At 63.9% G+C, this 115,343-nt stretch carries 97 protein-coding genes and 1 pseudogene (2 of these 98 only partly in view); 50 read left to right on the top strand and 48 right to left on the bottom strand.

Annotated features, from left to right (window positions below):
- The 5 genes from ABEA02_RS10850 to ABEA02_RS10830 form a co-directional block, all read left to right on the top strand.
- Positions 1-261, top strand: partial view of a flavin monoamine oxidase family protein gene (locus ABEA02_RS10850; RefSeq protein WP_345532962.1) — the 3' end only. 1,389 nt of this gene lie to the left of the window's left edge; the window shows 261 of its 1,650 coding nt (coding positions 1,390-1,650); the start codon falls outside the window, past its left edge; the stop codon is at positions 259-261.
- 1,104 nt (positions 262-1,365) lie between these two features.
- A complete protein-coding gene (locus ABEA02_RS10845; RefSeq protein ID WP_345532961.1) occupies positions 1,366-2,013 on the top strand; it encodes an SGNH/GDSL hydrolase family protein in 648 nt (215 codons plus the stop codon).
- Positions 2,014-2,091: 78 nt separating this feature from the next.
- Positions 2,092-2,715 carry a hypothetical protein gene (locus ABEA02_RS10840; RefSeq protein ID WP_345532960.1) on the top strand — a complete coding sequence of 208 codons (624 nt, stop codon included), beginning with the start codon at positions 2,092-2,094 and terminating at the stop codon, positions 2,713-2,715.
- Between the two features lie 174 nt (positions 2,716-2,889).
- The gene (locus ABEA02_RS10835; RefSeq protein WP_345532959.1) at positions 2,890-3,387 is read left to right on the top strand and encodes a hypothetical protein; all 498 of its coding nucleotides are present in this window, start codon (positions 2,890-2,892) and stop codon (positions 3,385-3,387) included.
- Between the two features lie 21 nt (positions 3,388-3,408).
- Positions 3,409-3,900: a hypothetical protein gene (locus ABEA02_RS10830; protein WP_345532958.1), complete on the top strand. Its 492-nt coding sequence runs from the start codon at positions 3,409-3,411 to the stop codon at positions 3,898-3,900.
- Between the two features lie 65 nt (positions 3,901-3,965).
- On the opposite strand, the gene ABEA02_RS10825 is transcribed toward ABEA02_RS10830, so the two are convergent.
- Positions 3,966-5,864, bottom strand: a complete 1,899-nt coding sequence (locus ABEA02_RS10825; protein WP_345532957.1) for a hypothetical protein — start codon at positions 5,862-5,864, stop codon at positions 3,966-3,968.
- Positions 5,865-6,383: 519 nt separating this feature from the next.
- Between ABEA02_RS10825 and ABEA02_RS10820 the strand changes: the two genes are divergently transcribed.
- Together ABEA02_RS10820 and ABEA02_RS10815 are read left to right on the top strand one after the other, a co-directional pair.
- Positions 6,384-7,235 (top strand): DUF4347 domain-containing protein, encoded by an 852-nt coding sequence (locus ABEA02_RS10820; protein WP_345532956.1) that lies wholly within the window; start codon positions 6,384-6,386, stop codon positions 7,233-7,235.
- Positions 7,236-7,365: 130 nt separating this feature from the next.
- Positions 7,366-8,646 (top strand): right-handed parallel beta-helix repeat-containing protein, encoded by a 1,281-nt coding sequence (locus tag ABEA02_RS10815; protein ID WP_345532955.1) that lies wholly within the window; start codon positions 7,366-7,368, stop codon positions 8,644-8,646.
- A gap of 542 nt (positions 8,647-9,188) precedes the next feature.
- Here the strand turns inward: ABEA02_RS10815 and ABEA02_RS10810 are convergent.
- Complete coding sequence (locus ABEA02_RS10810) at positions 9,189-9,956, bottom strand: FadR/GntR family transcriptional regulator (protein ID WP_345532954.1); 768 nt, start codon at positions 9,954-9,956, stop codon at positions 9,189-9,191.
- A gap of 198 nt (positions 9,957-10,154) precedes the next feature.
- Here ABEA02_RS10810 and ABEA02_RS10805 point away from each other — a divergent pair, with 198 nt between their 5' ends.
- The 10 genes and pseudogenes from ABEA02_RS10805 to ABEA02_RS10760 all read left to right on the top strand — a co-directional run bounded on the left by ABEA02_RS10805 (position 10,155) and on the right by ABEA02_RS10760 (position 21,220).
- A complete protein-coding gene (locus ABEA02_RS10805) occupies positions 10,155-11,309 on the top strand; it encodes a mandelate racemase family protein (protein ID WP_345532953.1) in 1,155 nt (384 codons plus the stop codon).
- Between the two features lie 32 nt (positions 11,310-11,341).
- Positions 11,342-12,943 carry an ABC transporter substrate-binding protein gene (locus tag ABEA02_RS10800; protein ID WP_345532952.1) on the top strand — a complete coding sequence of 534 codons (1,602 nt, stop codon included), beginning with the start codon at positions 11,342-11,344 and terminating at the stop codon, positions 12,941-12,943.
- Between the two features lie 175 nt (positions 12,944-13,118).
- Positions 13,119-14,165, top strand: coding sequence for an ABC transporter permease (locus ABEA02_RS10795; RefSeq protein WP_345532951.1), 1,047 nt, complete (start codon positions 13,119-13,121; stop codon positions 14,163-14,165).
- Positions 14,166-14,172: 7 nt separating this feature from the next.
- Entirely contained in the window at positions 14,173-15,084 is a 912-nt protein-coding gene (nikC, locus tag ABEA02_RS10790) for a nickel transporter permease (protein WP_345532950.1), read from the top strand.
- 226 nt (positions 15,085-15,310) lie between these two features.
- Complete coding sequence (locus ABEA02_RS10785; RefSeq protein ID WP_345532949.1) at positions 15,311-16,159, top strand: ABC transporter ATP-binding protein; 849 nt, start codon at positions 15,311-15,313, stop codon at positions 16,157-16,159.
- 11 nt (positions 16,160-16,170) lie between these two features.
- On the top strand, positions 16,171-16,956 hold the full coding sequence (locus ABEA02_RS10780) for an ABC transporter ATP-binding protein (protein WP_345532948.1): 786 nt from the start codon (positions 16,171-16,173) through the stop codon (positions 16,954-16,956).
- Positions 16,957-16,965: 9 nt separating this feature from the next.
- On the top strand, positions 16,966-17,760 hold the full coding sequence (locus ABEA02_RS10775; protein WP_345532947.1) for an aldolase/citrate lyase family protein: 795 nt from the start codon (positions 16,966-16,968) through the stop codon (positions 17,758-17,760).
- A gap of 137 nt (positions 17,761-17,897) precedes the next feature.
- Positions 17,898-18,815, top strand: a pseudogene (locus ABEA02_RS10770) (2-hydroxy-3-oxopropionate reductase); the annotation flags it as partial.
- Between the two features lie 22 nt (positions 18,816-18,837).
- Positions 18,838-20,100 carry a glycerate kinase type-2 family protein gene (locus ABEA02_RS10765; protein ID WP_345532946.1) on the top strand — a complete coding sequence of 421 codons (1,263 nt, stop codon included), beginning with the start codon at positions 18,838-18,840 and terminating at the stop codon, positions 20,098-20,100.
- Between the two features lie 40 nt (positions 20,101-20,140).
- The gene (locus tag ABEA02_RS10760) at positions 20,141-21,220 is read left to right on the top strand and encodes a lactonase family protein (RefSeq protein WP_345532945.1); all 1,080 of its coding nucleotides are present in this window, start codon (positions 20,141-20,143) and stop codon (positions 21,218-21,220) included.
- Positions 21,221-21,331: 111 nt separating this feature from the next.
- Here the strand turns inward: ABEA02_RS10760 and ABEA02_RS10755 are convergent, their stop codons facing one another.
- From ABEA02_RS10755 to ABEA02_RS10730, 6 genes are all read right to left on the bottom strand, one after another.
- Positions 21,332-21,724 (bottom strand): hypothetical protein, encoded by a 393-nt coding sequence (locus ABEA02_RS10755; protein ID WP_345532944.1) that lies wholly within the window; start codon positions 21,722-21,724, stop codon positions 21,332-21,334.
- 300 nt (positions 21,725-22,024) lie between these two features.
- Positions 22,025-22,873 carry a zinc metalloprotease HtpX gene (htpX, locus tag ABEA02_RS10750; protein ID WP_345532943.1) on the bottom strand — a complete coding sequence of 283 codons (849 nt, stop codon included), beginning with the start codon at positions 22,871-22,873 and terminating at the stop codon, positions 22,025-22,027.
- Between the two features lie 184 nt (positions 22,874-23,057).
- Complete coding sequence (locus ABEA02_RS10745; protein ID WP_345532942.1) at positions 23,058-24,311, bottom strand: DUF1615 domain-containing protein; 1,254 nt, start codon at positions 24,309-24,311, stop codon at positions 23,058-23,060.
- A 98-nt stretch (positions 24,312-24,409) separates the two neighbouring features.
- Positions 24,410-26,290 (bottom strand): potassium transporter Kup, encoded by a 1,881-nt coding sequence (locus tag ABEA02_RS10740; protein WP_345532941.1) that lies wholly within the window; start codon positions 26,288-26,290, stop codon positions 24,410-24,412.
- A gap of 211 nt (positions 26,291-26,501) precedes the next feature.
- Positions 26,502-27,185 (bottom strand): response regulator, encoded by a 684-nt coding sequence (locus tag ABEA02_RS10735; RefSeq protein ID WP_345532940.1) that lies wholly within the window; start codon positions 27,183-27,185, stop codon positions 26,502-26,504.
- Positions 27,182-28,702 carry a DUF4118 domain-containing protein gene (locus ABEA02_RS10730; protein WP_345532939.1) on the bottom strand — a complete coding sequence of 507 codons (1,521 nt, stop codon included), beginning with the start codon at positions 28,700-28,702 and terminating at the stop codon, positions 27,182-27,184. Before ABEA02_RS10730 ends, ABEA02_RS10735 begins: the two co-directional genes overlap by 4 nt.
- 156 nt (positions 28,703-28,858) lie before the next feature.
- On the opposite strand from ABEA02_RS10730, the gene ABEA02_RS10725 reads away from it, so the two are divergent.
- From ABEA02_RS10725 to ABEA02_RS10690, 8 genes are all read left to right on the top strand, one after another.
- Entirely contained in the window at positions 28,859-29,113 is a 255-nt protein-coding gene (locus tag ABEA02_RS10725; RefSeq protein WP_345532938.1) for a hypothetical protein, read from the top strand.
- Between the two features lie 20 nt (positions 29,114-29,133).
- Positions 29,134-29,472: a hypothetical protein gene (locus ABEA02_RS10720; protein WP_345532936.1), complete on the top strand. Its 339-nt coding sequence runs from the start codon at positions 29,134-29,136 to the stop codon at positions 29,470-29,472.
- A 52-nt stretch (positions 29,473-29,524) separates the two neighbouring features.
- Positions 29,525-29,911, top strand: coding sequence for a cupin domain-containing protein (locus tag ABEA02_RS10715; RefSeq protein ID WP_345532935.1), 387 nt, complete (start codon positions 29,525-29,527; stop codon positions 29,909-29,911).
- A 210-nt stretch (positions 29,912-30,121) separates the two neighbouring features.
- Entirely contained in the window at positions 30,122-30,730 is a 609-nt protein-coding gene (locus tag ABEA02_RS10710) for a PEP-CTERM sorting domain-containing protein (protein ID WP_345532933.1), read from the top strand.
- 260 nt (positions 30,731-30,990) lie between these two features.
- On the top strand, positions 30,991-32,079 hold the full coding sequence (locus ABEA02_RS10705; RefSeq protein ID WP_345532932.1) for a hypothetical protein: 1,089 nt from the start codon (positions 30,991-30,993) through the stop codon (positions 32,077-32,079).
- A 22-nt stretch (positions 32,080-32,101) separates the two neighbouring features.
- The gene (locus ABEA02_RS10700) at positions 32,102-33,325 is read left to right on the top strand and encodes a toxic anion resistance protein (RefSeq protein WP_345532931.1); all 1,224 of its coding nucleotides are present in this window, start codon (positions 32,102-32,104) and stop codon (positions 33,323-33,325) included.
- A gap of 21 nt (positions 33,326-33,346) precedes the next feature.
- Positions 33,347-34,918 carry a substrate-binding domain-containing protein gene (locus ABEA02_RS10695; RefSeq protein ID WP_345532929.1) on the top strand — a complete coding sequence of 524 codons (1,572 nt, stop codon included), beginning with the start codon at positions 33,347-33,349 and terminating at the stop codon, positions 34,916-34,918.
- Positions 34,915-35,532, top strand: a complete 618-nt coding sequence (locus ABEA02_RS10690) for a hypothetical protein (RefSeq protein ID WP_345532927.1) — start codon at positions 34,915-34,917, stop codon at positions 35,530-35,532. Before ABEA02_RS10695 ends, ABEA02_RS10690 begins: the two co-directional genes overlap by 4 nt.
- Before the next feature lie 242 nt (positions 35,533-35,774).
- Here ABEA02_RS10690 and ABEA02_RS10685 read toward each other — a convergent pair whose 3' ends face one another.
- The 6 genes from ABEA02_RS10685 to ABEA02_RS10660 form a co-directional block, all read right to left on the bottom strand.
- The gene (locus tag ABEA02_RS10685; protein ID WP_345532926.1) at positions 35,775-39,203 is read right to left on the bottom strand and encodes a hypothetical protein; all 3,429 of its coding nucleotides are present in this window, start codon (positions 39,201-39,203) and stop codon (positions 35,775-35,777) included.
- A gap of 46 nt (positions 39,204-39,249) precedes the next feature.
- On the bottom strand, positions 39,250-40,365 hold the full coding sequence (locus ABEA02_RS10680) for a hypothetical protein (protein WP_345532925.1): 1,116 nt from the start codon (positions 40,363-40,365) through the stop codon (positions 39,250-39,252).
- Positions 40,366-40,410: 45 nt separating this feature from the next.
- Positions 40,411-41,493, bottom strand: a complete 1,083-nt coding sequence (locus tag ABEA02_RS10675; RefSeq protein ID WP_345532924.1) for a hypothetical protein — start codon at positions 41,491-41,493, stop codon at positions 40,411-40,413.
- Positions 41,494-41,719: 226 nt separating this feature from the next.
- Positions 41,720-43,447 carry a hypothetical protein gene (locus ABEA02_RS10670; RefSeq protein WP_345532923.1) on the bottom strand — a complete coding sequence of 576 codons (1,728 nt, stop codon included), beginning with the start codon at positions 43,445-43,447 and terminating at the stop codon, positions 41,720-41,722.
- Positions 43,448-43,498: 51 nt separating this feature from the next.
- On the bottom strand, positions 43,499-45,250 hold the full coding sequence (locus ABEA02_RS10665; protein ID WP_345532922.1) for a pectate lyase family protein: 1,752 nt from the start codon (positions 45,248-45,250) through the stop codon (positions 43,499-43,501).
- Between the two features lie 291 nt (positions 45,251-45,541).
- Entirely contained in the window at positions 45,542-46,789 is a 1,248-nt protein-coding gene (locus tag ABEA02_RS10660) for an Hsp70 family protein (RefSeq protein WP_345532921.1), read from the bottom strand.
- Positions 46,790-46,991: 202 nt separating this feature from the next.
- Between ABEA02_RS10660 and ABEA02_RS10655 the strand changes: the two genes are divergently transcribed.
- Positions 46,992-47,972 (top strand): TRAP transporter substrate-binding protein, encoded by a 981-nt coding sequence (locus ABEA02_RS10655; RefSeq protein ID WP_345532920.1) that lies wholly within the window; start codon positions 46,992-46,994, stop codon positions 47,970-47,972.
- 425 nt (positions 47,973-48,397) lie between these two features.
- On the opposite strand, the gene ABEA02_RS10650 is transcribed toward ABEA02_RS10655, so the two are convergent.
- The 6 genes from ABEA02_RS10650 to ABEA02_RS10625 all read right to left on the bottom strand — a co-directional run bounded on the left by ABEA02_RS10650 (position 48,398) and on the right by ABEA02_RS10625 (position 54,904).
- The gene (locus tag ABEA02_RS10650) at positions 48,398-48,859 is read right to left on the bottom strand and encodes a hypothetical protein (protein WP_345532919.1); all 462 of its coding nucleotides are present in this window, start codon (positions 48,857-48,859) and stop codon (positions 48,398-48,400) included.
- 48 nt (positions 48,860-48,907) lie between these two features.
- Positions 48,908-50,332, bottom strand: a complete 1,425-nt coding sequence (locus ABEA02_RS10645) for a DUF805 domain-containing protein (RefSeq protein WP_345532918.1) — start codon at positions 50,330-50,332, stop codon at positions 48,908-48,910.
- 68 nt (positions 50,333-50,400) lie between these two features.
- The gene (locus ABEA02_RS10640; RefSeq protein ID WP_345532917.1) at positions 50,401-50,976 is read right to left on the bottom strand and encodes a PEP-CTERM sorting domain-containing protein; all 576 of its coding nucleotides are present in this window, start codon (positions 50,974-50,976) and stop codon (positions 50,401-50,403) included.
- 17 nt (positions 50,977-50,993) lie between these two features.
- Positions 50,994-52,547: an alkaline phosphatase PhoX gene (locus ABEA02_RS10635; RefSeq protein WP_345532916.1), complete on the bottom strand. Its 1,554-nt coding sequence runs from the start codon at positions 52,545-52,547 to the stop codon at positions 50,994-50,996.
- A gap of 178 nt (positions 52,548-52,725) precedes the next feature.
- Positions 52,726-53,964: an esterase-like activity of phytase family protein gene (locus ABEA02_RS10630; RefSeq protein ID WP_345532915.1), complete on the bottom strand. Its 1,239-nt coding sequence runs from the start codon at positions 53,962-53,964 to the stop codon at positions 52,726-52,728.
- A 112-nt stretch (positions 53,965-54,076) separates the two neighbouring features.
- Positions 54,077-54,904, bottom strand: a complete 828-nt coding sequence (locus tag ABEA02_RS10625) for a M90 family metallopeptidase (RefSeq protein ID WP_345532914.1) — start codon at positions 54,902-54,904, stop codon at positions 54,077-54,079.
- 97 nt (positions 54,905-55,001) lie between these two features.
- On the opposite strand from ABEA02_RS10625, the gene ABEA02_RS10620 reads away from it, so the two are divergent.
- The 3 genes from ABEA02_RS10620 to ABEA02_RS10610 all read left to right on the top strand — a co-directional run bounded on the left by ABEA02_RS10620 (position 55,002) and on the right by ABEA02_RS10610 (position 56,950).
- Positions 55,002-55,592, top strand: coding sequence for a phosphatase PAP2 family protein (locus ABEA02_RS10620; RefSeq protein WP_345532913.1), 591 nt, complete (start codon positions 55,002-55,004; stop codon positions 55,590-55,592).
- Positions 55,593-55,747: 155 nt separating this feature from the next.
- Positions 55,748-56,539 carry a hypothetical protein gene (locus tag ABEA02_RS10615; RefSeq protein ID WP_345532912.1) on the top strand — a complete coding sequence of 264 codons (792 nt, stop codon included), beginning with the start codon at positions 55,748-55,750 and terminating at the stop codon, positions 56,537-56,539.
- Between the two features lie 3 nt (positions 56,540-56,542).
- Positions 56,543-56,950 (top strand): VOC family protein, encoded by a 408-nt coding sequence (locus tag ABEA02_RS10610; protein WP_345532911.1) that lies wholly within the window; start codon positions 56,543-56,545, stop codon positions 56,948-56,950.
- Here ABEA02_RS10610 and ABEA02_RS10605 read toward each other — a convergent pair.
- Complete coding sequence (locus tag ABEA02_RS10605) at positions 56,941-58,200, bottom strand: mechanosensitive ion channel family protein (protein WP_345532910.1); 1,260 nt, start codon at positions 58,198-58,200, stop codon at positions 56,941-56,943. The two genes, ABEA02_RS10610 and ABEA02_RS10605, sit on opposite strands and share 10 nt — an antisense overlap.
- Before the next feature lie 147 nt (positions 58,201-58,347).
- Here ABEA02_RS10605 and ABEA02_RS10600 point away from each other — a divergent pair, with 147 nt between their 5' ends.
- The 3 genes from ABEA02_RS10600 (at position 58,348) to ABEA02_RS10590 (ending at position 62,362) form a co-directional block, all read left to right on the top strand.
- Positions 58,348-60,795, top strand: a complete 2,448-nt coding sequence (locus ABEA02_RS10600; RefSeq protein WP_345532909.1) for a heavy metal translocating P-type ATPase — start codon at positions 58,348-58,350, stop codon at positions 60,793-60,795.
- Entirely contained in the window at positions 60,792-61,232 is a 441-nt protein-coding gene (cueR, locus tag ABEA02_RS10595) for a Cu(I)-responsive transcriptional regulator (RefSeq protein WP_345532907.1), read from the top strand. The genes ABEA02_RS10600 and cueR overlap by 4 nt, the downstream gene beginning before the upstream one ends.
- Before the next feature lie 107 nt (positions 61,233-61,339).
- Entirely contained in the window at positions 61,340-62,362 is a 1,023-nt protein-coding gene (locus ABEA02_RS10590; RefSeq protein WP_345532906.1) for a magnesium transporter CorA family protein, read from the top strand.
- Between the two features lie 6 nt (positions 62,363-62,368).
- Here the strand turns inward: ABEA02_RS10590 and ABEA02_RS10585 are convergent, their stop codons facing one another.
- From ABEA02_RS10585 to ABEA02_RS10575, 3 genes are all read right to left on the bottom strand, one after another.
- Entirely contained in the window at positions 62,369-64,369 is a 2,001-nt protein-coding gene (locus ABEA02_RS10585) for a transglycosylase domain-containing protein (RefSeq protein WP_345532905.1), read from the bottom strand.
- A gap of 82 nt (positions 64,370-64,451) precedes the next feature.
- Positions 64,452-64,859 (bottom strand): hypothetical protein, encoded by a 408-nt coding sequence (locus ABEA02_RS10580; protein WP_345532904.1) that lies wholly within the window; start codon positions 64,857-64,859, stop codon positions 64,452-64,454.
- A 102-nt stretch (positions 64,860-64,961) separates the two neighbouring features.
- Positions 64,962-66,224, bottom strand: coding sequence for a multifunctional CCA addition/repair protein (locus ABEA02_RS10575; protein WP_345532903.1), 1,263 nt, complete (start codon positions 66,222-66,224; stop codon positions 64,962-64,964).
- A gap of 173 nt (positions 66,225-66,397) precedes the next feature.
- Between ABEA02_RS10575 and ABEA02_RS10570 the strand changes: the two genes are divergently transcribed.
- Entirely contained in the window at positions 66,398-68,218 is a 1,821-nt protein-coding gene (locus tag ABEA02_RS10570; protein WP_345532902.1) for a putative bifunctional diguanylate cyclase/phosphodiesterase, read from the top strand.
- A 15-nt stretch (positions 68,219-68,233) separates the two neighbouring features.
- Here the strand turns inward: ABEA02_RS10570 and ABEA02_RS10565 are convergent, their stop codons facing one another.
- The 4 genes from ABEA02_RS10565 to ABEA02_RS10550 all read right to left on the bottom strand — a co-directional run bounded on the left by ABEA02_RS10565 (position 68,234) and on the right by ABEA02_RS10550 (position 75,238).
- On the bottom strand, positions 68,234-69,127 hold the full coding sequence (locus ABEA02_RS10565) for a TIGR02285 family protein (RefSeq protein ID WP_345532901.1): 894 nt from the start codon (positions 69,125-69,127) through the stop codon (positions 68,234-68,236).
- Between the two features lie 68 nt (positions 69,128-69,195).
- Positions 69,196-71,334: an AsmA family protein gene (locus ABEA02_RS10560; protein WP_345532900.1), complete on the bottom strand. Its 2,139-nt coding sequence runs from the start codon at positions 71,332-71,334 to the stop codon at positions 69,196-69,198.
- A gap of 70 nt (positions 71,335-71,404) precedes the next feature.
- Positions 71,405-73,624, bottom strand: coding sequence for a CHASE2 domain-containing protein (locus ABEA02_RS10555; protein ID WP_345532899.1), 2,220 nt, complete (start codon positions 73,622-73,624; stop codon positions 71,405-71,407).
- A gap of 18 nt (positions 73,625-73,642) precedes the next feature.
- A complete protein-coding gene (locus tag ABEA02_RS10550) occupies positions 73,643-75,238 on the bottom strand; it encodes a FecR family protein (protein ID WP_345532898.1) in 1,596 nt (531 codons plus the stop codon).
- A gap of 150 nt (positions 75,239-75,388) precedes the next feature.
- Between ABEA02_RS10550 and mscL the strand changes: the two genes are divergently transcribed.
- Positions 75,389-75,817, top strand: a complete 429-nt coding sequence (mscL, locus tag ABEA02_RS10545) for a large conductance mechanosensitive channel protein MscL (protein WP_345532897.1) — start codon at positions 75,389-75,391, stop codon at positions 75,815-75,817.
- A gap of 61 nt (positions 75,818-75,878) precedes the next feature.
- On the opposite strand, the gene ABEA02_RS10540 is transcribed toward mscL, so the two are convergent.
- From ABEA02_RS10540 to gatC, 9 genes are read right to left on the bottom strand one after another with little or no spacing between them, the layout of a single operon-like run.
- Positions 75,879-76,217: a hypothetical protein gene (locus tag ABEA02_RS10540; protein WP_345532896.1), complete on the bottom strand. Its 339-nt coding sequence runs from the start codon at positions 76,215-76,217 to the stop codon at positions 75,879-75,881.
- Positions 76,214-76,900, bottom strand: a complete 687-nt coding sequence (locus tag ABEA02_RS10535) for a response regulator transcription factor (protein WP_345532895.1) — start codon at positions 76,898-76,900, stop codon at positions 76,214-76,216. Before ABEA02_RS10535 ends, ABEA02_RS10540 begins: the two co-directional genes overlap by 4 nt.
- A gap of 46 nt (positions 76,901-76,946) precedes the next feature.
- Positions 76,947-77,588, bottom strand: a complete 642-nt coding sequence (locus ABEA02_RS10530; protein WP_345532894.1) for an MBL fold metallo-hydrolase — start codon at positions 77,586-77,588, stop codon at positions 76,947-76,949.
- A gap of 11 nt (positions 77,589-77,599) precedes the next feature.
- The gene (locus tag ABEA02_RS10525; RefSeq protein WP_345532893.1) at positions 77,600-78,337 is read right to left on the bottom strand and encodes a pteridine reductase; all 738 of its coding nucleotides are present in this window, start codon (positions 78,335-78,337) and stop codon (positions 77,600-77,602) included.
- The gene (locus ABEA02_RS10520; RefSeq protein ID WP_345532892.1) at positions 78,334-78,663 is read right to left on the bottom strand and encodes a DUF1840 domain-containing protein; all 330 of its coding nucleotides are present in this window, start codon (positions 78,661-78,663) and stop codon (positions 78,334-78,336) included. The genes ABEA02_RS10525 and ABEA02_RS10520 overlap by 4 nt, the downstream gene beginning before the upstream one ends.
- A gap of 7 nt (positions 78,664-78,670) precedes the next feature.
- Positions 78,671-79,381 carry a hypothetical protein gene (locus ABEA02_RS10515; RefSeq protein ID WP_345532891.1) on the bottom strand — a complete coding sequence of 237 codons (711 nt, stop codon included), beginning with the start codon at positions 79,379-79,381 and terminating at the stop codon, positions 78,671-78,673.
- Between the two features lie 30 nt (positions 79,382-79,411).
- Positions 79,412-80,866, bottom strand: coding sequence for an Asp-tRNA(Asn)/Glu-tRNA(Gln) amidotransferase subunit GatA (gene gatA, locus ABEA02_RS10510; protein ID WP_345532890.1), 1,455 nt, complete (start codon positions 80,864-80,866; stop codon positions 79,412-79,414).
- Positions 80,863-81,447: a D-sedoheptulose 7-phosphate isomerase gene (gene lpcA / locus ABEA02_RS10505; RefSeq protein WP_345532889.1), complete on the bottom strand. Its 585-nt coding sequence runs from the start codon at positions 81,445-81,447 to the stop codon at positions 80,863-80,865. The genes gatA and lpcA overlap by 4 nt, the downstream gene beginning before the upstream one ends.
- Positions 81,448-81,450: 3 nt before the next feature.
- A complete protein-coding gene (gatC, locus tag ABEA02_RS10500; protein ID WP_345532888.1) occupies positions 81,451-81,738 on the bottom strand; it encodes an Asp-tRNA(Asn)/Glu-tRNA(Gln) amidotransferase subunit GatC in 288 nt (95 codons plus the stop codon).
- A gap of 142 nt (positions 81,739-81,880) precedes the next feature.
- Here gatC and ABEA02_RS10495 point away from each other — a divergent pair, with 142 nt between their 5' ends.
- The 7 genes from ABEA02_RS10495 to ABEA02_RS10465 all read left to right on the top strand — a co-directional run bounded on the left by ABEA02_RS10495 (position 81,881) and on the right by ABEA02_RS10465 (position 90,348).
- The gene (locus ABEA02_RS10495) at positions 81,881-82,924 is read left to right on the top strand and encodes a rod shape-determining protein (protein ID WP_345532887.1); all 1,044 of its coding nucleotides are present in this window, start codon (positions 81,881-81,883) and stop codon (positions 82,922-82,924) included.
- Between the two features lie 109 nt (positions 82,925-83,033).
- A complete protein-coding gene (gene mreC, locus ABEA02_RS10490; protein WP_345532886.1) occupies positions 83,034-84,290 on the top strand; it encodes a rod shape-determining protein MreC in 1,257 nt (418 codons plus the stop codon).
- A complete protein-coding gene (gene mreD / locus ABEA02_RS10485; RefSeq protein WP_345533631.1) occupies positions 84,287-84,808 on the top strand; it encodes a rod shape-determining protein MreD in 522 nt (173 codons plus the stop codon). Before mreC ends, mreD begins: the two co-directional genes overlap by 4 nt.
- Before the next feature lie 128 nt (positions 84,809-84,936).
- On the top strand, positions 84,937-86,823 hold the full coding sequence (mrdA, locus tag ABEA02_RS10480; RefSeq protein WP_345532885.1) for a penicillin-binding protein 2: 1,887 nt from the start codon (positions 84,937-84,939) through the stop codon (positions 86,821-86,823).
- 12 nt (positions 86,824-86,835) lie between these two features.
- Positions 86,836-87,978: a rod shape-determining protein RodA gene (gene rodA / locus ABEA02_RS10475; RefSeq protein ID WP_345532884.1), complete on the top strand. Its 1,143-nt coding sequence runs from the start codon at positions 86,836-86,838 to the stop codon at positions 87,976-87,978.
- Positions 87,975-89,048, top strand: coding sequence for a septal ring lytic transglycosylase RlpA family protein (locus ABEA02_RS10470; RefSeq protein ID WP_345532883.1), 1,074 nt, complete (start codon positions 87,975-87,977; stop codon positions 89,046-89,048). The genes rodA and ABEA02_RS10470 overlap by 4 nt, the downstream gene beginning before the upstream one ends.
- 136 nt (positions 89,049-89,184) lie before the next feature.
- Entirely contained in the window at positions 89,185-90,348 is a 1,164-nt protein-coding gene (locus ABEA02_RS10465; RefSeq protein ID WP_345532882.1) for a D-alanyl-D-alanine carboxypeptidase family protein, read from the top strand.
- 62 nt (positions 90,349-90,410) lie between these two features.
- On the opposite strand, the gene ABEA02_RS10460 is transcribed toward ABEA02_RS10465, so the two are convergent.
- Together ABEA02_RS10460 and ABEA02_RS10455 are read right to left on the bottom strand one after the other, a co-directional pair.
- Complete coding sequence (locus tag ABEA02_RS10460) at positions 90,411-91,484, bottom strand: type II asparaginase (RefSeq protein ID WP_345532881.1); 1,074 nt, start codon at positions 91,482-91,484, stop codon at positions 90,411-90,413.
- A 147-nt stretch (positions 91,485-91,631) separates the two neighbouring features.
- Positions 91,632-95,081, bottom strand: a complete 3,450-nt coding sequence (locus ABEA02_RS10455; protein ID WP_345532880.1) for a pectinesterase family protein — start codon at positions 95,079-95,081, stop codon at positions 91,632-91,634.
- Positions 95,082-95,332: 251 nt separating this feature from the next.
- Between ABEA02_RS10455 and ABEA02_RS10450 the strand changes: the two genes are divergently transcribed.
- The 3 genes from ABEA02_RS10450 to lipA are packed head-to-tail and all read left to right on the top strand — an operon-like array spanning position 95,333 to position 97,265.
- Positions 95,333-95,617: a YbeD family protein gene (locus ABEA02_RS10450; RefSeq protein ID WP_345532879.1), complete on the top strand. Its 285-nt coding sequence runs from the start codon at positions 95,333-95,335 to the stop codon at positions 95,615-95,617.
- Between the two features lies 1 nt (position 95,618).
- Positions 95,619-96,269: a lipoyl(octanoyl) transferase LipB gene (lipB, locus tag ABEA02_RS10445; protein WP_345532878.1), complete on the top strand. Its 651-nt coding sequence runs from the start codon at positions 95,619-95,621 to the stop codon at positions 96,267-96,269.
- 51 nt (positions 96,270-96,320) lie between these two features.
- Positions 96,321-97,265, top strand: coding sequence for a lipoyl synthase (gene lipA / locus ABEA02_RS10440; RefSeq protein WP_345532877.1), 945 nt, complete (start codon positions 96,321-96,323; stop codon positions 97,263-97,265).
- Between the two features lie 52 nt (positions 97,266-97,317).
- Here lipA and ABEA02_RS10435 read toward each other — a convergent pair whose 3' ends face one another.
- Positions 97,318-99,726, bottom strand: coding sequence for a bifunctional diguanylate cyclase/phosphodiesterase (locus tag ABEA02_RS10435; protein ID WP_345532876.1), 2,409 nt, complete (start codon positions 99,724-99,726; stop codon positions 97,318-97,320).
- Positions 99,727-100,084: 358 nt separating this feature from the next.
- On the opposite strand from ABEA02_RS10435, the gene ABEA02_RS10430 reads away from it, so the two are divergent.
- Entirely contained in the window at positions 100,085-101,899 is a 1,815-nt protein-coding gene (locus ABEA02_RS10430) for a pectate lyase family protein (protein WP_345532875.1), read from the top strand.
- A 153-nt stretch (positions 101,900-102,052) separates the two neighbouring features.
- Here the strand turns inward: ABEA02_RS10430 and ABEA02_RS10425 are convergent, their stop codons facing one another.
- From ABEA02_RS10425 to ABEA02_RS10410, 4 genes are all read right to left on the bottom strand, one after another.
- Positions 102,053-103,222: a serine hydrolase domain-containing protein gene (locus tag ABEA02_RS10425; protein WP_345532874.1), complete on the bottom strand. Its 1,170-nt coding sequence runs from the start codon at positions 103,220-103,222 to the stop codon at positions 102,053-102,055.
- 65 nt (positions 103,223-103,287) lie between these two features.
- Positions 103,288-104,073: a formate dehydrogenase accessory sulfurtransferase FdhD gene (fdhD, locus tag ABEA02_RS10420; protein ID WP_345532873.1), complete on the bottom strand. Its 786-nt coding sequence runs from the start codon at positions 104,071-104,073 to the stop codon at positions 103,288-103,290.
- Positions 104,070-104,318, bottom strand: coding sequence for a hypothetical protein (locus ABEA02_RS10415; RefSeq protein ID WP_345532872.1), 249 nt, complete (start codon positions 104,316-104,318; stop codon positions 104,070-104,072). The genes fdhD and ABEA02_RS10415 overlap by 4 nt, the downstream gene beginning before the upstream one ends.
- Positions 104,319-104,528: 210 nt before the next feature.
- Positions 104,529-106,763: an FdhF/YdeP family oxidoreductase gene (locus ABEA02_RS10410; protein WP_345532871.1), complete on the bottom strand. Its 2,235-nt coding sequence runs from the start codon at positions 106,761-106,763 to the stop codon at positions 104,529-104,531.
- Positions 106,764-106,880: 117 nt separating this feature from the next.
- Here ABEA02_RS10410 and ABEA02_RS10405 point away from each other — a divergent pair, with 117 nt between their 5' ends.
- Complete coding sequence (locus ABEA02_RS10405; RefSeq protein ID WP_345532870.1) at positions 106,881-107,549, top strand: HAD hydrolase-like protein; 669 nt, start codon at positions 106,881-106,883, stop codon at positions 107,547-107,549.
- On the opposite strand, the gene ABEA02_RS10400 is transcribed toward ABEA02_RS10405, so the two are convergent.
- Positions 107,546-108,355, bottom strand: a complete 810-nt coding sequence (locus tag ABEA02_RS10400) for a class I SAM-dependent methyltransferase (protein ID WP_345532868.1) — start codon at positions 108,353-108,355, stop codon at positions 107,546-107,548. The two genes, ABEA02_RS10405 and ABEA02_RS10400, sit on opposite strands and share 4 nt — an antisense overlap.
- Before the next feature lie 114 nt (positions 108,356-108,469).
- Here ABEA02_RS10400 and ABEA02_RS10395 point away from each other — a divergent pair, with 114 nt between their 5' ends.
- The gene (locus ABEA02_RS10395) at positions 108,470-109,693 is read left to right on the top strand and encodes a citrate synthase family protein (RefSeq protein WP_345532867.1); all 1,224 of its coding nucleotides are present in this window, start codon (positions 108,470-108,472) and stop codon (positions 109,691-109,693) included.
- A gap of 19 nt (positions 109,694-109,712) precedes the next feature.
- On the opposite strand, the gene ABEA02_RS10390 is transcribed toward ABEA02_RS10395, so the two are convergent.
- Together ABEA02_RS10390 and ABEA02_RS10385 are read right to left on the bottom strand one after the other, a co-directional pair.
- On the bottom strand, positions 109,713-110,159 hold the full coding sequence (locus ABEA02_RS10390) for a hypothetical protein (RefSeq protein ID WP_345532866.1): 447 nt from the start codon (positions 110,157-110,159) through the stop codon (positions 109,713-109,715).
- Positions 110,156-111,946 carry a monovalent cation:proton antiporter-2 (CPA2) family protein gene (locus ABEA02_RS10385; protein ID WP_345532865.1) on the bottom strand — a complete coding sequence of 597 codons (1,791 nt, stop codon included), beginning with the start codon at positions 111,944-111,946 and terminating at the stop codon, positions 110,156-110,158. Before ABEA02_RS10385 ends, ABEA02_RS10390 begins: the two co-directional genes overlap by 4 nt.
- A gap of 240 nt (positions 111,947-112,186) precedes the next feature.
- Here ABEA02_RS10385 and ABEA02_RS10380 point away from each other — a divergent pair, with 240 nt between their 5' ends.
- From ABEA02_RS10380 to ABEA02_RS10370, 3 genes are all read left to right on the top strand, one after another.
- Positions 112,187-112,411 (top strand): RNA-binding S4 domain-containing protein, encoded by a 225-nt coding sequence (locus ABEA02_RS10380; RefSeq protein ID WP_345532864.1) that lies wholly within the window; start codon positions 112,187-112,189, stop codon positions 112,409-112,411.
- A 55-nt stretch (positions 112,412-112,466) separates the two neighbouring features.
- Complete coding sequence (locus ABEA02_RS10375; RefSeq protein WP_425584674.1) at positions 112,467-113,633, top strand: Eco57I restriction-modification methylase domain-containing protein; 1,167 nt, start codon at positions 112,467-112,469, stop codon at positions 113,631-113,633.
- Positions 113,634-113,760: 127 nt separating this feature from the next.
- A complete protein-coding gene (locus ABEA02_RS10370) occupies positions 113,761-115,119 on the top strand; it encodes a type VI secretion system contractile sheath domain-containing protein (protein WP_345532863.1) in 1,359 nt (452 codons plus the stop codon).
- Positions 115,120-115,230: 111 nt separating this feature from the next.
- On the opposite strand, the gene ABEA02_RS10365 is transcribed toward ABEA02_RS10370, so the two are convergent.
- Positions 115,231-115,343, bottom strand: partial view of a MipA/OmpV family protein gene (locus tag ABEA02_RS10365; RefSeq protein ID WP_345532862.1) — the 3' end only. It continues 643 nt past the right edge of the window; the window shows 113 of its 756 coding nt (coding positions 644-756); the start codon falls outside the window, past its right edge — the gene reads right to left on this strand; it ends in the stop codon at positions 115,231-115,233.

Here is a 115,343-nt window from a genome sequence, read left to right as displayed (position 1 = left end):
GATGTGCTGGCCGCCGCCGCGCAAGACCTCCTCGCCGTCTACGGCAAAGCCCTGTGGCCCCTCGTCGAGCAGGTGCACATCCATCTGCATGCCCACGCCATGGCCAGCCCCACGCCCGGCTTCCTCGGCAACCCCGGCCTGCAGGCGCTGCGCGAGACAGACGGCCGCATCCGCTTCGCGCATGCGGATCTGTCGGGGTATTCGGTGTTTGAGGAGGCGGGGTGGTGGGGGTGGAGGGGGGCGGTGCGGGCTTTGGGGTGATGCCTATGCGATTGGCAACGTGCAAGCTGTCTTCTAAGGTCTGCTGAACTACATTGGGTTGTGGCAGCATCGATCATTGGTGAATTTTTATCTTTCAATCGATATTGGCGGTTTCGTTCACGCAACTTTTGGAGCTAATTGATGCCATTTTTCATGAGAGTCCTGTATATGCTGGCGCTCTTCCCGGGCTTGGCTGCGGCGACTAGTGTTCCCGGGTCAGGCATGGACGAGCTCGTTAGTCAGATACTTTTCGTACTGTTCGGGACCGTCACAGCGGGCCTTATCGCTGGCGTGATTGGCAGAGCTACTCAATGGCCGGTCCGTACATTTCTTTTCGTACTCGCTTCAGGAGTTGCAGGGACCGCTCTTTTTAGCACTAGGTATAACAGGGAATCGAATTTCGATACCCTTTTGGTTGTGGGCTTTCTTCCTTACTTGACAGCGTTTCTTGCAGGAGCTCGGTTGATTCGAGCGATGCCTAAAGAGAAGCGTGAGAGCGAGCATCAACCTTAGCTACGCCACAGGTGGTGCGTGGGAAATTTTTGCATTCACATTTTGTGCAGAAAATGGATTGAGAGAACTCCAAGACGATTAGCCTGCAGTCCCTGCCGCTAGTGTCCGAAGGGAAGTCAATACTCAGTGAAAAAGCCAGTGCGGAAAGGGCCGAAAAAGAGGCGCAGGTCACGCGGCCATAATGCGGAGTCTGTCCCGTTTTCTCTGCCTCCATTACAAATACAATCGACCGCGCGTTTTACCCATGCGCAGCGTAGGGCGATTCTCTACATCGCTATATTGTTGTTGCTGCCTTACGCAACCTTGCTTGACGAGGTTCTGTCTGGTGAGATCGAATTGTGCGGCGACGGGTGCACTACCTTCCTGCTCGCTGAGCATGGCCCCTGGTGGTTTTGGGGGGCGGTGTTAATCAAGGGAATCGGCTATTTCGCCGTCCTTACTTTGCCGACCTATTTTGCTTTGACGAAGGCGAAGTCAGAGTAAGGTCAGCAAATAACGTCGTTGGGGGGCGTGCGCGATTTCGCATTCGGTGCAATGCCCTGCGGGCGACTGCACCCTACGTTTCAGCTTCACGATCTTCACTGGGTTCGCATGCAACAAATCCTCGTCTACTCCGACTCCCTCTCCTGGGGAATCATCCCGACCACACGCCAGCGCCTGCCTTTCGATGCGCGCTGGCCGGGCGTCATGGAGAACGCCTTGCTCGCCGCAGGCCAGCGCGTGCGCGTCATCGAGGATTGCCTCAATGGCCGGCGCACGGTCTGGGATGATCCGTTCAAGACGGGGCGCAATGGGCTGGTGGGGTTGGCGCAGCGCATCGAGATTCATTCGCCGTTGTCGCTGGTAGTTCTCATGTTGGGCACCAACGATTTCCAGTCCATGCATGCACACAACGCCTGGCATTCCTCGCAAGGCATCGCGGCGCTGGTGGCGGCGATTCGTGGCGCGCCCATCGAGCCGGGCATGCCGGTGCCGCCTGTGCTGGTGGTGGCACCGCCAGCGATCCGCACACCCAAGGGGCCGATCGCGCCGAAGTTCGAAGGCGGCGAGGCGAAGTGCGTGGGGCTGGCGGCAGCGTACGAGAAGGTCTGCGCGGAGCTGGGCTGCGCCTTCTTCGATGCGGGTAGTGTCATCACCTCAAGCGATGTGGATGGCGTGCATCTGGATGCGCCACAACACCGGGTGCTGGGTGAGGCGCTGGCGCAGAGGGTGGTGGGCCTGCTGCAGTTGGCGGGCTGAGCATGGCGGCGATGGCGGGCAGCGAGCCGGGTCGGGCGATTTTTGCTGCAGGGTTTCTGTGGTCTACGGGGAGATGACATGCGAGCAGCAATCCTGTTACTGGCCCTGCTGGTTTGCCCGGGTTGCGCCTTGTCGGTGCTGCAGAGGCAGGACAGCCTGAAAGTCGCGCTGGGCGAGCGGGGGACTGAGCCCTATGTCAGTGTGTTCAAGCCGCATGATCCACTGACGATGAGCGTGGCATTCGGGTGCGACACCAGGGTGGTCAGCGCTATGGTGTCGCTTCTCGTGCCCTTGCCACCGGTCATACCGGGTTGGTTGTTCAACGACAAGCCGGGCTTCTTCGCCAATGTCCAGCTGCCTGTCGGCGCCGAGAGCCTGCTTGAACACATGAGCGTGACCACGGTGTATGGCGATACTTATCGTTTCTCGGACCTGAAGCCGGATGCACCATCGGTACGTCGCGAGCCTGGCCGTGTGTCGCTGCGCGTGGATGTGAGTTGCCTGGAGTTCGAGCATGGTGTGCTGGTGATCGACCCGTTCGAGTATCAGGGTGTCAGGTACCCGGGTTCTCGTGTGAGGCTGAGAACGCAGTCCCGCTACGAATTCCACTTCGGATACCTGAGTGCCGAGGCGCAGCCCGGTGCAGCGCCCGCGAGCTTTGTGGCTGTGCGGCGTGACGGCTACGTTGCGAGCGCGCTGTAGCACAGGACCGGCATCTGCCGCACGGCGCTCGACGCGCCCATCGCTGTTGCAGCAGTGGTTCTTTGCGGATTGACGCGCAATCGCGCCGGCTTCTGAACCTGATTTGCGCAGGCCTGGCTGAGGGCGAAAACGATCAGTTGAAATCGAGAAGTTGAAAACGGGGGAGGGAAAGCAGTGTTGATTTTCTACGGGGCTTACAGGGTCTTTCCGAAACTGACGGCGTATCGCGCCGACTGGTGCAATCTCTGCAAGAAAGAGGTGGTGTCGCACCAGTACCGGCATTTTCATATCGGACATCTTTACTGGATTCCGCTGCTGCCACTCGGCATGTACAGGAAGTGGGTCTGCAGTTCGTGCAATCGCGATCCGCATACGAGGGTGCGGACAACGGCGGGTATCTACGTTGGCGGCATGTTTGGATTCGGACTCCTGCTCCTGCTGCTCGTTCTTGCCGATGACATCGTGGCGGACGCAGCAACTCGCTACGGTCTGATAGCCGCCTGCTGCGCGGGTATTGGTGCGCTCGTTTTCGGTCTGCGTCATGCCTTGAAAGAGCCACCGATAAGCAATCCGGTCAGCCCACTCAACAACAGCCATTGCCTGATCTGCAACACGCTGCTGCCGGCGGGCGACAATCCGCGTTGCACCGGTTGTGGTGCGACCCGAGCCTGACTTTCACCCTGGAGGTTGCTGATGTATCGCCTGCATGAGTTTGCGTTGCTTGTCGTTGCACTGACGGTCGCTTCGCCAGCGTTCGCTGCCGAAGGGGCACCACCGACACTTCTGCCCCAGCCGGGCAGGCAGGTCTGTCATGCCGACACCAGACAGATTGGTGACGTGGCGGCCCGGATTGAACTGTGCGTGCTGGGAGGCAGGATGTCGCATGACACCTACTCGCTGAGCATCGACAGGAAGTCGCTGCTGAAGGGCATTGATGACGAGACCACCACGGGGCTTGCGACGACGTACCAGGGTGACAGGCTGAGCCTGACCTGCGTGCCGCAGAACAAGGCTCCGAAGGAGGTGTCGGCCGAGAAGGTCGCGATCTTTCAGGAGATGCGGAAAGTCAGCGCAGAGGAAGCGAGAAGGATGATCATCCTGATGGAAACCGTGGAGGTCGGGCGGCTCTGTACGGCGCGGCTGGGCAATACTTCGCTGCTGGAAGTTCAGGTGTTGTTCGAGTAGCCGAACAAGCTTGCTGTGAAAGGGAAAACGCCCACCTGCGCGGTGGGCGTTTCTGTTTGCAGCGGTTACTGGTAATGCTTGTCGTACAGGGGGGCGGTGCCGGTAACGCCTTCGAGCAGGTGAACGCGGTAGTCGCTCTTCTGCTTGCGGGTGGCTTCGCCGTTGTAGACGTAGTCGAGGTTGGTAGCGATGCCGACGACGACGCCGTTCTTCGGTGTCTTCGTCAGGTCGAGGCAGGCTTCACCGCTGTCCACCGGCTTGCTGTAGACCGCACTGCCGTCGGCTGCGCGGTAGGCGAGCTGGAAGCGCATGTTGTTGCCCAGCGGTTGGAAGTTGACGCGCACCTTGTTGCCGCTCACTTTCAGCGGAATCTGGTTGGCGCCGGTCCAGCCCGGCAGGGTTTCGGTGGCCGGGATCAGCGTGGTGCCGCTTTGTGTGGTCGCCGAGTAGAAGGTGAGCTTGTAGGAGGTGTCCTTGAGCAAGCCGCCATCGGTTTTCTCGGAGACGATGGTGCGACCCCAGTTGTCGTTGATGGGCACCTTGAAGGCGTTGGTCCAGGGGCCGAAGTCGACCATGGCCTGGCGAGCGCGGTACTCGGTGATCAGCTGCTTGGTTTGTGCATCACCGAGGCCGCTGGAGAGCGAGCGCACGATGTGGTTGTAGGGGCCGTTCTTCCAGATCCAGGCGTTCGAGCCCTTCGAGAGATACAGCGAGATGAAGTGCGAGAACACCGAGTTGTACTGGTTGCCGCCAAGGTATTCGCGCCAGGTGGCGACCTGCTTGCCGTTGGATTGCAGATCGACGCCCTCGGCGTTCGGGCCGCCGAAGGTGCCATCCTGCAGCCAGCCGCTGTAGTTCTCGATCGGCATGTGCGGCGCCAGGAAGGGCGCTGCGTCGAGGAAGCCGACGCCGTAGGTGCCGGTGCGGCCGGCTTCCATGTTCATTTGCAGCCAGGTGTTGCCGCCTTCGTTGAACCAGGCGGCCTTGTTGCCGAAGCTGGCCATGATGGCGTGAATGTATTCGTGTGTGATGCCACCGCGTTCGCTGGCGGTGACGACGGGGTAGTACGACAGCAGCACCATCGGGTAGCCATTGATGCCACTTTGCCAGCCGCCCTTTTCGGTGTTGGCGGCATTGTCGGTGCAAAGGCCCGAACCGAACAGGTACACGTTGCTGAAGTAGCCGTCGCGTTGCAGTTTGTCGACGGGCCAGCCCATCGTGTCGCGGATGTAGGCGGAGTCTTCGTTCAGGTTCTTGAGCACGCGATCAATGTCGGCATCGGTGATCGACGGATTGCGGTTCTTGCCCCAGATGAAGGCGAAACGGCCCGAAGTCTTGTAGCCGGCCACGAGGCTGGCGTCGCAGCCGAGGTAGACCTTGAACTTGCTGGGGTCCACCGAGGCGTTGGTGGTGTCGGTCTTGATGTCGTAGTTCAGGTCGGGCGAGTACTTCGGTGCGTCGTAGGCGGTGCACTGCGCAGTCGTGCTGCTGGTCGACGAGCTCGCGGCCGAGCTGCTCGCTGACGAGGCCACGCTGCTGGAGGCGACGCTGCTCGATGCCACCGAAGAGGCGCGCGAGGAGCTTGACGAAGCGACACTGGAAGCAACTGAGGAGGCAGCTGAGGAGGCAACGGAGGATGCCACCGACGACGCGACCGATGACGACGCAGCGGATGAGGCTTTCGACGAGCTGGCCGAGGAGCTGGTGTTGCTGCTGGGTACCGAGCACTCGTTGTTGCCGCCCGCTGTGCGACCACCGAAGGTGGCCTCGTTACAGACGAAGCTGCCGGTGAGATCGCGATAGAAGAACTTGTCGGCGCGGCCGAAGGCGACCTTGGTCGTGGTGCTGACCGAGCAGGTCTTGCCCTCGACGCAGATGGTCACGTAGCCAGCCGGTCGGTTGGCTGCTTGCGCGCCACCGACCAGCAGACCGGCCACCAGGCCTAGAAAGAGGCGTGGATACATGGATGACTCTCCTGAAATATGTGTGTGGGTCGCCAGGGGAGGGCTCAGGAGACCTGCGCCTTCAGGGCGACCGGCGCGCATGTTTGCTGCGCTGCCGCAGTCGAGTCAAAGCGCGGGCTATGAAAGTAGGGAATCCGAACTTGAGCGGCGCCGAGAAATAACAAATCTACGCAAGCCAATGAAAGCGACGAGCGAGCCGCCAAAGTGGGCAGCCCTCCTTGCGCTCAGACAGCTGGAGCGGTGGCAATACGGTGATCTGATGCCCGCTTCTCATGCGGCCTCTGAGACGCACAGCCGTTTCCGTCGCGCACGAGACACACTTCTCTCGCCCAAGCCGCTCGGTCGCGGGGCCGGCAGTCGCGCCAGTTTGCGCTGCGCCCTGAAAGGGCAGAAGACAGTGCTGGAAGGATGGTGTTCTACCGGCCATAATCACCGGAAGCCATACCGACTGGCCGGCATGCTCATGCGGCCCCGATTTTGCTGAATCAATGGCGCTTCGATAGCGCCGGGAGCCCGCGCATGACGGATATGGTGATCAACGCCTTCAGTTCATCTGCGACAGATGCGTTGCATCGTTTCGCGGCAGGTTTGAGGGAGGCCTTGTCAGATGCCGTGACGGTGCGTGTTAACGGGGTCGATGGCTTTCGGGAGGCGATCCTTGCCCGCCCCACGGGCGACATCAGCAACTTGATGATTTACTCGCACGGGAGTCCGGGGCGCCTGGCGCTGAATACCACGGACTTTACCTGGGGCTTGCATGAGGGGACTCTGTCGCATCTGACCAGTTCGGGGGACATTGCCAGTCGGTTTGCGCCGGGGGCACATATCGAAATACTCGGATGCAATGTCGCGGGGACCACACGTACGCCTTCTGTGCTGGATTTGCTTGGGCGATTACGTACCCGTGACATCAGCTTTCACGAAGCGGATGAGGGCGCCCGGTGCGAGCGCTTCGTGGGGCGCCTGGCGGAAATCATGTTGGCTCAGAACGGAGGAACCGTCACTGCTTACACCGGCTACGGAGTGTCTTCGCTCGGCCATCCGGATGGCATGGCAGTGACTGCGCACAACCGGATAGGGTCAGGCGTGTTTCTGGATAGCGCAGTCATACTGCGCGAATCAGGCATCAGAAACACGCTGCTATTTCTTGAAGCCGCTGGCGTCGGGGGGCTGGAACAATTCGGCGGACCGGGGAGTCGTGGCGTGATCGACGAGATCCAACTTCATTTCAGCATTGCCCTGGGATTGATCGGCGAATCGGGCGGTGATGGCCAGCACAGGTACGAAACGGTGTACCAGGCATTCAACGAGTATTGGCGGGGCGCGGTGCTCATGATGGAGCACAGCTTTGATCGGCTTTCGCCTTTCTGACATTGCCCGGATCGCGTTGTTGCGTAACTGCTTGTGCCCTCGGGTGGCAGACGACCGGCACCTGTCGCGTGGCGTTCAATGCCGCTGGCGGATGGACTATGCTGCAGCGACCTGACTTCAGCGCCCCATCATGCGTACCCTTTACTTTCCCGTTCTGAGTTTTGCGTTTGTGTTGGCAGCTTGCGGCGGCAATGGTGGCGGTGCGACGGCAGCCGGAACCAGTGCTTCGTCAGCAGGCAGTGCTTCAAGTGCCGCGGCGTCGAGTGCGTCGTCCGCGACGTCTTCCGCAGGCGGCACGGCAACTGCCTGTGACAGTCCGTCGGGGCGTGTGCTGGAAGTGGGGCCGGGCAAGACGTACGCGACGCCCAGTGCGGCGGCGGCGGTCTCGCTCAACGGCGACACGATACGCATCGCGGCCGGCAACTACACGGGCGATGTGGTGACCTGGTCGCGCAGCAATCTGACGATCTGCGGCGTCGGTGGCCAGGCGCATCTGTACGCCAACGGCAACAACGCGGCGGGCAAGGGCATCTGGGTCGCTGCGGGTAACAACCTGGTGGTCGAGAACATCGTCTTCCACGACGCCAAGGTGGCTGACAAGAACGGGGCCGGCATCCGCGTGGAGCCGAACGTGAACCTGACGGTGCGTGGTTGCGGCTTCTACGACAACGAGAACGGCATCCTCACGGCGGCGGGCAGCAACAACATCGTGATCGAGCGCAGCACCTTTGCGCGCAACGGGTATGGCGACGGGTATTCGCATGGCATCTACATCGGGCAGGTGAACAGCCTGACGGTGCGGCAGAGCTTCTTCCACTCGACGAAGATCGGTCACAACCTCAAGAGCCGCGCGAAGGCGAGCGTGATCGAGAACAGTTACTTCATGGATGGCACGAGTGGCACAGCGAGCTACCAGCTGGAGTTTCCGAATGGCGGCGAAGTCTTTCTGCGCGGCAACCTCGTGCAGAAAGGGCCGTCGGCTGACAATCCGAATCTCGTGTCCTTTGGTGCCGAGGGCATCAGCGTGTGGCCCTCCAACGCGATGGAGCTGCGTCACAACACGCTGGTGAGCACGTACAGCGGCGGCAACTTCCTCTATGCCAACCCGGGAATCAGCTCACTGAAGCTGACGGCCAACCTGTTCGCAGGCACGGCCAACCTGTTGAGTGGCCTGTCGGTGCTGAGCCCGGTGTTCACCAACACGTCGAGCTACACGACGACTGCGGCCAATCTGTCAGGTGCGACCAATGTGAGCAGCCCGAACTTCTGGCCCGCTGCGGGCGTGTTGGCGAGTCTCGCGCTGGGCAGCGTGCCGGATGCGGCCTATGTGCAGGACGCGCCTTTGCCTCTGGTGTTGCGCGTTATCAGTGGCAGCACGCGACTGATTGGCGCCCTGCAGGCTGCGCCGTAGGGCCGACTTCAGTAGGTCTGTCTCACTTAAGCAATACGGACGGATGTTGTCAGCCAAAGGCCCTCATCCCCAACCCTTCTCCCGGCGGGAGAAGGGGGTTTCGGGCCCCTCGTCCTGCGGGAGAGGGGTTGGGGTGAGGGCTGCTTTCGTCCTGACCGAAATGTACGAGCGCTTCTTTGAGGGCTCTCGGGGCGCACTGTGACCTCCCGACACCGTCACTCCGTAGGGCCGACTTCAGTCGGTCAGCCGGGCTGGCAACAGGGGAGTGCGACTGAAGTCGCACCTACTGCCCTGTGGGGAGGCAGTCATGGGGAGGGGGAGTGAAGCGCACTGCCAAGACACGATGCGCTGACATGGCCCGCTTCTTTGGGCTATTGGGGCGCACTGTGACCTCCCGACACCGTCACTCCGTAGGGCCGACTTCAGTCGGTCTGCCGGGCGGGCAACAGGGGAGTGCGACTGAAGTCGCACCTACTGCCCTGTGGGGAGGCAGTCATGGGGAGGGGGAGTGAAGTCGCACCTGCGGTTTTGCGAGGTGGCGCTCAGGTGCTGAGCTGCGCGATGCTGCGTTGCAGGCGTGCCTTGCTCTCCGACAGGTGCATGCGCAGGGCGGCGCGCGCGGCTTCCGGATCCTGCTTTTCGATGGCGTAGCAGATCTGCTCGTGCTCGCGCTGGATGCGTGCGAGGTAGTCGGCCATCGGCACGGCGTCGAGGCGTACCGACTGCAGGCGTGCGCGCGGAATCAGTAGCTCGCCCACGTAGTTGAACAGCTTGAGAAAGTGCGCGTTGCCAGCTGCCTCCGCAATGGCGCGGTGGAAGGCCATGTCGGCCTGCACCGCGTCTTCGCCACGTGCGATGGCGGCGGTCATCTCGGCCAGCGCGCTGCGCATGGCGGCGAGCTGTTCGGGTGTGCGGCGCTGGGCGGCGAGCACGGCGGCTTCGCTTTCGAGTGCGATGCGCAATTCGAGTACAGCGACCATCTCCTGTACGACCGACAGGCTGCCGGCGTCGATCTCGAAGCCGCTGGCTTCGCGTTGTTGCACGACGAAAGCGCCGCGCCCCTGCCGCGTATCAACCTGGCCGCTGGCGCGCAGCTTGGCGATGGCTTCGCGTACCACGGTGCGGCTGACCTGGAATTCCTCAATCAGCTCCTGCTCGCTGGGCAGGCGATCACCCACGCCGTAACGACCGCCGGCGATGCGCTCGGCCAGAGCACGCGATAGCTGGTCGCTGAGCTTTTCGCGCCGGGCGCCGGGCAGAGCCGTGCTGCGCAAGCCCGGTTCACTTGTATGATGAGTTTCTGTTTTCATGGTTGATCTCATCATATAACACAACAAGCAGCCAGAGCCAGAATGTTGCGATGCAGCGAAAAATAGCCAACAAATCCGTCGTTTATGCAGGTTAACCCCTAGGGGTTCGCAGGCTTTGACAGATTTCCACGTGACTCGCTACGATTCAACTTGTATGACGACTGACAAGTCATCCCGCAATCAACGAGACATTCACCGATGAAGATAGAACGACTGACAGGCACCGTATTTACCTACCCGAGCAAGCGCTCGGTCGACGCCGCCGGGCATTCCCATCCGGGGCCGGAGAAGGACGCAAAGATGGCGATGCTGACCATCACGTGTGACGACGGCAGTCAGGGTCATGCATTCGGGCCGGTCGAAGTGATCCGTCAGCACGTTATGGACGCCTTCTTCCGCAAAGTGATGGTTGGTGCCGACCCCTTCATGCGCGAGCAGATCTGGCAAGACCTCGCGCACTGGCAGCGCGGCAGCGCCGGTCAGCTGACTGACCGCGCGATGGCAGTGGCCGATCAGGCCTTGTGGGATCTGGCCGGTCGCAAGCTGGGTGTGCCGGTCTACAAACTTATCGGCGGCTACCGCGACAAGGTGCCGGCGTACGGCAGCACGATGTGCGGTGATGAACTCAAGGGTGGGTTGTCCACGCCCGAGGAATACGCCGCCTTCGCCGAGCAGCTCGTCGCACGTGGTTACAAGGCCATCAAGCTGCACACCTGGATGCCGCCGGTGGCCTTCGCACCCAATGTAGCGATGGACATCAAGTGCTGCGCCGCCGTGCGCGAAGCCGTCGGCCCGAACATCGACCTCATGCTCGACGGCTACCACTGGTACAGCCGCACCGACGCGCTGAAGATCGGCAGGGCACTGGAAAAGCTCAACTTCGCCTGGTTCGAGGAAATGATGGACGAGCAGAGCATGTCGTCCTATGTGTGGCTCACGCAGCAGCTCGACATCCCCATCCTCGGGCCGGAATACATGGGCGGCAAGCACCACACGCGCGCCGAGTGGATCAAGTCTGGCGCCGCGACGATCACGCGTGCCGGTGTGCCGGGCGTGGGCGGTATCACGCCGACGCTCAAGGTTGCCGGCATGGCCGATGCCTTCGGCATGAACTGCGAGGTGCATGGCAACGGCGCGGCCAACCTGGCCGTGTGCGCGGCGATCAAGAACTGTGCGTGGTACGAGCGCGGCTTGTTGCACCCCTTCCTCGATTACGACGAAGTGCCCGCTTACCTCAACAGCCTTGCCGACCCCATGGACAAGGAGGGCTTCGTGCATCTGTCGCAGAAGCCGGGTCTCGGCGAAGACATCAACTTTGACTACATCGCAGCACATACGGTCGCGACGTACTAAGCGATCAAGAAATCAGAAAAAGGAGACTGGTCATGAAACTCACACAGCTCGTCAGCGCCTGTGCGCTTGCGGTGTCGATGGTGTTGTCTGCCGCTGTGCAGGCCGCGACACCGAAGGACGCGCTCATCATCGGCATGAGCATGAACAACCTGCTGTCGCTGGACCCGGCGAACGCCACCGGCAACGACGTGGTCGAGATCAACGCCAACATGTACGACTCGCTCGTCGAGCTCGACCCGGCCAACACCTACAAGGTGTTGCCGGCGCTGGCCGAGAGCTGGAGCATCGCGCCGGACAACACCAGCATCACGTTCAAGATCCGCAAGGGCGTGAAATTCCACTCCGGCAATCCGCTCACGGCGCAGGATGCCGCCTGGTCCTTGCAGCGTGTCGTGAAGATCAATCTTGCGCTCGCTTCGGTGTGGAAGGCCTACGGCTTCACACCGAAGAATGTCGAAGAGAAGATCCGCGCCACCGATGCACAGACCCTGGTCATCGACCTGCCCGAGCCAACCGATCCCAATCTCGTGATCTACACGCTGGGCACTTCGGTCAGTGCCGTCGTGCTCGACAGCAAGAAGGTCATGCAGAACGAGAAGGATGGTGACCTCGGCCGCACCTGGCTCACCACCAACGAAGCCGGCTCCGGTCCCTTCGTGTTCAACGAGTGGCGCCAGAAAGACGTGCTGACGATGACGCGCTTCGATGGCTACTGGCGCGGTGCGCCCAAGCTGCGCCGCGTCCTGCTGCGTCACATGACGGAATCGCAGACCCTGCGCCTGATGCTGGAGCGTGGCGATATCGACATCGCCAATGGGATGTCGGTGCCCGATGTCGAAGCGATGAAGAAGAACCCCAAGGTGGTCGTCGAGTCAGTCAAGCGCGGCAACGTCTACTACGTCGCGGTGAGCATGAAAGACCCGAAGTTCGCTGACAAGCGCGTGCGTCTCGCCATCCGCAACCTCATCGACTACAAGGGCATCAACGACACCGTCATGCCCAACTACGGCATCTTCCACCAGCGCCCCGTGCAGCTGGGCCTGCCGGCCACGCTACCCGAGCCCGGCTACAAGTTCGACGTGCCTGCTGCACGCAAGTTGCTGGCCGAAGCCGGCTTCCCGAACGGCTTCAAGACCACCATCCGCGTGCTGTCTGACCCGCCCTTCATCAACATTGCGACCAACCTGCAGGCCACGCTTGCCCTGGGGGGTATCGAAGCGGCCGTGGTGCCAGGCACCGGCAACCAGGTGTATGGCGCGATGCGCGACCGCAACTTCGAGATCATCGTCGGCCGTGGCGGCGGCGGCGCCGAACCGCACCCGCACAGCAGCCTGCGCTCGCTGGTCTACAACCCGGACAACCGCGATGAAGCCAAGCTGACCAACTTCCAGGGCTGGCGTACCTCGTTCATCAGCCCCGAGATCAACGCCCTGATCGAGAAGGCGGAAGTCGAGAAGGACGTGAAGAAGCAGACCGAGATGTATCAGGAAGTGCAGCGCCTTTACGACAGCCAGGTTGGTGCCATCCAGCCCGTGTCGCAGATGGTGGAGACCGTGGTGCTGCAGAAGGACATCCGCAACTACCGCTCGCATCCCTCGGCGACCACGCACTGGCGTGACGTCTACAAGCAATGAGCGCCTGAGCTGTAATCCATCGCATGTGATTCAAACCCCACCCCTCCCTCCCCTTGTCAGGGGAGGGCGATCGCTCCCGCCCGAACTGACGCCTCCCCTGACAAGGGGAGGTTGGGAGGGGTTAAGGGCGCCGCCCATCACCCATCAAAGTTGTTCTGAAGCCACCGGACACATCATGACTGCCCTCACCCTGCGCCTGCCCGGCCTCTCCGCCCAGCGCGCGGCCGGCCTCGGCCACCGCCTTGCCATCGTCGGCGTGACCCTGCTGGGCCTGCTCGCGCTGACCTTCTTCATCGGCCGTGTCATGCCGCTGGACCCCGTGCTGTCCATCGTGGGTTCGGACGCTGACCAATCTACCTATCAGCAGGTCTATCACCAGCTGGGCCTTGACCGTCCGCTCTACGTGCAATTCGGCTACTACCTGCGCGACCTGCTGCATGGCGATCTCGGCCGCTCGCTGATGACCGGCAACTCCGTTACCGCCGATATTGCCCGCGTGTTCCCCGCCACCATCGAGCTCGCCACCCTGGCCATCCTGTTCGGTACCTGTGTCGGCGTGCCGCTGGGTGTCTTCGCGGCAACCAGGCGCGGCCGCGCCGGTGACCAGGTGGTGCGCGTCATCAGCCTGTGCGGCTACTCGGTGCCGGTGTTCTGGTTCGGCATGATGGGCCTCATCATCTTCTACGCCTGGCTGGGCTGGGCCGGTGGCGCAGGGCGTGTCGACCTCGCCTACGATGGCCTCGTCGAAAAGCGCACCGGCCTGCTGCTTATCGATTCGGCCATTGCTGGCGAGTGGGAAGTGTTCGCCAGCGCGATCAAGTACATCACCTTGCCGGCCTGCATCCTCGGGCTGCACTCCATGGCCTACATCGCGCGCATGACGCGCAGCTTCATGCTGACCCAGCTGTCGCAGGAATACATCATCACGGCCCGTGTGAAGGGGCTGTCTGAGCGCGAGGTGATCTGGAACCACGCATTCCGCAACATCCTCGTGCAGCTGCTCACCATCGTTGCGCTGGCCTACGGCGGCCTGCTCGAAGGCGCAGTGCTCATCGAGACCGTATTCGCCTGGCCGGGCTTCGGCAGCTACCTCACCAGCAGCCTGCTGCTCGGTGACATGAACGCCGTGATGGGCTGCGTGCTGCTGATCGGCATCATCTTCGTAACCCTCAACCTGGTGACCGATGCGCTGTACCAGGTCTTTGATCCCCGGACCCGTTGAGCCTGACATGACGACCATGACACTCTCTGCCACAACCTCTTCCGCTTCCTCCGGCGTGCCGCAGTCCTCGACGCAGGCGCTGCGTGAGAACGTTCTGCGCAACCTGCGCAAGCTGTTCCGCAATCCGCTTGCTGTTGCCGGCCTTGCTGTGATCCTCGGGCTGTTGCTGCTCGCTGCATTCGCGCCGTGGATTGCCACCCATAACCCCGTCGCACAGGATCTGAGCAACACCCTCAAGGCACCCGACGCGACGCACTGGTTCGGCACCGACGAATACGGTCGCGACATTTTCAGCCGCCTGGTCTACGGTTCGCGCATCACGCTCTACATCATCGCTCTGGTAACCGTGGTGGTCGGCCCGGTGGGTCTCGCAGTGGGTGTCGTCTCCGGCTACTTCGGTGGCTGGATCGACACGCTGTTCATGCGCATCACCGACATCTTCATCTCCTTCCCGGGCCTCGTGCTGGCGCTTGCCTTCGTCGCTGCACTGGGGCCGGGGCTCGATCACGCCATTATCGCCATCGCGCTCACCGCCTGGCCACCCATCGCGCGTCTTGCACGCGCCGAGACGCTGTCGTTGCGTCGCGCTGACTACATCGTTGCCGTGCAGCTGCAAGGCGCATCTGCGCTGCGCATCCTTGTGCGCCACATCGTGCCGATGTGTCTGTCCTCGGTGGTCGTGCGCCTCACCATGAACATGGCCAGCATCATCCTCACAGCCGCGGGCCTCGGCTTCCTCGGTCTCGGCGCGCAACCGCCGGTGCCCGAGTGGGGCGCCATGATCTCCGCCGGCCGCCGCTACATGCTCGAGTGCTGGTGGCTGGTCGCCATGCCCGGTGCCGCCATCATGATGGTGAGCCTTGCCTTCAATCTCTTCGGCGACGGCCTGCGTGATCTGCTTGATCCGCGCAGCGAGTGAACGTCATGAGAAACGCAGCGCTTTCCTGTGCCGTCATTCCCGCGAAGGCGGGAATCCAGCGACGTTTGCAGTTGAAACAAAAGCCACTGGGTTCCCGCCAAAGCCCTCTCCCCCAACCCCTCTCCCGCAAGCGGGCGAGGGGAGCGATGCGCAGCAACGCTGGCTGTAAAGCTGGCGGGAACGACGGAAAGTTTTTGAGTGCCCTGCACGCATAGAGGCTCGAATCATGAATCAACCCACACAACCCCTGCTCGAAGCCGAAGACCTCACCGTGCGCTTCGCCACCAGCGAAGGCCTCGTCGATGCCGTGCGCGGCGTGTCCTTCACGCTGGGCCGCGAGAAGCTCGCCATCGTCGGCGAGTCCGGCTCCGGCAAATCCACTGTTGGCCGCAGCCTGCTGCGCCTGCATCCGCGCAGTGCGCGCATCGAGGCAAAGACGCTGCGCTTCGGCGACACCGATCTGCTGACGGCCAGCGAGAACGCCATGCGCGATATCCGTGGTCGCCGCATGTCGATGATCATGCAGGACCCCAAGTATTCGCTGAATCCGGTCATGCGCGTCGGCAAGCAGATCGCCGAGGCCTACCTCGCACACCACAAGGTGAGTCGCAAGGAAGCCGAGCAGCGTGCGCTGGCAATGCTCGAAGCGGTGCGCATCCGTGACCCGCAACGGGTGTTCGCCATGTATCCGCACGAAGTGTCGGGCGGCATGGGCCAGCGCATCATGATTGCGATGATGCTCATCACCGAGCCCGAAGTGGTGATCGCCGACGAGCCGACCTCGGCGCTCGACGTATCGGTGCGCATGCAGGTGCTGGCTACGCTCGACGATCTCGTCAGCCAGCGCGGCCTCGGACTCATCTTCATCAGCCACGACCTCAACCTCGTGCGCAGCTTCTGTGACCGCGTGCTGGTCATGTACGCGGGCCGCGTCGTCGAATCGATTGCTGCGGCTGATCTGGACAAAGCCCAGCACCCCTACACGCGTGGCCTGCTGGCCGCCCTGCCCAGTGTGGACCAGCGCCGCGAGCGACTGCCCGTGCTGCAACGTGACCCCGCCTGGCTGGCCGCTTGAGGAGAAAAGACGTGAGCGACAAAACCATGATTGACGTGCAGCACCTTGACCTCAGCTTCGGCGAAGGTTCGAACGCTAACCGCGTGCTGCGTGATGTGAACTTTCACGTCGCCGAAGGCGAATCTTTCGGCCTCGTCGGCGAATCCGGCTCGGGCAAGACCACGGTGCTGCGCTGCCTCGCCGGGCAGTACACGCACTGGCAAGGCAGTCTCGCGGTCGACGGCGCGGCCCTCGGTCGCAAGCTAGACCGCGCGCGCTGCCGCAAGCTGCAGATGGTCTTCCAGGACCCCTATGGCTCGCTGCATCCGCGTCACACCATCGAGACCGCGCTCAGCGAACCGCTCGCCATTCACGGCATCGGTGACCGCAGCGCGCGCATCGACGCCATTCTCGACAAGGTCGGCTTGCCGCGCGCCTTCCGCTACCGCTATCCGCATCAGCTCTCCGGTGGCCAGCGCCAGCGTGTGGCGATTGCGCGCGCGCTGATCCTCGAACCGCGCATCCTGCTGCTCGACGAGCCGACCTCGGCACTCGACGTGTCGGTGCAGGCCGAAATCCTCAACCTGCTCGCCGATCTGCGTGTGCGCGACGGCCTGACCTACCTGCTGGTCACGCACGACCTCGGCGTCGTCGCGCATCTGTGCGATCGCGTGGCCGTCATGCAGCTGGGCGAGATCGTCGACACCATCGATAGCGCCAGCCTCACCGGCAGCACGCCCAGCCATCCCTACACCCGCATGCTCGTCGAAGCGAGCCGCCACTACAGCCGCGAGATGGCGCAAGCCATGGCCGCCTGAGGAGTCCACATGGAAATGATCCTGAATCCCTTCAAGCGGGCCATCCAGCAGCGCGCGCTGCAGATCGGCCTGTGGTCGCATCTGTCGAACCACGTCAGCACCGAGGTCATCGGTGGCGCCGGTTTCGACTGGATCGTGCTCGACGCCGAGCACTCACCCAACGAGACCTTCCTGCTGCACCAGCAACTGCAGGCGCTTGTCGAAGGCGGCTCGCATCCCGTGGTGCGCCTTGCGTGGAACGACAAGGTGCTCATCAAGCGCGTGCTCGACATCGGCGTGCAGACCATTCTTGTGCCCTATGTGCAGAACGCTGATGAAGCGGCGGAGGCTGTCGCGGCCACGCGTTACCCCGCCGAGGGTGGCCTGCGCGGCTTCACCGGCCTGTCGCGTGCGTCGCGCTTCGGTCGCATCAAGGACTACCACGGCCGCGCGCAGGACGAGCTGTGCGTGATCGTGCAGGTCGAGACCAGTGAGGCGCTGGCGCAGATCGAAGCGATTGCGGCAGTGGACGGCGTCGACGGCATCTTCATTGGCCCCGGTGATCTCTCCGCTGCGATGGGCCAGATCGGCAACCCCGGCCACCCTGATGTGCAGCGCGCCATTCGTGACGCCATCACGCGCATCAACGCAGCTGGCAAGCCGGCCGGCATCCTCACCGGCGACGAAGCGCAGGCGCGGCAGTACATCGAATGGGGCTGCTGCTTCACTGCCGTGGGCGCCGATATCGCGCTGCTCGCCCGTGCATCGGAACAGCTCGCCAGCCGCTTCCAGCAATTCAAGGCTGCGCGTGCGAAGGCGGCGTGATTTGCCCATGACCAGAAAACCCGCCCTCTCCCGGCGCTGACGCGCCACCCTCTCCCGTTCTACGGAAGAGGGGCAGCTGTACGGTTCCCTCGCCCGCTTGCGGGAGAGGGTGGCCGAAGGCCGGGAGAGGGCGAACCACCAGAACACTCAGTCAGGAGCATCACATGCAGAAAATCGGATTCATCGGCCTCGGCATCATGGGCGCACCCATGGCGGGTCACCTCATCGCTGCCGGTCACACGCTTTACCTGCACAGCCGCAGCGGCGTGCCGGGCGAGCTGACGCAGGCGGGCGGCACGGTCTGCGCGAGCGCTGCCGAAGTGGCGCGCAACGCCGACATCATCATCACCATGGTGCCCGACACGCCGCACGTCGAAGAGGTGCTGTTTGGTGCCAACGGCGTGGCATCGGCCATCACGGCGGGCAAGGTCGTCATCGACATGAGTTCGATCTCGCCCGTAGCCACCAAGGAGTTCGCCGCGAAAATCGCAGCGCTCGGTGCGCACTACATCGACGCGCCGGTGTCGGGTGGTGAAGTGGGTGCCAAGGCCGCCACGCTGACCATCATGTGCGGCGGCGACGAAGCCGTGTTCGAACGCGTCAAGCCGCTGTTCGAGAAGATGGGCAAGAACATCACCCTCGTCGGCGGCGTCGGCGACGGGCAGATCACCAAGGTGGCCAACCAGATCATCGTGGCGCTCAACATTGAAGCGGTCAGTGAAGCCCTGTTGCTGGCGGCAAAGGCCGGCGCCGATCCGGCGCGTGTGCGCCAGGCCCTGATGGGGGGCTTTGCCAACTCGCGCGTGCTCGAAGTGCATGGCGAACGCATGATCAAGCGCACCTTCAATCCGGGCTTCCGCATCGAACTGCACCAGAAGGATCTCAACCTCGCGTTGTCGACCGCACGCGCGGTCGGCGTGTCCCTGCCCAACACCGCGACGGCTCAGGAGCTGTTCAACAGCTGCGCCGCGCAGGGCGGTTCGCAATGGGATCACTCCGGCATGGTGCGTGCGCTGGAGCGCCTCGCCGATTTCGAGATCGGCACGGGTGCCTGACCCATTCCAAGGGGGAACCATCATGTCCTTCCATCCGCAAACGCTGTTACACGACATGGCCATGCGCGCCATCGACGCCGTGGCGCCAGCGCGTTGCCTGCCACCGTTCCTGCCGCCACCGCCGCGTGGGCGCACGGTTGTGGTGGGGGCCGGCAAGGCGGCGGCCGAGATGGCGGCGGTGGTCGAGCAGCACTGGAGCGGGCCGCTCACGGGAATTGTCGTGACGCGTTATGGCCACAGCCTGCCGTGCGAGCGGATCGAGGTCATCGAAGCCGCGCACCCGGTACCCGACGAGGCGGGCATGGCGGCAGCGGCACGCATTCTGCAGGCAGTGCAGGGGCTGGGGCCGGATGACATGGTGCTGTGCCTGATTTCGGGTGGCGGGTCGGCCTTGCTGGGTTTGCCGGCCGAGGGCATCACGCTGGCGGACAAGCAGGCCATCAATCGTGCGTTGCTACGTTCTGGCGCATCGATTGCCGAACTCAACTGCGTGCGCAAACATCTGTCGGCCATCAAGGGAGGGCGCCTGGGCGTGGCCTGTGCACCCGCCAGGGTCGTGACGCTGGTGCTGTCGGACGTGCCGGGTGATGATCCGTCGGTGGTGGCCTCCGGCCCCACCCTGCCCGATGCCACGACGTGTGCCGAGGCGCTGAGCATACTGCAGCGCTACGCCATCGACATCCCTGCGGCGGCGCGTGCGCTGCTCGAAAGTGGTCTGGGGGAAACGCCCAAGCCTGACGACCCCCGTTTTGTCGGCCATGCCTGTCAAGTGGTGGCCACGGCGCAGGACGCACTGGAAGCCGCCGCAGCGGTGGCGTTGCAGGCAGGGGTGACGCCCTTGATTCTCGGCAACGCCATCGAGGGCGAAGCGCGCGAGGTGGCGCGCATGCACGCGGGCATGGCCAGGCAGGTGCGCCGTCACGGTCAGCCTCTGGCACCGCCCTGCGTGCTGATTTCGGGCGGCGAGACCAGCGTGACGGTGCGCGGCAGGGGGCGTGGTGGACGCAATGCGGAGTTCCTCCTGTCGCTGGTCTGCGCGCTGGAGGCCGAGCCCGGAGTGTATGCCCTGGCCATCGATACCGATGGCATTGATGGCAGCGAGGACAACGCGGGCTGCCGCATGGCGCCTGACACGCTGGCTCGGTCGCGCGCGCAGGGACTGTCAGCGCGCGCGCTGCTCGATGACAACGATGCCTATCGTTTCTTTGCGACGCTCGATGACCTCATTGTCACCGGGCCGACGCGTACCAATGTCAACGATCTGCGTTTGCTGCTGATTGTCTGACCGATAACTACATGCCGCATCCAGAGAGAAGGGAGCCCCGATGTCAGCAACAGGATTTTTCCGTACCGGCACCGCTGCACTGATGATGGTGCTGCTGTCTGCGTGTGCCACACCCACCATGGTGTACGTCTCGAATGCAGAGAGTCAGGACATCTCGGTGTTCCGGCTCGACACCGCGCAGGGAACGCTGCAGCCTGTGCAAACGCGTGCCGTGGGTGGCACGGTGATGCCGATGGCGGTGTCGGCAGACCGTCAGCGACTGTATGCGGCAATACGCTCAAAGCCCTATAGCGTGGTGGCGCTGCGTATCGACAATCGCGATGGCACGCTGCATGAGCTCGGCGCTGCGCCCCTGGCCGACAGCATGGCCAATATCGCGCTGGATCGCGGCAACAAGCTGATCCTCTCTGCTTCGTACGGCGGCAACAAGCTCAGCGTCAACCCGTTAGACAAGGACGGCGTACCCCAGGCGCCGAGCCAGATCGTGCCGACCGGGCCGATGGCGCACCAGGTGAGCAGCTCACCGGATGGACGCTTCGTGTATGCCAGCGTGCTGGGCGCGGATCAGCTGATCCGCCTGGATGTCGATGCTGCGACGGGGCGTCTGCAGGGCGAGCCGGTGGTGGCGCTGCAGCTGCCGGCGCAGTCGGGCCCGCGTCACTTCGTCTTCTCGACGCGGCATGCCTTGATCTATCTGCTTGATGAGCTCGACGGCAGACTGCACGTGCTGCGCCACGATGCGGCCACGGGTGGCGCGAGCCTGTTGCAGACAGTCAGCGTGGTGCCGCCCGGCTTCAGCGGCAAGCCGGCGGCGGCTGATCTGCATCTGACACCGGATGGCCGATTCCTCTACGCATCGGAACGTGGCTCGAACACGCTGGCCGGATTCGAGGTCGCTGCGGCGGACGGACAGCTGCGCCTCATCGACCACTGGCCGACGGAGACACAGCCACGCGGCTTCAACATCTCGCCCGATGGCCGGTTCCTGCTTGCCGTGGGGCAGAAGTCGCACTCGCTCACCAGCTATCGCATCGATGCCGCCACTGGCAGGCTGACCGAAGTCGCGCGCGTGCCGACCGGCAAGGGTCCGAACTGGGTCGAGATCGTTCCGCTGCGATGAATGAGGAAAGCGCCGGAGCGAGCCTGGCGGCGGACGTGTCTTGCGACCATGCGCGCTGAGCCACCCCGTGCCAGCGCCAAGGATTTCCGCGCGGCGCTGGTGCTCTGAGCGTTACAGGAAGCGCAGGCAGGCCGTGCCGATCAGCAGGAGCACATAGGGCAGTGCCACCGTGGGGCGCAGCGCTGCGCAGACATAAGCGCTGAGGAGCGCCACAGCACCACCGCGTTGCGCAGCCCACCAGCTGTGCAGTTGCAGGCCGGGCGCGCCGCTCGCTTCAAGCAGCAGCAAACGCTGACCGAGTCGGCTTTGCGTGGTGCGCAGCATGGCTTCCAGCAGCCACAGCATCAGCAGGGCCAGGCCCAGCACGCGCAGGTGCCAGCCCAGACCGGATATCACTGCGAAAAGTGCGACAGCCAGCATGCGTAACTGCAGGGCATGAACTTCGTGGGCGGCAAACTGGCTCTGCAGGGCCAGCCACTCCTGTTGCTGAGGGGTATCGGGCATGGAACAGGTGTTTCGGAGAAATGCGGGTATCTGGCAGCGTGGATACGGCGTGCCCATGCTGCGGGTTGTGATCATCGCACGCCCGGGCTCACCCTGTCGTCACGCGACCCGCTTGATGACAACCATGCCCATGGTGTCTTCGACGCGCTCGACGATCTCTGATCCTCACCGGGGCGACGCGCACCAATGTCGATGATCTGCGGTGGGTGCGGATGATCGGGAATCCAGTCCCGCAAAGCACGACGCCCACTCTGCAGTGGGCGTCATTGTTACTTGCAGCAGAAGACCTCGTTGAGAACCTCAACCGCCTTGCGCCATCGCCACCAGACGTGCGACACGCTCCTCGGTTCGCGGGTGGGTCGAAAAGAGGCCCGCAAGGCCGCCGCCCGACAGCGGGTTCATGATCATCATCTGCGCGGTTTCAGGGTGGGCCTCTGCCGTGTACATCGGGATGCCTCTGGCGTAAGCGTGGATCTTCTCCAGCGCGCGCGCGAGGGCCATCGGGTCGCCGCTGATTTCGGCGCCGCCACGGTCGGCTTCGAACTCACGGGCGCGCGAGATGGCCATCTGGATCAGGCTGGCGGCGAGCGGGGCGAGGATTGCCACGAGAATGCCGGCGAGCGGGTTGACCGGGCGACCTTCCTCGTCGCGACCGCCGAAGAACATGGCGAAGTTGGCGAGCGCCGATATGGCGCCAGCCATGGTCGCCGAAATCGTCGAGATGAGGATGTCGCGGTGTTTCACGTGCGCGAGTTCGTGCGCCATCACGCCGCGCAGCTCGCGTTCCGACAGCATCTGGATGATGCCCGTGGTGGCTGCGACGGCGGCGTTCTGCGGGTTGCGGCCCGTCGCGAAGGCGTTCGGCTGCTGCTCGTTGATGATGTAGACCTTGGGCATGGGCAGCTCGGCCCGGCGTGCCAGTTCGCGCACCATGTTGTAGAGGTAGGGCGAGCTCGTCTCGTCGACCTCCTGTGCGTTGTACATGCGCAGCACCATCTTGTCGGAGAACCAGTACGAGAAGAAGTTCATCGCGCCGCCGAAGACGAGCGCCAGCAGCATGCCGGTCTTGCCGCCGATCATGGCACCGATCACGCCGAACAGGGCCATGATGGCGGCCATCAGCAGGGTGGTCTTGAACCAGTTGAACATTGCAGTTTCCTTCAGGAAAAACGCGCTTCTGCGCGCACTGCTAGAGACAGTGCGATGCCGCGCGGGTTCCCTTCAGGTGAGGTGATCGAGGCTGGATTTCAAGCGGGTTCGATCCGGCCGCGATACAGGGCGACGAGTCGGCGTTTGCTGAAGTGCAGATCGGCCTGTGCGGTCTGCGCCGGCTTCAGAGCCCGTGGTTGGCGCGCTGGCGGGCCATGCAGGTGTTCCAGCGCTGTTCCACCGAAGCGGCGTAGCCGGTGGTGGTCAGCGTGCGCTTGAACTTGGGGCTCTGCACGGCGATCTGCGGCAGGATGAAGCGTGGCAGCGTCTGCTTCGCAGCGGCGTCGGCCATCAGGAAGACGCGTTGCCACAGGCGTGTCTTTTCGAAGGCCTCCGACTTCTCTGACAGCAACTCGCGGCGCACGTCGGCGCGCGGTACACCGAGTGAGGCGGACAGGCTTTCGAGCACCTTCTGCGTGTTGCTGGGGGTCGGCGAGGGGCGGTTGATGCCTTCGTAGATCAGCAGGTCGCCATCGAGTGCGAGTGCCTGCCCGCTGATGCGTGACAGGGCTTGCTGGAAGGCCGCGTTGCGGCTTGCGAAGCGGCCTGCGTTGTAGTCGGCGAAGCGGTAGCGCGGGTGATCGTAGGCGACCTTGTAGTCGAGCAGCAGGGCCACGCCGAAGTAGAGGCCGCCGCGCCGCGTGAAGGTTTCACGGCGCACCGAGGCGATGCGGCCCCAGGGGTAGGGCTTCTGCTTGGCGTGCTCTTCGGCGAAGGCCACGTTCACCTGCATCGCACCGGCCGTGTGTACGGGGTTCTCGGGTTGGTATTTGCGGGCGATGTCGGGCAGCAGCGAGCTGACTTCTTCGTAGAGCAGGCTGACGTCGGATTCGGTACGCAGGGCCTCGATGCGCGCACCCCAGCTGCGGCCATCACGGCTCTTCTGTTGCAGGCCTTTTTCGACGATTACTTCGGGGATGCTGTAGCGGTTGCGGCGCACCTCGATCTCGCGTTTGACGAGGGCTGGCAGGTTGGGCACTTCGGGGTCGGTGGAGAAGCTCGATTCCTGCTCGATGGTGGCCACGACGGCGCAGACGTTGTCAGGCGTCAGCGGGATACGCAGCGCGCCCATGGCGATGCCCACATCGTTGGCCCAGTCCGACGCATCGGTGACGCGTGCGGGCACCAGGCGCTTGAAGGCGGTAATGGCTTGCGGCAGGTCGTAGGTGGCAGGCAGCGGCGGTGGTGCGCTCGACGAGCTGCTGCTGCGCGGGGCGGCAGGGCGTGCGTGTGTGCTGGATTTTGCGCTGCTGCTGCTCGATGCGGCGACGGGTGCAGCCGGTTTGTCGGGCTGGGTTTCGCCAAACATGCCGCAGCCGGTGAGCAGGCTGGCGGCAAGGAGCAAGGCGGGCAGCAGTGAGCAACAACGGTGCAGCATGGGAGACAGACCTGCGTTCGGCCTCGCAGTATGCCTCGGCCGCTGCGGGGCGACTATCTCAGGCCCGACTGACGGGCAGCGCTGCCGCTCGCACCGCCCTAAATGGCGATCTGGCTACCCAGCTCGACCACTCGTCCCGGCGGCAGCTGGAAGAAGCGCGTGGCCGGCGTGGCGTTGCGGAACATCAGCTCGAAGATGCGTTCGCGCCACACTGGCATGCCCTCGCCCGGCGTGGGCAGCAGCGTCTCGCGGCTGATGAACCAGGAGACGCTGGCGGCATCGACCTCCAGGCCCTGTTCTTCGGCCCATTCCAGCGCGGCGGGAATGTCCGGCGTCTCCATGAAGCCGAAGAAGACTTTTACGCGGTGCGCGTTGTGGCAGATGCGTTCGACGAGCACGCGTTGCGACATTTCCACCCGCGGCACGGGCAGGAAGCTGACGGTCAGGAAGATCATCTTGTCGTGCACGACCCGGTTGTGTTTGAGGTTGTGCAGCAGGGCGTTGGGCACCTGCTCAGGGCGCGGGTTGAGGAACACGGCTGTGTGGTCGGCGCGCAGCACGGTCTCGTGTTGCAGGCTCTGTACGAAGGGCACCAGCGGCACGCTGTCGGTAGCCATGCGCAGGCTGAGCTGTTCGCGACCGCTGCGCCAGGTGGTGAGCAGCAGGAAGATGATGCCGCCGAACACCAGCGGGAACCAGCCGCCATCGGCGATCTTGGTCGCATTGGCGGCCAGGAAGACCAGCTCGATGACGAGCAGCGGGCCGAACACGGCCAGCGCCAGCAGGTTGTGCCAGTGCCAGTCACGACGTGCGACCGAGAAGGCGAGGATGGTCGTGACCAGCATGGTCAGCGTGACGGCGATGCCGTAGGCGGCGGCCAGCGCCGAAGAGCTCTTGAACCCCAGCACGACGAGGATCACGAGGATCAGCAGCGTCCAGTTCACGAAGGGCATGTAGATCTGCCCCATCTGCGAGCCCGAGGTGTGGCGGATGTTCATGCGCGGGCAGTAGCCGAGCTGGATGAGTTCGCGCGTGACCGAGAAGGCACCGGTGATGAGTGCCTGCGAAGCAATGACGGTGGCGGCCGTGGCCAGCCCCACCATGGGGTAGAGACCCCACTCGGGCACCGAGAGGTAGAAGGGATTGCGGGCAGCCTCGGGGTCTGCAATCAGCAGCGCACCCTGGCCGAAGTAGTTGAGCAGCAGCGCGGGCAACACGAGGCCGACCCAGGCGAGGCGGATCGGCTTCTTGCCGAAGTGGCCCATGTCGGCATACAGCGCCTCACCCCCGGTGACGGTGAGGAACACGGCACCCATGGCAAGGAAGCCCACCGTCTGGTGCGTGGCGAGGAAGCTCAGTGCGTAGTGCGGTGACAGCGCGGCGAGCACTTGCGGATGCGCGACGATGTTGCTGATGCCGACGAGGGCCAGCGCGCCGAACCACACGCAGACGATGGGGCCGAAGAAAGCGCCGACCTTGGCCGTGCCCTTGCTTTGCATGCAGAACAGGCCGATCAGGATGCCAACGGTGATGGGCAGCACGAAGGGCGTGAACGCGGGCGTGGCGACTTCGAGACCTTCGACCGCCGACAGCACCGAGATGGCGGGCGTGATGACGCCGTCACCATAGAACAGCGAGGCACCGAACAGGCCGGCCCAGATGGCGAAGGTGCGCTTCCTGGGCCGGTCTTTCGCGCGCTCGACCACGCGTGCCATCAGCGCCACCACCCCGCCCTCGCCGTGGTTGTCGGCGCGGAGCACGATCATCACGTACTTGAAGGTCACGATGATGAGCAGGCTCCACACCATCAGCGAGAGGATGCCCAGCACGTTGTCGGCGATCACGGGCAGCGGGTAGTGGGTCTGCGCGAAGGCTTCCTTCATCGCGTAGAGCGGGCTGGTGCCGATGTCGCCGAAGACGACGCCGAGGGCGGCGAGGGTGAGGGCGGAGAGCGATTGTTTGTCGTGTGACTGGCTCATGGTGGAATCACTACATGTCAGATGCGCAAAGACCGTCATTCCCGCGAAGGCGGGAATCCAGCGACGTTTGTGCGGGTGGAGGAAGTCACTGGATTCCCGCAGCCCTCTCCCCCAGCCCCTCCCCCGCAAGCGGGGGAGGGGAGCGCAGTGCGGCTGCGCCGGGGGTAAAGCTGGCGGGAATGACGTACAGGAGGCATGGCATGGATCTGGCTCAAGGGCAGAAACGGTAACCAACACCGGTTTCGGTGACGAAGTGACGCGGCCGCGCCGGGTCTGCTTCGAGCTTCTGGCGCAGGTGGCCGACGTAGATGCGCAGGTAGTGCGGACTGTTGACGAAGCTCGGGCCCCACACCTCGCGCAGCAGCTGGCGATGCGTGAGCACGCGGTCGCGCCCAGCGACGAAAGCGGTGAGCAGCCGGTACTCGATGGGTGTGAGGTGCACTTCGTCGCCGCTTCGCAGCACACGCCGGCGCGCGAAGTCGATGTCGATCTCGCCGAAGCGCAGTTGCGGCGATTCTTCCTGCGGGGCGGCGCGGCGCAGCAGGGCCCGCACGCGCGCCAGCAGTTCGCCGACGCCGAAGGGTTTGACGAGGTAGTCGTCAGCGCCGACGTCGAGCGCGCTGATCTTGTCGCGTTCTTCGCTGCGTGCCGACAACACCAGCACGGGCAGGCTGCTCCAGCTGCGCAACTCGCGCACGAGTTCAACACCGTCGCGATCAGGCAGGCCGAGGTCGACCAGGGCCAGACACGGCATCTGCTGCGCGATGCATTGCAGGGCTTCGGCGGCCGTGGCGGCTTGCTGAACGCGCCAGCCTTCCGCAGTGAGGCTCATGGCGACGAAGCGGCGGATGTCCGGCTCGTCATCGATGATGAGGATGGGGGCGTCGTTGTTCATGCGCCCTCTCCTTCCGATTCGATGCGTGGCGGTTCGCGGCGCGGCAGGCGCAGGCTGAAGACGGCACCCCCCTCCGGCGCATTGTGGGCCAACAGATCGCCACCATGCGCGCGTGCAATCGTGCGGCAGATGGCGAGGCCCAGGCCCACACCCCCTCCGCCCGATGCCGGCCCGCGCTGGAAGGGCTGGAACAGCCAGTCGGCGTGATCGGCCGGCAGGCCAGGACCGTTGTCCGCGACATGCAGGCTCAGCGAGGTGTCATCGTGCGTGCTGCGGATGACGATGCTGGCATGCGGCCCCGCGTGGCGTATGGCGTTGTCGAGCAGGTTGCACAACACGCGCTCGATCAGCACAGCGTCGAACTCCACTAGCGGCAATGTTGCCGGCAGCTCGGTGCGTACCTGTGCGGCGTTGATGTGGGGCGTGACAGCTGCGAGCGCCGCGCCGACGATTTCTTCGATCGATTGCCACTCGCTGCGCAATTGCAGCTTGCCCGATTGCAGGCGCGCCATGTCCAGCAGCTTGTGCGCCAGATCGTTGAGGCGCGTCGCGTGGCCGTGGATCGCGCCCGACAGATCGCGCACTTGTGCCGGGTCCAGCGTCTGCGTTTGCTGCAGGGTGTCGGCGAGGCCCAGCATCACGGTCAGCGGTGTGCGGATGTCGTGTGACAACGCCGACAGGATCACGCTGCGCAGCTTCTCGGTCTCCATCTCCAGTGTCGCGTTGTGTGCCACTTCGACGTAGTGCAGGCGTTCCAGCGCAATCGCGGCCAGCGAGGCGAGCATGCGTGCTGTGTGCCGCGTCTCCTCATCGACGAGTGACACGGGCAGGGACAGCAGGCAGACCCCGCGCCGGCGCATCGGGGCTTCCAGGGCCAGCAGCAGGCAGCGATGGTCCGGGCGATGTTCGTCGTCGTGTTCCAGCGGGTTGCCGTGGGCGAACACCAGACCCAGCTCCAGCGGCACCTGGGAGGCACCGTCTTCGACACGCACCGGTTGCCCGCCACGGCTCGCCAGCCACAGCTCGCAGCGGCCGCCCAGGGTTCGTGCCGCAAACGCGCGCACCAGCTCATCAACCTGTGCATTGCTGGCCGCGCCGGCAAGCTGACGGGCCAGTTCGTAGAGCGCAGTGACCTGACCTGCGCGTTGTGTGGCGCGCATGGCCTGCTGGCGCAAACCTGCGGTGAGCTGGGTCAGGATGAGACCGACCACCAGCATGACTGCGAAGGTCAGCAGGTACTGCGCGTCGCCCACGGCAAACGAGAAGCGCGGCGTGACGAAAAAGAAATCGAAAGCCGCCACACCCAGTACGGCACTGAATATCGCCGCTGCGCGTGTGAAGACGAGTGCGATACCCACCACGACCAGCAGGTAGAGCATCACGATGTTGGCGGCATCCAGCACGTTGCGCCAGGGGGCCAGTGCCGCGGAAAGCGCCGCCACAGCGAGCGTGGCCGTCACGAAACCCATGCCGGGTCGGTGTTGCCAGCCATTGTGCGGGGAGGGAGAGCGCTTCATCCAGCCGTGTCAGGGAATGCGATGAGTGCAGCTTACGAGGCGGCGTATAAAAATGCTGCATAAATCGAGTTCATCGATTCCGCCGCTGTCCGGTCTGGCCGCCAGCACGCAATCGCGTTCACAATGCATCCTTTCCGTATCGTCCGGAGCCTCGCCATGTTCCGTTCTGCCCTTACTCTGCTGGCGTTGGTGCTTGCACTTACCGCCTGCAGCAAGCTCACCCTGGCCAATTACGAGCGCGTCAGCGTCGGTATGTCTTACGACGAAGTCGTCAGCATCCTCGGCAAACCTGCCTCTTGCAACGATGTGCTGGTGACGCGCAGCTGCCGTTGGGGCGACGAGAAGCGCGGGGTCAGCGTACGCTTCGTTGGCGGCAAGGCCCTGGTTCGTTCGGCAGACGGCCTCAACTGACCCGGAAGGAGGCATTGACCGTGACGAGTTTGTATTTCACCAACTTTCCGAGCCTTCGCCAGCGCCATTTCTCTCATGGTTGCGCGTTGATGCGCATCGTGCTCTGCATCGTTCTGTCTTTTGCCGTCAGTGCCTGTCAGCTCATGCCCGCTCGTCGTTACCTGAGTCTGAGTGAAGCCCAGCGATTGCAGGATCGCAAACCGGACTACAGCCGGCTTGTGGCGGAGATCGGCGAGCCCGATGAATGCTGGATGGAACAGCCCTTCCGTGCCTGCCGTTGGGGCGACAAGGAGCGTAACCTCAGCGTCCGCTTTCTGGGCGAGCTGTTCATGTTTGGTGCTTCGTCGGGTCTCAATTGATTTCCCCGCAGCTGCCGTTTCGTCCATTCAACTTTTTTCCACAGGAGACCGCATGACCACCACCTTCACGCAAGTGATCCTCTACACCGATACCGACGGCAAGGCGAAATTCCGCGAAGAGCAGATCGCTCTTACCGAAGGCAACCCCAACGCCATGCTGTCGAAGATCATGCCCGCCAGTGGCGTGCAGCTGCGTCAGAGCCCGACCGGTTTCAAGAGCCAGATGCACGTGACCAAGGATCCGCAATGGGTGTTCATCCTCAGTGGCGCGATGGAAATCATCCTCGCCGATGGCAGTGCCCGCCGCTTCAACGCTGGCGATCACTTCTACTCCGCCGACACCCTGCCCGAAGGCGCCACCTTCAATCCGGAAATCCACGGCCACTGGAGCCGCGAGGTTGCCGGCGAGCCGCTGGTAACCCTGTTCGTCAAGTCCTGATCCGGGCGACAGCCTGCAAGACAGCGGGGCCGCAAATGCGGCCCCGCTGTCTTTTGCGGCCCATTCATTTGCCAACTACGTCACGGAAATCCGGCGTCGATTTTGATGAATACCGAGGTTGTGTGAATTTGTTGCTCGCTCAACGGGGAGCCACTTGTTTGAATGCGCACACGCAGTTTCCAGAACAAGCCCCGAGGGAGAAACACAATCATGAAAAAGCTTTTTGCCGCACTCGCCGCCTTTGCCCTGATGGCAACGGCCAACGCCACGACCATCACCTTTGAAGATGCGGCCGGTGATGTGACCACGACTTCGGGCGTAACGGCCAGTTACCAGTACCTGGTGTATGGCTCCTACTACGAGTCGGCCTATGGCGGTTACTACGGCAGCGTCTGGAGCGAGGCCGGGGCACGTGTTTCGCTGACCGGGCAGTATGACCACGCGCACATCACGGGTAGCTATGGCAGCAGCGCCGGCTTCGACATTCACGGTGGCTACGGCATTCGCGTGGATATGAACGGCGCCCTGTTCAGCCTCACCAGCTTTGACACCTACATCAAGTATGGCAACTGGGTTCTGACCGGTTCGAATGGCGCATCGGTTACGCTGGGCGGTGATTACTATTCCTACGGTGCGGTCACGCACGGCTTCGGTAGCGATTTCAGCAACATCAGCTGGTTCACGATCACCGGCGGCTCCAGCGAGCTGGAAATCGACAACGTCGTGATCAACGGCGCCGAAGTGCCTGAGCCGGCCAGCCTCGCGCTGGTGGGCCTGAGCATCGTTGGCCTGGGTTTCGCGCGTCGTCGCAAGGCCTGAGTTTTGCCGATCATGATCAAAGGGCCGCGCAAGCGGCCCTTTTGCTTTGTGCCGGCACTACTTGCACCTTGCGCCTATTCGGGCATCCCTCGCAGGGCTGAAAGAAGGCTGTGCAATGGTCCTCCCGACATTGGCCTCCGGCTGACTGTCATATCCGGTCCGGTTGCTTGTGCTACCTTGTGTGCCGTCACGGTGCCGTCATCAATGTACCGTAATGCTGTTGCACATTCATGGTCATTCACGATAGCTGAGGAGGCACGTTGCGCAAGATCTTAGGCCCGCTGCTGGCAATGATCGTTGGGGGAGCGGTACTGGTTGGCATCTGGTTTTCGGCACAGGAGCAGCGCGGAGACTCCGCCAATTCACTGACTGTCGTGCGGGGGCTGATCGGTTCAGAAAAAGAGGGCTTCTACCGTGATCCGCGGGTGGTAGATGCCTTTGCGAAGCTGGGTCTGAGGCTGGAGGTGCTCAAATCGGGCTCGCGCGAAATGGCCGACCATCCAGATCTCAAGCAATTCGATTTCGGCCATCCGGCAGGCAGCCCCGCAGCTCAGCGCCTCAAAGAGGTCAGCAAGGCAAAGCAGCTCTTCAACCCTTTCTACACGCCGCTGGCCGTGGCCTCCTGGCAAAAATTGGTGCCTCTGTTGCAGGGCAATGGCCTCGTCGAACAGCGCGATGGTGTGCTCTATCTGACGGGGCTGCCGCGCTTGTTGAAGATGACAGCGGATGGCAAACGCTGGCGGGAGTTGCGTGACAACAAGGCCTACGACTCGGGGCGCGTGGTCTTTATTGCCAGTACCGACGTACGCAAATCGAACTCTGCTGCGATGTACCTCGCGCTGGCGTCCTATCTGCTGAATGGCAACGACGTTGTGCAGTCCGACGAGGCGGTGCAGAAGGTCATGCCCACGGCGAGTCAATTGTTCTTGCGTCAGGGGTTTCTGGAGGCGAGTTCCGCCGGCCCCTTCGAGGACTACGTCAGCATGGGCATGGGCAAGGCGCCACTGGTGATGGTGTACGAGTCGCAGTTCATCGAATACCAGTCCCGCCTTCCGCAGCCCAATGCCGAAATGGTCTTGCTCTATCCGCAGCCGACCGTGCTGACCAAGCATGTGCTGGTGCCTTTCACCGAGGCGGGGGCGCGCGTCGGCGAGGCACTCGATCGAGACCCCGAGCTGCAGAAACTGGCTGCCGAATACGGCTTCCGCAGTGCCAGCCCTCAGCATTTCGTCGAGTTCCTCAAGCAGAAGAAGCTGTCCGCCCCCAGTGTTCTTGACGATGTCATCGATCCGCCGAGCTATGCGATGCTCGAACGCATGATCGACGTCGTCGCCGCCCAGATGAAATAACCCTAACGACCGGAGATCACCGATGAGCGAGACTTCGACCGCAACCCAGACACTGCAGGCTCCCGATGTCCTGCCCCTCGTGCCGCCAGAACCCGTCAAAATAGTCGTTGCAGAGAAAGCCCCGGAGATGGTGCCGCTGGGCCCGGAGTTGAAGGCCGCGGTGGACGATCAGGTGGGGCGGTTCGTCGGCACCCTGCTTGAGGGTGACCTGCACAGTGACGATTTCAAGAAAAAGCTCGACTCGGCCTTCCACCTCGGGCGTGAAGAAATCTCGCAGGCGGCCAGCTTGATGACAGGTCACTTCATGGAGCGCAACTTTGTCGGCATGGAAGACAGTCCAGCCTTCAAGGCCATCAGCAGCCTGCGTGGCCAGCTCGACGAACTGAACCCAGGCAAGCAGGGCGATCTGCTATCGCAGAACAAGCTGCTGGGAATCATTCCCTTCGGCAACAAGCTCAAGGCGTACTTCCGCAAGTTTCAGTCCGCAGGCAATCAGCTCAACACGGCGCTGCAACAGGTCTATGCGTCGCGCGATGACATGCAGCGCGACGTCGCCGAGATCGAGACAGTCAAGCAGAAGCTGTGGGATGCGATGCAGAAGCTGGGTTCGGCGATCCATTTCGCCCGCGAGCTTGACGGACGCCTTGCCGCGCAGGTGGAGAACCTCAAGGTCAGTGACCCCGAGCGGGGCCGTGCGCTTGAGCAGGAGGTGCTTTTCTACGCGCGTCAGAATCTCACCGACATGCAGACCCAGATGGCTGTGACCGTGAATGGCTATCTGGCCATGGACGTGCTCAAGAAGACCGGCCGCGAGATGATCAATGGCTGCAACCGTGTCGCCACCACCGGCATGTCGGCGCTGGCGGTGGCCACGACGGTGGCGCGTGCGACGGGCAACCAGATCGAGGTGATGAACATGCTCAGCGGTGTGGCCGGCACCATTGGCGACCTCATCGAAGAGTCGGGCCGCGCGCTCAACACCCATGTGCAGAAGACTGGTGAGTTCGCCAGCAATCCGCTGATCGGTGTGGAGCGCATGCAGGCCATGTTCGACCAGACGTTTGCGGCGATGGACGCCATGGACAACTTTCGCTCACAGGCCATTGGCGTGATGGCAAAGAACAATGAACTGATTTCCCAGCAGATCGACCGCGCCAGGCAATACGTCGACCGTGCGCGGGGCGAGGGTCTGCGCGACGCTGTGGCGGGCGCAGCACCGGTGCTGGCCGGGCCGGTCAAGCTCTGAACGAAGCACAAGGAGATTCCGATGCGCCAGCTTGTTGCGTTATGGCTGTTGTGCCTGACCTGTCTTGTCTCCTGCAGCGAAGGTGGCCCGGACAACACGGGCAGCGGCGGTGCACTGACTGTGCTGGCCGGATCAGAGCTCAAAGACATCGAGCCGCTCTTGCCGCAGATCGAAGCGGCCACCGGCTTGAAGCTCAAGTTGCAGTACGCCGGAACGCTGGATGCTGTGGAGCAACTGCAGTCCGGTGCTCAGTTCGATTTCGCCTGGCTGGCCAGCAACCGTTATGCCTTGCTGACACCCGCCGTAAAGGCGCGCGTGCTGGCCAGTGAGCGCACCATGATTTCGCCCGTCGTGTTGGGCGTGAAGGCCGATAAAGCGCGTGCGCTGGGCTGGGACAACGCCGACAAGCCGCCAACGTGGGCGGCCATTGCCAAGGCGGCCGGCGAAGGACGCTTCCGCTTCGGCATGAGCAACCCGGCAACCTCCAACACCGGATTCTCTGCAGTGCTGGGGCTGGCCGCTGCGATATCAGGCCAGGGCGATGCGCTGGAGCTCAAAGACATCGATTTCCGCACCTTGGCTGCCTTCGCGAAGTCTCAAACGCTGACGGCAGGATCATCCGGCTGGCTGGCCGAGGTCTATCAGCGTGAGGCTGATTCGCACGATGGGCTGGTGAACTACGCCTCCGTGCTGCACGCCCTCAATGCATCGGGACAACTCAAGACCCCGCTGGTGTTGGTCTATCCCAAGGACGGCGTCATCACGGCCGACTACCCCTTCATGCTGATCAACCCGGCACAACGTGCGGCTTACGACAAGCTGGTCGAATACCTGCGTGGCGAAACCTTCCAGAAGGCCATGAGTACAACCACGCGTCGCCAGCCCGTCAACACGGCCGTGCCCTCGGCAGTACCCGCGCACACCTACTTCGAGCTGCCCTTTCCCGCGAAACTCGAAGTCATCAATGGCCTGCTCGACGCCTATCTCAACACAGTGCGAAGACCGGCAGATTCCACGCTGGTGATCGACACCAGTGGCTCGATGAGTGGCGAGCGCATCAGCCAATTGCAAACGGCGCTGACGGGCCTGACGGGGGCTGACACGAGTCTCTCGGGGCGCTTTGCGAAGTGGCGCGAGCGCGAGCGAATCACCCTGTTCCGCTTTTCCGACCGCGTCGAAGATATGCAGGCCTGGCAGCTGGTCGAAGACAAGAGCACCAACGCACAGCGGCTGCAGGATTATGCCGAATACGTCAGGCGCTTGAGTGCAAGTGGTGGCACCGCAATCTACAGCGCGACACAGCAGGCCTACGAAGCGGCGCTGAAGCGTCAGGCGCAAGCGCCGGATCGCGTGTACTCGATCCTGTTGATGACCGACGGCAAGAACGGCGATGGCCTCTCGGCCGACCAGTTCGTCAGCTGGTTCAACGGTTTGCCGCCGGATAAACGGGGTATCCGCGTCTTCGCCGTCTTGTTCGGCGATGCGCGCTCCGATGAACTGGAGACCATTACCCGACCCACCGGGGGTCGCGTCTTCGACGCCAAAAAGTCCGGCCTGCAGGCTGCCTTCAAGGAAATCCGGGGCTATCAGTGAGCGTTCCGCTACGCACACGTCTTGCGCTGTTCTTCTACGGGACGGGCAACATCGTCGGTTGCTTGTGCGCGCTCCTCGTGCTGGCTTTGTACTTCACGGGCATCATCCGCAGTGGCTGGATGTGGTTGACGGCCGGCGCCTGGCTGTTTGGCTGGCTGATCGTGCCGGGACGTAGCGCCCGCTCGCTCGACGAGCTGCCAAAACTGGCCCTGGCCGACGCAATGGACGTCATCGTGCGTGAGCTTGCACCGCGTCTGACCAGTGAAGCCAAAGCCAAGCTGCAACAGATCCAGGCCATGGTGCATGAGCTCACACCCCGTTTGGCCGAGTCAGGCTTCCCGATGGATGCGCGCATCGAGATCAGCAACGCCGTGACACGCGACCTGCCCTTCTCCCTGCAAAGCTACCTGAGCTTGCCGCCCGGCTTTGCGCGTTTGCACGCAGTGCGCGATGGCAAGACCAGCCACACCATCTTGCTGGAGCAGCTCACCCTGTTGCACGAAGAACTGGGCGAACTGGTGGCGGGTGTTTATGGCAAGGATGCCGACAAACTTGTCGCCCAGGGCGAGTACCTCAAGCAGAAGTTCCGCCCGGTCAACTACCTGCCGCAGTAAATACTCCGCCGTAGCGTTGCTGCGCCACCACTGCAAGGCCACAGCAGACGCCGCACTGAAGGTCAGCCTCGACGCAGCACGCCAGCGCAAGGTGCTGGGCAAGGGCATTGCGCAGGGCGAGAGCATCCGGCGAGCCGCTGGTCACGGTGTTCGTCAAGTCCTGAGGCACCCGACTCAGGCACTTCAACGCAGAAGGGCCGCTCGCGTGGCCCTTCTGCGTCGGCATAGCCCTCAGCGCCCGCTCATTTTGCCCAGCCGAAAGCCTTCACGTAGCTACTACTCAAATACATAAACCGGTCCTGGTCCTCAAACCTGGCGTTTCGGTCATGCTTCACGCTGATGCTGCAACGATGCAAGACGTCGACCGCACGCACAAACCAGATAGCCGCCACACAGTCGAAGTCATTGCGCGTGCCAGAGATCCGCAACAACAGGCCGGTCATTCTTTCGCGATGCTCCTCCAGCAACGGATTGCCGAAAGTCGGCATGGCCTGAAGATCGGTCTCGGTGAGCACGGATGCGGCGACATCGAACCCAGCGGCCTTTCCGGCCACGCGGCAACTGATCCGCGCAGCGTGCCCCAGCGCGAAATCGCCGGAAAACTCCGTTGCCGGAATATCGTCCCAGTCACTGCTCTTTTCGTTGAGGGCCTCGATCGCCGGTAATGGCGCACCGGAATAGACCGGCCTTTCAGCGTCAAACGGGCCATGCAGCAGATAGACGTCCAGTTCGAGCTTGCCGTCCTCGGGCAGAGCACGCAGGGCATGCAAGCGCAGCTTGGCGTCGGAACCGCTGGTTGCAGGCGCTGCGGCCGCCGAGTCGGTCGGTTCCAGCAGCTGGCCGTTGTAATCCTCCAGCGCACGCTGTGGCACGTGCCACGTGTCATTGTCGATATCGATATGACTGCGGATCTCGGCCAGCACGTCGTCCACACAGCGGGTCTCGACGTTCTGGCCGTTCTCGTCGCCCATCCTGAGCAAGCAAGGAACCGTCACGTCGTTGAGGGGAGCCATCGCTGCGCGCGAGTGCACGTACAGCACGGCCATCGCCCACAACGCAGCTGCTGCGTTGCGTGCGCCACTGCCTGCAAAGCACACGGCGGTTTGCAGATTGTCGTAGCCTGAAAGCGTCTGTAGCCACTTGTCCAGGTTGTGCACCTCGCTGATCGCCAGCTCGTGCTCCAGGAAGCTGACGCGATGGCCATTGAGCGTGCCGTGGCGCAGGTTCTCTGGCGTCTGTGTCGGGTCGGGGCTCGCGTCCAGCGTCAGATGCACGCCAGATTTTTCCGCCTCCCTGTCCAGTGCGCGCTGCCAGGCCACAAGGTCCGGGCGAGGACGATCCGGCCCGAACATCAGGGCGATCTGGAATCGCGACGGCAACGCGAACGGCGGCAGCTTCGGCGCAACGCCCGTCTCCCGCGCCCGTTTGGCGGCATCGCGCTGCGCCCGCCATTGCAAGCCGTGCTGCCACCACAGCGGTGGCGTTTCAGGCCTGATGGCCAGCAGTACGCTGCGCGGCAGCTGCCCCGTATGCCCGCCGAGAATGTGCCAGTCCAGGAACTTGCTGGGCCGGCCGCTCAGGTGGATGTAGTTGCGAGGCCAACCCGCCAGCGAGGCTTCCAGATCGTCCAGCTCGTCACACCCTTTGAGCAAGACCATGATCACCTGGCTGAAGTCCTGCCACAGCGAGGCATCCGACTCAAAGCGAATGCGCTCGTCAGCCGGCACGCCATAAGCTTCCCAATCGATGTCGGCCTCGCTCATCGACTCCCACCACAGGTGCACGAAACCCAGCTCCCGCCGCAGCGCCATCGCCTCGGCCGGCACGATGAAGCGGCGATACAGCTTGTCGAGCAGCAAAGATAACGGACGTTGCCTTGCCTCCGCCTGATCGCGGAAGAACCGGAAGAACGCCTGCACCCGCTCTGCCCTGCCGATCCTATATTGGCGCGATTGCGGTCCGACCAGCGTACAGGCGTCAGCCCCGGCGCCTGTTTTGGCATAGGGCACGGCCAGCGCGCGCAGCAGGCTGGCTTGGGCTGCGGCTTCTTCACTGGTCATTTCCGCAACAGACGCATTACGGATGAGCTTGACGGCGGCTGAGCGCGGATCAAACCTGATCGTACGTTTCGGTGTTTGCGGCAGGGTTGCCGCTTTGGCAAGCGCGGCATCAGGGGTAAGTTGCTGACCGGTTTGCATGTCGAGCAAGTAGCCACCGGTACGCGATGCGAGGCACGCCAACACAACATGCGCCGCAGACCAAGATGCGTCGCTTTTGCAGCGGAGCGTGATTTCCCAGTCAAGCAAGTCCCCACTTGGGGAGTTGGTGACAGGTGCAGCTAACGGCCTGCTGAAAAACACGAACGCAGGGCCGTCAAAGCAAGCAATAACTCCTGCGTCCTGAGCCAGATCAAGTCGACTGGGGAACTGCAGCTCGAAGCCATGATCAGTTATCTCGCGATTCCAACGACTTGCAAACGTCATTTGGCGCCGGTTGAAATAGAGACCGATATCTTGGGAACTGCGGATGTGACAGATAGATACGGAAAAATGGACCGAGTCGTGTGCCCGAATCTCCTCGTCTGGCACCTTCGCGGCCTTCAGTGATTCCCGTCGCCACGTGGTGAGCAGCGCCATATGTCGCCCATCATCCATCGCAGTCAGAAACTCGTCCATCAATGCCACAAACGCATCAGGCCAGACGTCGTTCGGTGTTAGGGCACGAACTTCAGCTGCCCATTCTTGATAGCCAAGCCTGGCAAACTCCGCGATTCGTCGACTTTCGTCTAGGCGTCCAACGTAGGCCAGGACGCTGGAGTATTTCGCATACCCGTGTGCATGTCGACTCGAATACTCTGAATTGGTATGTACGGCATCGAGATAATCGATCAATTGCTCCAGCCGATCGAACTTCGCCAGACCTGGAAGCGCAACGTCACGGAACTCATCAAGCACGATCTTTACTGACTCTTCAGCTTCAGAAGTACTTCCGTAGTTCATGAAATTTGAAGCTGGTGAAGGCCCCGCGCGTCCAAGGCCAAAGCTTTGCCACGGCGTGCTGTATTTTTCTGCCGGTAAAAGTAGTTGAATGAAGCACGTTGCACTGTAGCGCGTGGGGTCACGGAGATACTTTGTGAAGCACACGTACTGACAGGTCAGATGACGAATGCGGTAGTAACGCGTAGCCGATAGCTTTTTGAATCCAAGCCTCTCGAGTTCAGGCCTCAGAATTGAGTTGATGGCGCCAAAAAGTGGATTAGCCTTGCGGGTTTTTCTGGGCAAAGCCTGCTGCAAGGCATTTGCACGGGCCAGCGCTTCTTCGGCCACCAGCTCTTCCCCGGTTTGCATGTCCGAAACATAGCCACCGGTATGTGAGGCCAGGCAAGCCAGCACAGCGTAGGCCGCAGCCCAGGATTCATCGCTTTGGCAGCAGAGCGTGATGTCCCAGTCGGCCGGGGATCCGTTCGGTCCGTCGACGACAGTCTCGTCGAGTGGCCCGCTTAAGTACTCGAAGCCGATCTCATCGCCGCACGGTACCCAGCCTTGATCTTCGGCGGGCTCCAGGTCAGCGGGAAGTTTCAGCTTGAAGCCTGCCTCGCGTAGCAGGCGATTCCAGGTGCGTACGCTGGGCAAGCGGTCTTGTTGCAGGTAGAGGCTGAGGTCTTGGGACATGCAGATGTGATGAAACGCAAATTACTGGAGTGATCAGGTCGAATGCTCAGACCTCTTCGTATGCCACCTTCGCCGCCTTCAGGGACTCCCGTCGCCACTCGGTGAGCAGCGCCATGTGCCGCCCTTCATCGATTGCAGCCAGTAGTTCATCCATCATGGCCGCGTAGGCGTAGGGCCAGAGGTCCTTTTTGGTTGCTGGATCAGGCTTCTTCGCCATTTCGTTCAAGCCCTGCCAGATGTCATCCGCAGTGTCCAGATACGCGCGCCTGGCAAACTCCGCGAGCCGTCGTCCTTGGCCCAGATTCCCACTGAATGCCAAGACGCAAGCGCTGCTAGCGTACTCATGTGACAACGGGAACAAATACTCCGCTTCCGCGTAGGCCGACAAGAAGTGCCCTGCCAGCTGTTCCAGAGTGTCGAACTGTGCAAGATCAGGCAGCGCAACATGCTGGATGTCGTCCAGCACTATCTGCATGGATGTCGTTGCCTCTTTGGGTGTGCCGTACGGCATGAACTGTAATCCCACCGGGAAAGCCTTCCACCCACCTACAAAGGCCTTTCGAGGAAGCAACTGCTGAATGAAGCAAGAAGCGCGATAGTGCATCGGATCGTGTCGGTCTTTCTCAAAGTACACATACTGACAAGTCAGATGCTTAACTCGGTAAAACCACATGGAAGACAGCTTCTTGAATCCCAGTTGTTCGAGCTCTGGCTTGAGGATGGTTCGCAGCGATGTGCTGAAGGGATTAGGTTGCCGTGTCTTGGCTGACAAAGCCTGTTGTAGGGTCATGGCGCGTGCCAATGCGTCAGCAGCGGTCAGCTCTTCCCCAGTTTGCATATCCAGCACATACCCGCCGGCATACCCGGCCAGACATGCGAGCGTAGCGTGAGCGGCAGCCCAAGAGGCATCACTCTGGCACTCCAGCGTGATGCCCCAGTCAACGGGGGTACCGTTTGGCCCGCCGGTCATGACTTCATCCAGCGGCCCGCTGGCGTAATCGAAGCCGATGTCACTGTCACAAGGCAACCAGCCTTGGTCTTCAGCGGGTTCCAAGTCGGCGGGAAGCTTGAACTTGAAGCCTGCCTCGCGGAGCAGGCGGTTCCAGGTGCGCGTGCTAGGTAACCGATCTTTGGGTAAGTGGAGGCTAAGGTCTTGAGACATGCGGAGGCCAGGAATAGACGCGGGATTGTGGACAGACTCGTGTGCTCAGACCTCTTCGTATGGCACCTTCGCAGCCTTCAGCGACTCCCTTCGCCACTCGGTGACCAGCGTCATGTGCCGCCCTTCATCCAACGCGGTCAGCAGTTCGTTCATCAATGCCACAGACGCGTCAGGCCAGACGGCGCTCGGCTTTAGGGTGCGAATTTCCTCGGCCCATTCTTGATAGCCGCGCTTCGCAAACTCTGCGAACCGCCGACTCGCATTCAGACGTCCTGCGTAGGCCAGGATGCAGGCAAAATCTGCGTAATCGTGGGCCCATTGGCTTGAGTACTCTGCATCGGCATAGAGTGAATCGAACTGCGCGACCAGCTTTTCCAGAGTGTCAAACTGTGCGAAGCCAGGCAGGGCAACATGCTTAAAGTCACCCAGTACACGTTGCATCGAAGCAGTTACTTCTGCGGGTGTGCCGTATGCCATGAACTCCGAGCCAAGAGGAAAAAGCTTCCAAGCGGGTGTCGAGGTCTTCTTTGGGGCCAGCTGCACAATGAAGCAGCTGGCTCTGTAATGCGCGGGGTCGTGGCGGTACTTTTCGAAGTTCAGGTACTGGCAAGTCAGGTGACGAATGCGGTAGTAGCAGGTGGCAGACAGCTTCTTGAATCCCTGCTTTTCAAGCTCAGGCTTGAGGATGGTCCGCAATGCGTTGCTGAATGGATTGACCTTCCGTGTTTTGGGCGTCAGGGCTTGTTGCAGGGTAATCGCGCGAGCCAGTGCCTGGTCGGATGTCAGCGATTCGCCAGTGTATGTGTCCAGCACATACCCGCCGGCATGCCCGGCCAGACAGGCAAGAGCGGCGTAGGCGGCGGCTAAGGCGGCATCGCTCTGGCAACCAAGAGTGATGCTCCAGTCGACAGGGGTACCGTTCGGCCCGTCAGTGATGACTTCGTCGAGCGGCCCACTGCTGAAATCAAAGCCGATGTCGTCGTTGCAAGGCACCCAGCCCTGGTCTTCGCCGGGCTCCAGGTCGGCGGGAAGCTTCAGTTTGAAGCCAGCCTCGCGAAGCAGGCGGTTCCAGGTGCGCGTACTAGGTAACCGATCTTTGGGTAGGTAAAGACTGAGGTCTTGAGACATGAAAGAAGATAGGTGAACGATGGAGAAACGCTTTGCGCCAGGCGTAAAAACGACGCGGCTGGAGGTTCAATCTAATTGCCCCGATTTGGCGCGGCCAGCCTAGGCCGGGGAAACTGGCGTGAATGTATCGCCTTACTCGAGAGTTGGTGCAGTCTGATCGAATTGGCGCCTGAGCGACGGCATCTGGAATGAACTTCTGCCATGTGCCGCCGCAAGCAGCTAAGAATCAGGGCGCTTCGGGGGCCGTGGAATAGGGCTGGCCGACAAGAGTTGATACTTTTCCGGTCAAGCCAGCAGGCCAGATGTTTTCAATAGCGGCGCGGACGGTCGTCCAATCGGTCGAGTTAACTTTCTGCCCGCTGATATCGATACGAATCTGCTGCGTGGAGCCGGGCGGTAGCTCCGCCCTGCGGTCGTTGACTTGCTTGGTGAGCTTTGCAATGAGTCCATTCTTGTTTTTGCGTAGATCGTAGTTCTTGACTTCGATCGCATCGACCGTTGCGCCATTGACCTGCACCCAGTCGGGGATAGTCGTGCCTTTGGGTCTAGTGCTGTCAAACTTCTTACCGAAGTAAGGTTGCTGCTCTTTGTATTCAGGCGGTGTGAACTTGGGATTGCTGTTGAACGCCAAGCCCACCAGTCGCTCAGACTCACGCCAGGTATTGCGTTTTGACGTGATTGCGGCAGTACCGTAAGTCGGCGTATCGGCCGTTACGACGACCTCGCCACCCTCGATCTTGATGTTGAAGCTGGTGATGGCCTTGAGGTCGGTGTTGACGACCTCCATCGAGGTGCCGTCGTCGTAGGTGTACTTGGTCGTCGGCGCCTTGATGGTGAGCGACTGGGTGCCTGCACCGGGGCGGGTGATGCTGATGTTCGCGCTGTCGCCGGGTTTGGCATCGCTGCCGAACCAGACCGAGAACTTGTAGGTGCCGGACTGCTCGGGTGTCATGTCGCAAGGGGCGGTCTGGGATTGCCCATAGAAGCCGTCACCCGCGTCGATCTCCACTGTCGACGGGCCGAGTGCTCCTGAACCCGTGGGCGTGGTGTGGTGGAGCATGGTGTTGAACTTGCCGGAGGGGCGCGCCGTCACGATGAAGCGACCGGCGGAACTGGGTGATGTTGTCGGCGTGACGCCCTTGATGGCTGCCAGGATGTCGTTCCTGATGCGGTCGCGCAGGCCGGAGTTGGTGTCGAGGTAAACGCGCAGGGGGTCATGACCCATGACGTCCTTGTTGCTGGTCAGGCTGGTGGCGTTGCTGAGTATCTTGTTGCCGAGTTCGAGATTGACGGCCTCGAGCACACGGTCGTTCCCGGCGAGGATGTAGCTGCCGCCGGCAGTCGAGATGGGTGCGATGCTGTAGCGACTGACCTTGTCTTGACCAAACTTGCCGGTGAGTTTCTGGTAGACAGCCTGCATGATGAGCGTTGCGTCGGAGTGGGCGATTAGGAGGACCCGTTTGCCAGTCTGGATCTCGGCGGCGATTTGCTGGTAGGCATTGTCGGCGGCGACCCTGACGCCTTCGTCGTCCAGCGAAGATTTGGCGAGGAATTCGCCGATGTCGGGCAGTATCAGGTCGCGTAGCGCAATGTCGCCACTGGTGCCGCGACCATCGAGCAGGCGACGGAGGCGCGTTTCGGGATTGTTGAGATCGGGGTTTTCAATCGACAGGTCGCCCGCGATGTTGCTGATTGATTGGTAAAGTTCGGTGCCGTCACGCTCGAGGGTTTTCCAGACGACGCTTTGACCGTCGATGGTGTTGCCGACGAGATTTGCGAGGCTATCGCGCAGTTCGCTGGTGCGGCCGTCGAGGAAGGCGCCGCCGAACACCATGACGAAGTAGCCGCCGATGGTGCAGGAGCTGGGGGCGCCGGCTGCGAGGACGGCGGGGGCGCACAGGATCAGCAGACAGGCTGCCAGCCATCGGCTCATTCGAGCCCAGATTTGGTTCATGATTTTCTCCGGTTCTTTCGGGAATTTTTGGGGTAGCTGAGTGGGTTGCGATCAGCTGCAGATAGGGGGTTCGAAGTCGAAGACGCTGCCGGCGATGAGCTCGGCGAACATGGCTTTCTGCGCGCGCCGCGCGGCGGTGTTGAAGCTGGCGTCGCGTATCAGCGCGGCGAGGTCGCTGGCGGTATTGAAGCCCAGCGTCTTGCCCATGCAGCTGCTGGCGGCGAACTGGTTCTGCCGCAGGGTGTAGGCGGTGCTGGCATCAACGACTTCAAGGTTGGCGGTGATCGTGGCCTGGGTGGCCTTGGCGTAGGCGCGCACCCACTTGAGCTGCGCGGCGTTGAGTGGCCAGCCGCTGATCATTGTGCCGATGTCGTCGCGAATGCCGTCACCATTGGTGTCGGCGCCGGCAACGCTCTCCTGCTTATCGAAGCTGGCTTCTGCGGTGTCGTACGAGGTCTGGATCGCAGCGGCGTCGGCGGGCGGGATGTCGACGAGTTCGCCTGCCGGTGGTGCGCTGGACGAGGACGAACTGCTGGCGGTGGAAGAAGTGCTGCTTGCTGCCGAAGAGCTGCTGCTCGACGTGGCGGATGAGCTGCTGGAGGAGCTGCTGGAAGAACTGCTGGAGCTCGCGACGTTGCCAGTCCCGGTGACAGTGGTTGCCAGCTTGCCGCTGCCTGCACTCGCCAGGGCAAGCGCTTTGACCGTCGCGGTGGCTTTCAGGGTGAAGGTGTAGGGTGCCACCCATGTCACTGCGCTCGACAAGGTACAGGCGGGGAGTGGGGCGTTGTTGAGCGTGGAGCCTGTGTCTTTGAATAGCCCGAACGTCTGGCGTGTTGCGCCAACAATCACCGTGCTGCATTGCTGCGTGCCACTGGTGGGGGTGACCTCGAGCACGTTGTAGTCGGAGATGATCTGCGACTTGTAGCCCGCACCGATGCTCCACAGCAGTGGATAGACCGGATGGGTCTGGCTGCCGGTGTAGTAATTGTTGTAGACGTGAACCTGGCCGAAGTGCACGTGGGGTGCGCCTTGGGAGAGATTGCTGAGCAGGTTGTTGTGCAGGGTCACGCGCAACTTGCCGAGGTCGCCGGTGGCGGCTTCACTGGCGCCGATCTGGATGGCGCGGCGGTGCATGGCGATGTTGTTGTACGACAGGGTGACGTAGTCCGACGCGTCGGTAATATCGATGGCGCCATCGTGACACTGCTTGAGGTAGCCACTTTGGGCGATCAGGGTGTCGTCGGTTTTCGGGGCGTCGGTGAAGCTGTTGTGATCGATCCAGATGTGGTCGGAGCCGCTGATCGAGATGGCATCGTAGGCGGCTTTCCAGCCTTCGCCGCTGACGAGGGTGGGGGCGACGTCGCAGGGGTTCACGATCTTCAGATTGCGGATGATGATCTGTGACACGCCGCTGAGAATGATGTGACCATTGGTGAAGCCGGCGTTCGTGCCGTCACCGAAGAGCGTGGTATTGCTCTTGAGGCGAATGGCGCCGCGTGCGGCCTGGTCTGCCGCGTTGGCATAAGGGGTGCCTGAGCTCATGTCGATGAGGCCAACGACCTTGATGATCTTGGCCTGCGCGCCACCGTTGGCAATGGCGTTGAGCAGCTCGCTGCGGTTGGTGACGGTGTAGATCTGTGAGCTGGTGGCAGCCGAGCCGCCAACGGTACCGCCGGCCATGGCGGCCCAGCCGCCTGATGTCGTAGTTTCAAGGGCGGCATCGAGTGCCGAGGCGGTATGGGCAAGCAGGCCAATCGCCATGAGCGCCGCACAGAGCGACGCCTTCATCGAGAGGAATTTCACTTCGGATCTCCAGTATGCATGGGTCACGCTCTGCATCGGAGAGATGAGAGCGGGTAGAAATCGACGTGCATGGCAATAGCTGTGCGGACCCCTCCCGACCCGGTACGCAGTGCCTTGCACGACGAAAGGGCGCGATCCTACACATGCGATGTGGGTACTTGTCGTGCGGAAATGGTTAACTGCCCGTGAGGGTATGCTTTTCGAAATTATTCGAAAGGCATTTTCGCGGACTTTGTTGAGCCCGGCGGTTTGTGGGTGATTTTGTTGTTTTGCGGGTTGGCTGCGGCGAGTTCAGCCGTAGCGCTGCTGTGCTACCACAGCGAGACCGCAGCCGACGCTGCCATACAGATCGCCTTCGACGCTGCGCGTTTTCGGGAAGCGTTGCGCCAATGCCTGGCGCAGGGCAGGGACGGCGGAGGATCCGCCGGTGAAGAACAGGGTGTCGATGCTGTCGGCATCGACTCCGGATTGCTGCAGGCAGGTTTCTGCAGCGTCGACGATGCGCAGGATTTCCATCTCGATGGCGCGTTCGAACCCGTCGCGGGTCAGTGTGATGAGCAGGCCTTCTTCGGCTTCGTCGAGTTGCAGCGTGGTGTCCGCAGCGTCCGACAGCGCGATCTTGGCGGCTTCGACACGCATGGCGAGGGCGTGGCCAGCCTGTTTGTGCACGAGGCGCAGCAGGCGGTCGAAGCGTGGCATGTCAGCGATGTTGGGGGCCAGCGATTGCAGGCCAGTCCACACCTTGCGGCCGTAGGCCTGGTTGATGGTGTGCCAGGTGGCGAGCTGGAAGAAGATGCTGCTGGGAAAGCTGGCGCCGCTCTTGAGCAGGCCGCCCATGCCCAGCTCGGGCATGACGCCGGCGAGCGAGAGCTGACGATCAAGGTTGGTGCCGCCGATGTGCACGCCCGTGTTGCCGAGCAGGTCGGCGCTGCGGTCGGCGAGGTGGCGGCGTTCGGGGGCGAGGCGGATGAGGGAGAAGTCGGAGGTGCCACCGCCGATGTCGACGACCAGCACGAGTTCTTCGCGCGTGATGTGCTGCTCGTAGGTGTGGGCAGCGGCGATGGGTTCGAACTGGAAGCTGACCTCGCGGAAGCCGAGGCCGCGCACGATCTGTTCGAGTGTGTCCTGCGCGCTTTGGTCGGCGGCTTCGTCTTCGTCAACGAAGCGCACTGGGCGGCCGACGACCACGGCGTCAAGCGCATGCCCCGCAGCCTGCTCGGCACGTCGTTTGACCTCGCCGATGAAGTTGCCGATGAGCTGGCGGAAGGGCAGGTGACGGCCACCGATTTCGGTGCCTGCATCCATCAGGCTGCTGCCAAGCAGGCTCTTCATGGCGCGCATCAGGCGGCCTTCGTAGCCTTCGAGGTATTCGGCCATCGCTGCACGGCCAAAGGCCAGCGAGTCTTCATCGAGGTTGAAGAACACCGCAGAGGGCAGCGTGAGCTTGTCGTCTTCGAGCGGCAGCAGGCGCGGGCCGCTGGCGTCGCAGAGTGCTGCCGTGGAATTGGAGGTGCCGAAGTCGATGCCGCAGGGGCGCATGGAGGATGAGGCGGGAATGAGACGAATGGGTGCTCAAGGCGGGGGAGCTTACGGGGCGCTTCCGGCAGGGTCAATGCGCGGATAACACCGCAGGTTTCGGGCCCTTGTTGCATCAAATCGCCAAAACGAAAACTCGTTATTCTGGTTGCCGGAATCCCCAAGTCTCACTGTTTGCATTTTCACCCGCTTCAAGGAGTCATCGATGAAAGTCCTCAGTCTGTCCGTCCTCGCGCTTGCCCTCGCCGCCTGCGCCAGTCAGCCCCCCCTGTCACCGCGCACCGTGCGCGTGGTGACCCCGTTTGCCAATGGCCATCTGCTGGCCGACACAGCTGTGAAGTTCAAGGAAGAGCTGGCGAAGACGGCGCCGCACATCACGGTGACCATCCAGACCAGCGTGCTCAACGAGCAGAGCATCGACCCCGCCATGCAGCCCTGCGAGGCGGACAAGCGCGTGGGCGACATCCTGCTCACGGGCGGGCAGCCGATCCAGGACTGGGCGCCGGAGTACTTCTTCTTCAACGGACCCTACGTCATCCGCGATTTTGCGCACCTGCAGCGTGTGTGGGCAGGCAAGGCCGGCACGGCGATGGCAGCGAAGCTGGAGGCGAACGGCAAGCTGGTCAGCTTCGATCCTGTGTATCGCGGCTATCGTCAGTTCACCTCGAATGCGCCGATCCGCACGCCGGCGGACTTCAAGGGTCTCAAGCTGCGCTTGCCGCCGGTACCGGACTGGATCTCGGTCTGGAAGGCGCTGGATGCCGAAGCCGTGCAGGTGCCCTTGCCCGGCATCTACGATGCGTTGAAGAGTGGCGCGGCGACGGCGTCCGAGGGCGACCTCACGCAGATCCAGTCGCTCAAGCTCAACGAGGTGCAGAAGCAGCTGACGCTGACCAATCACCTCGTCGGCTTCGGCATGCAGATGGCCAATGCCTGCTTTTTCCGCAAGGAGCTCGCGCCCAGCGAACAGAAGGCCGTGAGTGCAGCGCTCAAGGCCGCCGCTGTCTGGGGCACGCAAACCATCCAGCAACGCGAAGCCGGCATCATCGCCCAGCTCAAGGCAGGTGGCATGACGGTCAGCACTCCCGACGCCGCAGCGATCCGTCAGCGCGCCGAGCCAGCGATCAAGCAGCTGTTCGCCACCAAGTGGAACGTGACGACCTGGCAGGCGGTGCTGGAGGAGTGAGTTGATGGGCTGAGGGCTCCGGCAGCTTGTGCGTCGGAGCCTGATGTCTGACGCGAACTTGAGGCGTGATGCATTTGTCCAGCGGGTAATCGAAGGTGCCGCCGGATTCCCGGCACTTGTCGGCAGCGATGGACACCGGTGCTTTCTCGTAGATGTACCAGCCTGCGATCAAGACGGTGGCCCGGAAAATCATTCCAGCAAGGGCTGGTAGTCCGGACTCAGGGTCAGATCATTCTTGAACCAGTCGGCACTGGAAGTAATCCGGGTACGGATCCGCGTTTCAAGGAAGAAGTCGATGTGCATTTCACCGGTGAAGCGCCGTACTTCACCAGGTAGCCCACTTGTGACTTCACCGACAGGCTGGCGCTCCTCGCACAGGTGTACCTGGTGAAAGTAGTGAGTAGACTTGCGCGCGTAGCAGCGGGTTATGACCTGCGACGTTGCCAGAGCGCGGCGCCGATAAGGAAAGGTGGAATCGATGCGGCAAGCGATACCACGCGCGACCAGAAAGGAATGGGCAGGTCATACGGGTAAAGGTTTGCGGTCAGGTTGAACAGGAGCATCAGAACGCCGGCCAGCGCAGCATTCATGAGATGCCGATCCCTGCTTAGACGGGCACACCAGTAGCCACCGGGAATGAGGCAGAGGAATCCTAGGGTATGACAGGCCAAGAGGTACGGCACAGATTGATAAGCCTGCATATAGGTTTCCTGTGCGGGCACCCCTTGCATTGCCAGCACCCACAGGAACGCGAGGCCAAAGATGTACAGCACTGAATAGCAGATGCCATTCCCGATCACAGCACCAAGAACGATCGCAACGAATCGGCTGTCGGTTGTGTCAGACGGCTCTTCAAGTCCGGACTTGGGTGGCGAGTAAGGATTCATGGAACGATAGTCTTGTGTCGGGTCGGTGGTAAGGTCCGCCCCATGTGGTCAGCGCTTGAGATACAGCGCGATCTGTCCCGGCGTGGGGTTCTCGAGCAGCTTGCTGTTGACGGCGAGCAGCGGCAGGTTTGCGCGCTGTGCGTCAATGCCTGCTCTGTTGAGTCGATCCATCAGATCCTGAGCACTGTCTGCATCGCGGTCGATGAATCGTTCGGTGAAGTGCAGACCGGCGCCACGCAAGGTGTCATGCATCGCTTCGCAGGCTTTGCACCCGTTGGCCGTGAACAAGACAATGTCATTGCGTTGCGGATCGAAGCCGGCTAACGGGTTGCCACCCGCAGCGGAACCACTGAGTTCGCCGCGTGCGGTGGGCACTTCCTTGCCTAACGCGGCCAGCACTGCCGGGTTCTGCATTGCCATGCCGTAGGTTTTGATGAAGATGGCCAGCGCAATGAAGCAGGCGAGGCCACTGAAGACGATGCCGGCGCCGCTGCTTGCCGGAGCCAGAGAGCCCCATTCGTTGTCTTCTTCCTTGCCGCGCTTGCAGGCGAGTATCAGGAAGAAGATGAGTCCCACAAACGGAATAGGGACGAAGTTGATCAGGTATAGCCAGCCGCTCCAACCCAGGTCGTGCAGGCGCAGCACGTTCATGCGGATGCTCCAGACCACAATCGCGAGGACGCTGAGCAGCGCAAATACGGCCGAACCGATGCTGAAGTCCAGCTTGAACGGGATGGCCATGGCAAAGATCATGACCGCTGTGCCGATGAAAAAGGAGAGCAGGAAGGTCGTACGGCTGATGCGCTGATCGAAAGAGAGGCCGATGAAGCTTGCGCGATCTTCGTCCCGCAGTGCTGCGCGCATGGCGGCTGTGCGCGGCGCCCCTTCGCGAGCCGCGCGTTCTTCGGCGCGGGCTTCTTGTGCTGCTTGCTCCACTGCGGCCGCAAAACGCGGCATGTCGACCGAGCAGGCGCGACACAGGGTGCGTTTGGGCTGCACTTCGCCGCATTGGGGGCAGGTCATCTCTTCGGCGGCGGGCGCTGCGGGAGGGGCCTCTGCAGCGGGCTCAGCCATCGGCACGAGAGACAGACCGGCGAGACCGGCGGCCGGGGCCGCCACCTGGCTGGTTGCAGCGGCAGGGTTCGTGGCGGGCGCTGTGGCGACGTTCATCGTCGCCGGGGCGGCAGCAGGGGGCGCAGCGTCGGCGGGCGCATCAGGCCGCACTTCGACCTGCAGGCCAACGCGCTGCAGGCGTTGCAGATAAGTGTCGAGTTCGGCCTTGGGCAGGCCTTTGCGCAGGATCACCGGGCGACCGCCGAACATCGCATCGCATTTCTCGGGGCTCAGCTTGAAGGCCAGGGTTGCGTGGGCTTTGGCCTCTTCGAGCGAAACGCCCGGTAGCAGTTGCCCGCGGAACACCACACTGACGGTTTCGCTCACATCGATTCCCTTGTTGTTCGAATGTGCGCGCATTGTATGCTGGCTGGAAAAAAAGCCCCTGCCCGCTTGGGCGGGCAGGGGCTGCGGTGCCGACAGTCTGGTCAGGCGCGGCGGCGGACGATGCCCAGCAGACCGAGACCGGCCAGCAGCATGGCGATGCTCGTCGGCTCGGGCACGGCCTGGAGACTGAAGGCGTATTCCTGCCCTGCGACGAGGCCGCTGGTCGAGATCGACCAGTCAGTCAGGCCGCCGCCGTAGGGGTCGCCGACCAGCACGCCGAAGTATTCGGTCGGCGCCTTGCTGTTGAAGGCCACGTATTGACCAGACCCGATAGCGGCCACACCGTAGGCGCCGTTGGCCCCGCTGTTGAAGGCGGACTGCACCGAGCCGGCGGTGATGGCGAGGCTGCCGAAGTCGAGCTTGAGACCGGGGATGCCGGTGGGGATGTAGTTGTTGACGACGGTGTTGAAGGCCACGCTGCCGGCGGCGATTTCGCTGGCCGACAAGCTGAAGCTGAAGGTCAGTACACCCGTGTTGAGCGCGTTGACGTCGAGGGCGAGCAGGCCATCGGTCGAGTAGTCAACGAAGCTGTTGCCTTGCAGATCGCCAGCGTTGAGCGTGACGGCCATGGCCGGCAACGATGCCGACAGAAGGGTGGCGATGAGAAGTTTCTTCATGATGCTTTCCTTTGATATCAGAGCGTGCCGTTGGCCCAGGGACCGGTGATGGCCAGGGTGATGCCGGGGGCTTGCAGGTTGACGAAGAGCACGCGGCCGTCGGGGCTGAAACACGAACCGCACCACTCGGTGCCGCGCTGGTCGCCCGTGACGGCGTTGCTCTTGCCGGCGGCAGCCAGTTGGGTGGCGGTGAAGTTGTAGTTGTTGGCGGCAAACTCGTAGGTGCTGCCATTGGGGTGCAGAGCCATCAGGCGCATGGCGCGGCCGGTGACCGTCTGACCCGCAGCGTTGAGGCCGGAGCTGCTGCCGTCTTCGCAGAACAGCAGGCCGCCGCGTGGGCTCACGCAGATGTTGTCGGGCGAGTTGCCGACCGTGATGTCGTTGCCGACGAAGATGGCCATCAGCGTGTTGCTCGCCAGATCGAGCGCCCAGATGCGGCCCGAGCGGTTCGGGCTGCTGTTGACCTGTTTGTCGGTGAAGTACACCTTGCCGTTGGCGACCCAGCAGCCCTCGTTGGCGCCAAAGATGGCTGCCCCGTTGGCGTAGGCTTGCAGGTAAGGGCCACTCGCCGAGACGGAACCGACAACCGACGCGAGGGTCGCGCCGTTGAGGTCGGGGTTGGCGATGTCTACCCATTCGATCTCGAAGGTCTGGCACAGCGTCGGGAAGCGCATGTCGGCGTTCATCACGCCCTTGACCTTGAGGCCCTGCAGCGTGCCGCCAGCGTGCAGCGAGTTGAGGCCGCCCGACAGGTTGCTGGGGCGGAAGCGATACAGCGTGTTGGCATTGCCCTGGTCTTCGGTGAGATACCAGTAGCCGGTCGCCGGATCGATGGCGCTGGCTTCGTGCGCCATGCGGCCCATGCCCACGATGGGGTTAGGGTTGGCCGGCGTGGCAGTCGGGTCGGCCGGCACTTCGAAGATGTAGCCGTGCATCTTGCCGGTAGAGCTCACGCTGTTGGAGCGCAGCTCTTCGTTGGTGAGCCAGGAGCCCCAGGTGGAGACGCCGCCCGCGCAGTTGCGGTAGGTGCCGCCGAAGGAGGCAAAGCTCTGCGTCCAGTTGCCGTCGCGCCACACCAGGTTGGTCGTGCCGCCGATCTGGTAGTTGCCACTGGTGGTGCCGACGTCGTACTTGGCCACGCTGGCGCTGCCCGCCCCCAGGATGTTGGCAGCGTTGGTCGAGGTCGAGCGTTCGTGGTTGCGCACCAGTACCAGCTCGGTCGAACGGCCCACCTTGCGGCTCAGCACCACGCCCATGCCGTCGTGCGTGCCGGGGGTGGCGAGGCCGTCAGTCATGATGTCGCCGACCCAGCCGTACGACTTGTACGAGAAGCCCGGCGGCAGCTGGATCAGCGGCAGGCCGGTGGTGAGGTCATTGACCGGTGCGAGTGCGCCGTAGGGGCTGACCATCTGCAGCGAGGCCGTCGCCGGCAGGCACTCTGCCGCGTTGGCGACACGGCTGGCGAGTGCGGCAATGGGGCCGCCGAAGGCGGCGGTGATGGCAGCGGCTGTGCCGCCTTTGAGCAGGTTGCGGCGGCTGCCGGAAACCGCGTCTTGATCGTCGAATTGCATCGTCTGGTCTCTCCGTGGGAAGTTGAGGGCGCTGTGTCGCGCGAGCGCAATGTGCCCAGCGTTGGTTACAGACTGACGAGTGGTTTTGTTGCACAGGGCTTACAGCATCGGCGTACCCCACAAAGACAGCGGCCCCCGCCACGCAAGGTGGCAGGGGCCGGCGGGGGCGCTGCGAGCTTCAGCGGCGGCGCACGACGCCGAGCAGGCCCAGGCCTGCCAGCAGCATGGCCCAGGTGCCGGCTTCGGGGACTGGCGCAATCTCCAGTGCAATGAACTGCGTGAACTGGGTGCCCGAGAAGTTGTTGTCCGAGGCCAGGATCAGCGTCTGCTTGCCGTTGTGGCTGGGGCCGAAGGTGATGCCCTCGATGTTGTCGAGCGAGAGCGTGGAGCCATCGTCATTCTTGAGCGATGACAGATTCAGCAGCAGCGTCTTGCTCACCGTCGTCAGGCCGCTGACGCTGGTGATGGACTCAACACCCGCGACATCGGTGGCGCCGCGTGCATCGGCGTAGAAGATGCGGATGGTGTTGCCCGTCGCCGGAATGCCGTTGGTGCCGGCGCCGGTCGAGAAGGAGCGCTCGATGGTGATGAACTGGCGGTCACCGACGGCGATGAAATCGGTCAGGCCGTTGGTGGCAAAGCTGCCGGCAGGGCTGGGCGCAAAGGCCACCGGCTCGACCTCGTAGACGTATTCGGCACCGGCCGCGCCGCTGGCCACGTCGAACGAGAGGATGCGCGAACGCGAGCCGTTGCTGACCGACGAGGGCAGGCTGTCCTGCGCCAGTGCGTTTTCGGTGGCGACATAGAGCGTGTTACGGTCGCTCGACAGCGTCATGTTCTCGAAGGCAAGGTTGTTGTAGACGCCCTTGTCACCCGCACTGAGGCCACTCACCGAGCCGCTGGGGTTGTAGTAGTCGGGCACTGCGAAGGTGCGCGAGTAACTGCCGTCGAGATTCATCTCGCGCACGGTCGGGTTCTGGAAGCCGGCCGCCGAGCGTTGGCCTTCGTTGCTCCAGTAGATCTTGCCGCGTGCCGCGTCGAGGCGCAGCGACTCGGGGTCGACCGTGTTGGTCGCAAACGTACCGCCACCGATTGGCTGGATGGTCGTGACGCCGCTGAAGCTGACGCCGGCCATGCCCGGTGTGGCCGAACGCGAGAACTGGTTCAGGTCCAGCGACAGCTCGTAGAAGCGCGCCGGGTTCAGCGCGCTGCGGTCATCGCTGATCGACAGGTAGCGGCCGGTGGCCGGGTTGTAATCGATGGATGACAGGCCACCGACGGTGGTGCCGGCATACAGCGTGCCGGTCGGCACGATCTGCTGGCCGATGTAGCTCAGTTCAAAAGGGCCGGTCGCTTGCGCGCTGGCGCAAGACAGCACCAGCGCGACGCTGGCTGCGAGCAGGTGTCTTGATGACATGGTTCTCTCCAGGGGCAGGGGGTCGGCCAGATGCCGGACTCGCCCCCATGGTAGGAGTGCAGCCTTAAGGTTTGATGTCACCCCATGCCCGCCGCATGCGCCAGATGGCGGATCACCAGCTCAGCGGATTGACGCAGTAGTACTGACGCAGCGTGTCGAAGAGTTCGGGCTGCTCGCGGGCAAGCTCGGGCGCACGTTCAAAGAAAGTCTCGCTGGCGACGGCAAAAAACTCGGCCGGGTTGGTCGCGCCGTAATGGTCGAGCAAGCTGGGCGCGCCCACCGCAGCCTGTGCCTGCAACAGTGCGAAGGCAGTGCCCATCACGCGGGCCCAGCGCGTGTAGTCGGCGCGGCGGGGCAGCAGCGGTGCCCCCGTGGCCTCGCCCTTTTCCTGATCAAGCTGGTGGGCGAACTCGTGAATCACCACGTTGCGCCCGTCGGCCGGGTCGGCGGCGCCGGCCAGCGTGTCGTCCCACGACAGGATCACCTGCCCTTGTGACCAGGACTCACCGGCGAGGACTTCGCGCCTGTCCTGCTGCAGGCCGATGTCGTCGGTGACGTGGCGGCGCACGACGAAGGCGCCGGGATACACGAGAATCTGCCGCAGGTTCGGGAAGTAGTCGCTGCGCCGCCCCAGCAGCAACAGGCAGGCCTGCGCAGCGATGGTGACGCGCATTTCTTCCGTCACCACCAGTCCGTCGCAACCGATGATGGGCTTCTCGGCAAGAAAAACCTGGATATGGCGCTTGAGTTGCAGCTGCAGGTCTGCGGGCAAGCGCTGGAAGTAAGGCACGCGGCGCCGCAATATGTCGCGCCAGGCCGCCGGGAACGGCGCACGACGAATGCCGTGACGGCGCCACGCGCGGCGCAGCGGCTCGCTGCCCAGCCAGAAGGCGAGCAGCAGGCCGCACAGGGCGACGGCGACAAACACGGCAAAATCCATGATGCTGCTCCGAGGGACAGTCCCTCCCATTTAGGACGCATCGGCCGGAATTCAAGACGGGCTACACTGCGCCCTCCTTCGCGATGTGATTTCCTGCATGAACCCCACCGCCCTGCGCTGGATCACCGACTTCGGCGACTCTGGCGTCACGATGCCACTCGTTCTGTTGCTGATCGCACTGCTGTGGTTCGCCGAATCACGCCGTGCGGCCTGGTTGCTGACGCGCGCCCTGCTGGTCTGCGTGGCCGTGCTGATGACGCTCAAGATCGTCTTCCTCTCTTGCGGCCATGTGTTCGGTCTGGGCGTGGAGTCGCCCAGTGGGCATGCCTGTCTCACCACCTTTGTCTATGGCTGCATTGCTGTGGTGGTGTGGGCACAACCGCGCCCAGCCCTGCGCATCGTCTCGGTGGCAATTGCCGCCTTAATCATCAGCTTCGTCGCTGCCTCGCGCATCGTGCTCGGCGCGCACACCGTGCCCGAAGTGCTGCTCGGCGGCGCCGCCGGCTTCGCTACCCTGGCCTTGTTCGCACGCCCCTACCTTGCCATCACCCACCCCACCATCCGCCTGCGACAAATCGGCATCCTGCTGGGCACGGCCTTCATCATCACCTACGGCACGGTGCTGCCAGCCGAGCGTTATGTGCGCGGTCTTGTGCCGTGGTTGCAGATTGGGTTGTGCAAGGCCTGATCCCGCATGTCATGATCCTTGTCCCACCAGATCTGGACTGACGGCTTTCTTAAGCGTCGTGCAGGGTGTAGTGCCGAGAGGGAGCATTGAATGAGCCGACTATTGGTGGTTTACGCCATGATTTCCACCTTGCCGCACAGTAGGGAGCAGACCCGATGAATTCGAATACGCCACCCAAATCGCTGGGTGTTCTCGTGGCGATTTTCGGGGCATTGCTCGTGGGCAGCAGTTTCGTGCTTGACTTGCCCAATTCGATCTCGGCCTGGTACTTCGTCATTCTCGGTACGGGCTACTTCCTCACAGGCGTGTTTCTGTACGAAGGGCGTCAGCTCGCCACAGCAGCCGGTGTGCTTACGCTGCTGTGGGCATGGGGTGCCTCCTGGTACCAGTTCGGATCGCAGTGGGAGCTGCTACTTCCCAGACTGGGCTTTCCGACGATTCTTGGGGTCTATCTCCAGTCGCACCGTGTCACGTCGCGACTTGGCCCGATCGTCGTTGATGATCCAGATATCGACGAGCCAGACGAAACGCACATGGCCCTCGCTGAGCGGATTACCCAGCTGCTCTCGCAGCTTCTCGGCAACCTGCCGAGGGTGCTGCTTGTCGCAATGCTGGCGTATCTGTTCTGGGACATGCTCAACTACTTTTCGCGCAAGGACATGCTCAGCGCAGCATTGAGCAAGGCGTGGCTTCTGTGGATGCTCGTTCCATACGCATGTCTGCTTTTTGTGATCACCCGTGGCGAGCGCAACGGTATTCGCGACGGCGCCTTGTTATTCGCCGGATTCATCGCTGCCGTACTGGGGATCGCGATGTACGAGAGCAATCTTCCCGGCAGTTCCCATCGCAACGCCGTAAAACTCGTTGCCTGGTTGCCGCTCGTCCAACTGATCTGGGTGTTTGCTTACACTCGCGTGCTTGACCGAAAACTGCAAGTAGACGATTAAAGCATGCTGAATATTCTCGCCATCGATCACCTGGTTCTGCGCGTCGTCAATCTCGACGCCATGCTCGCTTTCTACACCGACGTGCTCAGTTGCACGCTGGTGCGTTGCGAGGAGGAGCAGGGCTTGTGGCAGTTGCGTGCAGGCAGTGGGCTGATCGATCTTGTGCCCTGTGACAAGCCGTTAGGTAAAGCAGGCGGTGACGTGCCGGATGGGCAGCGCCGCAACATGGACCACTTCTGTCTGCGCATCGAGCCATTCGATGAAGCGGGGCTGCGCATCCACCTGCGCAATTTCGGCATCGAAGCCAGCCCTACCGCGCCGCGTTATGGTGCCGAGGGGCGCGGGCTGTCGCTCTACATCGCGGACCCGGAGGGTAATGTCATCGAGCTCAAGGGGCCGCCTCAGGCCTGATCCGGTTTGTCGGCGGGCGCCGCAAACCATTTCGCTTTCGGCACCACGACGGCTTCTGCCGGTTGGTCGAAGAAGTGCGGCGACATGATCTGCACGCCGTGCTCGTTGAACTGGTCCTGGATGTTGGCATGCAGCAGCGACAGGATGCGAATGCGGTGCAAGGGCTCGTTGATGTGGGCGAAGACTTCGTACTCGACGTAGAAGTCGCTCAGCGCGCGCTGGTACACCACCGGTGCCGGCTCCTGGCGCAGCCCTTCGGTGCTGCGGGCAGCCGCGATCAGCATGGCGTGCACCTGCCGCCAGGGCGTGTCGTAGCCGATGGTGACCTTGGTCGACAGCAGGCTGCCCTGTGACGACGACAGCTTGGAGTAGTTGTGGATGGGGCTGCTGATGAGCACGCCGTTGGGGATGGTGATTTCTTCGTTGCGCATGTTGATGAGTTTGGTCGCCAGCGTGCCGACCTCGACCACCATGCCCTCGACGTCATTCACGGCGACGAAGTCACCCTTGCGCAGCGCGCGGGAATAGACGACCACCAGCCCGCTCATCATCTGTGTCATGACGCCGGTGGAGCCCAGGCTGATGACGATGCCGAACAGCACCGACAAGCCCTTGAACGCTTCGCTGTTGCTGCCGGGGATGTAGGGGTACGCGAAGGCGATGCCCAGCCCCCAGATCAGTATCGTGATGATGCGCCGCGTCGCGCCGGTCGTCTCGCGATGCAGGAAGGGCAGCTGCAGCTTGCCGCTCTGCACGCTGTCGAAGACTTGTCCCAGCACGTCGACGACGGCCCGCGTGAGGAACAGGATCACCACCAGTGTGATGATGTCCGGCAAGGCATTCACGGCCCCCTGGGCGATGCGTGTGAGTGTCGATAGCACCAGCCCGCCGAGTTGTTCACCCAGCGGCCGCGAGAAGGGAAAACATTCGAGAACGAACACCACCCAGGCGTAGATCAGCGCCAGCCACAGCCCCCAGCGGACCAAGCCGGCGAGATGGCCGGCAAAGCGCAGCGCGAAGCTGCCGAGGCTATGCACGTCGTCTTCGGCCGTGGTGTCGTGTCCCAGTCGTTCCGATACGCGTCGCCACACGCGTTCAAGCCCGTAGAGCAGAGCGGCGAACAACAGGGTCGCCAGCAGGGCAAAGGCCGCACCGGTCAGCAGGTTTGCCGGCGTCATGCCATCAGCGCCCGCTGCCTGTGCGGACGCGGTGGCGGTGACGAGCAGGAGGAACAGGGCCGACTGCAGCATGAGCGGACTCCAGACAGGTGCGATGAAGATCCGTCGATGATACGCGCCTCGTCTGTTGCTTCAAGCCGACGGCCCATGGCGACCTGTGCTTGACCTTGCCATTGTGGGAAGCTTCAGCATCGGTCATCCTTGTTGAAGGAGCCCGTGATGGTCTCGAACCTGGCATTGACCGTGAAAACCGACATTCCGCCCCCCGCATTGCAGTTCCCGATTGAAGGCATGACCTGCGCCAGCTGTGTCGCACGTGTCGAGAAGGCGCTATGCAGCGTCCCCGGCGTGGCGGGGGCTGAGGTCAACCTGGCGACCGAGCGTGCCAGCCTGGCGTTGTCGGGTGCAGTGCCTGTGGCGGCCATCATTGCGGCCGCCGTCGCGGCTGTCGAACGTACCGGCTTTGGTGTGCCCGTCGGGCAGGCCGACCTGGCTATCGAGGGCATGACCTGTGCGAGCTGTGTGGCACGCGTCGAGAAAGCCTTGCTGGCAGTGCCCGGAGTCGAGGCGGTGGACGTCAATCTCGCGACCGAGCGGGCGCACATCCAGTACCGTGCTCTCGCTGACGAGCAGTTGCTGCTGGCTGCCGTGCAGCGCGCAGGATATGCGGCCGGGCTGGCCGCGCAGACCTTGCCGGCCCACGCGCCACGCGACCAGCAGACATGGTTGCTGGTCGCCAGTGCCGCGCTGACACTGCCCCTTGTGCTGCCCATGCTGCTGATGCCCTTCGGCGTCACGCTGACCTTGCCTGCCTGGTTGCAATGCCTGTTCGCGACGCCGGTGCAATTCGTCATGGGGGCGCGCTTCTATCGTGCCGGTTACAAGGCGGTGCGCGCCGGCGCAGGCAACATGGATCTGCTGGTCGCCATCGGCACCAGCGCCGCGTATGGCCTGAGCCTGTGGCTGTGGTGGGCAGCTGCGGGTCATGCGGGCCACGCGCCGCATCTCTACTTCGAGGCCTCCAGCGCCGTCATCACCCTCGTGTTGCTCGGCAAGTGGCTGGAGGCCCGCGCCAGGCGCCAGACTACCGATGCAATCCGGGCGCTGCAGTCCTTGCGGCCCGAGGCGGCGCGCGTGCGCCGCGACGGCGTCGACATGGATTTGCCGCTGGCGGCGGTGCGCGTCGGTGACATCGTCGTCGTGCGACCCGGCGAACGTGTGCCGGTCGACGGCGAAGTCAGCGAAGGGCGCAGTCACATCGATACCTCGCTGCTGACCGGGGAGAGCTTGCCGCGGGTCTGTCAGCCCGGTGATGCGGTGGTGGGCGGTGCAATCAACGGCGAAGGCCTGCTGGTGTTGCGTGCGATGGCGGTGGGCGGCGACACGCAACTGGCGCGCATCATCGCCCTGGTCGAGAACGCGCAGGCGAAGAAGGCGCCTATCCAGCGCCTTGTCGATCGCGTCAGCGCCGTCTTCGTGCCCGTGGTGTTGGGCATCGCCCTGCTGACCCTGCTCGGCTGGGGGCTGGGCGCGGGTGCATGGCAACAGGGCCTGTTGAATGCCGTGGCGGTACTGGTGATCGCCTGTCCCTGTGCGCTGGGGCTGGCGACGCCGACTGCCATCATGGCCGGCACGGGCGTCGCGGCGCGGCAGGGCATCCTGATACGAGATGCCGAGACGCTGGAGATCGCACACCGTCTGAAGGTCGTTGCCTTCGACAAGACCGGCACGCTGACGGTGGGACGCCCGCAGCTCGTTGCCATTGAAGCCCTGCAGCCGGATCAACCGGACGTGCTCACGCTGGCTGCCGCCGTGCAGGCTGGCAGCGAGCATCCGCTGGCGCGTGCCGTGGTCGACGCGGCTGTGGCACATGGCCTCGCCGTGCCGGCGGCACAGGATGTCCGCGTTGAAGCCGGTCGCGGTATCCAGGCCCGCGTCGACGCACAGGCGCTCTTCATCGGCAGCGAGCGCTGGATGCACGAGCGCGGTTTGACGACCGGGCCCTGGCAGGCGCGCGCTGCGGCGCTGCAAGCCGAAGGGCGAACGGTCTCGTGGCTTGCTGACGAGACGCATCTGCTGGCTCTGCTCGCTTTTGGCGATGAGCCGCGCGCTGAAGCAGCGGCCACCGTCGCCCGCCTGCAAGGCGAAGGTGTGCGCAGCGTCATGCTCACCGGTGACCATGCGACCAGTGCGGCAGCGATTGCACGGCGCCTCGCCGTCAGCGATGTGCATGCGGGCCTGCTGCCAGCCGACAAGGCGGCGTTGATTGCACGGCTTGGGGCGGAGCGCGGAGCGACAGCGATGGTCGGTGACGGCATCAATGACGCCCCTGCACTGGCGGCTGCCGATGTGGGCATCGCCATGGGCGGTGGCACCGACGTGGCCATGCGGACGGCTGGCATCACGCTGATGCGCAATGACCTGCGCCTCGTGGCTGATGCCATCGATATCTCGCGTCGCACCTGGCGCAAGATCCGGCAGAACCTGTTCTGGGCTTTCCTTTACAACGTCATCGGCATTCCGCTGGCGGCGGCTGGCTTGCTCAATCCGGTGATTGCGGGCGCGGCCATGGCGTTGTCGAGCGTCAGCGTGGTCAGCAATGCGCTGTTGCTGCGGCGCTGGCGCGCTCAGGCAGGGCGCGCGGCGTCGAAAGGAGTCCAGACATGAGAGCCCAGGCGCCGGAACGTGCGGAAGCCTTGCAGAAGGGACTTGTCGACATTGGTCAGGCCTCTGCCGCCAGTGGAGTGTCGGCCAAGATGATCCGTCACTACGAAGAAATCGGCCTGTTGCCCGTCGTGCCGCGTACTGCTGCCAACTACCGGCTCTATGCCCCGCAGCATGTGCAGACCCTGCGCTTCATCCATCGTGCGCGCGCACTGGGTTTTTCGATGGACGAGATCCGTGCCTTGCTGGGGCTGTGGCAGAACCGTCGTCGCCCCAGCGCTGCGGTCAGGAAGATTGCGCAGGCGCATATCGAAGACCTGCAGCAGCGCATCGCGCAGATGCAGGGTATGGTCGATACGCTGGGACACCTCGTGCATTGTTGTCACGGCGATGAACGACCGGACTGTCCCATCCTCGTCGACCTTGCCGGAGAGGACTGACGCGTCACAGAGCAAAGTCGTTGCTGACCGACGCGTTTGAGACAGGATGGAGTAGTCTGCAGGCAAGCCGGACAACACGGCATCGCAGTTGCATCAGCAGAGGGAGCGTGACGGTGAAGGCAGGCTACGATTGCATCAACGGTGAAGTTCAGGCCTCGCAGGCCGAAGAGGTGCCGATCCGCGTTTACGCGGCACCGAACCGTGAGGAGCGCGAAGAGCTGTTGCGCAACTTCGCACTGGACCGATATGACCTCGACGCCGCGCTGGATCCTGACGAGATTCCGCGCCTTGAATTCAGCCCCGATCTGGCGACCCTGATCTTCAAACGCCCCAAGAACGTGACGGTCACCGAGCAGCTGCGTTTCGACGTCTGCTCGGTCACCTTCTTCATCCGCAATGGGTCCATGGTGCTCGTCACCGCCGAGAAGGAATTGCATTTCGATCGTCGCGAGTTCCGTGCGCTCAATGGCCCCAACGACTTCCTGCTCAAGTTCCTGCTGGCTACGGTGCACCACTTCCTCGAGCACCTCAAGATCATCAAGCAGCTGACGGCGGAGCTCGGCAACAAGCTCAGCGTGTCGATGGAGAACCGTTACTACCTGCAGATGCTGGCGCTCAGCGAGAGTCTCATCTACTACATCGACGGTATCGAGGCGAACCTCGCCGTGCTCGGCAAGCTGCGCAGCGCTGCGCACCGGCTGGGTTTCAGCGAGTCACAGATCGAGACCCTGCACGACATCACGCTGGACACGCAGCAGTGCGCGCGTCAGGCTGACATCTACAGCAGCGTGTTGTCGGGCCTCATGGATGCGCGCGGCACCATCATCAACAACAACGTCAACAACCTGCTCAAGAACCTCACCCTGATCAGCGTCATCTTCCTGCCACTCAACCTGCTCGCCAGCATCGGCGGCATGTCGGAGTTCAGTGGCTGGGTGCAGGAAGTCGGCATTGACTGGCACTTTGCCTATGCCGGCGTGCTGCTGGGCATGGCCCTGCTCGGCGGCATCATGTGGGTCATGCTGGTGGGGGCCTTTGACCGCAACAGCAAGCGCGGTTTCTTTCCATCGCGCAGTCATCTGGGCAATCAGCTGCGGCAGTTGCTGCGCAAGCTGCGGCTGATATCCTGAGCACTCTCAGGGTGTGACGCTGAACTCCAGCGCGTCGAGCACTTCGTCGCGCGGCCCCAGCAGGCGCAGCTGGTGGCGGCCGGTTTGCGGCGTCCAGCGCACCTGGGCGCCTTGACCGAGCGGCTTGCCATCAAGTGTCCAGTGCACGGCACAGGCGGCATCGGCGCGCAGGGCCCAGGCATCGGCGGTGATCGCGTCGAGTCGGTAGCTCGCTCCGGCCTGCGGCCAGCTGATGCGTGCGGGGTACGGCAAGGCGGCCAGCATGACGGGCGAAAACTCCGTGCCCTTGATGAACCACTCGCGTCGCGCAGGCTCGATCGGCGGTTCGAACGCGATGATGCCGTTGACCAGACCTTCGCTGGCCTGTGGCGGCCGTGAAGGCTCTTTCTGCACGGCGCTGAAGCTCTCGTGCCAGCGCAGCAGGGCGTGTGTGGCGAAGTCCGGCGAAGGGCTGCTGCGCAGACCCAGCAGCAGGGTGTAGCGGTCGCTGTTGCCGAGGGCGATCTGCCACTGCCCATCGCTGCTGCCGAACAGCCAGCTGCTGCGGAAGCCGCTGCCGTTGTGTGGCGCGCCCAGCATGTCCTGCAGCAGGAAGGCGGCTTCCTGCATGGCCGGGCGTTTCTGCGGCGCTTCGAGCGGCAGGCCGCGCGCGGCGACGAAACTGCTGGCACTGGTGACGCTGCGCCAGGCCAGTGCCAGCTGGTGCGGACTGACCGCGGGGGTGTCGGTGTTGTCCAGCCCCAGGTCGTGCAGCCAGCTGTTGAGGGCTTCGGCATGCGGGTCGCGTATGGCATTGCGCAGAGCGCCGCGTGAACGGCCAGCGATGGCGGTACGCAGCGAGAGGATGCGGGTGCGCTGGCCAGCGCGGGCGTCCCTGGCATCGAGCACCGTGTCGCCGTCGATCACGAGTCCAGCCGCAGTGAGGCTGCGGTCAGCCAGGCCCTGGGCGACGGCGAACGGCGTCCACCATTGCGCCAGCTCCAGTCGCTGGGTCATCGGGTCCGGTAGCTCGGGCGCACTGCCTTGCACGACCCAGGCACGCACTTCGCCCGACGCATTGTCGAGCAGTAGGGCCCACGATGCACCGGGCTCGCGGGCAAGGGCCGCGATCAGGGCACGTTGTTGCGTGGCGTCGAGCGTGCTGCGCAGCTGCAGGCCCGGCTCCTTGAGCAGGTTGCGCGCAAGCTGAGGGGCCAGGGCAAAGCGTGGCGTGTTGCGCGGGTTGTTGAGCCGGGCCTGGGCCAGTTCGCCGATGGCCGGGCACAGCTGACGGTCGTTGAGTGTGGCGGCCAGGGCGCAGGCGCGTCGCGTGACGACGGGGGGCTTGGCGTTGGGCCCACGCAGCAGGGCGGCGAGGATGACGGCTTCGCGGCGTGTCAGCGCCTCGGGGCCGAGGCCGAACAGCAGCTGGCTGGCAGCGCCTATGCCTTCGAGATCGCCACGGAAGGGCGCGAGGTTGAGATAGGCCTCAAGGATCTGCGGCTTGGTCCAGTGCTTTTCGAGTTCGATCGCCGCGAGGCTCTGGTCCCACTTCTGCGTCACGCTGCGGCGTTCGGTGCCTTTGGCGGGCAGGCGCAGGGCGGGGTCCAGCATGCCGGCCAGCTGCATGGTCAAGGTCGACGCGCCGCGCCGCGAACGGCTCCACAGGTTCTGCCAGGCCGCACCGATAAAGGCCTTCCAGTCGATGCCGGAATGCTCGAAGAAGCGTTTGTCCTCCGCGGCCAGCAGGGCCTCGCGCATGGCGGGCGACAAGGTTTGCAGGCTGACCCAGGGCAGGCGCCTCACGCGTGGGTCCAGGCGCAGGTCGGCGAGTGGCTCGCCATTGCGGTCCAGAAGTACGGAGTCGGACGCGACCCAGCTCGTCCGCACCTGCTCGAAGCCGGGCAATACCTGGGCCGCCGATGCGACAGAGGCGATGCAAAGCCATGAAGTCGCCAGCAGCGCGCGGAGCAGGCGCGCAGGATTGACATGGGTAGACCGGCAGGCAGAAAGGCGCGCAGACAGCATGGCCGGCATTCTGCCGCATGGGGCAGTTGGCCCGTGTGTCGCGATGTAACTTTCTGCCCGACGGTGCAGGGCTGACGCGGCCTTACGGCGAGATGGTGATTGTGGCGCTCTTGTTGGCGGTCAGGCTGCCGGAGGTCACGGTGAGTTTGAGCACTACGTCGGTGCTGACGCTGACGGTGGGGGCCGTGAAGTACACCGTGGCCGTGTCTGCCCCGGTCAGGGTTACAGCGGGTCCCGAGGTTTGTGTCCAGGCATAGACGAGGTCGCTGCTCTTGATGTTGCCCGTGGTCGTCACGGTTGAGGTGACCGACACCGGCGTACCGCTGGTAGGCGCCGAGGGCGACCAGACCAGGGAGGTGATGGTGTAGCCGTCGTCGTCTTCATCCGCCAGTCCGCCACCACAGCCGGACAGCAGTGGCAGCAGCACCATGGCCAGCAGGCCGGCACGTAAAAGGAGGAAGAAGCGTGGCAAGGACAATGCAGAGGGCATGACAGGGGCTCCGGTGAGTCGTGCCCGCGAGCTTACCAAGGCCCATGCGGTGCGAAGCGTTACAAACGGCAAGCAGTTGTAAATGGCGGTGAATGCGCCGATTCAGTCCGTGCCGGCGGACAGCGCTGTTTTTACCGCTCCCACGCGTGCTTGATGGATGGCATCCGGAATCCGGCGCTTGTCCGCACAGGCGGCTGCGATGGCGCCGGCATCGACGGCTGAGAACGCGGCCAGAGCCAGGCGCAGGCGTGCCACTTGCGGGTAGTCGCAGGTCTCGAAGCCGGGGCGTCCATGCGCGTCGGCGAGGCAGGCGGCGAGCAGCTGCTCGAAGCGTTGCGGGCGACGCAGAGCGTCTACGCGTTCGAGGAGCTTGGTGATCGTGTCGGGCCGCATCTCCATGGCCTTGTGCACGTTGCCATGCTCGCGCGTGACCAGTACCGCAAGGTCACGGCATTCGACGGGCACCTTGAGCCGTTCGCAGACGGCTTCGGTGAGCGGCACGCCGGCTGCTTCGTGGCCGTAGTGGTGCGGCAGGATATCGGCGGGCGTGAGGCCTTTGCCGAGGTCGTGCAGCACGGCGGCCCAGCGCACGGGCAGAGGCTCGTTGCGGGTAGCTGCGGCATCGATGACCAGCAGGATGTGCACGCCGGTGTCGACTTCCGGGTGGTATTGCGGTGGCTGCGGTACGCCGAACAGGGCATCGAGCTCGGGCAGCAGCCGCGCCAGTGCGCCGCAGTCGCGCAGCACGCTGAACATGCGCGAGGGCATTTCTGACATCAGACCGCGTGAGATCTCCTGCCAGACGCGCTCGGGCACGAGGTGATCCACTTCGCCAGCGGCCACCATCTCACGCATGAGGGCCAGTGTTTCGGGCGCCACCGTGAAGTCGCTGAAGCGCGCCGCGAAGCGTGCGACGCGCAGGATGCGCACCGGGTCTTCGGCGAAGGCCGGGCTGACGTGACGGAACACGCGCGCCGCGAGGTCCTGCTGGCCGCCATAGGGGTCGATCAGGCTGCCATCCGGCGCTTCGGCAATGGCGTTGATGGTCAGGTCACGACGCAGCAGGTCTTCCTCGATGCTGACCTCGGCATCGGCATGGAACACGAAGCCCTTGTAGCCGTGGCCACTTTTGCGCTCGGTGCGCGCCAGCGCGTATTCCTCCTGGGTCTGCGGATGCAGGAAGACCGGGAAGTCCTTGCCGACCGGGCGGAAACCCATGGCCAGCATGGTGTCGGGTGTGCAGCCGGTGACGACCCAGTCGCGGTCCTGCACGGGCAGGCCGAGCAGGCGGTCGCGCACCGCGCCGCCGACGATGCAGGCGCGGGCCGGGGGCGAAAAGCGGGGGGGGACACGGTCTTGGCTCATGGTTCATGCTACCCCGGAAGCGACGCTTCGTGAGCACTGGCGCCGCTTTGCGGCCGCCCCCGGGGTTCCGGCTCCAGTCTGTCGGGACCTTGATTCTGGCGTTTCTGCAGTTTTCTGACCCAATGCCGTAATAGCCTGAATCGACTGACGGCAAGGTGCCTGGGGGACGCAGGGTGTTGGGTTACGCGCTGATTCTGATCGCGATCGTGATGGCCGGGGCCGCTGCCTGGCAATTCCTGCCCAGGGATCGCAGCGCGGCTCGTCGTTCTGGCGAGGTGACGGGGCCCGGTGCCGCCGACTACGCCAGCATGCTCAATGCCCTGGGGGACGCGATCTACCTGCGCGAGGAGGGCGGCCGCGTGCTGCATGCCAACCCGGCCTGCGCCCAGCTGCTCGGTCTCCAGGACCCGGCCGAGATGCGCGGCCAGAACATTCTCGAGTTCTTCCGTGATGTCTCCGAGGCGACGCTCTCCAAAGAGAACGAGCTGGTGCTGAGTGCGCGCACGAACATGGCGCAGGTGCTGCAGGAGTGCTCGGTAACGCGTCGTGATGGGCGCAGCTTTCCGGCAGAGAAGCGTGTTTCGCGTTGTCGTTACGGCGACACGGCTGCCGTGCTGGTGCAGATGCGTGATGTCAGCGAACGCAAGCAGTACGAAGAACTGATGGTGCAGCACGTGACGGTCGACGAAGTGACCCGGCTGCCCAATCGTCGCCTGATGATGGACCGGTTGCGTCAGGCCATCATTCTCGGCAAGCGTGGCGGTGGCAACTTTGCCGTGATGCTGATTGATCTCGATCACTTCAAGCGCATCAACGACTCACGCGGCCACACCCTCGGCGACGCCCTGCTGTCGGGCGCTGCACAACGCTTGCGCGAAACGGTGCGCGAGGCCGACACCGTGGCGCGTTTTGGCGGCGATGAATTCGTGGTGATCCTCACCGAGCCTGATCCCTCTGCAGCGCCCTTGCGTGTCGAGTACGCTGCGCAACGGGTGGTGCAGGCTTTCCAGGAGCCCTTCCTCGTCGATGGTCTGCAAGCTGTGGTGACAGCCAGCGTGGGCATCGCCTTGTGGCCCGCAGATGGTGATGATCCTGACACCCTGATGCGCAACGCCGACACGGCGATGTACGAGGTCAAGAAATCTTCGCGCAACAGCTTCTGCCTGTTCAACCGCGAGATGAACCAGCGTGTGCAGGACAGTCTGCGCATCGATGCACATCTGCGGCAGGCGCTGGAGCGCAAGGAGATGCGCGTCCTCTTCCAGCCCATCGTGGAGGCTTCGACAGGCCGCATGATGAAAGTGGAAGCCTTGCTGCGCTGGCAGAGTGCCGAGCTCGGCAACGTTCCGCCGGATCAGTTCATCCCGGTCGCCGAGGAAACCGGACAGATCGTCGCCATTGGCCTGTGGGTGCTCGAAGAGTCCTGTCGGCGCGTGCGCGAGCTGCAGGCTGTCCGCGAGGATTCGGTGCCGCTGACGGTGAGTGTGAATGTGTCGGCGCGACAGCTGCAGGATGAGCGTTTTGCGAGCATCGTGTCCGACGTCCTGCGCATCACGGGCCTGCCCGCCAACCAGCTGGAGCTGGAGCTGACCGAACGCATCATCATTGATGATGACCGTGCTGTCCTGGCCAATATCACGGCGCTGCACGAGATGGGCATCAGCCTGTCACTCGACGATTTCGGCACCGGTTACTCGTCGCTGTCCTACCTCACACGCTTCCCGCTCAACACCGTCAAGCTGGATCGCGCTTTCGTGCGTGACATTGAATTCAACATGCAGAGCCTGCATCTGGCCACGGCCATCATCGCCATGTGTCGCAGTCTGGGGCTGGCACTGGTGGCCGAGGGTATCGAGACGCAGCCCCAAGCGGAATTGCTGGGCAATCATGGTTGTCGCTATCTGCAGGGCTACCACTTCAGTCGGCCGGTCAACCCGGCGGACATTCCCCAGATTGCCGGTTTCCAGCCGCGCCGACTTGCCTCGGTGGCTTGAACTCGGTATTCCGCCTCAAGGCCGGCGCGGGCGATTGGGGTCAAGCTCACGCAGCCAATCCTGCAGCACCTTGTCGCGTGCGCCATTCGGGGCGATGAGATTTCGGAGTTCGCGGTTGTTCCAGTTGGCGCGTAGTACCTGATTGACGCGCTCGATGAATCGTTCGCCCCACGGCGTGCGTGGCGCGACGACATGCACGGTGATGTAGCGCGGCTGACCACTGATAGGCAGGCTCACGAGATCTGCCTGTGCGACGTCAGGCTGGTCCATGAACGCATCGCGCTCCGAGCCGAACAGGATGGTGTAATGGATGCGATCCAGCGCCATCATCTGCAACAGGCCTTCCGACATGCGTTGCGCTGCCGAGCGCTCGACGATGTTGGGTTGCCCCTTGTGCTGCGCCAGCATGTTGTCGATGTCGCGGCCATAGGAGCGACCGGAAGACAGGCCCAGCCGCAGCGTATGGTCCGTCAGCAGATTGGGCAGCTGGATGCTGCCGTCCACCCCGCGGAAGGTGGACAGGGCAGCAAGATGCCGTCGTGGCGCGACGATTTGCGGTGGCCCGATGGCGTGTAAGGGCTCCGAGAAGAGCATGAAGGCTTGCCGGTCGGTATTCTTCTGCATCCCGGCGCATACAGCCTGATCGCCCGAGCGCATCTGCGCTTCAAAACGCCGGATGTTGGAAGCCTGGGTGCGATGCTCGTACTGCGGCAGGTAGCGCATGATGAAGCTGGCGGTCAGGTCGACTGTGCCCTTGCCTTCATCGGGCCCACTTGCGATGAAGAGTGGCGGGAGGTCGAAACGACACCAGGTGGCGATGCCATCCTCGGCGGCCGAGGTCGCGATCGGGATGGCGACGGCGAGGCAGCACAGCAGTGCACGGAGCGTGAAGCGACAACTTTCCAGCATGCGCGATCCCGGTGACGATGCTCCACGCAGGCTAAACCTGCCGAATGGGCTTGTCTATACCGAAAGTCTTATCGTGCGGCCGCTGTCGTGGTTGCCGTTGCGCGCTGCACTGTGGCTTGTGCGGCATCGGCGGTGACGCGCAGGTTCATCAGCTGGCCCTTGAGTGAGCTCATGCTCTTGTCGCTGCCAGCACGTGCCAGGAGGCTCAGCTCGGACGCGCCACTGCAGGCCACGCGACCGCTGCCGGTCAGGCTCAGCTGCGTGCTGCGGGCACTCAGGCGTTCGACCTGCAGGCTGCCTTGCTCGAAGCGCAGCGCCGCAGAGATCTCGTCCAGCGGCGTTGTCTCGTTGCGTGCCGCGCGTTGCTGGCCTGGTGACAGGTCCAGCATGCTGCGCGGCATGTCAGCGCCAAGCCAGCGCGTATCGCGCGAATAGATGCGCAGCACGCCCTCGGCGCTGCGGCAGGGCTCGGGCCATGTGCCGGTGCGCCCCGAGGCTTCCAGCGTGGCATTGGTGAGTCCACCGAGGGGTAGTTGCAGTCCTGAGTCGCGTTTCAGGGCATCGAGCGCGACGCCGCGCAGGGTCTGGCTGGTGTCGTAGCGCTGTGCCGCCGCGTCCCAGCGCCAGCGGCCGGCATGACGTCCGCCGTACAGCGTGGCTGAGAATTCACCGAGTTCGACTTTGCCGTCAGCCTGCTGCACCGGTACGACCACCGATTCGAGTTGCAGGCCGGCGAGCTTGAGCTTGCCCAGACGCAGCTCGCCGTCGAGGGACCAGCCCTTGAGCTGATCGGCCGCCGGCAGCCAGTCGCGCCAGCGCGCCGGCATGACCATGCTGTCTAAGTCGAAGCGCTCACCGCTGAGTTTGCTGCGCAAGCTGTTGACCCGACCGCGCGTGAGGCTGGTTTCGAATTGCAGCGCGCCTGCACTGCCAGACATTTCTCCGCGCAGGTCCAGAAGGGGGGCATCTGCATCGCTTGCCAGACGTACCTCGCCACGCAGCAGCTGGGTGCCGAAGGCAGGGTGCAGGGCCGGGTGCTTTGCATCGAGTCGGCCATTGAAGTCGGCCACGGTGAGACTGCCTTCGCGCAGATTGAAGGTCACCGCAGCACGTCCTTGCGCGCCGATCTGCAGCGCTTCGTCCTTGCCGGCCTTGTCCGTTTTCGCAATCTGGCGCAGTTCGGCTGATAGCGAGCCCTTGACCCGGTCGTTGTCACCCGCAATCGATTGCAGCTGGGCGAACTCCAGTCGCAGTGCACCCTGCTCGCCACGTTGCACGGCAACTTCGAGCAAGGCGGCGTTGAGGCCGTCACGCCAGCGTGCAGCAGGCAGGTTGGCGTTGAGGCGCAGGTCAGACTCGGTAGCGCCGGTGTTGCCCTGCAGACGCACCTGACGCACCTGCCAGCCATCGGCCTGCCACTCGAAGGCATCGAAGCCGGCTTCGAGCCGCGCTTCACGCACCCAGTCCGTGCGCCCGCTGAAACTCGCACGCCCCTGTGTCAGAGCGCCCCCTTCCAGCCCCTCGTCGAAGCGGTAGTTGGCGGCCAGTGTGAGGCGGCCTTCGAGGGCTGAGCGGCTCGGCTGGCCAGCGATGACCTGGCTGTCCAGTTGAAGGCGTCCGCCCTGCCCGGCCCGTAATGCGTCAGCGCGCAGTTCCAGCTTGCGCCATTGCGCCTGGCGACTGGTCGGCAAATCGTCGAGCGTGACGTCGGCCTGGCGCAGTACGAGTGCATCGAGCTGTAGCTGTACGGGCCTGTCGCTTGTCGCATCAAGCAGGTCTTCGCCATTCCAGACGCCTTTGCGATCGCGCATCAGGCGCAGCAGCAGGCCGTCGATTTCGACACGGCGCAGCTCCAGCCGGCCATGCAGCAGAAGTGGCAAGAGGGCCGGTTCGAGATGCGCTTCGCGCCAGCTGGCAAAGGTCTCGCCGCGACCCGGTTCCGATAGCGTGGCGGCGCCGAGCTGCAGACGCAGACGCGGCCAAAGCGACAGTTGCGGTGTCGATTCCAGCACCAGGCTGCGCTGCCAGTTGCGTTCGCTGTGTTCTGCGAGCTCGGCCGCAAGCCGCGGACCATCGAAGCGCAGCTGCAGGAACAGGGCCAGCATCAGGCTGCCCATGCACAGCACGCCCAGCGTGAAACCGCAGAGCTTCACGGCGAGCTGGATGCGTTGTTCGGACGGCAGGAGGGCGCGAAAGAAGGCGGGCATGGCCGGCCATTGTTACGGGGCGCGGTGGCGACGGGCAAGTCCGCCGGGCGGGCCGGGACTGCTTCCTCGCTCAGGCAGCCGGCAGACGCAGCACGAAGCAGCTGCCGCCGTCGCCCGGCGCCTCGAAAGCGACGCTGCCGCCATGGCGCTCGGCCACCGTGCGCACCATTACCAGCCCCAGACCATGGCCGGCGATGCCACGCGCCAGCGCACCGGGCAGGCGTTTGAAGCGCTGGAAGAGCCCGCCGCGCTCTGCGACCGGAATGCCCGGGCCGTGGTCGCGAATCCGCACGGCGATGAAGGCCTCCTCACGTTGCAGGCCGATCTCCACGGTCTGCCCGGGCTCGCCGTACTTGATGGCGTTACCGATCAGGTTGATCAATGCACGGCGCAGCAACTCGCTGCTGCCGACGACCAGCCATTCTTCGCCATAGGGCGGCATGTCGAAGCGGCAGTTTGCCGTGCGGGCCTGTGCCCACAGTTCGTCACAAGCCTCATCACACAGGGCACGCAGGTCCACGGGTTCGAAACGCGCCGGGTCGGCGGCTTCGATGCGGGCGAGGCGGAACAGCTCGTCGGCCAGCTCCAGTGCACTCGCCGTGTGGCGGCGCAGGCGCGGCAGCAGGGGCTCATCGGCGGGCGGGGCGTCGATCAGGCTCAACACCGAGGCCAGCGGTGCGCGCAGGTCGTGCGATACGAAGCGCAGCGTATCGTCGCGCGACTGTTGAGCGGCGCGTTCGGCCGACAGGTCGGCCAGGCCTATGACCAGGCTGGAGCTCGCGTCGACCACATCGTCCAGCGCCGAGAATGACGCCAGCATTGGCACGCCGGCGGCGCTTTGCACCGCAATCTGCATGGGTGCCGCAGGCGTTTGCGGCAGCCCGGCCCGGGTTTCGAGCGGCGGCGGCCAGCGCGTAGCGCGCAGGGCTTCCAGCACTGCACCGTCGCCGCTGGCGGCGAGCAGGGCACGGGCCTTGGCGTTGGCGAGCACCAGCTGACCGTCGGGACGCAGCACAACGACGCCGACGGGCAGGTGGGCGACCGTGTCCTCGATCAGTTTGCGCAGCGCCCGGCTGGTGTGTGCGGCACGGCGTACGAGTTGCAGGCGCTGTTGCATCGGGTCCAGTCCGCGCACGGCAGGTACCGGGCTTTCGTCGCGCAGGGCGCTCAGCTCTTCATCGAGATAGCGCTGCGTAGCCTCCAGCCGGCGCCAGCTCCACAGCGGCCAGGCCACGGCGCAGGCCAGCAGGGCCGGCATCGGCCCCATCCACAGCATGCCGCTGCGCATGAGCACGCCGCAGATGAGGACCAGCAGGGCCAGCGTGCCCAGCGTCCATAACAGCCCAGCGCGCGCATTGCAGCGGGCGAGCACGCTCATCAAGGCCAGGCAGGCAATAGCCGCCAGCAGCGCCTGCGCGACCGGGCTGGCGATGCGCAGCCCGGTGCCGGCACGCAACGCGGTCAGCACGTTGGCATGCACTTCAACACCGGGCATGGGCCGGTGCAGGGCTGAGGTGGGGACGGGCACCGTGTCCGACAGGCCCAGCGCCGTGGCGCCCACCAAGACCAGCTTGCCGCGCAGGCGTTCGCGCGGCACAGCGCCGGTCAGCACGTCGACGTATGAATATTGCGTGAAGCTGCCGGGCGGGCCGACGAAGGGAATACGCAGCCAGTCAGCGCGCTGCCATTGCTCGCGCGAGACGCGCGTGCCGACCGGAATCGCTGGCCCGCCGGCAAGCTGCCACAACGCCGCAGCGAACTGCACGTGGCGTGCGAGCTCCCAGCCCTCGCGCAGATAAACGCTGCGCGCAATGCCATCGGGGTCGAGCTCCATCTGGATGTGTCCCAGCGCGGCGGCCTTACTCACCAAGGCGCCGACCGGCATCTGTTCGCCGCTGATCTGCCCGTCCCGCTCCTGCTGGAACACAGGCAGCACCACCTTGCCGTTTCGCGCGATGGCGCGTGCCAGCGCGATGTCGCCCTCACCGGGCTCGGCGAACATCAGGTCCAGCGCAACGCCGGCTGCACCGGCATCGGAGAGCTGGTCGATCAGCGTGGCGTGCAACTGGCGCGGCCAGGGCCAGCGACCGATGCTGGTGAGGCTGGCTTCGTCGATGGCGACAATGACCACATCAGGGTCGGCCTGTCGCGGGGTGCGCGACTGTTGCCAGTCATGCAGGGCCAGATCGGCGCGCCACAGCCAGCTACCCAATGCCGCCGAGATGCCCAGCGCGCAAGCCAGCAGGCAGACCAGCCACCATTCGGTGACGATGCGTTGGCGCGGGCTCATGCGCAGCAGCTCATCGCCCTACAGCGTCAGCAGCAGCAACAGCGCAGGTGTCAGCCACAGCCAGCGCCAGTCGCGCGGTACTTCCAGCTGCTGCGTACCACTCCACTGGCCGACGTAGCCATCAGCATCGGTGGCGCGTACGCGGATGTGCCAGAGGCCTGCAGCGGGCTGCGGCAGTTCGAGTCGCGCGACGTCGACCTTGCGGCGCTCCACCACATTCCTGAACTCCGGGTCGCTGGCCATTTCGAACTCGAAGCTCTGGCCGGGCTCGCCGGGCCAGGCAAAGCTCACCTTGCCGTCTTCCATCGCCGGTTTTTCAGGCGGGCCCTGCGGCGCTGCCATCACGAAGCGCTGTGCATCGCCCCACGGGCCGCGATCGCCATCGGCGCGCACCGAGGCGAGACGCCAGTAATACTCACCCAGCGGCAGCTCGGCGGTGAAGCGCGTCTCGCCAATGTCGTCCTTCTGCAGTACGAGGACCTTGAAATCCGCGTCTGTGGCGATCTGCAGGCGATAGGTTTTCGCTGCGGGCTGCCCGGTCCAGGTCAACGGCATGCGTGGCTCGCGTGTCTTGCCGGCATTCTGCGGTGCGATCGGAAACGGCGGCTCGGGTCGCGCCTTCAGCTTGAAGCGGCCTTCTGCATCCATGCCCTCCAGGCCATTGTCTGCCACACCGCGCAGGCGGAAGCGGTAGTCGCCGTCGGGCAGGCCAGCGACGCGTGCTTCGCTGGTGGGTTCGAGGCCTTCGTAGACGGGTGTGGCGAAATCCTGGCCGGCAGCCACCACCAGACGCCAGCGCTGGCCGGCATACATGGGGGGCAGCGGCAAGCGGATCAGCGGGCGCTCGAACAGGGGGGGCACCTCATCCAGCGAAGGTGCTGCCAGCAGGGCGGCAGGCGAAGTGGCGCTGCCCTGCGCGAGCACGCTGCCGAAACCGGCCGACACTGCCTGTGCGGGGGCCTCGCCGGCCGCTGCAGCGACCGAGCCTTCGGTGACCTCCAGCAGCGAACGCGCGGTGTCGACTTCGTAACTGGCACGGAAGCGCGTGCCGCGCACACCAATGACGGCGGTCGGTGTGCGGATCTCGTAGCGTGCAGCCGGGCCTTTCTGCGGTGCGACCTCGTTCTCGATACGCCCGGCTTCGACGCCAAGACGTGCCGATTGCGTCCCACCGCGACGCTGCAGCAGCTCGTCGATGCGCAGGCGACTGCCGGGCCGCACCAGTACGCGCGACTGATCCGGCAGGCTCAGCGCGACGTAACCATCCGCGCCGGTGATCACCGTTGCGCCTTGCGGCACTTCATCACCCTTGGAGAGCGTTTTCCCCGTAAGCAGGCTGACAGCACCGGCCACCGACTCCACGCGCGCCGGCACGGGGTCCGGTTTCATGAGGCTGGCGGGAATCTTCAATACGCTGCCTGGCTTGAGACGCAGCGGATCGCGCACCTTGTTCACGCGTTGTACCTGCGGCCAGTCGGCCGGGCGATCGAGCATCTCCTTGCCGATACCGATCAGGGTGTCGCGCTGATTGATGCGGTAGTCGATGGTGTCCTCTGCTGCGAGGACGCTGCCGGCCAGCAGACCCAGCAGCATTGCAAAGCAAATTTTCGTCACGATCCCGCTCCTTGTCGTGCAAGGTATTGATTCTGCGCTGGATCATACGCCACACTGCACATCGACCCTGTATCAGGGGCTGCAGCACTTTCAAATTTTCATGAACTAACGCACCGAACACGGTGCGGACCAAGCGAGAGGAGAAGTCAGATGAGTTATGTGTCCGAATTCAAGGAGTTTGCACTCAAGGGGAATGTCGTCGATCTGGCGGTCGGTGTGATCATCGGCGGTGCCTTCGGCAAGATCGTCGACTCCATGGTCGGCGACGTCATCATGCCCATCGTTGGCGCTGTCGTTGGCAAGATCGATTTCTCCAACCTCTTCATCGTGCTGGGCTCCGTCCCCGCCGGCACCGCCAACACGCTCGACGCGCTCAAGAAAGCCGGCGTACCCGTACTGGCCTATGGCAACTTCATCACCATCGCCATCAACTTCATCATCCTCGCCTTCGTCATCTTCATGATGATCAAGCAGATCAACCGCCTCAAGCGCGAAGCCCCGGCCGCGCCCGCCGCCGAACCGGTGACGCCCGAAGATGTGGTGCTGCTGCGCGAGATCCGCGATGCGTTGAAGAAGTAATTCGTACCGCACCAATGAAAAACGCCGACCAGCTGGTCGGCGTTTTTCATTCTAGGTCATCTCACTTCGTCAATAAATCCGTAACGCCAACCGCAGCGACGAGGCCAACAGCCAACCAACACGAAAGACGCAGCTTGCGCGCAAGCATGCTCCCTTGGGCAACGAGCACCGGATCATTCAGCTGCTTGTACTCACCGGTCCTCAGACTCCGGAATTGTTCAAGCTGGAAAGCGTTGTTACCTCCATCATCCCTGTTCAGGACGCTACTACTCTCGCCTTCGCGTCCAGTACTAGCAGCCACCTTCTCGCAATAGAGATGGAACTGTCGCAGCATGGGTATGGAAAACGCTGCGTAAGCAACACCGAGGATCAGAAGCACCCATAAGGTAGTGCTGGTCACGACTCCACTCGCTCCAGCCGATATCCGTAGTTGTAAGTCGGCGTCAGCCGGTAACCATTCTCGGGTCGCAGCTGCAGCTTGCCGCGCACGCGCGAGATGTGGGTGTCTACGGTGCGCGTTGCCAGATCCGGCGAGCGGCCCCAGACGGCTTCGAGCAGGTGGCCACGCGAGAGGAGCCGCCCGAGGTTGCGGAACAGGAAGACGGCGAGGTCGAATTCCTTCTCGGTCATCTCGATCAGTTCGCCATTGAGCTGGATGCGCTTGGCGTTGGTGTCGATGAGGTAGGGCGGTAGTTCGAGACTGGCTTCGGGTTCGCGCGGTTTGGCGCGGCGCATGACGGCCTCGATGCGCGAGAGCAGGATGCGCTGACTGACCGGCTTGACGATGTAGTCATCGGCGCCGATGGCAAGGCCGGTGACGATGTCATCTTCCGACTCACGCGAGGTGACGAAGATGGCGGGCGTCTGGTCGTTACGTTCGCCGCGCAGCCAGCGCAGGAAGGATTCGCCGGTCTGGTCCGGCACCATCCAGTCGAGCACGTAGAGGTCGACGCTCTCGCGCGATGCGAAGCGGATCAGGTCTCGCGTCAGCGCGAAGTGATGCACGTCGTGCCCCTCGGCTTGCAGCCAGGCCAGCATCAGGGCCGATTGCGTGGCGTCGTCTTCAAGCAATGCGATTCTCATGGCGCGTCCTGGACGATTTGTAAAATTCCGTGTCTTCGACTGTAACTCAAGAGCCCTCGCCGACAAAAGGGTTGCTGCGGCGCTCTGTGCCGAAATCCGACATCGGCCCGTGGCCGGGGATGAAGGCGATATCGTCTCCCAGCGGGAAAAGCTTGTTGCGGATGGCATGAATCAGGTCGGCGTGGTTGCCACGGGGGAAGTCCGTACGACCGATAGAGCCGGCGAAAAGCACATCACCGACAATTGCCAGCTGGCTGGCGACGTGGTGAAAGACGACATGGCCCGGCGTATGGCCGGGGCAATGGATGACGGCTAGCGTTTCCTTGCCCACCGTCACCGTGTCGCCGTCTTCGAGCCAGCGTGTCGGTTCGAAGTCTTCGGCGGGCGGAAAGCCGAACATGCGGCTCTGTTCGGCGAGCGCGTCTATCCAGAAGGCTTCGTCGCGTTGCGGGCCTTCGATGGGCACGCCCGCTCTGGCCGCCAGGGTGCCGGTGCCGCCGGCGTGGTCGATGTGGCCGTGGGTGAGCAGGATCTTGCTGAGTTTCAGGCCGCGCTGGGTGATCGCCGCTTCGATCTTGTGCAGGTCGCCACCGGGGTCGACGACGGCACATTCCTGCGTTTCGTCGCACCACAGGATGCTGCAGTTCTGGGCGAACTGGGTGACGGGGATGATGTGGTACTTGAGCATGGGATGCCGGATCAGAGATGCGCCGTGCGCCCGCCATCCACAGCGAGCACCTGGCCGGTGACGTAATGCGCTTCACGCAGCAGGAAGCGCACGGCGACGGCGATGTCGTCGGGGCTGCCTTCGCGCTTGAGCAGGGTGTGCTGCACGATGGCTTCGCGCTCGGCACTGGGGAACTGGCCGTCTTCGGGCCAGATGATCGCGCCGGGTGACACGCCGTTGACGCGCACTTCGGGCGCCAGCTCGATGGCCAGTGCCCGCGTGGCGCCGAGCAGGCCGGCCTTGGCCGCCGAGTAGAGCGGATAACCGGCAAGCGGGCGTTCGGCGTGCACGTCGATGATGTTGACGATGGCGCCGCGTGCGGCCTTGAGGTGTGGTGCGGCAGCCTGGCTGAGCAGCAGCGGCGCCTTGAGGTTGCTGCCCACGAGGTCGGCCCAGGCCGCTTCGTCGATGTGGCCCAGTGCGGTGGGGAAGAAGCTTGACGCGTTGTTGACCAAGCCGTCGAGGCGGCCGAAACGGGCGACGACTGCATCAATGAGTCGGGGCAGTTCGGCCGTGTCGAGCAGGTCGGCGCGGAAGGTGGCGGCCGACCCGGCGCGCTGGGCGTTGAGCGTCTCGCACAGGGCATCGGCATCTGTGGCCGAGCTGCGGTAGTGCACGGCGATGTGGCAGCCGGCGGCATGCAGGTGGCGCGCAATCGCGGCGCCGACGCGGCGTGCCGCGCCCGTGACCAGCACGACCGGCGCGGTCATGTCGCCTCCCAGGTCACCACCGCGTCTTCTGCCAGCGCGCGACGCAGCAGGTTGGCGAGTGGCACGATGCGCTGCGACAGGCTCACGTGGGCGGCCATGCCGCGCGGCGTTTCCGGGTCATCTTCATCGGGCGCATTCTGTTTGCGCTGGGCTTCGTGCTGCGCGAAGGCGGCATCCAGCGCAGCGATGGCGGCCGGCAGCTGCGCGACGGTGACGATGCCGCGTTTGTCCTGCGGATCCTTGCCCAGGATTTGCAGCATCTGCTGGCCGATCGTGCCCAGCATCAGGACGTCGGCATCGGCGGCGGAGCGGAAGGTGATCAGCATGGGGCGTTCATTTCAGGTCAAGCGCGGGGATGTCGGGCCGCAGGGTGGCAAGCATTTCGGGCGTCCACTTGCCGGCCAGTTCGCAAGAGAGCACGGAGCGGCCCGAATCACCGAAGGGGCGGATGACCAGCCAGCGGATCGGCACCTGCTCGGTCGGGAAGTCTTCGTCGGCACTGCATGATACCGGCTGCCAGCGCGCGCCCTCGACCCTGTCGGTGGCGGGCTGGCCGTCAGGCGTCTCCCAGCGCTCCTGGATGCAGAAGACGTCGGGCTTCTGCGCACTGCTCGCGGTGATACGGCGACCGATGGTTGGTGCGTGGCGGATCAGTGTGTCGCGGACATCGGCGGGGCTGGCGTCGATATAGAAGCCCCAGCTGAGGAAGCCCACTTCAAAGCGCGCAAAGCGCGACCAGTGCGACAGATCGGCATCGAACCAGCCGGTAACCGGCAGGGCGTCGAAGCGGTGTGTGCGACGAAAATCCAGCATCGCCGGGCTGCCGATGCCTTCGGGAGGCTGGCGACTGTCGACGGCGAAGCTGGCCAGCTTGCCCTTGTGGCGGAAGGATTTTTCACTACGCCAGCGCGGTGCATCGGCAGCCAGTGCGCGGAACAGGCTGCCGTCGCAGGCCGCATGCGCCGCCAGCACGCCGGTGCTGCGTTGTGCAGCGGCGGGCAGGGTAAGCAGTGCGGTCAGCAAGGCAACGAGGCAACGGACCATGTGGCTTTACTCCTGCCGCGAGCAGCGGCGTCAGCTTTGGGGTGGCGACTTGAGATGCCAGTCGGTGGCTTGTTGCAATTGGTGCGCCACATTCAGCAGGCGGGATTCGGCAAAGTAATTGCCTATCAGCTGCAGGCCCACTGGCAGGCCGGTCGACGAGAAACCGCCCGGCGTCGATAGCGCCGGCAGGCCGGCGAGGTTGACGGCGATGGTGTAGAGGTCGGCGAGGTACATCTGCACCGGGTCGTCGGCCATCTTGCCGAGTTCCCAGGCAGCGGTCGGTGCCACCGGACCGGCGATGACGTCGCATTGCGTGAGGGCCTGCTGGAAGTCCTGCGCGATGAGGCGGCGCAGCTGCTGGGCCTTGATGTAGTAGGCGTCGTAGTAGCCATGCGACAACACGTAGGCGCCGACGAGGATGCGGCGCTTCACTTCAGCACCGAAGCCCTCGGCACGGCTCTTCGAGTACATCTCGGCGAGATCCTTGTACTCGGCAGCACGGTGACCGTAGCGCACGCCGTCGAAGCGGCTGAGGTTGCTCGACGCCTCGGCCGGCGCGATGACGTAGTAGGCGGGAATCGCGAGGTGGGTGTTGGGCAGGCTGACTTCGACGGTCGTGGCGCCCAGCTTCTTCAGCTCGGCGAGGGCGTTGTCGATAGCGGCGCGCACATCATTGGCGAGACCTTCGCCGAAGTATTCCTTGGGCAGACCGATGCGCAGCCCGGCCAGTGGCTTCGCCAGGTCACGCGTGTAATCCTCTTTGGCGCGCTCAAGGCTGGTCGAGTCGCGCGTATCGAAACCGGCCATGTGGTTGAGCAGGATCGCGCAGTCTTCGGCGGTGTGCGCCATCGGTCCACCCTGATCGAGCGAGCTGGCGTAGGCGATCATGCCGTAGCGCGACACCACGCCGTAGCTGGGCTTGATGCCGGTGATGCCGCACAGGCCTGCGGGCTGGCGGATAGAGCCGCCGGTGTCGGTGCCGGTCGCAGCGGGCACCATGCCAGCCGCAATCGCGGCAGCCGAACCGCCCGAGCTGCCGCCGGGCACGCAGGCGGTATTCCAGGGGTTCCTGACGGCGCCAAAGTACGAGCTTTCGTTGGTCGAACCCATCGCGAACTCGTCGAGATTGGTCTTGCCCAGGCTCACCGCGCCGGCCGCCTTGAGCTGGCTGACGACGTTGGCGTCGTAGGGGCTGACGAAGTTGGCGAGCATCTTCGAGCCACAGGTGGTCAGCACGCCTTCGGTACAGAAGATGTCCTTGTGCGCGATCGGCACGCCCGCCAGCGGGCCGGCGGTGCCGGCGGCGATGGCCTTGTCGGCGGCATCGGCGGCGGCCAGCGCACCGTCACGGTCGACGGTGATGAAGGCGTTGATGCCGGGGTTCGTCGCGTCGATGCGGGCGAGGTAATCGGTCACCAGCTCGCGGCTGGAGATCTTCCTGGCGGCCAGGTCGGCGGCGAGGGATTTGAGGGTGCGGAGACTCATTTTGCCTGTACGTAGCCCAGCCCGATTTCGACGTGGTCCATCAGGGCGTGGATGAACTTGATATGGATTTCCTGGATGCGGTCGGCGTAGCCGAAGTGCGGCACGATGATCTCGGCGTCGGCGAGCCCTTTCATCTTGCCGCCATCCTTGCCCATCAGCAGGATCACCTTCATGTCGCGCGCCTTGGCTGCCTTGACGGCGGCCAGGATGTTGGCCGAGTTGCCCGAGGTGGACAGCCCCAGGAACACGTCGCCCGGGCGGCCGAGGCCTTCGACCTGGCGGCTGAAGATGAACTCGAAGCCGTAGTCGTTGCCCACGCAGGTGATGTGCGAGGGGTCGGAAATGGCGATGGCAGCGAGGGCAGGGCGGTTGTCGCGGTAACGGCCGGAGAGCTCTTCGGCGAAGTGCATGGCGTCGCAGTGCGAACCGCCATTGCCGGCCGAGAGGACCTTGCCGCCGGCCTTGAGGCAATCGACGAGGATGTCGCCGGCCTTGTCGACCTCGGCCAGCAGGGCCTTATCGGCCATCACGCGGGCCAGCAGTTCGGCGCCTTCGGCGAGGTGTTGGGCGAGTCTGGACATGGCTTACTCGATGACTTTGGGGACGAGGTAAAGGCCGGCTTCAGCCTCCGGCGCCACGGCCTGGAAGGCATCGCGGCGGTTGGATTCTGTCACCGCGTCAGGACGCAGGCGCTGGACGACGTCCTGCGGGTGCGACATGGGCGCGACGCCGGTGGTGTCGACCGCCTGCATCTGGGCAATCAGGCCGAAGATGCCGTCGAGTTTGGCGCGGGTGGCCTCGGCGTCTTGCGGGGTCAGTTCGATGCGGGCCAGGCGCGCAATGCGGGCCACTTCTTCGAGAGAAAGAGACATGACGGGCGGGGAAAACAGGTATCCAGGAGGCTGAACGGCAGGGGCCAATAGGGTAACATAGCCGACTATTTTGACCCCCCGTGCGGCCTCGACGCGCGGGCCGGGCCTTCCGTCAAACCCCACCGCATTCCTTGGGACCTACATGTTCGGACTCCTGCGCTCCTATTTTTCCAATGACCTGGCCATTGACCTTGGCACGGCCAACACCCTGATCTACGTGCGCGGCAAAGGCATCGTGCTCGACGAACCTTCGGTCGTCGCCATCCGCACCGAAGGCGGCCCCAACCAGAAGAAGACCATCCAGGCCGTTGGCCACCAGGCCAAGCAGATGCTCGGCAAGACGCCCGGCAACATCACTGCCATCCGCCCGATGAAAGACGGCGTGATCGCCGACTTCACGGTCACCGAGCAGATGCTCAAGCAGTTCATCAAGAAGGTGCACGACTCGCGTCTGTTCTCCCCCTCGCCCCGCATCATCATCTGCGTGCCTTGCGGTTCGACCCAGGTGGAGCGTCGCGCGATCCGTGAATCGGCGCTGGGCGCTGGCGCATCGCAGGTCTACCTCATCGAGGAGCCCATGGCCGCAGCGATCGGTGCCGACCTGCCGGTGGCCGACGCGACGGGCTCGATGGTCGTCGACATCGGTGGCGGCACCACCGAAGTGGGCGTGATCTCGCTGGGCGGCATGGTGTACGCCGGTTCCGTGCGTGTCGGTGGTGACAAGTTCGACGAAGCCATCGTCAATTACATCCGCCGCAACTACGGCATGCTGATCGGCGAAACCACCGCCGAGGCGATCAAGAAGGAAATCGGCTCCGCTTTCCCCGGTAGCGAAGTGCGCGAAATGGAAGTCAAGGGTCGCAACCTCGCAGAAGGCATCCCGCGCAGCTTCACGATCAGCAGCAACGAGATCCTCGAAGCACTGACCGAGCCGCTCAACGCCATCGTGTCGGCGGTCAAGAACGCCCTCGAAAAGACCCCGCCGGAACTGGGCGCCGACATTGCCGAACGCGGCATGGTGCTGACCGGTGGCGGCGCGCTGCTGCGCGACCTCGACCGTCTGCTGATGGAAGAGACCGGTCTGCCCGTGATCGTGGCCGAAGACCCGCTGACCTGTGTGGTGCGCGGCTCCGGCATGGCGCTGGAGAAGATGGACAAGCTGGGTTCTATCTTTGCCAGCGAGTAAGCACAGGTCTCCCGTGCTGTGGGCGGCCTGGCCGCCCCAATGCAGGCATCAGGCCGCCGCAGTTCCGGGCGGTCTTGCTTCTTCCACCTTCCTTGCTTCGCACTGAGCAATGGCCGCAGTTTCCGGATATCAGCCGCCACCGTTCTTCCGCAGAGGCCTGCCGCCCTCGGCCAAGCTGACGCTGTACCTCGCCATCTGCCTGACCCTGCTGATCGGTGACTTGCAGATGCGTTACCTCGACACGCTGCGTCAGGGTGTGGCCATCCTCACCTACCCGCTGCAGATCGCGGCGGCGACGCCGGCCGAGTTCACGCGCAATGTGTCGAACTATTTCAATGGCCTGATTACCCTGCAGCGCGAGAACGAGCGGCTGCGCACAGCCCAGCTCAAGGCATCGAAAGAGCTGCTGCGCGACAGCCAGCTGGAGGCGGAGAACGAACAGCTGCGCGGCTTGCTGGCGATCCGCGAGCGCGTGAAGGTCAGCTCTATCGCTGCAGAAATCCTGTTCACGGCGCGTGATCCCTTCTCGCGCAAGGTCATCCTCGACAAGGGCGGCAATGCGGGCATCGAGTCCGGTCTGGCCGTCGTCGATGCCGAAGGTGTGATCGGCCAGGTGACGCGGGTCTTCCCGCTCCACGCCGAAGTGACTTTGCTCAGCGACAAGGAACAGGCCATCCCCGTGCTCATCGAACGCAGTGGCCTGCGCGCTGTGATGTTCGGTACCGGTTCTGGCCTCATGGAGCTGCGTTACCTCGCGGCCAACGCCGACGTGCGCGTGGGCGACCGCATCGTGACGTCCGGTCTCGACGGTGTCTTCGTCAAGGGCCTGCCCGTGGCCACCGTGATTCGTGCCAGCCGTGATGCGGCGGAATCTTTCGGCCGCATCCTCTGCCTGCCCATCGGTGGCGTGGAGAAGAGCGGGGCTGTGCTGGTGCTCGGCCGTGCCGGTGGGGTGCCGGGGCGCCCGCCCGAGGTCTACGATGATCCGCGTCGTACGCTGGCGGGCCGTGTCGGGCGCCGGGATGACTCATCGTCGTCCGCTGCGTCGTCTGCCGCGTCGGGCGCTTCGTCTTCTGAAGCATCGGCGGCTTCGTCGGTGAACGCTTCTTCCGCTGCATCTGCCACGGCAGCGTCGAGCGCGCGTGCCTCGTCCGCAGCCAGTTCCGCTGTGGCCTCGAAGGCCGCAAGCTCTGCAGCTTCTTCGGCCGCTGCCGCGTCCAGAGCTTCGTCATCGCGTGTGGCGTCTTCCGCGAGCAGCGCCGCTTCGTCGAATGCTGCCTCTTCGCGTGCGGTACCCCCGCCCGCACCGGCTTCTGCTCCTGCAGCACCGACTGCCGCCAACACCGCGCAGAGAGAGAGGCCCTGATGCTCAATCACCGTTCGAGCCGCATCCTGCTGCCGGTGCGCATGAACTTCGTGTTCATCACGCTGGTCATCGCGCTGACGCTGCACTTCATCCCGATGGGCAGTTTCTACGCGATTCCCGACTTTGTGGCCCTGGTGCTGGCTTTCTGGTGTGTGCGTGAGCCGCTGCGCGTGGGCATGGGTACTGCTTTCATCCTCGGCGTTGTCGTCGACGTCGCGCACGGGGCTGTGATGGGCCAGCACGCCACGGCCTATGTGCTGCTTGCCTATGCCAGCATCATCATGTCGCGTCGCCTGTTGTGGTTCGCACCGACGGCCCAGGCTCTCCACATGGCGCCTCTGTTCCTGATGACACAGATCGTGATGCTGGTGATCCGACTGCTGGTTGGCGGTCGTTTCCCGGGCTGGGAGTACTTCTTCTCCAGCTTCACAACGGCTGTGTTGTGGGTGCCCGTGCATTACCTGCTGTTGCTGCCGCAGATGCGCCCGATTGATCGTGACGACAATCGTCCGATCTGAGTGAGGAGCCAGGAGTGAGGAGTGAGGAGTTGAAGTCAGAGGGCTGCTGTGCAGCCCGAGGTGTGATGCGGCAACGCACGGGGGCTGATTTTGCTCCTCACTCCTTACTCATTACTCCTCTCTGATTCATGGAACTCAACGCCCCAGAACAGGAACTCTCCCGCTTCCGCGCCCGTGTGGCCGTGGCGGGCGTGTTCGTGCTGATCTGCTTCGGCCTGCTCGTCGCGCGTTTCGTCTACCTGCAGATCGTCAAGCACGACTACTACTCGACGCGCGCCGAAGAGAACCGCATCTCGCTGGTACCCATCGTGCCCAACCGCGGGCTTATCGTCGATCGCAACGGCGTCATCCTCGCGCGCAACTACTCGGCCTATACGCTGGAAATCACGCCCTCCAAGGTGCGCAACCTCGAAGCCACCATCGACGAGCTGGGCGAAGTCATCGACATCCAGGCCAAGGACCGCAAGCGTTTCAAGAAGCTGCTAGATGAGAGCCGCAACTTCGAGTCCCTGCCAATCCGTAACCGCCTCAGCGACGAAGAGGTGGCCCGTTTCATTGCCCACCGCTACCGTTTCCCCGGCGTCGAAATCAAGGCGCGATTGTTCCGCCAGTACCCGCACGGCGAGCTGGGTTCGCACGCCCTGGGTTACATCGGCCGCATCAATAAGAGAGAGGCCGAGCAGATCGAGGAGGACGAAGATCGCGCGGCCAACTACCGGGGTACCGAACACATCGGCAAGACGGGTCTGGAGCAAAGTTACGAGAAGTACCTGCACGGCATCACAGGTTTCGAGCAGGTCGAAGTCGACGCCGCAGGCCGTGCTGTGCGCGGACTCAGCCGCACGCCGCCGGTGCCCGGCGACAACCTTGTGCTGACGCTGGATGCCGAGCTGCAACGCATAGCCGAAGACGCCTTCGGCAGCCGGCGCGGCGCGCTGGTCGCCATCGAGCCCGGCACGGGCGGTGTGCTGGCCCTGGTGTCCAAGCCGACTTTCGACCCCAACCTGTTCGTCGACGGCATCGACCCGCAGAACTGGGGCGCGCTCAACACCTCGCCTGACAAGCCCTTGCTGCACCGTGCCATCTATTCGGCCTATCCGCCGGGCTCGACCTTCAAACCCTTCATGGCGCTGGCAGCGCTGATGACGGGGAAGCGCACGCCGACCCAGGCCATCTCGGATCCCGGTTACTTCGTGTTCGGCAACAACACCTTCCGCGACGACAAGAAGGGGGGGCATGGTTCGGTGGACATGGTGAAGTCCATCGTCGTGTCCTGCGACACCTACTACTACATGCTCGCCAACGACATGGGCATCGACCTGCTGTCGTCCAGCATCGGCCAGTTCGGGTTCGGTTCGCGCACCGGTATCGATATCGAGGGCGAGGCTGAGGGCATTCTGCCATCGCCCGCCTGGAAGAAGCGCCGCTTCAAGAAGCCCGAGCAGCAGAAGTGGTATGCCGGTGAGACCATCTCGATCGGTATCGGTCAGGGCTACAACGCCTACACGCCGCTGCAGATGGCGCATGCGATGGCCACGGTGGCAGCGGGTGGCGTGATGTACAAGCCGCACATCGTCCGCTACATCGAAGATGCACGCAGCGGTGCGCGCACGGTGGTCGAGCCTACGCCGATCAAGACCATCCCGATCCAGAAAGAGCATCTCGACGTGATCTTCAAGGGACTCGTCGAGGTGAACAAATGGGGGACGGGTGCGCGTGCCTTTGCCAAAGCCGAGTACACCGCGGCGGGCAAGACCGGTACGGCCCAGGTCTACTCCCTCAAGGGTGCCAAGTACGAAGCCTCCAAGATCCACGAGACCCTTCGCGATCACGCGCTCTACATCGCCTTTGCGCCAGCCGAGGCGCCGAAGATCGCGCTGGCCGTGATCGTCGAGAACGGTGGTTTCGGCGCCGAGTCTGCAGCGCCGATTGCGCGCCAGATCCTCGACTATTACCTCGTCGGCAAGCGTCCGGCGGGTCCGGCGCCTGAACAATCCGGCGCTGAAAGCGAATAGGACGGGACGACGATGCACTTCCAATTCGACCCCGCCCGCTGGCTGCGCCACCTGTTCGCGCCCATCGACCCCTGGCTGTGGGGCATCCTCATCAGCATTCTTGGCGGCGGTTTCATCGTCATGCTCAGCGCCTCGCCCGAGCGCCTCAACGCCCACCTCATCAACCTGGCGGCGGCCCTCATCGTGATGGTGGTGGTCGCGCACACGCGCATGCAGCGCCTGCATAGCCTGGCGCTGCCGCTGTACGTCGTCGGCGTGCTATTGCTGGTCGCCGTCGAGTTGTTCGGCGAGACCTCGAAAGGTGCGACGCGCTGGCTCAACATCGGCATTGCGCGTATCCAGCCGTCCGAGCTCATGAAGATCGCCATGCCGCTGATGCTGGCCTGGTACTTCCAGAAGCGCGAGGGCAGCCTCAAGGTGCGCGACTTTCTCGTCGCCACGGCCCTGCTGGCAATACCCGTAGGGCTCATCGCCAAGCAGCCAGACCTCGGCACGGCCCTGCTGGTGGTGGGTGCCGGCGTGTTCGTGATCTTCTTCGCCGGCCTGTCCTGGAAGCTCATCGTGCCGGTGACCGTGCTTGGCGTTTCGGCCATCGTGGCGGTGATCATCTACCAGGGGCCGATCTGCGAGCATGGTGTCGAGTGGCCTGGCCTGCGCGAGTACCAGAAGCACCGCGTGTGCACCCTGCTTGATCCCTCGTCCGACCCGCTCGGCAAGGGCTTCCACACCATCCAGTCGACGATTGCCGTGGGCTCGGGCGGCGTCACCGGCAAAGGCTGGCGCGAAGGCACGCAGGCGCACCTCGACTTCCTGCCCGAGCGCCATACCGACTTCATCCTCGCCGTGCTGTCCGAGGAATTCGGCCTGCTCGGCGTGATCGCCCTGCTGGTGCTCTACGCCATGCTCATCGCGCGCAGTCTGGCCATTGCGGCCAATGCGCCCAATCTCTTCGCGCGCCTGCTCGCTGGCGCCATCACCATGACCTTCTTCACCTATGCGTTCGTGAACATGGGCATGGTCAGTGGCATCCTGCCCGTGGTGGGGGTGCCCTTGCCCTTCGTCAGTTATGGCGGCACAGCGCTGGTGACGCTCTGTCTGGGCGTCGGCATGCTCATGAGCATCAGCCGTAACCGCCGCCACGGCAGGCGGCAATGAAGTCGCTGCTCCTCGCGGCACTGGTCTTGCTGCTGAGTGCTTGCGCCAGTACGCCCGGTCCGGTGGAGACGCGTCCTGCCCCACCTGCTCGTTCTGCCCCGCCGACGAGCCCGACACCGGCCCCCGCTCCTGTGACCAGTCCTGCACCCGCGACGCGGCCCGTACCCCCGCCTGCCAACCCCGGCAATGAACCATCTACTCCGGGCAAGGGGGGCTACTACCTTGACGACGGCCCCGGCGCCAACCCGCCAGCCGACATGGCCAGCATTCCCGACGCCCAGCCGCGCAAGGAGCCCCTGCACCCGCGCGCCAACCGGCCCTACGTCGCGCTCGGCCAGAGCTTCACGCCACTGCTCGACGCCAGCGACTACAAGGCACGCGGCATTGCCAGCTGGTACGGCAAGCGCTTCCACGGCAAGCCCACGTCCAGCGGCGAGCCCTACGACATGTACGCGATGACGGCGGCGCATCCGATCCTGCCCATCCCCAGCTACGTGCGGGTCACGAATGTACAGAACGGCAAGTCCGTGATCGTGCGCGTCAATGACCGTGGCCCGTTCAAGAAAGACCGCTTGATCGACCTGTCCTACACGGCTGCCTGGAAGCTGGGCTACACCGGCAAGGGCTCGACCGAGGTCGAGGTCGAGCTTGTGCGGCCCGACGACTCGCCGCCAGTCGTGGCAGAGGCCTCGGGCACGGCGCCAGTTGCGGTTGCGGAAGTTCGCGTTGCCGAGGCACCCGCTGCGGTGACATCTGTCGTGTCCGCGCCAGCTCCTGCGTCTGCCGTATCACCGACTCCGGCTCCTGCAGCCACCACGCCTGCTGCAGCGAGCGCACCGGCAGGTATCTACTTGCAGCTGGGCGCTTTCAGCACGCTGGGTAATGCGGAAGGCTTCCGCGATTACGCGCAGCAGGAACTCAAGGGCCAGCGCCAGACCCTGCACATCGTGCCTGACGGCACGCGCTATCGCCTGCAACTCGGTCCGTTCGCCGATGTGAGCAGCGCACGCGCGGCTATCGAAGGTGTGACGAAAGCGCTCAAGCTCACGCCCTTCATTGTTCAGCGTTGAACACGCAGCATGACCGCTCGCGCACAGCGCGGTGAATGTCGCACCCTATAATCGCGAACCCCGGCCGTCCTGGACGGTCTGACGACTTCCTTTCCCGCCTTTCCTTTTCCGCCTTCCTTTTTCGCCTTCTACCGTTGTGAAGATCAAATCCCTGCTGTTCGCCCTGATTGTGGCCTCTGCCTGCCAGCCCGTCCTTGCCCAGACACCGGCTGCCGCGGCCCCCACGGCTCCTGTTCCGCCCCACCTCGACGCACGCGCCTGGCTGCTACTTGATACCGGCAGCAATCAGATCCTGACCAGCGAAAAACCCGACATGCGTGCCGAACCGGCCTCGCTGACCAAGTTGATGACCGCTTACGTCGTGTTCAACGCACTCAAGTCCAAGGCCATCACGCTGGACCAGACCGTACCGGTCTCCGAGAATGCCTGGCGAATGGTCAAGTCCGGCTCGGCCATGTTCATCGAGCCGCGCAAGCCGGTGACCGTGCGCGAGCTGCTGCAGGGGGTGATCGTGCAGTCCGGCAACGATGCCTGCATTGCGTTGGCCGAGCTGGTCGCGGGTAGCGAAGCCAATTTCGTTGTGCTGATGAATCGCGAAGCGCAGCGCCTTGGCCTTGCCAACACCCAGTTCCGCAACGCCACCGGCCTCACCGAGTCGGGTCACTACAGCTCGCCGCGCGACATGGCCAGCATTGCGGCCGCCATCATTCGCGACCACGCGGAATTCTTCCCGATCTACTCGCAGAAGGAATTCCGCTACAACAAGATCAACCAGCCCAACCGTAACCGCTTGTTGTGGCTGGACCCGACCGTGGACGGCATGAAGACCGGCCACACCGACGCCGCCGGTTACTGCCTGGTGTCAACGGCGCGTCGTGGTCCGCGTCGCCTCATCTCGGTGGTCATGGGGACGGCGTCTGACAATGCCCGCACGCTCGCCTCGCAGCAGCTGCTCAACTTCGGCTTCCTGAACTTCGACTCGGTGCGCTTCTATGGCGCCAACCAGCCCGTACGCAAGCTGCAGGTCTGGCAGGGCCAGCAGGACGAGGTCGAGGTGGGGGTGGCCCAGGACCTCGTGCTTGCCGTGCCGCGTGATCGCAGCAAGGACGTCAAGCTGCAGTTCGATGCCGTGACCCCGGTTCTCAAGGCACCTGTCAGCAAGGGCGCTGCGCTGGGCCGCATCACGCTGAGCCTGGATGGCAAGTCGCTGGGCGAATTCCCCGTCGTTGCGCTGCAGGACGTTGCTCAGGCCGGCATCGTCGGTCGTTCGGTAGACGCGGTGAAGCTCTGGTTCCGCTGAGGCAACAACGCGCACGAAAAAGCCCGCTCGTGAGCGGGCTTTTTCATGGTCGATATCTTCCTTCAGTATTCCCAGAAGATACGCTGCAGCTCCTTGGTGTCGCTGGTCTTCGTCAACGCCAGCATGGCGAGGATGCGCGCTTTCTGTGGCTTGTGGTCGTGCGCCACCACCCAGTCGTACTTGTCATCGGGCTGCTCGGAATTGCGCAGCACGAAGCCTTCCGGCACACGCGCTGAGCGAATGATGTGCACGCCTTTGGCCCGCAGACCCTGCAACACCGGCACGATGCGATCAGCCACTGAGCCGTTGCCGGTGCCGGCGTGGATGAGGGCCTTGTCCTTGCCGAACGCCTCATACGCTGTGGCGGGCACGCTGCCGTAGGCATAGACGATGTCGACATCAGGCAGGCTGTCGATCTTGTCGATGTCGAATTCCGAATTCATCGTGTGGCGCTTCACCGGCGCACGGAACCAGTAAGCCTTGCCCTCGACGTTCATGCCCAGCGGACCCCACTGGCTGTTGAAGGCATTGGTCACGATGTTGATGGTCTTCGATACATCACGCGCGCTGAAGATCTGGTCATTCATGGTCACCAGCACGCCCTTGCCCTTGGCGCTCGGGTTGGCCGCCACGCTCACCGCGTTGTAGAGGTTGAGCATGCCGTCGGCCGACATGGCCGTGCCGGGCCGCATCGAGCCGACGACCACGATGGGCTTGTCGGTACGCACGGTCAGGGTCAGGAAGAAGGCCGTCTCCTCCAGCGTGTCGGTGCCGTGCGTGATCACGATGCCGTCGACATCGGCTTGCCTGGCGAGCGCCGAGACGCGCTTGGCCAGCGTCAGCAGGTGGGCGTTGGTGAAGCTCTCCGAAGCGATCTGGAAAACCTGTTCGCCGCGCACGCTTGCGACGTCCTTGAGTTCAGGCACGCCAGCGATGAGTTTGTCGACTGGCACCTTGGCGGCCTGGTAGGTCGCGCTGTTGGCCGCCGTGGCGCCGGCCCCCGCAATGGTGCCGCCGGTGGCCAGAATCACCACATTGGGTTTGCTTTGGGCAAGTGCCGCGAGACTGAGAAAACTGAGGCAAACCGCCGCCAGCGTGTGGCGGGCTGCGCGGCGAACGATAGATGAAGCAAGCATGAAGAGCCTCCGGGGTGAGTAGGAGGTCTTACTCTAGCAATCGGGATACCAGAAACGTTCGGGCTACGTGAAACTACGGAGCCCCATGACACGCGCAACAAAAAGCCCGCCGGGTGGCGGGCTATTTGTCATGCATGCAGCCGCGCGTCAGGGTGACGACGTGGTCAGTGACACATTGTCGAAGCTGCTGGTCGAGGTGACCGTGGCGCTGCCGGATACGCCCACCAGACCGATGTACACCGTGCTACCCAGCGCTGTGTAGCCGGTGGCGGTGAAGTCCTGCGACTTCGTACCCAACCAGGTCACGCCATCAGTCGAGTACGACACCGTGATGATCTGACCGACGCGGGCCAGACGAATCCATACCGGTTGCGTGGTGAGCGGCGTGGTGTAGCCCAGACTCGACGAGCTGACAGAGGCGTTGTCGGTGATGCGTTGTTCCCATTGCAGGCGCGGGATGCCGCGCATCAGGATGCCGTAATAGCGCGAGTTGATATCCAGGCTGTTACGAACCATCAGTCCTGCGCGGATGTTGCCCGTCGACAGGCCGCTCGGGATCTCCTGTGACAGCATGCGTGCGACCATCGTGAAGTCGCCCGTCACAGTCGTATACGCGTACTCCATGCTGTCCGAGTTGAGCGAACTGGACGCGCTGCTGCTTGCCACACCCAGACTGCCCGCGCCCACCAGCGTGTAGACCTGCGTCGCGACCGTGCCGCTGCTGGTACTGCTGCTGCTTGAGGTGAAGGTTGTCGTCGCGGTGTTCGGCAGGCCGCCGGTGGTGAAGGCATTGGTCAGCGGCGTGGCGCCGCTGATGACCACATCTGTGGTGCCTGGGGTGGGCGTTACGCTGGAGCTGCTCGACGACGAACTGCTCGACGAGGACGAACTGCTGCTCGAAGACGACGATACGCTGCTGGCGCTCGACGACGAGCCGCTGGACTTCGCGGCCTCATCCCAGTTCCGGTACTCGGTGAGGTAGGGCTGCGTGCTGCCGTTGCTGTAGACAGTCGCCGTGCCGCCGATGGCCTTGGCACTCCACGGGCCCGTGGAGAGTGCGATGTGCTTGCCCAGCACCGAGTTGCGCACGAAGGTCTTGCCCGGTGCGTCGGTGGTGCTGTCGTCCCACTGACGCGCGAGGAAGATACTGTCCGCCGTCGTGCTGCTGTCGGCGAGGAACACGCTGTTGTTGAACAGCAGGCCTACGGTCTGTGTCGCCTGCGTCGTCGAGGGCGAGGTGATCGAGGTGCCGCTGGGCTTGCGCGTGCCGATGGTGCGGATCGTGCTGCCTTCGAATACGCCGATGCCGGCGCCGAAGATGAAGTCCACGTCGCCGCTGATGTCGCTGCCCGTGACGAAGACGCGCTTGCCGCTGTTGGCGAGATAGAGCGTGTCCTGGTTGCCGAGCAGACGCACGCCGTCGAGCACGATCTTGTCGGCCTTGTCGATCATGATCGCGACGGCCTGGTCGTTGGTGCCCACTTCGGCCCAGGCATTCTCGACCGTGATGTTCACGAGCTGGAAGCCGTTGTTGCGCACACGCATCGTGGCCGAGCATTCCTTGCCCACGGCGCTGGTCTTGCCCGAGGCCGTGCACAGCGTGTAGAGCGCCTTGGCATCCGTGTTGCCGTTGTAGACCGAGGTGTCAGCGGTAGCACCGACGAAGGCCGTGTAGGCGCTTGACGGGCTGCCTTGCGACAAGGCGTTGTAGATGCGCACCTTGGTTGCATCGCTCTCGGTGCTGTAGAGCGTGACGGCCGTGGTGGCCGAGCTGGCGACGATGAGTTGCTCGTTGTAGTCGCCTGCCTTCACGCGGATATAGACACGTGTGGCGGTGCTGGTCGAGGCATCGTTGAGTGCGGACTGGATCGTGGTGTGCGTACCGCTGCCATCCTTGGCCACGGTGTAGTCGGCCGTGAAGCCAGCTGGGTAGAGGCGGCCGGCATTGGGCTGACCGGCGTTGACCGATTGCGGCGCCCAGGCGTCGGAGCCGGCGAGCGCCTTGGCTACGGTGAAGTTGCCAGCGGCGGTATCGTCCAGCATCGGACGCGTGCCACTGGCCGTGGCCACCGGCAGCTTGCCGGCGCCGGCGTAGGCGAGGTTGTGTTCGCGCACGGCGGCAGCGGTGCTGCCCAGGGTGTAGGCGTAAGGCGGCGTCCAGCCCAGTACGTTGGTGTAGGGCGCCACCGTGAAGCCACTGCTGGTGCCGGCGGCCTGAGCGCTGCTGTAACGCGCCTCGAGGGCTGCCTTGGCGGCGGCTTCGAGGTCGGCCGAGGCCGCCACGCCGTTGTACCAGGAGCCGACGTCCTTGAACTGGTAGCCGTTGAGGTTGGAGATGATCCGCGACACGCTGGCCTTGGAGCCGGCGAGGTCGAAGACGTTGCCTTCGGACAGGATGCGCGACTCCGCGCCCATGCCGATGTAGTAGCTCATCGGATAGTCGGTGCTGTCGGTGTTGCCGTCGAAGTAGTTGTTGTAGACGTGGATCTGGCCGAAACGCGCGCGCGGTGCGCGTTGCGTGATGCTCTGCCAGATGTTGTTGCTGAAGGTCAGGCGGTTGTAGGCACGTTCCTTGGTGCCGTTGCCGTCACCCGAGCCGCCAACCATGTTGGTCTTGTCGTGGTTCTTGAAGATCGAGTACGAGACGGTCACGTAGTCCGAGCTGTCCTCGATGTCGAGCAGGCCGTCGTGACGCTGCACTTCCTTGGTCACGCCGTTGATGGTGCGCACTTCCTTGCTGTCGAAGTTGGCGCCGTCGCTGAAGGTGCAGTGGTCAATCCAGATCTGCTTGCCGGTGACCATGGAGATCGCCTTGTACTTGGCGTTCCACTCTTCCTTGCCCACGGTATTGGTGTAGGCGGGTGCCAGGTCCTGCGGTGCCTGGAATTCGAGATTGCGGATGACGATGTTGCTGGTCGCGTTGATCGAGAAGTAGCCGTCGATCAGCTTTGCGTCCGCACCGACGCCCATGATCGTGGTGTTCGAGGGGATGATGAACTGGATCTGCGCCTTCTGCAGGTTCTGCAAGGTCGTGCGCGCTGACGACAGCTTGCTGATCGCTGTGGCCTCATCCGTGGTGGGTGTGTAGGACGGATCGACGCTCTTTACGTACAGGTTGAAGTCGTAGTTGGCGGCTGTCGCGTTGAGGCTCTTGTAGTACGCCTCATCGGCAAACTTGCCGTTGCCCAGATCGGTACCCCAGATGGTCCCGACAACGTAGATGATCTTGGGCTCGCTCTTTGCGGCTGATGAGTTCGTGGCGTAGGTCGCGCTGTTGCGGTTCTCCAGCGCGGCATTGAGCTCGGCGCGGTTGTGCACGACGTAGATGTTGCTGGTCGGCGCCGAGGCGCCACCCGTGGTGCCGGCGCCTTGCGAGGCCCAGCCGGTGACTTCGGTGGTGACCGTCAGCGTGGCCGAGGTGCTCGTCGAGCTGCCGGCCGCTGACGAGGTGCTGCCGGTTGCACCGCCGCTGCTGCCGCCTCCTCCTCCACCACCACCGCCGCCGCAGGCTGCCAGTAATGCCAGAAGTGTTGCCGCGCAGAATGAACGGAAAAAGGTCGCCGGTTGGCCTCCGGCAAGGCGTACAGGGTGCTGCATCTTCGACTCCTCCACAAACCGTGTCCTGACGGACCGGCTGCTGATTTGAGTGATGCCGCAGGCATCACCATTTGGTGCCGCGATTGTACTGAGCCAAGTGACCGGAAACATTTTGCTGCACTGCGATTTTTTACAGAACTGGAAAAATCGCCGGACGGTCTCACTTGTGACCCATGTACGAGTCGGGAGACAATTCCGGGCCCACCCCGGAAGTCCTCCGGCTGAGCCCTTTTTGTCGCCAGCCGCATGCCATGTCACAGAACACGCCTCAGACCCGTCCCGACACCCTGCTCGAATTCCCCTGCGACTTCCCGCTCAAGATCATGGGCGAACGCGTCGACGGCTTCGCCCAGACCGTGCTCGAAGTCGTGCAGCGCCATGCGCCCGACTTCGACGGCAACAGCATGGAGATGCGCCCCTCGTCGACAGGCAAGTACCTGTCGCTGACCTGCACCATCCGCGCCACCTCCAAACCGCAGCTGGATGCCCTTTACACCGAGCTGTCCGGTCATCCGATGGTGAAAGTCGTCCTCTGACATGCCACGGCTGGAGATCCACCGGCTGGGCTTGGTGCCCTACGAGCCCACTTTTGCCGACATGAAAGCTTTGACCGCCATGCGCGGCCCGGAAACCCCGGACCAGTTGTGGTTGTTGCAGCACCCCCCCGTCTATACACTCGGCCTCGCCGGCAAACCGGAACACCTGCTCGAGGCCAGTGAAGTGCCGCTGGTCAAGATCGACCGCGGCGGCCAGATCACCTATCACGGCCCCGGTCAGGCAGTGATCTACCTGCTGATCGACCTCGCGCGCCGCAAGCTGATGGTGCGTCAGATGGTCAATCTGATGGAACAGGCCGTCATCGACATGCTGGCTGGACTGGGCATTGCGGCCGAGCGGCGCGAGGGCGCGCCGGGCGTGTATGTCGGAGAGGCCAAGATTGCCGCGCTGGGCATCAAGATCACACGCGGCTGCAGTTATCACGGTCTGGCCTTGAACGTGGACATGGATCTTGCGCCGTTCAGCCGCATCAATCCCTGCGGTTACGAAGGCCTGGCCTGCACGCAGCTGGCTGATCTCGGCATTGCGCTGAGCGTTGATGAGGCGCACAGCCTGCTGGCCGCACAACTGGAAAAATTGCTGGAAGAGCGGTTCCCCCTGACAATCGAAGCAGCCGGATTTTCCAACTGAGGCTGCCTGAAGTTTTGACAAGCCCCCAGCCCCGGGGCAGGAAAGTGAAGCATGGAACAGAACGTGAAGAAGCAGCGCGGCGAACTCAAGACGGCGCGTATCCCGATCAAGATCGTGCCCGCCGAAAAGCTGCGCAAGCCGGACTGGATCCGCATCAAGATCGGCAACAGTGAGGAGACCGCGCGCTTCAACGAGATCAAGGACACCTTGCGCGAGCACAAGCTGCACACGGTGTGCGAAGAGGCGTCCTGCCCCAACATCCACGAATGCTTCGGCAAGGGCACGGCCACCTTCATGATCATGGGTGACATCTGCACGCGGCGTTGCCCGTTCTGCGACGTGGGTCACGGCAAGCCCGATCCGCTCAACCAGGACGAGCCGCGCGATCTCGCCAAGACAATCGCCGCCATGCGCCTCAAGTACGTCGTGATCACCTCGGTTGACCGCGACGACCTGCGCGACGGCGGCGCCCAGCACTTCGTCGACTGCATCACCGAAACCCGCCGCGCCTCGCCCAACACCACCATCGAAGTGCTGGTGCCGGATTTCCGTGGCCGCATGGACATCGCGCTGAAGATCTTCGCCGAGGCGACGCCTGACGTGATGAACCACAACCTCGAAACCGTGCCGCGTCTCTACAAGGCCGCGCGACCCGGTTCCGACTACGCGCACTCGCTGATGCTGCTCAAGAACTTCAAGGCCAACCACCCCGAGGTACTGACCAAGAGCGGTCTCATGGTCGGCCTGGGCGAGACCGATGAAGAGATTCTCGAAGTGATGCGCGACATGCGCGCGCACGACGTAGACATGCTCACCATCGGCCAGTACCTGCAACCCTCGCAGGGCCACCTGCCGGTGCTGCGCTACGTGCACCCTGACGTCTTCAAGATGTTCGAGACCGAAGCGCTGAAGATGGGCTTCAAGAACGCAGCCTGCGGTCCGATGGTGCGTTCGAGCTACTGGGCCGACCAGCAGGCGCACGGCGCCGGCGTCTGAGTGGTGTGCGACGTTGATTGCGGTCAGCGTCGCATGCTGAGCAGGGCCGGCATCAAGCCGGCATGTTGCTCAGCAGTCGGGCAATGTCCGTCGCCGCAACCGGGCGTGAGAACAGGTAGCCCTGATAGGCGTCGCATCCGAGCTCGCGCAGGATGTCGAGCTGCGCGTCGGTTTCGACACCTTCCGCAACGGTGCGCAGCGTGAGTTTGCGCGCAAGGGTCTGAATGGCATCGACGATGGCGCGGTCGTTCTCGTCGGTCTCGATTTCGCCGATGAATGAGCGGTCAATCTTCAGTTTGTGCACCGGCAAGCGCTTGAGGTAACTCAGCGAGGAGTAGCCGGTGCCGAAATCATCGATGGAGAATTGCACGCCCAGCTCGGTGAGCTGGTGCATGGTGTTGAGCGCCCCCTGCGCGTCCTGCATCACCATGCTCTCGGTGATTTCGAGCTGCAGGCTGGCGGGATTGCAGCCGCTGCTCTGCAAGGCGTCGCGCACCGTGGCGACCAGACTCGGGTCGGCGAACTGCCGGATCGACAGGTTCACCGCGATCTGCAGCGTGTCGTAACCCTGGTCCTGCCAGCGCCGGGCCTGACGGCAGGCCTCCTGCAGCACCCACTCGCCGATCGGTACGATGAGGCCGGTCTCTTCCGCAACCGGGATGAACTGTGCCGGAGGCACGAGGTTGCCTTGCGACGGCTGCCAGCGCAGCAGAGCCTCGACCGAGGTCACGCGGCCACTCTTCAGCTCGACGATGGGCTGGTAGTGCAGCAGGAATTCGCTGTGGGCGAGGGCATTGCGCAGGCCGGCCTCGGTCTGCAGGCGGGCGCGGGCGCTGTGCGTCATGGACGAAGTGAACAGCTCGACAGTGTTGCCACCCATGTCCTTGGCCTGGTACATGGCCATGTCCGCGTTGCGCAGCAAGGTTTCACCGGCCTCGCTGTCGAGCGGATAGACGCTGACGCCGATGCTGACGCTGCTGTTGATGATGTGGCCTTCGACCGTTACCGGTTGCGACATGGCGTGCAGGATCTTTCGGGTGATGGGCTGCACGTCGTCAACGCTGGCCATGTCGCTGAGCACGATCACGAACTCATCACCCCCCATGCGCGCGACCGTGTCTCCGGGCCGCACACATTCCGCGAGGCGTCTGGCTGTCTCTTTCAGCAGCATGTCGCCCTTGCTGTGGCCCAGGCTGTCGTTGATGGTCTTGAAGCGGTCGAGGTCCAGCATCAGCACGGCGGCCATGCGATGCGCGCGGTGGGCATAGATCAGGGCCTGATCGAGGCGGTCGTGCATCAGGTTACGGTTGGCGAGACCGGTCAGGCTGTCGTAATTGGCCTGCCGTTCCAATGCCGCGTGGGTGCGCGACAGCTCTGCGTGCTGTGTCTGCAAGGAGCGGGCGAGGCGGTCCAGTGCGCTCATCACCTTGCCAAGCTCGCCGCGCGGGTAATCGGGGCCGATCTCGGTGTCGAAGCTGCCCTGGTCGAGGTGCGAGATGGCCGTCATCAGTCGTGCCGTCTGCCGTCGTACGGCAAACTCCGCCAGCGCCGCCGCAGCAAGGAAGAGCGCCGCCGAAATCGCCAACATGCCCAACAGGGTGCGCCTGAAGTGGTTGTCGACCTGCGCATAGAGCTCCACCTCCGGCAGGCTCAACCCCAGGCGCAGCCCGGTGTCGCGGGTGCGCGGCAGTGTGGCGGTAGCCCAGATGCGTGCGTCTTGCCCCATGCCTACCGTATTCACGGTACCGGCCTTGCCGGATAACAGCAGCTTGTCTTGGTCGGGCGTCGATTGAGGGCGAGCATCGGGGCCGTTGAAGCCACCGGGCTCGCGCAGGATCAGGTTGCCCTTACCGTCCCAGATCTGCAGCCCCATGTTGGGGTAGGGCAGGCTGGGCGTGACGGACTGGCCGTAGGCTTCGAGATTGAGCGAGGCCAGCAGCACGAACTTGAGGTCGCCCCCGTCGTCACGCACCGGGTAGGCGATCTGCAATACGCCCTTGCCGGTGAGGCGGCCGAACACGGGCTCCACCACGTGGCGGCGTGCGATGACGGCGCGCTTGAAGTACTCGCGGTCGTTGAGGTCCAGCTTGCGCCCGCTGCGCAGCGAGTCGCAGTGAAGCATGCCGTCGGGGCGAATAGTCAGCAGGCCGGTGTACTGCGGATGTTCCTGCAGCACGGTGGCGAGGAATTCCGAGCAGGCGGCCTTGTCGTTACTTGAGAGGATGGGCACGCGGCCAAGGCCGAAGAGCAGCTGGGCTGTGCCCGCTACCTTGTCGTCGAGATCCTTGGCGATACTGTCGGCGCGTGCCACGAGTTGTGCGTGCGCCTGATCAAGCGCGGCGGCGCGCTGCTCAAGCAGCAGCCAGACCACCGTCAGCAGCGGCAGGAAGCTCGCCGCCAGCACCAGCCACAGGATGCGCGCGCGCAGGCTCATGCCGTGACCATCCTGCCCATGGGGCATTGCGACCGCTGCATGGCGGCCGGCCGGCAATACCTGAGGTTGCCTGCTGGGTAGTTGCGGTTCGCCCGCATCGCGTTTCTCTCCTGAGTTCTGGCCGCGCCGGACAATGCGGGGCTCAAACACTGTTTACGGCAGCCCGCCAGGCGACATGACTTCGGCCCGGAATTCTGCACCGCACTACGGGCGGCGCCCGGAAACTTGTGTGAATTGTTGTGTGATACACCGCGTGTGACCGATAACACGCCGCTCGTAATGTTTTAGGCGATTTTTACATTTCATGAGATTCTGAAGTCAGATTTTTACCTACACTCTGCCGGGGCTCGCCGCCTCGCACGCAAAAAGCAGAATCGGAGAAGACATGACGCAGCATTGGCAAGCAGGGCTTGTTGCCCTGGTTACGGGCACCTTGTTGGTGGGGTGCGGTGGAGGTGGCGGCGGTGGAGGCGGCAGTGGAGCCACAGCTGCAGCATCGAGCAGCAGCGTGGCTTCATCGGTTGCCAGCTCGACTGCCTCCAGCAGCAGCTCGGCCGCGTCGTCCGCCACTTCGTCGTCCGTGTCCTCTTCATCCTCGGTGGCGGCATCCAGCAGTTCCAGCAGCAGCGTCGCCAGCTCGTCGAGCTCCTCGGTCTCCAGCAGCGCAACCAGCTCTGCGGCCAGCTCGCTGATCACTTCGCTCGGGGTCACCGGCTGGGCCGCAGTGGGCACCAACAACCTTGGCACCACCGGCACGACAGGCGGTCATGGTGCAACGAGCAGCAAGACCTACACGGTCACCAACCGCAACGAACTGATCCAGGCGCTCTATGGCGGCACCGCCACCATCAATGCAGATGGCAGCTTCAGCGGCACCCTCGACAGCAGCAAGAAGCTCATCTACGTGTCGGGCACCATCAGCCTCAACATGAACAAGGCGCTGACCGAGCTGACTGCCGACGATTACGTGGCGAACACCAACTCGGGCGGCTGCGCGGCGTCAGGGGTCAGCTACACCTCGGGCACCTACACCAGCGAGAGCGCTTTCTGGACGGCCTATTACGCGGCCTATCGCCCCAGCGTATGGGGCACCTCGGCGTCCAACTCGGCGACCACCACGCCGACCGGCACGGCTGAAAACGCGCGCCTCTGCTACGCCGCCCTGCAGAAGAAGGTCGTGTATCTGAGCATTCCCTCGAACACCTCCATCCTCGGCATCGGCAGTACGGCCAAGATCATCCACGGCACGCTGGCCATCGGCGCATCAAGCAGCGCGCGCGTCGATAACATTGTCATCCGCAACATCGCTTTCGAAGACTCGTTCGACTTCTTCCCGCAGTGGGACCCGACCGACTCCAGCACCGGGCGCTGGAATTCGGCCTACGACAACGTCTCCGTCATGTATGCCGATCACGTCTGGCTCGACCACAACGAGTTCAGCGACGGCAGTGGCGCGCGCTTCGACAGCCAGTATCCCTCGCCCTTTACCGAGACCTTCAACGGCGTCGACTACGGCAGCTCGTCCAACGCCTTGCTATTCCACGTGCAGCACCACGACGGCTTGTCGGACATCACCAAGAACGCCAACTACGTGACCTCGTCGTACAACTACTATCACGACCACGACAAGTCCCTGCTCATCGGCGGCACTGACACAGCGAGCCTCACGGGCGAAAACCCTGGCGCGCTGAAGATCACCTTCAACCACAACCATTTCAAGAACCTGCGCCAGCGCCAGCCGCGCGTGCGCTACGGCATGGTGCACATCTACAACAACTACTTCAGCAACAGCACCAGTGCAGCCGACTACCCCTGGTCTGCGGGCTGGGTGGCGGCGCAGGGCGGCAAGATCTACGTCGAGAACAACGTCGCCGACGTCACCGGCGCCTCGGCCAGCAACGTCTACAGCGGCTCGTCGAGCAGCAGCAAGGTCACCAGCTGCGCAGCGCTGTCAGGCATGTTCAGCGAGTACTGCTCGGCCTACGCCTACCATGCCGGCAACGTACTCAATGGCAGCGCGCTGGATGTCAGCGGCGTCTCGGTGACCAACGTCACCACCACCAGCACGCCGTGGTTTGCCACCGGCGCCAGCAGCGGTGCGCCGACAGCGACGCCCTCGACTTTCTATACCTACACGCTGGATGCGACGACGAACCTGTCGACCACCGTGCCGGCCAACGCCGGCGTCGGCAAGCTCTGAGCTGAACCTTGCGCGGCACAAGCCGCACCAGCTCCCCTCCCCCGCCAGCGGGGGAGGGGAGCGGAAGGCAGGTACGCCGCGCGTCAGGTTGGGGGTTTTCATTGCTGCACTGTCAAAGCGTCACGACCGACGCTTTGAGCGCGCGGGTACACCTCACCACAGCGGCGCGATCTCGCCGGGCGGCAATCTGATCTTGCCCGCCGCCTGCCCGAGCAAGCGATCCGTGTCACCTGTGGCCTGATCGCGGTCCGGCCCCGCAACGCGCGAATTGAAGATCACCACGATGTTCCAGCCCGAGGCGTACGAAAGGCCAAGGCTGCTGGTGCCCGGCAGGCTGCCGCTGTGCCAGAGGTTCACGCGCGTGGCGTCCAGCATGCGCGCACGCACGCCCAGCCCGTAGTACACGGGGTTGCCCGCAGACGCGGCGGCCGCTGGGCGACCGTAGAGCTGCGCAAAACTCGCGGCGCTGAGCAGGCTGCGGCCACCATGGTTGCGCAGCGCGGAGAGGAAGCGCACGTAGTCGGCCGCCGTGCTCGTCCATGCGCCAGCACCCCCCAGCGATTCGAAATCGATGCCTGAATAGGCGCTGCCGTTCTCGCTCACATACTCCGGCTCATCATCCTTGCCGCGCAGCGTGGCGAATTCCCACGACCTGATGCCGGCAGGCGCTGCGATGTGGGTCTTCACGAAGTCCACATACTTCTGCCCCGTCGCCTTCTCGATCACCTGCTGGGCGAGGCAGAAATTGATGTTGCCGTAGGAATACAGCTGGCCCGGTTCCGCATCGAGCTTCACATTTGCAAGCCATCTGGCCGCGCTCCCCGGGCAGGCCGGCGTGCGCTCGAACATCGGGTCTTTCGCACGATCAATCGTCCAGCCCGCATGGTTCTGCAAGAGTTGGCGCACGGTGATCTGCAGCACGCGCGGGTCGGCGTACTCGGCAGGGTTGGCAGGGAAACCAAGCAGTTTCACAAAGGGCTGATCGAGATCGAGCTTGCCCTGCTCGGCCGCCTTCAGCGCCGCCACCGCCGTGATCAGCTTGGACATGCTCGCGATGCGCATGCGCTGATCGACCTGCATCGGCGTTTTGCTGAACACGCCCGACTTCGCCAAACCATAGGCCTTGTTGAGCACCAGCCGCCCCTGAAAGGCCACCGCCAGCGTGCCGCCGGGATAGCCGTTGTTCTGCATCAGGGACTGCATGGCCTCATCAAGGGCCTCCATGCCCGGCAGGCTCTGGCCACTCACGGCAACGGGCGTCTGCGCGCTGGCTTGCAAGACACCGACGCAGAACAGGCACAGCAAAACAGGCATACGGAACATCAGGCGTCACTCCAGGCAAGCCAATCGAAAGACCCGACAGACCGCGCCGGGATGAAGCGCCGCACTCAGGCAGACACCTGCCCAGCGCCAGCGTGATAAATCGTCATCGCCGCGCCGCGCGCAAAGCCGATCAGCGTGATGCCGGCATCCTGCGCCAGCGCGACAGCCTTCGCCGACGGTGCCGAGATCGCGGCCACCAGCGGGATGTTGGCACTCGCCGCCTTGTGCAGCATCTCGTACGAAGCGCGCGAGGTCAGCAGCAGCACGCTGCGCGACCAGTCGCCACGCTGCATGGCGCCGACCAGCTTGTCGAGCGCGTTGTGGCGGCCGATGTCCTCGCGCAGCAGCAGCGCGCCGTCCTGCCACAGCGCCGCCGCATGCACCGCGCCCGTGGCGTGGTTGAGCGCCTGCTGCGCCTGCATGGCGGCAAAGCCCTGTTGAATGTCGGCCGCGCGCAGCGTCACGCTGCGCGACACCTGTGCGATGGGCCGTATCGCCTGATCCAGCGACTCCGCGCCGCACAGCCCACAGCCAGTCCGTCCGGTGAGCGCGCGGCGCCGCTCGCGCAGGGCCTGCATGCGCCGCTCGGTGATCTGAAGATCGAGACAGATGCCCTGCGCGGTTTCGCTGATCTCGATATCGCTCAACTCGTGCGCCGCGTCGATGATGCCCTCGGTCAGCGAGAAGCCCAGCGCGAAGTCTTCGAGGTCCTGCGGGCTCGCCATCATCACCGCATGCGAGACGCCGTTGTAGATGAGTGCTACGGCCACCTCGTCAGCGACGCATTCCTCCGTCTCGCGCACCGAACCGGCCTCGAAGCGCCGCGCGCGCAGCGTGTGCGTCGGCTTCATTGCGCTGCCCCGCTCTGCAACAGCGCACGCGCCTTGGCTGTGAGGAAGACGCCCTCGCGACGACCCACCGCACGACGCTCCACCAGCGCCAGTTCGCCCAGCTCGCTCAACACGCGCAGCAGCACGCTCATGGGCACATCCAGACGCTTGCGCAGGGCGGCGGCAGACAAGCCATCCTTGTCCGCGAGCAAGCTGAGGGCGAGGGCGTGGTGGTCATTAATGCGGCAGGTTGGGGTCAATGTCATCGAGTACGGCTCCCCAAGGACTCCGTGGCCCTCATCCCCAACCCTTCTCCCGCAGGGAGAAGGGAGCGAAGAGCCCTCTCCCCGCGGGAGAGGGTTGGGTGAGGGTCAGCCGTGGTGCTTGTCTTGATGGTATTGCCCGTCGGGTGGGCGGCTCCGTGAGCCCGCGCGTCAAAATCGTCGCCACATGCGCGTGGGCACGCCGTGCCCACCCTACGCAAGCTCGGCACTCCGCGACAGCCGCACCGGCACCGACTTCGAGGCCGGCGTGCGCGCTTCGTCCGCAAACGCCCCCAGCGGCACCAGCGCATTGGTCTCGGGGAAGTAGCTGGCGAGGCAGCCGTCCGGAATGTCGTATTCGACGAGCAGGAAGCGCTTCGCCGTGCGTTCGCCGTCGTCCCACACGCTGGTGATGTCCACCCACTCGCCAGCCTTGAGGCCCTGCCGTGCCAGATCTTCGCGATTGATGAAGCACACACGGCGATGCCCATAGACCCCGCGATAGCGGTCATCGAGTCCATACACCGTGGTGTTGTACTGATCGTGGCTGCGCACGGTCATGAGGCGGAAGTCGGATTTCGGGATGATGGGCAGCGCGTGCGTCATGAAGCTCGCGCGTCCGTTGGCCGTTACCCAGCGTCGTTCGCGCGCGCTGTTGCCCAGGTAGAAGCCACCGGGTGCGCGCAGGCGTTCGTTGAAGTGCATGAAGCCGTCGACGACCGCTTCGATCCTGTCGCGGATGCGGCGGTAATCCTCGATGAGCCACAACCAGCGCGTCTTGCTCTGCGGCAGGGTGGCAGCGGCGAGGTGCGCGACGATGGCGGGCTCGGACATCAAATCGGGAGACGCCGGCGGATTCATGCCCTGCGAGATGTGCACCATGCTCATGGAATCTTCGACCGTCACGCCCTGCGGTCCGCTGGCCTGCATGTCGATCTCGGTGCGGCCCAGGCAGGGCAGGATCAGCGCCGCCTTGCCGTGCACGAGGTGCGAGCGGTTGAGCTTGGTCGTCACATGCACGGTGAGGTCGCAGGCGCGCAATGCGTCCCAGGTGCGCTCGGTGTCGGGCGTGGCGGCGGCGAAGTTGCCACCCATGGCGAAGAACACTTTCGCGTTTCCGGCGAGCATGGCCTCGATGGCAGCGACCACATCGAAACCGTGCTTGCGCGGCGGTTCGAAATCGAAGGCTGCACCCAGCTTGTCGAGAAATGCATCAGAAGGCTTCTCGTAGATGCCCATGGTGCGATCACCCTGCACGTTCGAGTGCCCGCGCACCGGGCAGGCGCCCGCACCGGGCTTGCCGATATTGCCGCGCACCAGCAGCAGGTTCACCAGCATCTGGATGGTGGCGACCGAATGCTTGTGCTGGGTGATGCCCATGCCCCAGGTGACGATGGTCGCGCGGCTCTGCATGTAGATCTGCGCCGCTTCCTGGATCTGCGCGTGGGTCAGCCCGCTTGATGCCTCGATGGCCGACCAGTTCTCGGCCAGCACATTGCTGCGGAAGTCGCCGAAGCCCTCGCAGTGTTCGGCGATGAAGGGCACGTCCTCCGCGCCCGCTTCGAGCACCGCCTTGATGATTCCCTTCGCCACAGCGAGGTCGCCGCCGATGGCAGGCTGGTAGTAGTGCGAGGCCAGCTTTGTTTCGCCCCCCATCAGCTCCAGCGGATTCTTGGGGTCGGAGAAACGCTCCAGCCCGCGTTCCTTCAGCGGGTTGAACACCACGATGCGGCAGCCGCGTCGGGCTGCATCGCGCAGTTCGGCGAGCATGCGCGGGTGATTGGTGCCGGGGTTCTGGCCGAAGATGAAAATGGCGTCGGCCCTGGTGAAGTCATCCAGCGTCACCGTGCCCTTGCCCACACCGATCTGCGGCTTCATGCCCGCGCCCGAGGGCTCGTGGCACATGTTCGAGCAGTCCGGCAGATTGTTCGTGCCGAACTCGCGGATGAACAGCTGGTAGAGAAACGCCGCCTCGTTCGACGTGCGCCCCGAGGTGTAGAACACCGCCTGATCGGGATCGGGCAGGGCATTGAGATGCTGCGCCACCGTCGCGAAGGCCTCGGGCCAGCTGATCGGCACATAGCGGTCACTCGCCGCGTCGTAACGCATCGGCTCAGTGAGCCGCCCGTGCGACTCCAGCGTGTAGTCGTCCTGCTGCATCAACGCGTTCACGGTGTGGCGGGCGAAGAACTCGCGTGTCACGCGGTGCGCCGTGGCCTCGGCCGCCACGGCCTTGACGCCGTTTTCGCAGAACTCGAAGCTCGAATGGTGATTCCGGTCGGGCCAGGCACAGCCGGGGCAGTCAAAGCCCTCGGGCTGATTGGCATTGCGCATGGTCGCAAAGCCCTTGGCGACGATGTTCTGCTCCTGCATGGCCGCGAGCGAGGCCTTGAGGGCGTCGAGCCCGCCAGCGGGCTTGGTGTAGACGGCAATTCGTTTGCTGCTCATGAAAAAATTTCCGCTGGACGATGGCGCATTGTCGGCGGCCATTGGGCGGCCGGCAATACGTGTTTTGACGGTGGCGACCAACGTATCATCACGCAGACACCCGCGCAGCCAGGCATCATGACCTCACCCTACGACACCATCTCCTACGATTTCATTCTTTTCGATCTCGACGGCACCATCAGCGACCCCATCGAAGGCATTGGTCGCTCCATCAACTACGCGCTCGAACATTTCGGCTACGCACCACTCGACCGCGCAGCGCAAGTGCCCTGGATAGGCCCGCCGCTGTTTCACAGCTTCAAGGCACACACCGGCGTCGAGGACGAAGCCCACATCAAGGCCCTCATCGCCAAATACCGCGAGCGCTATGGCGACGTGGGCTACGCCGAGAACACGATCTACCCCGGCATCGCCGAAGCTGTCACGGCGCTCGCCGATTCTGGCGTGCCGCTGGGCCTGTGCACCTCCAAGCGCGCCGACTTCGCCGAACGCATCCTCGAACTGTTCGGCCTGCGCCAGCACTTCCGGTTCGTCGATGGTGGCGATATCCACATCGAGAAGTGGGAGCAGATGGCCAGGCTGCGCGAGCGCGGCCTCGTCAGCACACGGTCACTGATGATCGGCGACCGCGAGTTCGACATGATCGCCGCGCACCGCAATGGCCTGTCAGCGGCGGGCGTGCTGTGGGGGTATGGCTCGCGCGAGGAGCTGTCAGCGCATCAGCCCGCGCACTTGCTGACGCAACCGGCGGAGTTGATGCGCTTCGCTGGCACCTCCTCGCCCTAGCACTCGAAGGACTTGTAGCCGATCAGCGCGAATACCCGGTGCGGTGCCAGCAGACGCTCTTGCGGGAAATCGCGCGCCAGCATCGCCGAGTGTTCAGCGTCGAAGGCAGCGACGGCATCGGGAGGCAGACTTGCCGAAATACCCGCGCTCGCCCGGATGCGGCCGCGCCAGCCCTCGTGGCTGTAGGGCACATCAACATCGAAGCTGAACGATTGCAAGGAATGAAAGCCGGCGCCAGAGAAGTCCGCAAACTCCTTCGTGTGGATCCCGTGGCCGCCATGCCCGCCCCAAGCTGGATTGTGCGAACGTATCAGCTGTTCGGTAGCAGCGACGAAGCTGCCAGGCAGCGGCAGCCAGTCGAAGTGTGTACTCAGCAAGATGCCGCCGGGTCGCAACAGGCGCCAGCCTTCGGCCGCCGCGCGCGGCCGATCGAACCAGTGCCAGCACTGACCCGCAGCGACCACATCGAACATCTGTGCAGGCAAGCCGGTATCCTCCGCCCGCGCCGTGACATAGTCGATGCTGACAAGGGCTTCAGCATCCAGCTCCCGCGCTTGTGCCATCAGGTTTTCGGACGGGTCCAGCCCGGTCACACGACAACCGCGCAAGGCGAATCCACGCGCCAGACTCCCTGTGCCGGTACCCAGATCGAGCAGGCGCTGTCCCGCGACGCCGATGCCATGCACGGCCAGACGCGTGAACAAGGCGTCCGGGAAGCCCGCACGATGGCGCCGATAGTCCAGGGCGGCGCGCCCGAAGTCGACGCTGCTGCGTGCTTGTTCCGTGTAGCTTTTCGTGGTCTGCATAGACGTGCTCCGCTGGTGTAAGTACCCACATTCAAGAGTCCCACACCAGAACCGGTCAATCTTGATCGAGCCAATCGACCTCGTCTCCACGCGACGGCAATGTCATCATGGCGCATGTCCCGACTCATCGACTCCAGCGAAGCCGCCACCCTGCTCGGCGTGACGCGGCAGACGCTCTACAGCTACGTCAGCCGCGGGCTGTTGCGCGCACAGTCTGCGACTCACGGCAGTGGCAAGCGTTACCTGCGTAGCGAGGTGGAGCGTCTCGCCCGTCGTGCGCAGCAGGGTCGCAAGCCGCGCGCAGCAGCAGGCAGCACGCTGGACTTCGGCCTGCCCGTGCTGGAGTCTGCGCTGACCCTGATTGCCGATGGCGAGCTCTGGTACCGCGGGCAGCGTGCCGTAGCACTTGCCGCGCAGGCCACGCTTGAGGAGCTGGCCTGTCTGTTCTGGTCCTGTCGTGGCGAAGTTTTCGACGATGTACCGGCAGGTGAGTCGTTGGTGCCCGGCTTACCGGACAGCAGGTCGGAAAATCCGCTCGAAGCCGCCATGCAGCGCTTCACCAGTCTGGCTTCACAACTCGCGCAGCCGGCAAGGACAGCCGATGCAGCGACACACCACGCGCACTGTGCGCAGCTACTGCGCGCGATGGCAGCAGCCTTGCTGGGAAGCGATCTATCCTGCGAGCCGCTGCATCTGCAATGTGCGCGTGCATGGCAAGTTGATGCTGCCGCCGCAGAACGCATTCGCGCTGCGCTGATCCTGTGTGCGGATCACGAACTCAATGCGTCGAGCTTCACCGTGCGCTGTGTCGCATCGACGGGCGCCTCGCTGCACATGGCTTTGTGTGCCGGCCTTGCAGCGCTCTCGGGGCCGCGCCACGGCGTCGCAAGCGAGCGCGTCGAAACCCTGTTGGATAGCCTGATGATGCAATCCGTGCCGACGCATATCGACGCGCTGCTTGCGGCGCGGCCCGCAGGCGCCATACCGGGCTTTGGCCATCGCCTGTATCCGGCAGGCGATCCGCGCGCCGCTTTCATGCTGCGAGGCCTGCCCGACGCGCCTGTGCTGAGCGAGCTGTGCGAGTACGTCGAGCAGCGTTGCGCAGATCGACCCAATCTGGACTTCGGCCTCGTCGTCCTGCGTCGCGCACTGGGTTTGCCGCGTGGCGCAGCCTCCCTGATTTTCTGCCTCGGCCGCACTGTCGGCTGGCTCGCCCACGCACTGGAGCAACGCGATCAAGGGGCGCTCATCCGGCCCCGCGCCCACTACACAGGCAGGCTACCCGAAGCCAGGAGACCGACACCGCAGAATGTGCGAGTGCTGCGTATGGGGCGCTGAGCCGCCAGGCTGCCGTGAGTCACGAAATACGGTTCAGCACTTTGACCTCTGCAATCCGTGGCTCTGTAAGCCAGAGGGCATCGACAAGAGCAAACACCTCTGAGGCCAATGGGGTGCCAACCACTTCAGCGCGAAGCATGGCTCTACCGAACAGATCGCCGTAAAGACCTGCTCTGCTGCTTGCGTCAGTAACCATGAAAGAGCCGCCATTCGCCGAGGGCTTGAACAACAGGGTTACAAGGATCCGGTTGGCGGAATCATTGGCGTTTCCCCAAGGGCCGATAATCAGATCGAGGTTTGGCAAATGGTCTGGCCGTCCTTCGGTCCAATGCACGAAGTAAGCCGCAAGACGCGTGTCGCCCAAGGACAGATCGCCCCAGATTTGCTGCGAATACTGGCCGCAGCATTCGCACGGACTGGATGACGAATCCCAGTGATTGGCAACGATCGTGGCGGACTCGTTCACAAGGTCTGCCCTGTGCTTCCGGCGGCGCGATTCGCCGCTGCATCCTGCTCGAACAGCGCGCGTAACTCCTCGCTGGCCTGCTTCGTCGTCTGCACCAGCGCGGCTTCGTCCCGGTACACCGCGTGCTGGCGCAGCAGGTTGGCCTCGTCGGCCTCGGTGAAGCGGGCGAGGTCGGCGGCGATGTCTGTCTCGGGCACCTGCAGGCCGCGCAGCACGGCGCCGGCCATGAACAGGCTGCTGTGGAAGGTTTCGCGCACCAGCAGCTTCACGCCCAGGTCCATCAGCTTGTAGGCATGGAAGCGGTTGCGTGCGCGGGCGTAGATGGGCAGGTCGGGGTAGTGGCGGCGCACCAGTTCGGCGGTTTTGATCGAGGCCTCGACGTCGTCGATGGCGAGCACGAAGAGCCTGGCATGCGCGATGCCGGCGGCGTGCAGCACATCCAGGCGGGAGGCATCGCCGTAGTAGGCCTTGGAGCCGAACTGGCGCACGTAGTCGACGTGGCTGGCGCTGGCGTCGAGCACGTTGAAGGGGATCTTCTTGAGGGCAAGCAGGCGCGCAATGATCTGGCCAAAGCGGCCGAAGCCGGCGATGAGTACGGCGCGGTCGGGTTCTTCGACGGCATCGAACTCGCGCTCGTCCTTCTGCACGTCGAGCTTGGGCGCCAGTACGCGCGCTTCGAGCAGGAAGCTCAGCGGCGCGAGCAGCATCGACAGCGTGACGGCCACCACCAGCCAGTCGGCCTGCGCCTCGGCCAGCAGGCCGTGCTGGCGCCCAAGCTGGAACAGCACGAAGGCGAATTCGCCGCCTTGTGAGAGCGCGATGGCGAGCTTGCGCGAGCTGCTTGGTGCGCACTGCGTGGCGGCGCCGATGCCGTAGAGCACGGCGAACTTGATGACCATCAGACCCAGTACGAGGCCCATGAGCGGCAGGGCATCGGTGGCGAGCAGGCCGAGATTGGCACTCATGCCCACGGCGATGAAGAACAGGCCCAGCAGCAGGCCCTTGAAGGGCTCGATGTCGGCTTCGAGCTCGTGGCGGTATTCCGAATCGGCGAGCAGCACGCCGGCGAGGAAGGCGCCCAACGAGGCGGTGAGGCCGGCCACCTCCATCAGCAAGGTGGTGCCGATGACGACCAGCAGGGCCGCGGCGGTAAAGGTCTCGCGGCTGCCCAGCGTGGCGATCCACTTGAAGGCCGGGCGCAGCAGATGGCGACCGCCGAAGATGACGGCCGCGATGATGCCGACGGCCTTCGCAATGTCGAGCCAGTCCACCTCCATGCCGCCGCCACCGGCCAGAATCGGCAGCAGGGCGAGCAGGGGAATCACGGCCAGATCCTGGAACAGCAGGATGGCAAAAGCATGGCGCCCGTGGCGTGCGGCGAGTTCGTTGCGCTCGGCCAGCGATTGCAGCACCAGCGCGGTCGAGGACATGGCCAGCGCCAGCCCGATCAGCGTCGCGGCACGCCAGCCTATGCCCAGGGCCACAGCCAGCCCACCCACAGCGAGCGCGGTCAGCAGCACCTGCGCGCTGCCCAGCCCGAACACCTGACGCCGCAACACCCACAGGCGCGAGGGCTGCAATTCGAGGCCGATGACGAACAGGAACAGCACCACGCCGAACTCGGCGAAATGCAGGATGGCCTCTACGTCATCGATAAGGCGCAGGCCGAAAGGCCCGATCAGCACGCCCGCCGCGAGGTAGCCCAGCACGGCGCCCAGCCCCAGCTTGCGGGCAATGGGCACCATCAGCACGGCGGCGGCGAGGAAGATGGCGGTCTGGCTGAGCATGCGGGACTCCGGTGGGTGGTGTACGGGGAGGCTGAGTGCGATAATCACCGTCGTTCCCGCCAACTTTACATTCGGCTTTGCCGCATTCCGCTCCCCTCCCCCGCTTGCGGGGGAGGGGTTGGGGGAGAGGGCAACGGGAACCCAGTGACTTTGAACGTCGCTGGATTCCCGCCTTCGCGGGAATGACGAGCTTGTCATTGGCAGCCGCCGAATGACGCAACAATGCCACAGCAATTCGCCATGCCCCAGACTTTCAAACTCAACTCCGAGTACATCGAGCTCGACAAGCTGCTCAAGCTGCTCGCGATTGCGCCCTCGGGTGGCGCGGCGAAGATGATGGTCGCCGACGGCATGGTGCAGGTTGATGGCGAAGTCGAGACACGCAAGACGCGCAAGCTGCGCGCCGGTAGTGTGGTCGAAGTGGCGGGCGAGACGATCCGCATCGTGGGGGCCACGGATGCGTAGCCCGGATGCAGGCCTTGTGCCGGAATCCGGGGGAATCGTCGCGCTGGATCCCGGATTGCGCTCCGCTGCATCCGGGCTACGACCTCGCCAGCTCGACGTGGACAACCTCGGCCAGGTCTTCACGCCGCCGGCCGTCGTGCAGCAGATGCTGGCGCTGCGCCGCAACCGTGGCCGCGTGCTCGAACCCTCCTGCGGCGACGGCGCGTTTGCGCTGCAGATGCCCGATTGCGTGGCGATCGAGTACGACGCGCGTGTTGCGCCGAAGATCGCGCGCGTCATGGACTTCTTCGACTACCCGCTCGAAGAGCAGCGCTTCGACAGCATCATCGGCAATCCGCCCTATGTGCGCTTCCAGGACATCCCCGAGGCTACGCGCAACAAGCTCGACATGCGCCGCTTCGACGCGCGCAGCAACCTCTATCTCTTCTTCATCGAGAAGTGCATCCAGCATCTGGCACCGGGCGGCGAACTGATCTTCATCGTGCCGCGCGATTTCATCAAGGCCACGGGCGCGCGCAAGATGAATGAGTGGCTGTTCCAGCAGGGCACGATCACGCACTTCATTGACCTGGGCGACGCGCGCATCTTCGAGGGCGCCGTGCCCAACTGCTGCATCTTCCGCTTCGAGCTGGGGCGCTTTGACCGGCGCATGGCCGATGGGCGTCGCTTCGATTGCCACAACGGACAACTGGTTTTCCTGAGCGGGGATTTCAATCGCGCCTTCTCGTCACTGTTCGCGGTGCGCGTCGGCGCAGTGTCAGGGCTGGACAGCGTGTTCGCGCACCCTGAAGGCAATCGCGAGTTCGTCTGCTCGAAGACGCGCGACGATGGCCGCACGCGGCGCATGATCTACGCGCAGCAGCATCCGCATCTCGACGCGCACAAGGATGCGCTGCTCAATCGCCGCATCCGCCGCTTTGACGAACGCAACTGGTGGATGTGGGGGCGCGACCATTTCAAAAGCGACGCGCCGCGCATCTACGTCAACTGCAAGACGCGTCGCGCCGACCCCTTCTTCACGCATCCCTGCACCGACTACGACGGCTCGGTGCTGGCGATCTTCCCGCACGATGAGAAGGCCGACGTGGCGCAACTCGCTGCTGCGCTCAATCGCGTGGACTGGGAGGAGCTCGGCTTCGTGTGCGACGGGCGCTACCTGTTCTCGCAGCGTGCGCTGGAGACCTGCTTCCTGCCGGCCAACTTCCTGCGCGCCAGCGCATAGCCTCTGCATCAGTCGGCTGTCTGTGGGGCAGGCCAATGCCGGACAGAGGTGCGGCAGCGCTGCGCAGATCCGGCACACCGATGCCATACTCGCCCCAACCCGACAACCCACAGCAGAGGAGAGCGTGATGGCAGGCATGCAGTTCGAGTTCACCACCGGCCCCGGCCGCAAGGCGGCGCAGGCTGAACGTCGTGAGGAAGGCCCGCTGCGCATCCTGCTGTTGGGCGATTTCAGTGGTTTGCCAGCGGGCGAACGCACGCCGCTGGCGCAGCGCAAGACTTGCAAGGTCGACATCGACAACTTCGACAATCTGCTGGCGCGCCTTGCGCCGCGCGCCACGCTCGCCGCCGGCAGCGTGCAGTTTGCGAACATCGACGACTTCCACCCGGACGCGCTCTATCAGCGTCTGCCGCTGTTCCAGGCCCTGCGCGAGGCACGCAGCCAGCCTCCCTCGGCTGCCAGCGACCTGCTCGGTGGGCTGCTTGGCGGCAACGCAGCGCCTGCCGCCAGCACGAGCAGCAAGCCCGCCAGCCCGCTCGATACGCTGATCCGCAGTGTGGTGGCGCCGCACATCCTGCCCGACACCACCTCCGAGACACGTGCCTACACCGCCGCCGTCGATGCGGCGATTGCCGAGCAGATGCGGGCGGTGCTGCACGACCCGGCCTTTCAGTCGCTGGAGGCCAACTGGCGCGGCGTGCAGTGGTTGCTGCGCGAGCTGGAGCTCGACGAGAACCTGCAGCTGCACCTCTTCGACGTGACGCGCGACGAATTGCTCGCCGACATTGTCAATGCCGGTGGCCAGCTGGCACAAAGTGGCCTGCATGCGGCACTGGCCGACCGCTGGCGCAGCGCGCCCGATGGTGAGCCCTGGTCGCTGCTGGCAGGGCTCTACAAGTTTGGCCCCTCAGACCTGGACATTGGTTTGCTGGCGGCGTTGGGCCTCATCGCTTCGCAAGCAGGCGGCCCCTTCATCGCGGCGGGTGACATGGCGCTGGTTGGCGAGGAGGACGATGCCACGCTGAACGGCTGGCGTGCCCTGCGCCGAAGCCAGGCGGCACCGTGGATCGGCCTCACCGCGCCGCGCCTGTTGCTGCGCCTGCCCTATGGCAAGGGCAGTGATGCGATCGAGTCTTTCGCGTTCGAAGAGCTCGGTAGTGGCGAGCCCGAGCATGAACACCTGCTGTGGGGGGCTGGTTCGCTGGGCGCGACCCTGCTCATCGGCCGCGCGTTCGCGGCGAGCGGCTGGGACTTTTCACCCGGCGACGAGCGTGAGCTCGGCGACCTGCCGGCCTGGGTCTTTACGCGCGACGGCGAGCGCGAGTTGCAGGCTTGCGCCGAGCGCTACCTCGGCGAAACAGCCGCGACCGCCTTGCTCGAAGCCGGCCTGATGCCTCTCCTGAGCCACCGCAACAGCAATGCGGTGACCCTGTTGCGCTTCCAGTCGATCAGCGAGCCGGCGAGTGCGCTGGCGGGTCTGGGCTAGAAGCGGTTTGCAACCTGTGGTTGTGCGGATGAATCCGCACCTGCAGGGGCTGGTTGTGCCGGTTTCGTAGGGTCGCCCTCAACCGGCCACGATGCACGTGTTGTTGCGGGCTTACTTCAGCTCGAAGCGATAGCTCGCGCCGAGCATCAGCTGCGGCTGGCTGCGATTGCGCGTGACGGGGCTGTCGGCGGCGTCGCCGAGCAGCACGCTCTCGCGCGCCAGCG

This window comes from Viridibacterium curvum (assembly GCF_039544165.1).
Taxonomy (GTDB): Bacteria; Pseudomonadota; Gammaproteobacteria; order Burkholderiales; family Rhodocyclaceae; genus Viridibacterium; species Viridibacterium curvum.
The sequence above is the reverse complement of the archived record's forward strand: the minus strand, read 5'-3'. Positions and strand labels throughout refer to the sequence as shown.

Coding starts and splice junctions, on each gene's coding strand:
- ABEA02_RS10845 (WP_345532961.1), top strand. CDS start 1,366: ATGCAACAAATCCTCGTCTACTCCGACTCCCTCTCCTGGGGAATCATC.
- ABEA02_RS10840 (WP_345532960.1), top strand. CDS start 2,092: ATGCGAGCAGCAATCCTGTTACTGGCCCTGCTGGTTTGCCCGGGTTGC.
- ABEA02_RS10830 (WP_345532958.1), top strand. CDS start 3,409: ATGTATCGCCTGCATGAGTTTGCGTTGCTTGTCGTTGCACTGACGGTC.
- ABEA02_RS10825 (WP_345532957.1), bottom strand. CDS start 5,864: ATGTATCCACGCCTCTTTCTAGGCCTGGTGGCCGGTCTGCTGGTCGGT.
- ABEA02_RS10820 (WP_345532956.1), top strand. CDS start 6,384: ATGACGGATATGGTGATCAACGCCTTCAGTTCATCTGCGACAGATGCG.
- ABEA02_RS10815 (WP_345532955.1), top strand. CDS start 7,366: ATGCGTACCCTTTACTTTCCCGTTCTGAGTTTTGCGTTTGTGTTGGCA.
- ABEA02_RS10810 (WP_345532954.1), bottom strand. CDS start 9,956: ATGAAAACAGAAACTCATCATACAAGTGAACCGGGCTTGCGCAGCACG.
- ABEA02_RS10805 (WP_345532953.1), top strand. CDS start 10,155: ATGAAGATAGAACGACTGACAGGCACCGTATTTACCTACCCGAGCAAG.
- ABEA02_RS10800 (WP_345532952.1), top strand. CDS start 11,342: ATGAAACTCACACAGCTCGTCAGCGCCTGTGCGCTTGCGGTGTCGATG.
- ABEA02_RS10795 (WP_345532951.1), top strand. CDS start 13,119: ATGACTGCCCTCACCCTGCGCCTGCCCGGCCTCTCCGCCCAGCGCGCG.
- nikC (WP_345532950.1), top strand. CDS start 14,173: ATGACGACCATGACACTCTCTGCCACAACCTCTTCCGCTTCCTCCGGC.
- ABEA02_RS10785 (WP_345532949.1), top strand. CDS start 15,311: ATGAATCAACCCACACAACCCCTGCTCGAAGCCGAAGACCTCACCGTG.
- ABEA02_RS10775 (WP_345532947.1), top strand. CDS start 16,966: ATGGAAATGATCCTGAATCCCTTCAAGCGGGCCATCCAGCAGCGCGCG.
- ABEA02_RS10765 (WP_345532946.1), top strand. CDS start 18,838: ATGTCCTTCCATCCGCAAACGCTGTTACACGACATGGCCATGCGCGCC.
- ABEA02_RS10760 (WP_345532945.1), top strand. CDS start 20,141: ATGTCAGCAACAGGATTTTTCCGTACCGGCACCGCTGCACTGATGATG.
- ABEA02_RS10755 (WP_345532944.1), bottom strand. CDS start 21,724: ATGCCCGATACCCCTCAGCAACAGGAGTGGCTGGCCCTGCAGAGCCAG.
- htpX (WP_345532943.1), bottom strand. CDS start 22,873: ATGTTCAACTGGTTCAAGACCACCCTGCTGATGGCCGCCATCATGGCC.
- ABEA02_RS10745 (WP_345532942.1), bottom strand. CDS start 24,311: ATGCTGCACCGTTGTTGCTCACTGCTGCCCGCCTTGCTCCTTGCCGCC.
- ABEA02_RS10740 (WP_345532941.1), bottom strand. CDS start 26,290: ATGAGCCAGTCACACGACAAACAATCGCTCTCCGCCCTCACCCTCGCC.
- ABEA02_RS10735 (WP_345532940.1), bottom strand. CDS start 27,185: ATGAACAACGACGCCCCCATCCTCATCATCGATGACGAGCCGGACATC.
- ABEA02_RS10730 (WP_345532939.1), bottom strand. CDS start 28,702: ATGAAGCGCTCTCCCTCCCCGCACAATGGCTGGCAACACCGACCCGGC.
- ABEA02_RS10725 (WP_345532938.1), top strand. CDS start 28,859: ATGTTCCGTTCTGCCCTTACTCTGCTGGCGTTGGTGCTTGCACTTACC.
- ABEA02_RS10715 (WP_345532935.1), top strand. CDS start 29,525: ATGACCACCACCTTCACGCAAGTGATCCTCTACACCGATACCGACGGC.
- ABEA02_RS10710 (WP_345532933.1), top strand. CDS start 30,122: ATGAAAAAGCTTTTTGCCGCACTCGCCGCCTTTGCCCTGATGGCAACG.
- ABEA02_RS10700 (WP_345532931.1), top strand. CDS start 32,102: ATGAGCGAGACTTCGACCGCAACCCAGACACTGCAGGCTCCCGATGTC.
- ABEA02_RS10695 (WP_345532929.1), top strand. CDS start 33,347: ATGCGCCAGCTTGTTGCGTTATGGCTGTTGTGCCTGACCTGTCTTGTC.
- ABEA02_RS10685 (WP_345532926.1), bottom strand. CDS start 39,203: ATGTCCCAAGACCTCAGCCTCTACCTGCAACAAGACCGCTTGCCCAGC.
- ABEA02_RS10680 (WP_345532925.1), bottom strand. CDS start 40,365: ATGTCTCAAGACCTTAGCCTCCACTTACCCAAAGATCGGTTACCTAGC.
- ABEA02_RS10675 (WP_345532924.1), bottom strand. CDS start 41,493: ATGTCTCAAGACCTCAGTCTTTACCTACCCAAAGATCGGTTACCTAGT.
- ABEA02_RS10670 (WP_345532923.1), bottom strand. CDS start 43,447: ATGAACCAAATCTGGGCTCGAATGAGCCGATGGCTGGCAGCCTGTCTG.
- ABEA02_RS10660 (WP_345532921.1), bottom strand. CDS start 46,789: ATGCGCCCCTGCGGCATCGACTTCGGCACCTCCAATTCCACGGCAGCA.
- ABEA02_RS10655 (WP_345532920.1), top strand. CDS start 46,992: ATGAAAGTCCTCAGTCTGTCCGTCCTCGCGCTTGCCCTCGCCGCCTGC.
- ABEA02_RS10650 (WP_345532919.1), bottom strand. CDS start 48,859: ATGAATCCTTACTCGCCACCCAAGTCCGGACTTGAAGAGCCGTCTGAC.
- ABEA02_RS10645 (WP_345532918.1), bottom strand. CDS start 50,332: ATGCGCGCACATTCGAACAACAAGGGAATCGATGTGAGCGAAACCGTC.
- ABEA02_RS10640 (WP_345532917.1), bottom strand. CDS start 50,976: ATGAAGAAACTTCTCATCGCCACCCTTCTGTCGGCATCGTTGCCGGCC.
- ABEA02_RS10635 (WP_345532916.1), bottom strand. CDS start 52,547: ATGCAATTCGACGATCAAGACGCGGTTTCCGGCAGCCGCCGCAACCTG.
- ABEA02_RS10630 (WP_345532915.1), bottom strand. CDS start 53,964: ATGTCATCAAGACACCTGCTCGCAGCCAGCGTCGCGCTGGTGCTGTCT.
- ABEA02_RS10625 (WP_345532914.1), bottom strand. CDS start 54,904: ATGGATTTTGCCGTGTTTGTCGCCGTCGCCCTGTGCGGCCTGCTGCTC.
- ABEA02_RS10620 (WP_345532913.1), top strand. CDS start 55,002: ATGAACCCCACCGCCCTGCGCTGGATCACCGACTTCGGCGACTCTGGC.
- ABEA02_RS10615 (WP_345532912.1), top strand. CDS start 55,748: ATGAATTCGAATACGCCACCCAAATCGCTGGGTGTTCTCGTGGCGATT.
- ABEA02_RS10610 (WP_345532911.1), top strand. CDS start 56,543: ATGCTGAATATTCTCGCCATCGATCACCTGGTTCTGCGCGTCGTCAAT.
- ABEA02_RS10605 (WP_345532910.1), bottom strand. CDS start 58,200: ATGCTGCAGTCGGCCCTGTTCCTCCTGCTCGTCACCGCCACCGCGTCC.
- ABEA02_RS10600 (WP_345532909.1), top strand. CDS start 58,348: ATGGTCTCGAACCTGGCATTGACCGTGAAAACCGACATTCCGCCCCCC.
- cueR (WP_345532907.1), top strand. CDS start 60,792: ATGAGAGCCCAGGCGCCGGAACGTGCGGAAGCCTTGCAGAAGGGACTT.
- ABEA02_RS10585 (WP_345532905.1), bottom strand. CDS start 64,369: ATGCTGTCTGCGCGCCTTTCTGCCTGCCGGTCTACCCATGTCAATCCT.
- ABEA02_RS10580 (WP_345532904.1), bottom strand. CDS start 64,859: ATGCCCTCTGCATTGTCCTTGCCACGCTTCTTCCTCCTTTTACGTGCC.
- ABEA02_RS10575 (WP_345532903.1), bottom strand. CDS start 66,224: ATGAGCCAAGACCGTGTCCCCCCCCGCTTTTCGCCCCCGGCCCGCGCC.
- ABEA02_RS10565 (WP_345532901.1), bottom strand. CDS start 69,127: ATGCTGGAAAGTTGTCGCTTCACGCTCCGTGCACTGCTGTGCTGCCTC.
- ABEA02_RS10560 (WP_345532900.1), bottom strand. CDS start 71,334: ATGCCCGCCTTCTTTCGCGCCCTCCTGCCGTCCGAACAACGCATCCAG.
- ABEA02_RS10555 (WP_345532899.1), bottom strand. CDS start 73,624: ATGAGCCCGCGCCAACGCATCGTCACCGAATGGTGGCTGGTCTGCCTG.
- mscL (WP_345532897.1), top strand. CDS start 75,389: ATGAGTTATGTGTCCGAATTCAAGGAGTTTGCACTCAAGGGGAATGTC.
- ABEA02_RS10535 (WP_345532895.1), bottom strand. CDS start 76,900: ATGAGAATCGCATTGCTTGAAGACGACGCCACGCAATCGGCCCTGATG.
- ABEA02_RS10530 (WP_345532894.1), bottom strand. CDS start 77,588: ATGCTCAAGTACCACATCATCCCCGTCACCCAGTTCGCCCAGAACTGC.
- ABEA02_RS10525 (WP_345532893.1), bottom strand. CDS start 78,337: ATGACCGCGCCGGTCGTGCTGGTCACGGGCGCGGCACGCCGCGTCGGC.
- ABEA02_RS10520 (WP_345532892.1), bottom strand. CDS start 78,663: ATGCTGATCACCTTCCGCTCCGCCGCCGATGCCGACGTCCTGATGCTG.
- ABEA02_RS10515 (WP_345532891.1), bottom strand. CDS start 79,381: ATGGTCCGTTGCCTCGTTGCCTTGCTGACCGCACTGCTTACCCTGCCC.
- gatA (WP_345532890.1), bottom strand. CDS start 80,866: ATGAGTCTCCGCACCCTCAAATCCCTCGCCGCCGACCTGGCCGCCAGG.
- lpcA (WP_345532889.1), bottom strand. CDS start 81,447: ATGTCCAGACTCGCCCAACACCTCGCCGAAGGCGCCGAACTGCTGGCC.
- gatC (WP_345532888.1), bottom strand. CDS start 81,738: ATGTCTCTTTCTCTCGAAGAAGTGGCCCGCATTGCGCGCCTGGCCCGC.
- ABEA02_RS10495 (WP_345532887.1), top strand. CDS start 81,881: ATGTTCGGACTCCTGCGCTCCTATTTTTCCAATGACCTGGCCATTGAC.
- mreC (WP_345532886.1), top strand. CDS start 83,034: ATGGCCGCAGTTTCCGGATATCAGCCGCCACCGTTCTTCCGCAGAGGC.
- mrdA (WP_345532885.1), top strand. CDS start 84,937: ATGGAACTCAACGCCCCAGAACAGGAACTCTCCCGCTTCCGCGCCCGT.
- rodA (WP_345532884.1), top strand. CDS start 86,836: ATGCACTTCCAATTCGACCCCGCCCGCTGGCTGCGCCACCTGTTCGCG.
- ABEA02_RS10470 (WP_345532883.1), top strand. CDS start 87,975: ATGAAGTCGCTGCTCCTCGCGGCACTGGTCTTGCTGCTGAGTGCTTGC.
- ABEA02_RS10460 (WP_345532881.1), bottom strand. CDS start 91,484: ATGCTTGCTTCATCTATCGTTCGCCGCGCAGCCCGCCACACGCTGGCG.
- ABEA02_RS10455 (WP_345532880.1), bottom strand. CDS start 95,081: ATGCAGCACCCTGTACGCCTTGCCGGAGGCCAACCGGCGACCTTTTTC.
- ABEA02_RS10450 (WP_345532879.1), top strand. CDS start 95,333: ATGTCACAGAACACGCCTCAGACCCGTCCCGACACCCTGCTCGAATTC.
- lipB (WP_345532878.1), top strand. CDS start 95,619: ATGCCACGGCTGGAGATCCACCGGCTGGGCTTGGTGCCCTACGAGCCC.
- lipA (WP_345532877.1), top strand. CDS start 96,321: ATGGAACAGAACGTGAAGAAGCAGCGCGGCGAACTCAAGACGGCGCGT.
- ABEA02_RS10435 (WP_345532876.1), bottom strand. CDS start 99,726: ATGCCCCATGGGCAGGATGGTCACGGCATGAGCCTGCGCGCGCGCATC.
- ABEA02_RS10430 (WP_345532875.1), top strand. CDS start 100,085: ATGACGCAGCATTGGCAAGCAGGGCTTGTTGCCCTGGTTACGGGCACC.
- ABEA02_RS10425 (WP_345532874.1), bottom strand. CDS start 103,222: ATGTTCCGTATGCCTGTTTTGCTGTGCCTGTTCTGCGTCGGTGTCTTG.
- fdhD (WP_345532873.1), bottom strand. CDS start 104,073: ATGAAGCCGACGCACACGCTGCGCGCGCGGCGCTTCGAGGCCGGTTCG.
- ABEA02_RS10415 (WP_345532872.1), bottom strand. CDS start 104,318: ATGACATTGACCCCAACCTGCCGCATTAATGACCACCACGCCCTCGCC.
- ABEA02_RS10410 (WP_345532871.1), bottom strand. CDS start 106,763: ATGAGCAGCAAACGAATTGCCGTCTACACCAAGCCCGCTGGCGGGCTC.
- ABEA02_RS10405 (WP_345532870.1), top strand. CDS start 106,881: ATGACCTCACCCTACGACACCATCTCCTACGATTTCATTCTTTTCGAT.
- ABEA02_RS10400 (WP_345532868.1), bottom strand. CDS start 108,355: ATGCAGACCACGAAAAGCTACACGGAACAAGCACGCAGCAGCGTCGAC.
- ABEA02_RS10395 (WP_345532867.1), top strand. CDS start 108,470: ATGTCCCGACTCATCGACTCCAGCGAAGCCGCCACCCTGCTCGGCGTG.
- ABEA02_RS10385 (WP_345532865.1), bottom strand. CDS start 111,946: ATGCTCAGCCAGACCGCCATCTTCCTCGCCGCCGCCGTGCTGATGGTG.
- ABEA02_RS10380 (WP_345532864.1), top strand. CDS start 112,187: ATGCCCCAGACTTTCAAACTCAACTCCGAGTACATCGAGCTCGACAAG.
- ABEA02_RS10370 (WP_345532863.1), top strand. CDS start 113,761: ATGGCAGGCATGCAGTTCGAGTTCACCACCGGCCCCGGCCGCAAGGCG.